Below are 113,731 nucleotides of genomic sequence, written 5' to 3'. Positions count from 1 at the left end.
CCGTGTAATGAGGTGGGCCTCCGCCTTCTCCAGCAGCGGGTGGCTGATTTCGATGGCGAACAGTTCGCCGGCGGCGATTTCCGTCGTCACCGCAAACTCGGGAAGACAGGTAATCCCGAGCCCGGATTTGACGAACTGCTTCAGGATCGCGATGGAGTTCGTCGTCACGACGGGTTCCAGTCTCACCTTCTCCGCGAACTCGACTGCCTCCAGCATCTGCCGCGTGCCGTAGCTTGAATGCGTGGCGGCCAACGGATATGACGCCAGTTCCTTCACGCTCATCGACTTCTTCTTGCCGAGGCCGGCGAAGGCGGGCCCGACGATCGCCATCATCGGCTGACGCTTGAACGCGCGCGAAACGATTTTGGGTTCGGTCGGCGGGTTGTAGACCAGCCCGATTTCACCTTCGTCTTCGGAGATTTTGCGGACTACCTCATTGGTGCCGGCGAGATCCAGAGTGACGGCAATGCCAGGAAACTGCTTGCAGAACTGCTGCATGGGGCCGCCAAGCACGTCGGAGACAAACCCCTCGCCCAGCACGACGCTGATGTGCCCGGTCCGCAAACCCCGGAGCTCCTGAAGGCGCGATAGCAGATCGTCCTTGTGAGCCATCTGTTCGCGGAAGTATTCGATCACGTGAGTACCGGCCTCCGTGGGCTTGACGCCACGCGCGTGCCGCTCGATCAGCACCGCGTCGAGCTCGGTCTCGAGCAGGCCGATTTGCCGGCTGACAGCCGACGGTGCCACATTCAGCGCGTCTGCGGCGGCACGGATCGTTCCGCAGCGCACCGCCTCGTAAAAATAGACGATCCGGCTCTCGGTAAGGGTCTCGGCCATGCGTTCTCCGTTCGAATTATTAGAACATTCCCAATATTGGCGTTGATTGATTATAGGGTCTCGGAAGTCCAACATCAGGGCTCGAACACGTTGAACGGCGGGTGGTCGTCGCTACCCGGTCCGCGGCGAATCTTGCGAAAGGAGTGGTGTATGAAGACGGTTGGTGTCATCGGACTCGGGAACATGGGGCGCGGCATGGCTCTGTCGCTCAAGCGCGGGGGCTACAGGGTGCTCGGTTTCGACGCCGCCCCCGGTGTCGCCGCAAAGCTTCAGGAAGAGGGCGTCGAGGCGCGCGCCTCGATCGCCGGGATGGCGCGTGATGCCGACATTCTCATCCTGAGCCTGCCGACCTCCGATGTCGTCGAGCAGGTCGTGCTGGGCCAGGGCGGCGTGGCGGACAACGCCAAAGCAGGCCTCATCGTCGTGGACACGACGACCGCGGACCCGAACAGCACGCGCAAGGTGGCGGCGGCGCTGCGCGAAGTGCAGGTCGGCTTCGTCGACGGGCCGGTGAGCGGTGGCCCGAAGGGCGCGGCGAACGCCACGATGACCATGGTGCTCGGCGGCGCGCCGGAAGATGTCGCCGCAGTTGAACCTGTGCTCGCGGTCATCAGCGCGAAGCGCGTTCACGTCGGCCCGGTCGGTGCGGGGCACGTCACCAAGATCATCAACAACCTGCTCACTGGCATCCATCTTCTGGCGACCAGCGAGGCCGTGCGCGCGGCGCAAGCGGTCGGCGTCGACCCGCAAAAACTGGTCGAGGCGCTGAACGGCGGGTCGGGCCGCAACAGCGCGACCTTAACGAACTACCCGACGTGGATTTTCAACGACGCCTTCGACTCCGGCTTCACGATGAAGCTTATGCGCAAGGACGTGCGCCTCGCCATGGACCTGTTGCGCAGCGTGCATGCCAACGCGCCGATGAGCACCGAAGCGGGCCGCCTGTGGGCCGAGAGCGCCGCCACCATTGGCGATGCGGAGGACTTTAACCGTATCGTCCAGTTTGTCCCGGAACAGTAATCGACAGTGACAGGAGCACTCAACGTGGAATTCAACGAAGCAGCCCACCTGCTGGCAGCGTTCACGCATTTCTTCCCTGGCGCGAAGACGATCGGGTCTTATGTCGGCGGCGAACTGGTGGCAGGGACGGGCGACGACATCCAGCTCTATAACCCGGCAACCGGCAAGGCGAGCCTCGCCTACCAGGATGGAGGAGCGGCCATCGTGGCTCAGGCGGCCGAAGCCGCGGAGCGCGCCCAGAAAGCATGGTGGGCCCTCACTCATGCGGCGCGCGGGCGCGTGATGTTTGCCATCGCCCGCGAACTGCGCGCCGATGTCGAGAGCATCGCGCGACTGGAATCGATTGGCTCCGGCAAGCCGATTCGCGACTGTCGCGGAGAAGTCGCGAAGGTCGCCGAGATGTTCGAATACTACGGCGGCTGGACCGACAAGTTCTACGGCGAGGTGATCCCGGTGCCGAGCTCGCACCTGAACTACACGCGCCGCGAACCTGCCGGCACGGTGTTGCAGATTACGCCGTGGAATGCGCCCATCTTCACCTGCGGCTGGCAGGTGGCGCCCGCCATCGCGATGGGCAATGCGGTGCTCCTGAAGCCCTCCGAGCTGACGCCGTTCACGTCGCTGGTGCTCGGCATGCTGGCTGAGAAAGCAGGCGCACCGAAGGGGCTGATCAACGTACTGTCCGGTTATGGTCACACGATCGGCCAGGCGGCCATTGCCAGCAAGACCGTCAAGAAAGCTGTTTTCGTGGGGTCGCCGGCAACCGGTATCCGGATTGCGGAAGCTGCGGCCAAGCGCGTGCTCCCCTGTGTGCTCGAACTGGGCGGCAAGTCGGCGAATATCATTTTCGACGACGCGGACCTCAAGCGCGCAGCACTGACTGCACAGGCGGCCATTTTCGCCGGCGCGGGGCAAAGTTGCGTAGCGGGGTCGCGTCTGCTGGTCCAGCGTTCGATCTATGACCAGTTCGTCGAAATGGTTGCAACCGGTGCCAGAAAGATCAAAGTCGGCGCGCCGCTGGACGATGCGACCGAAGTAGGGCCGATCAACAATCGCCGGCAATATGAGCACGTGATGAAGATGATTTCCAGCGGGGTGAGCGCAGGCGCCACGCTGGCGGCCGGGTCCACCGATATGTCGGCAGGCGGGTACTTCGTCTCGCCGACGGTGCTTGCGAACGTGACCAACGATATGGATGTCGCGCGCACCGAAATCTTCGGGCCGGTCGTCGCGGCTATTCCCTTCGACTCGGAAGAGGAAGCAATCGCCATCGCGAACGATACCGAATTCGGCCTCGCCGGCGCGGCGTGGACCAGCGATGTCGGCCGGGCACATCGCGTGGCCGCGCAGGTCAATGCCGGGACCTTCTGGATCAACGGTTATAAAACCATCAATGTGGCCTCGCCGTTCGGTGGCTACGGTCTGAGCGGTTATGGCCGTTCAAGCGGCGTCGAGGCGCTGTATGAATACACGCAGACCAAGAGCGTCTGGGTGGAAACGGCGCGGGAGCCGGCCACCACATTCGGCTATCTGTAGCACGTCGAAGCCCTCGCCACGATGTGAGCGAGGGCGTGAGGAAACCAGAAGAGGGAGCAGTGATGGATCACACGCTAACGTCGCCGCACACTGAAAGCAATGGAATGAGAGGCGCGAAACTGTTCCTCTACGCGGCGATCATTCTTCTCATTGCTGAATTCATCGGCTCATTCACGTTTCAGGTCGGCCCGGGCAAGGTGGTTCTGTTGCCGATGATATGGGCGCTTCTGCTCGGCGCCGCGCTCGGTCTTGCAAGCGAGCGCTCGCGAAGCGCGGCGCGGCTCGATGTGAAGACGCAGTTCCTGGCCGCTGCGATTCTTCAGCCTGCGCTGCTGCTGTTTATTTCCAAGCTGGGTCTGCTCGTAGGGAGCGCATTGCCGAAGCTCGCGGCTGCCGGCTGGGCGCTGGCGTTTCAGGAGTTAGGCCATTTTGTCGGCACGATTCTGCTTGGCTTGCCGCTCGCGCTTTTGCTTGGCATTAAACGGGAGGCGATTGGCGCGACGTTTTCCGTGGGGCGCGAGCCGAGCCTCGCCATTATCGGCGAGAAGTACGGCATGGATTCCGCGGAAGGCCGCGGCGTGCTGGCGGAGTATCTGACAGGCACCGTGTTCGGCGCTGTGTTCATTGCCATTTTCGCGGGCTTCGTTGCCAGCCTGAACATCTTCCATCCGTTGGCCCTCGCCATGGGTTCGGGTGTCGGATCCGGAAGCATGATGGCGGCAGCCTCGGGGGCGATCGCGGCACAGCAGACCCCGGAGATGGCGAAATCGGTGCTCACGTTTGCTGCCGCCAGCAATCTCATCACGACGACTATCGGAACGTACTTCACGCTGTTTATTTCGCTGCCGATGGCTGTCTGGGGCTACCGCATTCTCGAACCGCTGATCGGCCGGACGACGAAAGCGTCCGGCGCGTCGGATGCGGTTGCCGATGCGCGTCCGAAGCTCGGCGACGTTCAAACGGAAGCCCCTGAACTGGGCTACCGCGCGAAGATGCTGGCGTGGGGCGTGACGGCGGTCATGGCATTGGCCTGCGACTGGATCACCCACGGCACGACGCCGCTCGAAGGACTTCCGGGCATGCTCGTCATGGTGCTTGCCGTCATTGTCGGCGATGCCGTGTGCAAGGTGACTGGCCGCAAGATTCCCGCAGTGTGCTGGGTGTCGCTGGTCGCCATGTTCCTGACTTCGCCGTTATGCCCCTGGGGCGCACAGATTGCCGCGTTCAGCGCGAAGAACGATTTCCTTGGCGTCACCGCCCCGATGCTGACGTTTGCCGGACTCTCCATCGCCAAGGACGTCCCGGCGTTCCGGCGCCTCGGTTGGCGGATCGTGCTGGTGTCGTTTGTTGCGAACGCGGGCACGTTCCTTGGCGCGACGCTCGTCGCGCAGATCTTTCACGTCTGATCTGTTCAATGCGTGTGGCCGGCGCTCTGCCGGTCATGCGCTGCCGCACTCAAGGTGGTTGGCGCTTATCGCTGTTGTATGAGCGGGCACGTTCACGTTCGTTGCTCGCGCAGAAATGCGTCGATGGTATTGAAAGCAGATCAGGAAAATCCATAAACAAAGGTTCTAACCCGGTCAGGAGACAATCATGAGCCTTACGAAGAAAGCAGTCGTTGCGGCCCTTGCAGGCGGTGCAGTCAGCATGCTGGTGTGCGGCGCTGCGCACGCCCAGGATGACGTCGTAAAACTCGGTTTCGCCGGGCCGCTGACCGGTCAGAACGCCAATCTGGGCAAAGACGTTGAACGGGGCGCACGAATGGCGGTTGACGATCTGAATGCCAATCCGCCGACGATCGGCGGACAGAAGGTGACGATTTCCCTGCAGGTCGAAGACGATGGCGGCGACCCGCGCCAGGCGACACAGGTCGCGCAGCGGCTCGTGGATGCCGGCGTGAGGGGCGTGGTGGGCCACTTCAATTCGGGTGCCACGATTCCCGCATCAAAGATTTACTACGACGCGCATATTCCGCAAATCTCACAGTCGTCGACCAATCCGAAGTACACGATGCAGGGATTCGACACGGCGTTCCGGCTCGTCGCCAACGACGCGCAACTCGGCTCGGTACTCGGAAAATACGCGGTTCAGAAGCTGAATGTGAAGTCGTTCGCGGTCATCGACGATCGCACTGCCTACGGTGAAGGTATTGCCGACGAATTTCTGAAGTCGGCGACGGCGGCCGGCGCGAGGCTTTCCTCACGCCAGTACACGACCGACAAGGCGACCGATTTCCGCGGCGTGCTGACCTCGGTCAAGAGCGCATCGCCGGATGTCGTGTTCTACGGCGGCATGGACGCGCAGGGCGGCCCGATGCTCAAGCAGATGGCCCAGCTCGATATGGCGGCCAAATTCATGGGCGGCGATGGCATCTGCACCGGCGAATTGCCTTCGCTCGCAGGCTCCGCATTGCAGAACAGAAATGTCGTGTGCGCGGAGGCGGGCGGTATCACCAGCGAATACCAGGCCGGCATGCAAGCCTTCAGAGACCGTTTCAGGAAGAAATATGGCGAAGATGTCGTGATCTATGCGCCATATGCTTACGACGCGGTCATGATCCTGGTCGATGCCATGAAGCGGGCCAACTCGTCGGACCCGGCCAGGTATCTGCCGTATCTGAAGAAGACGGACTACAAGGGTGTCATCGGCGAAACGCAGTTCGACAACAAAGGCGATCTGCGGGACGCAACGCTGACGCTTTATACGTTCAGGGATGGCAAACGCGAAAGCCTGGGGGTGCAGCATTGACGTTTAGCGGCTCTCGCTGGCGGCAACGGTCGCACGATGCCGCCAGCTCCTCCGGTGCGAACAGCGGGTTTTGTCTGCGAGGTGAACGTTGTCAGATTCTGCGAAGGTCGCGGTGCCGGCCGAAGTTGATTCGATCGAGTGGGTTCAGCGACTCATGTCGATAGATACGACGAGGCAGGAATGGAATCTTGGGCTGATGGAAATCATCAGGGACCATTTCACCCGGCGTGGTCTGCCGGTTCGCCTGACGCGCTGCCGTAGCGGCCGAAAGGGTTTTCTGGTTGCCACTATCCCGGCACATGACGGTCGCACGCAAGGCGGAATCGTGCTTGCCGGCCATACGGACGTTTTCCCGGTCGAAAGCCAGATATGGGACACGGATCCGTTCCGCCCAGAAGTGAAGGGCGGCCGCCTATACGGCCGCGGCGCGTGCGACATGAAGGGCTTTATCGGCGTGGCCCTGGGACTTGTTCCGGTCATGCAGTCGGCGCCTTTGACTTCTCCGTTTCATTTTGCATTTTCTTACGACAAGCGTTTTCCGTGCGCGGGTGCGCCGTCGCTGTTTGCCGAGTTTGTGAAACGTGACGTCCGGCTTATTTGTCGATGAATTACGGAGTTGGGCCCGAACGCTGTGAGTTGTTGCTGTGCGCCAGGGGACCCTGGCGCACATGACGAGCGTCGATTGCTCAAAGTTGCAGCGCGTAACCCAGCCTGATCCAACCGGTGCATTCGCGCCGACTTTTCCGAACGATGCAGTGGCGTGAAACGTCATCGCTCCTGGCCCAGGTGGATCAATTCCGCGTGCTGTGTTGCGCGCTTACAAATGTCGCAAGCGCCGCAGCTCCCTCGTTATGTCCGAAGGTGCGGCACTCTCCTGCCATGCCCGAGGGGCATGCCTCCCTGCCTGGAAGGTCTTTCTCGCAGCTTCCGCGGAAACCTATAGTCGTTGCACCACCATGATCAAAAGTGGCTCGACGAAGCTCTATGTCTGATTGCTGAAACCGTTGCAGGCGGTAACAGTCAATGAATCATTAACTGGATCGGTGACGCGATGAATCGCTCACGGAAACCTTAGGAAATCAAATGTCTAACTTAACGCAAAAAGTAGCACTCGTTACCGGTGGTTCACGCGGCATCGGTGCGGCAATCGCGAAACGTCTGGCCGCAGATGGAGCGAGCGTGGCCGTTACATACGCGAAGGATGCCAGCGCCGCCTCGGCCGTGGTCAAATCGATTGAACTCGATGGCGGAAAAGCTATTGCGATCCAGGCGGACGCTACCGACGTGAAAGCCGTCGAGGCTGCGGTCGAAAAAACCTTTGCGACCTTTGGTCGGCTGGATGTGCTGGTGAACAATGCCGGCACGGCCATCCCGAAACCGTTCGAAGACACGACGCTGGAGGAAATGGATAGAGTGATCGACATCAACATCCGCGGCGTATTCGCTACGACCAAGGCTGCGCTGAAGCACCTGAGTGATGGCGGCCGAATCATCATGATCGGTTCGGCGGTGGGCGAGCGTGCCATTGCGCCCGGACTGGTGCCCTACGCAGCCACGAAAGCAGCCGTCAGGATGTTCACCCAGGCGCTGTCCAGAGAGTTGGGAGGCCGGGGCATCACGGTCAACAACGTCCAGCCGGGTCCGATCGATACAGACCTGAATCCCGCCTCGGGTGATTGGGCCGTGCCACAGAAAGCCGCCACAGTACTCGGTCGCTATGGGCGCGTTGAGGAGATCGCCGCGATGGTCGCTTTCGTCGCCGGCCCGGAAGCGTCGTACATTACCGGGGCGAATCTCACCGTGGATGGCGGGATGAATGCCTGACCCTGAGCACATCATGTGCCGCCGGTCAGCGCCGAGCGGCCATCGATACGGCGAAGCTGTCTTCCAGCATCAGGAAGCTGGCGATCTCCGTGCCGGAGAAGGTCAGGACAATCGCAAACGCGCCATCGATCAGTCTTCCGGTGGCATTGATCCGTGTTTGCAGGTGGCCGAGGATAACGGCCCGATCGTTGCTCGCGAGAACATCCTGGATGTCGAAGCTAACCATCGCGCTCACGCAGCCTCTCCCACTTCGATGCCATCGACCCGGTCCGGGTAGAAGGCGAAATGACCAGCAATGGCTGCAACCGCGTCATACGGAGCGCCATAGCTCCAGACGGCGTTTCTGGATCGCTCTCCACCCACAGCGATGTCGTGATAGCCACAGTCGCCCTTGTACGGGCAATAGGTCGTATGTGACGAGGGCACGAGCTGCGACATGTCGATATCAGCCGCGGGCAGGTAGTACACCGGCGAATAGCTCGCCTCGCGCAAGACGAGTGCGCGCACCGAATTGGCAATCGTCACGCCGGCCACGCGCACTTTGACTCGTGCCGTTGCGGCCTCAATCGTGATCGGATGATCGGGGCCCGGGATCTTGACGAGTTTGTTGCTGCTCATAGCGATTAACTCCTGGTGATGGACGCTGAGGGATGGGATTTGCGCCAGAGGATCAGCAAGGCCAATCCACCCAATGCGGCGCAAGATCGACGAGATGGCTGTCCCGCTGAAGCCTGCACGTTGTGCCAGAAATGGTGGGATGTAGGTGTAGGTGACGAACTGTCGGTATATGGCTCAGAGCTTTGAGCCGCCATCCACGCGCAAGGTGTCGCCACTGATCCAGCGCGCTTGATCCGAGGCCAGGAAGGCGACGGCGCCGGCGATGTCCTCGGGCTGGGCCAGGCGTTGCAGCGCTTGCATGCCCAGCGCCATGGCCTGACCGGCGTCGGTCCTGGTGAAGTTGGACATGTCAGTCTCGACCACGCCAGGCGCTACCGCGTTGACACGGATGCCCTTGGCGCCCAGAGCCGAGGCCCAGTGCTTGACCAGGGTGTCGATGGCACCCTTCGTCGCCGCGTAGGCAGACAGCGCGCCCACCGAGGCGTGTGCTGCGAGCGATGACAGCAGAATCACGCTGCTGCCTTTGCACAGCGCGGGCAGAAGTTGCTGCACCAGGAAGAATGGCGCGCGCACATTGACGGCGAAGAGCGCGTCGAAGTCCTCGACCGTGGTGTCTTCGATCGACGCGGCCCTGGAGATGCCGGCATTGGCCACCAGCACGTCCAGGCGTCCGCCGATGATGGCGCGGACCTGTTGGGCCAGTTGGTGCGGGCCGTTCGGCTTGCTCAGGTCGGCGCCAATTTTTTCGGCCTTGCCGCTGGCGCGGCGGATCTCATCGACCACGTCTGTCGCCTCCTTCTCGCCGCTGCTGTAGTGGACCAGGACCTGGGCACCTGCCTCGGCCAAGGCCAAAGCGGTGGCGCGGCCGATGCCGCGGGAAGCGCCCGTAACGAGGGCGGTCTTGCCTGTGAGTGAGTTCGTCATGATTGATGGCTCGTGAACGGTGCTGTTGGCTGCCGCTCAGGCGCTTGCGCTGTCTTCGGCAGGAACTGGTTGACGTGGGCGACGAAGCGCTCAGGGTACTGGTACTGCGAGCCGTGATTGGCGTCCGGGTACAGGATCAGTTGGGCGTTCGGCAGGTGCCGCTGTGGTGATTCATGGAATGACTTCCTGTTTTTTGGCAAAGCAAGGCCCGGCCCCGTGGCTCGGGGCATTGCGGTCAGGGTGATGAGTTGGTGTCGGGTCTTGTCAGCCAGCGGTCTTGCCGCCGTCAACAGTGACGATCTGCCCGGTCACGAAAGCGGCGCCTTCGGAAGCAAGGAAGAGCACGGCGGCCGCGATGTCGGCCGGCTTGCCTACCCGACCCAGCGGTACACCGGCGGCCAGCGCGGCCTTGTTCTCCGGCGTCCCGGTGAAGCGGTCCAGCATGCCCGTGTCGGTCGGGCCTGGGGCGACCGCGTTAACACGCACGCCCGAAGCGGCCACCTCCAGCGCTGCCGACCTGGTGAAGCCTTCGACCGCATGCTTGCTGCCGGCGTACACCGACGCATAGGCCGCGCCCTCGTGGCCGTAAGTTGAGGAGATGTTGATGATGCTGCCACGCTTCTGAGCGGTCATCACGCGCAGTTCATGCTTCATGCTCAGCAAGGTGCCCAGCACATTAGTATCGAAGGTGGCGGCGTAGCTGTCGGCTGTCTGGTCGACGATCAGGCCTGGTTGGCCTTCCGTGCCGGCATTGTTGACGGCAACGTCAATGCGACCGAATCGGGCAACGGCTTGGTCCACCAACGCACGCACCTCTTCGTCGTGCCGCACATCGGCCTGGATGAAGAGGGCTTGCGCACCGAGTTGCTGCAATTCAGCCTCCAGGGCTTTGCCCTCGATGGCGCGGCGGCCGGAGATGACGAGGTGGGCTCCGCTGTTGGCAAACAGCAAGGCAGTCGCGCGGCCGATGCCGGTCAGGGCGCCGGTGATGAGGATGACGGGGTGGCTCATGATTTTTTCCTTCAGATATGACTTGTGGCGTATGGGGCGAGGGGCTGCTTCCTTGTGTCAGAGCGGCATTCCCCGTCGCCATGGAGGAGAATTTAGGGGTTCATGACCTGAAAGAAAAAGACTTTGTAAGCTGGTTGGCATGCTCGCGAAGCATGGGAACTGATGGAGATTCGAGTGGAACTGAGACACTTGCGCTACTTCATTGCCGTGGCCGAGACCGGCAGCCTGACCGTGGCGGCCGAGCAAAGGCTGCACACGTCACAGCCGTCGCTGAGCCGGCAGATCCGCGACCTGGAGGATCAGGTGGGCGCGGAGCTGCTGACCCGTAGCGCCCGCGGTGTCGAACTGACGGAGGCCGGCAAGGCCTTCATCGACCATGCGCGTCTGGCGCTGAGCCAGGTGGATGCGGCCGTGGAAGCGGCGCGCCGGGCGGCGCAGCCCAGCAAGCAGCGTTTTGCGCTGGGCTTCCTGACTGGGCAGGAGATGAGCTGGCTGCCCAAGGCAATGCATTTGCTGCGGGATCAGTTGCCCAACATCGACGTCACCGTCTCCAGTGACTACTCACCGGACCTTGCCGATGCCTTGGCGCGCGGCCGGCTGGATCTGGCATTCCTGCGTGCGGAGCCTGGCTTCGATCTGGACTACACCACGGTGGCGCAGGAGCCTTTCGTGGTGCTGATGCCGAGCGACCACGCGCTGGCATCGCATGAATCCATCCGTCCGCAAGAACTGGTAGGGCAATCCTTCGTGGCCATGGCCAACAAGGCCCACGTGCTGAGAGCGGTGGTCGATGCCTATCTGGAGCGCGAGGGCGTTGTGCTGACGCCGACGCAGGGCGTGGACAACCCGGCGATGGTGATGTCACTGGTGGCTTCAACACGTGGCCTGGCCTTGATGCCGGCCTACTTGGAGAACCTGCTGCCCTGGTCGGTGGTCAGCCGGCCGCTCGCAGGAGAAGTGCCGACCGTTGATCTGGTGCTGGGCTATAGCCGCGCCAACACATCGCCCATCCTTAAGCTCTTTTTGTCGCGGCTCGGCGAGTTGGTCGAAGACCGCTAAAGAGCGTCGAATTTCAAAGTACGTCGGATCTCACCATGACCGTCTTTATTCCAGCCGCGAAGCCACAGGGTTGGCGTTCGTCCCTATCCTCAGTCAAAAAGCGCGAGCGCCACCCAGGGTAATTACTTGCAAAACTGTGCGCCACCCTTCGATTTAACAAAGTTAGAATGTTTCATCTAATGCTGCATTGCAGAAGGATCTGCACATGTTAGCGGGGCCAGACATGTCATCAATTTGTCAGGTTCCGCTGTTTTCATGTCCCATCCTGATGATGCTGACACGTTGAACGAAAGGAGTGAGCAGTGTATTTCTCGACGCCTGAGCAATTTTTGTCGGTGCAAAGTGACAACATTTCCACCGCGTTTGCGTTGGCGCAGCAGACGTTCCAGTGTTTTGAAGGGCTGGTCAGGTTGAACCTGCAAACGGTCAAGGCCACGCTTGCGGAGAGCGAGCAGGCCTGGCAGGCGGCGGTTTCCGGCAAGACGCCAGTCGAACTATTTGTTCATCAAGCCAACGCCGCGCAACCCGTCGCGGAGAACGCGCTGTCGTATCACCGTCACGTCCTTGAAATCGCCAATAGCGCACAAGCCGGGATTCTGAAGGTGATCGAGGCGCGCTACACCCAGTCCAATGCCAGGTTGCAGACGGCTGTCGACAACTTTGCGAGGCATGCGCCGGCCGGTTCCGAAGCCGCGGTCACTGTGCTGAAGTCGGCTGTTGCCAGTGCCGGCGCCGCCTATGACGCGATGCGTAAGGCTACCGCCCAAGCCACAGCCATGGCGCAGGCATGCCAGTCCACGGACACCGCGCCGGCGTCAGGCCCGGCAAAGTCGAGCGGCAATGCCCGCGTGAGCTAGCGGAACGCTTCGGGGCAGTTTGATCGGTTGCCGGCCACGCTGAACTGCGTCGCTTTATTCCTGGATGAGTGCCCCCTTGGCGAAACATGGATTGGATTGTCGATCGACGATGCCGCACGGGTGATCGCCATGCGACTGCTGCGCCATCCGTCGGGATTCTCATCTCGGACATTGCCTGTGAATCGCGATTCTGGCGCGCGGCGGTATCGTGCGCGAACTCAAATGGCCTGAACGAAAGGCGTTAAAAAAAGTTAGCCGGGAATGCCATGAAGAATGACGCTTCTTATAAGAATGATCTTTCGCACCTCGAAACAATAGTAACAACGCTTGAAAGAATAATATCAAGCGGTGCATCAATCGCTTCTACATCTCTGATCAACAATCCAGACTATTGGCGTCAGCGCGTTGAGACGATACTGCGCCAGGACGAGATATCAAGGGTTGATCGGGAACATGCCGATGCCTTGCTGAAAAGGCTGTGTGGAATTGTGAAGATACCTGAGTAAAGCAGGCGGATTGAGTCAGCATCTGGACACCGCGTAGAGAGACGCGCAATAGCAAACTAAAAAGGGAATAGGCATGACCAGTGGAAACAGCGGAACGGAGTTGCAATTGCCGGCAATGGATAGTGCGGGCCGTCATCGGATTGTGGTGCGTGCGGGGGTGGACAGTATGCGCATTGCGGCAATCTGGCAGGTATTGTTGCCGTTTTCGAGCAACGTCGAGAAAGTGGATGTCGCGACGTTCCCAGGCAACGGCTTTGAAGAAATCACAATCGCGCTCGCCCAGGCGCCGTGCGAGTGGGTGGATTCGATCGTCGAGCGCATAAAAAACATGCCGTGGGTGACGAGCGTTTCGGCATAAATGGAAACCCGCGGTCCGGTTTCGTCGACAACGGTGTGCAGACCCTGAATGCTAGAATAAACGTCGCTCCGCCAATGGAGCAATCCGGCAATCCAGTTATGCCCCCGCAAAAATCGGCTCTGCCCGATTCCGACCCGCCGTGACCTGCTGAACCTGCTGAACCTGCTGAGAATGCGATGAGCGACACGATGCGTGACACGATGCAAGCGCCGTTTTCCGTGCTCTTCGTCGACGACGATGAGATGTCGCGCAACCATTTCGCGCGCGCGATCCGCGAAGACTACCGTGTGCACGTGGCTGCTGGCGCAGACGAGGCGATGGCGGTTCTCAGCAAGTACGGGTCGGAGATAGCCGTCCTGGTGACTGATTTCCGCATGCCGGGGCGCGATGGCGATGATCTGCTGCGCCAGGTCGCGCAGGAGTATCCGCAAATCGTGCGCATCCTGGTGACGGCCTATGCGGATAAGGACATGTTGCTGCAGACGGTCAATAGCGGTGACATCTTCCGCATCCTTGAAAAGCCGCTTCGAGCGGAATTGGTGCGCGAGGTACTGAAACTGGCGATCGCGCGTTACGCCGAGCGGGAAACGCGTCAACAACGTCTATTGGCGATGAACGAGACCCTCGCGTTCCTCGCCCACGAATTGAATACGCCGCTGGCCACGATCTCGCTCTTTGCGCGCTCCGTGGAGAGCGACGTGGCCGAGCAATACGATCCGGAGCGCCAACGGGAAATTGGCCGCGCGGCAACGTCAATGCTCAGTAACGCGCAGTATTGCCTGATGCTGATCTCGTCGTTCTGGGCAACCGTGCACAAAAGCGGCGGCCAGCAGTCGGCCGCGGGCAGCGGACTCCGCGAGGTCACGGCAACGCGACTGATCGCCACCTTGCTCGATACCTATCCGTTTACCGGCGCGCAGCGCGACTGGATCAAGGTTGACGTGCAGGGGGATTTCGTTGTGCCCGCCATGCCCAATTGCGTGGCGCTCGTACTCTCTTCGCTACTGTCCAATGCTTTGCGTGCGCTCGAGGGCTCAAACGCGCCCGCGTTGCGGCTGGAGGTGCAGGGCGCCCCCGAACCGGAAATCCGTATGCGCGACAATGGGCCGGGGATCGCACCGGAAATAAAAGCGCGTCTGCTGCTCGATCCTGTTACGACTCACGCCGGGTCCGGCGGGCACGGTATGGGCATGATCTTTTGCAACCGCATCATGCAATCGTTTGGTGGGAGCCTGCGGATCGAATCCGCGTTGGGTGAGGGCACCACGGTCACCATGGCTTTTCCCAGCTTCAAGAGTGAAGTGGATACCCCTGACGACGCGGTGCCGTCGGAAACGCCGGTGGCGTGGAAGTGAGATCGACAACTTCTCGTCGACAACGACGCCGCACAGCGCTCGCGGGCTATCTCGCGGGCTATCGATCGTTCAGTAAATCCCGATGATCCTGACGCACTTTTGCCGTAGCGAAATAGGCCTGCAGCGCATCGGCTGAACGGTTGCCCAAGGTGCGGATCCGCGCAAGCCAGTCAGCCTCCGAAGGCCATTGGCCTGCAGCCACGCGCGGATAAATCTGCCTCGCGAATTGATGCAGCGCTTTCGCGCCGAGATTGCCGCTGACGCCAAGCAGAAGGTGCAAGGCGCCGTGCGTGGATTCAAGGTCACGGGCCGCCACACTGGTGGCGAGTCGCGCCACGAGGAGGCGAATCTGCTCCACGCCGTTGAGGAACGACGGGTCCAGCAGATCGAGCGCCACCAGTTCTTCGAGATGCTTCTCGTCAAGCAGATGGTCTTCTTCGATCGGTGCTGGCTTGCCGGTCGGCGTGGCCGGCGTTTCTGACCGATCTGTATCTGCCTTCGCTGAAGCAGCCAATCCGCGCCGCTGGGCAAACTGTCGTGCGAGGCAGGCATAAAGAGAGCCGACCTGCACCGGCTTGACCATGACCTCGTCCATACCCGCAGCGAGGCATGCCTGCACCGCCTCGATATCGGATTGACTGCTCAACGCAATGATCGGCACTCTGGCGTATGAGTCGGAGCGGGCGCGAATCAACGCGGTGGTCTCCACGCCGCCCATTCCCGGCATGTTCAAATCCATCACAATGGCATCAATGCTGCTGTCCTCCTGCAACCGGGCCAGCACGGCCTGTCCGTGTTCGGCCTCGACGACGCTCGCGCCGAATCGCTCCAGATAGGCTTTGGCGACCAGCCTGCTGTACGTGTCGTCGTCCGCGATCAGAATCGATTTGCCGGAGAAGCCGTCGAATCGCTGGCCCAGATGATGCCGATTGCCGTTCTCGAACAGCGTCTGGAGTGCGGTGATCAACTCCACCACGCTGCACGATTTGCTGACCATGTCGTCCATGCCGGCGCGGCGCGCAAGAACGCGTGCCACATTGCCCGGCTCCGCGGTATAGGCGGCGATCAGGACGTTCCAGTTCGGATGTTCACGACCGGCGCGGATTTTCTCGGTAGTCGTGTAGCCGTCCAGAACCGGCATGTTCACGTCCATCAATACGAGGTCGCAGGGAGACTGCCGGAGCAGGTCCAATGCAATCTGGCCGTTTTCCGCTTCGCTCACCTGCGCGCCCACCTTCAACAATGCACGGCGGGTTCTCAGCCGCTGGCCGGTGTCGTCGTCTACGAGGAGGATGTGCTTGCCGGCGAAAACCGGTGTGGCACGTTCAAAAATCTTGCGCTCGTGCTCCGCGACTTCGCTTTCGGAGACGACTGGAAATTGCAGCGTGAACTGTGTGAACCGTCCGACCTCCGACCGGCAGCCGATCGTTCCGCCGAATGCGCGCATCGCGCGTTGGCAGTAAGCCAGCCCGAGCCCGGTGCCATCCGCATTGCCCGCGCTACGGAAGGGCTCGAACAGATGCGGCAGGATGTCGGGCGAAATGCCGGCGCCCGTATCGTGAACGATCACGGCTTGGCGGTCCACCGTGAGTGTGAGCGTTGCCTGAGGATGCGTGGCAATGTGATGGAGCGCGTTCTTGATCAGATTGAACAGGGTGAACAGATAGACGGTCTCATCCACCTTGAAGGTGAAATCTTCGAGCACCACGAGTCTGACCTTGCCGCGCTCCTTTTTATCGGCGAAGCCATATTCGTCCAGCGCTTTACGAGTGGTGGCCGCCGCACTCAGATAGGTGAGGTAGTCCGAGCGAATGGGTTTTGCGCTGACTTCGTCCAGCGTCATCGCGATGATGCGCAGGCCTCGCTCAATCGACAATTGGCCGTGGGCGACATGACGATAAAGCAGCGCCGCGCCCTCATGGGAGAAAGCCTGCGCGCGGTCGGGTTCGGTCGTCGCGGGTAGCGCCTCTTCCACGCGATCCAGAACATGCTTCAGCTGGCTGAGAGGATTACGCATTTCGTGGGCGATCGAGCCCGCGAGCGCCTGCAAGGCCCGATTCTTTTCAACGAAGATGCGCCCTTTGCTGATTGCATGGCTGAAGGCCATGCTGCACAAGACAACAACCGGCAACAAGGCGAGATCCGACTGGTTGGCCGTACTCAGAACGATGGGTACCGGCGAGCTCAGCACCGCCGCCAGCGCGCCGGAAAATACGCCGATGCCGATGCAGCCCATGAGCAAAAACGGGTTGTCGATACACAAAGCCATAATGAAGATCATCATGACCTCGGTCATCATCCACATAGTGGAGAATGAATTTCTGATCGCAAGGAACGTGCAAACAAATGGCAGTACGTAGATCAGGCAGCAATGCCAGTAGATCAGCAGGAAGCGGTTGAGCCGCTTTGGCCAGCGCGCCTGAAAGATCAATGGAATACAGATCAGCGCCGCACTCAGGCGAAGAAAGAGATTGTCGTACGGCTGTGGCAGGACATAGGTCCAGACAACGTAGTAGATGGGGTGGCACAGGAGGCCCAGTGCGCCGCCCCATCGAATTGCAAACCGGCTTCGTTCCAGCACATCCCGCATGCTCTCGCGCGGTATCACCATCAGGCCTCCAATGACGTTTACGACCCTATCAGTTCAGCTTTGTCGCGATGTTGCATATGCTGGGTGATCGGCGAACCGTCTTTCCCATGAAACGGCCCGACCGAAAACCCGTACTTCTTCAGAAGACCGTGAGTATAGGAAACGGACCACACGGGCGGGCTGCCGATAATGAAATCGGAAGCGATGCCTTCCTGCCAGGCTGCGTAGCCTTCGGCGAAACAGGTATAGCAATCGCGGGTGGTCGGCAGTCTGAACGGGAATCTGGTGTCGAGTCCGGCTGGACCGCGCGCGAAGCACTCAATATATAGCGTATGGCCTCGTGACGCGAGTTCGGCCTCGACGCTCGCTGCCCGCGGGTGGGAGTCGTCGATCCAGAACTGCGCCCGTTTGAGGTCGGCGGCGGTGAGGTAGGGGACACTGGTACTGCTGGCGAGGATCGCACCGTCGAACGCCGGCAGTTGGGTGTCGGGGCTAAAGGTGTGCACCGAGACCCGGGTGCGTCCCAGCAGATCCGTTGCCATCAACTCCCTGGCTTGTTCGGTGAGCAGGTTCACCTTATCCGGCAAATCGATAAGAACAAGCTCCTTCGGGGCATCTTTGTAGAGCAGGTATTTGGCCACCGTCGTGCCGAGCCGTCCGGCCGCGCCAAACAGCGCGAGCTTTGTCTTGCCGAACTCCAGATCGAGATCGTTGCAGCAATGGATGGCCCAGTCCTTCAGCATCGCCGCGGTGGCGGCGTGACCGGTGGTGATATGAGGGGGTTTGGTGTGCCGCGGAAGCGCGCCATAGTTACAGGCATAAGGCGTGGAAGCGCCCATTGCCACCATGGTCAATCCCGCCTGTCTTGCCAGCTCCAGGGCCGGGAAAAATTGCGTCTCCCGAAACCGTTTGATGCCGCGCGGGCTCCCGAGCCACAACTCGAGCGGGACCGGGCACGCAATATTGGCCCCGATGACCTGGGAGCCCGAATAGATCGGTGAGGCAATAAAAGGCCTGGTTCCCCAAAGCTCTTCTTCGAACGAGGCGTTTCTGTGTTTTACATTGTGAAATGAAAATGAAAGCGTATCCCAGTCCGTAGCGTGAAACAGAAAGCCGATGCCGCCTTGACCGGCGGGCAAATTGTCCCGTATCTCTTCTGGGTGAATCATGCGCTTGAGCGCCAGCGGCGCGCTGTTGGTGTGCAGGGCAGGCGCGCCGTGCCCGTTGCATTCGGTCGATATTTCCTTGTGAAGAGATGTTCTCATTTGGTTTTCCCGTAGATTGAACTCACGCTGAAAGCCAGCGCAACGTCGCCAGTCAATGACTGGCGATCCTTCAACTCTAGAGAAATCCGGCGCGGTGTGTCTGTCTGTTCGTTCGCACCGCGAGGTTGCGGGTAACCTCGACCCGTCCCGCCAACTCGACGCATCACGCGGACGATGGTTTCCCAGCGTCCGCATGACATTGCGCTAGCGTCGCATTAAAGCCGCATAACGCCGTATTAACGCCGCATTAACGCAGCGGTCTGAATGCCGCCCTCAGGTCTTGCGTGAGGGCTTCGGGTTGCTCCCATGCGGCAAAGTGGCCGCCCTTCGGCTGCCGGTTGTAGAACAGGAGGTTCGGGAAAGCCAGGACCACCCAACTCCTCGGCGCCTGATAGAGCTCGTCGGGAAACGCGCTGACCGCAACCGGAATTTTGATTCCCTTTGGCGCGAAGAAGGCGAGCTTGTTTTCCCAGTACAGACGCGCCGACGAGACGCTGGTGTTGGTCAACCAGTAGAGGGTGACGTTATCCAGCACATCGTCTCGTGTCAGGCCTTCGTGCTGGCCGTCGAAGACCCGGGCGATCAGCGCATAACTGCGCGCGTCATGGTCAAGCATCCAGGCGGCGAGGCCGACGGGGGAGTCATCGGTGGCGTATAGCGTCTGTGGCCGGTTCGTCATTTCCTGGGCATAGGCAAGACCATGTTTATAGAAGAAGTCGAGCTGGCCATACGCATATTGCTCGTCCGGCGAAAGTCCGGCCGGCGGCGGACCGCCGGAATGCAGCGCCGTTTCGATCGCGGGTGGGACCGCACCCGGCATGTTGGTGTGAATAGCGATGAGTTCGGGCGGCGCTTGCACGGCCATCTGCTCGGTCACCGCGTCACCCCAATCGCCGCCTTGCGCGACAAACCGTTTGTACCCGAGCCGCTTCATCAGCACGGTCCAGGCGCGTGCGATATGTTGCGGATCCCAGCCGGTCACCGTGGGCTTTCCAGAGAACCCGTATCCCGGCAGTGACGGGATAACCACGTCGAAGGAGTCCGATGCTTTTCCGCCGTGCGCCGTCGGATTAGTGAGCGGATCGATGATCTTCAGTTGTTCGATGATGGAGCCGGGCCATCCGTGTGTCACGATGATCGGCAGCGCGTTCTTATTTTTCGAACGAACGTGGATGAAATGAATGTCCACGCCATCAATGTTGGTCACAAACTGCGGCAGCGCATTCAACCTCGCCTCGACTTTCCGCCAGTCGTAGTCGGTGGTCCAGTATTGCGCGAGCTTCTGCATGGTCGCGAGCTGCACGCCCTGTGTCGCATCGTTCACCAGTTCGCGGCTTGGCCACTTGGTCGCGACAACGCGTCGGCGGAGGTCGGCGAGCGCTTCATCTGATGCGTGGAACTGGAACGGACGTATCGAAGTATCGCCGGCCTGCTGGTCTTGCGTGGTGCTCGCTGTTGCTGCCGCAGGTTGTGCAGTTTGGGCTTGAGAGGAGAGGGGCAGGAAAATCGCCAGTGTCCCGACCCATACTGAAGCAGTAAATAAGCGCCTGGAAACGGATGCTTGTACATAGGCCATTGTCATCCTCCTGTCTGGAAAGAAAAACTTAATCCAACGCGGGCCCGCTTACTAGCCGTGCGAATGGATGTCAGAGTCAGATAGTCAGATGGTGCTGCTCATCACTTCGTATAGGGTTAGCGCCCAGGGGTTGGCGCCCAGCCAGTTCGAAAACCTCTGCTATCCCCGTCATTCCTGCCTATCCCGCAGGATCACCGAATCGAATGGCGCCGCCACCGGTCGGTGATCGACGGGGAGGCGCGTTAGCTCCCGTCAGGGAACCATCTGCATGTCGCCTGACGCCTGCGGCGGCAGTTTGATGGAAAGGACCTTGAATTCGCCGTTCGTCGCCTGCGCACCCGCATGGACGGTGCCCTTCGGGATAATGATCAGCTCGCCGGGGTGAATCTGGCGCTGTTCGTTACCAAGCCAGAACGTGCCGCTTCCGGAAATCACATACTGGACTTCGTCGGAACCTTGATGCGTATGTTTGGGGACGTTGCCGCTCTGCACTGCGACGGTCCCGCTTGGCGTGACGACCAGCCCCTTCGAACGCAAGGTACCCATGTTCGGAATCTGTGCGCCGAGGTCGGCATCGGTTAAGGCAGCGAGATCAATGATCTGCGCCGTCAGCGGTGCGTTTGACGACTGGGCGTGCGCCAGCGTGCCCAGATGGGACGCAAACATGCCGGCAACAAAGGCGGCAGGCAAGGCCGCGAGATAGATGTATCGACGCATGTTCTTGTCCTCTTTGGTTGAGTGGACGAGCGGCGTACGATGTTCTGAGGGGCTTGTCCTCGTTCGATTGTCGCACCATTGAGAAAGCAGCTCAAAACCAGGGCAACACCTGAGCCGACGGAACGGAACAGAACAGGCGAGGGCGCGGCGGCCGCGATGATCGCCGCGAATACCTGATCCGACCGATCCTGATGAAAATCCTGGCAGCGCTCCCATCCGCCAGCCTGCATACTCGAGATGGAGCCTGGATGGCGGGCGCTGTGATCGAACCCTGAAGGAGACAACACTTGACCACGTTCCTGTTACGTAACGGTGCGCTTCTCGATCCTACCCGTCCTGATCTGCTGGAAGGCTTCGAAGTCCTGATCGAAGACGGCTTCGTGCGCGAAGTGTCCGACAAGCCGATAAAAAGCAGCAACGCGCATGTGATCGACGTCAAAGGCAAAACCATCATGCCGGGTCTGATCGATCTGCATGTGCATGTCGTCGCGATCGAGTTCAACCTGCCGCGCGTCGCGACGCTGCCTAACGTGCTGGTTACGCTGCGCGCGGTGCCGATCATGCGCGCGATGCTGCGGCGCGGCTTCACCACCGTGCGCGACGCCGGCGGAGCCGGGTATCCATTCAAGCAGGCGGTCGAGTCAGGGCTCATCGAAGGTCCACGTCTGTTCGTATCCGGCCGCGCATTGAGTCAGACGGGTGGGCATGCCGATCCGCGCGCCCGCTCCGATTACATGCCGCCCGATGCGCCCTGCGGATGCTGCGTGCGCGTCGGCGCGCTTGGCCGCGTGGCGGACGGCGTCGATGAAGTGCGCCGGGCCGTGCGCGAGGAACTGCAGATGGGCGCGGACCAGATCAAGATCATGGCGTCGGGCGGGGTTGCGTCGCCGACCGATCCGGTCGGCGCATTCGGTTACTCCGAAGACGAGATCCGCGCCATCGTGGCCGAAGCCGAGGGGCGTGGCACCTATGTGCTGGCGCATGCGTATACGCCCGCGGCGATCGCGCGTGCGGTGCGCTGTGGCGTGCGCACGATCGAGCACGGCAATCTGATCGACGATGAGACCGCCCGTCTCGTCGCCGAGCACGGCGCATACGTGGTGCCAACCCTTGTCACATACGACGCCCTCGCAAGTGAAGGCGAGAAATATGGCTTGCCGCCGGCCAGCATTGCCAAGGTCGCGGACGTGCATGGCGCCGGCCTGCACTCGATCGACATCATGAAGCGCGCCGGGGTCAAGATGGGCTTCGGCACTGATCTGCTCGGCGAGGCGCAGCGTCTGCAAAGCGATGAATTCCGCATCCTGGCCGAAGTGATGTCACCCGCCGAAGTGATCGCGAGCGCGACGCTCGTGGGAGCGGAAGTGCTCGGCATGCAGGACAAGCTCGGCCGAATCATGCCGGGTGCCCATGCCGATGTGCTGGTGGTCGATGGCAATCCCCTGAAGTCCGTCGATTGCCTCTTGGGTCAGGGCGAGCATATTCCGCTCGTGATGAAGGACGGGCGGATCTTCGTCAACGAGCTCGAAAGTCATTGAGCGTACGACCCTGCGTCCGCGGCGCCCCACAGTCTTTACCGGAGTCTGTTCATGACGATGATTTCCGCCCGCATCGAACGCTTGCCGTTTTCAGGTTTTCACCGCCGTCTGCTGCTGATGGGCGGTCTTGGCTATACCTTCGATGCGATGGACGCTGCCGTGCTCGCGTTCCTGCTGCCGGTGCTGCGCACGCAATGGGGGCTGACGAGTGTGCAGACCGGCGTGCTGGGAAGCGGCACGTTCATCGGCTATTTCGCGGGTGCGATGCTCGCGGGCATGCTCGGCGACATCATCGGCCGCCGCAAGGTCATGATGTACGCGCTGGTGATTTACTGTGTAGCGTCGCTTGCCAGCGCGCTAGCGAATGATTGGGGATTTTTTCTTGGGACGCGCATTGTCGCCGGATTGGGGACGGGCGCGGAAAGCGCCATCGTCGCGCCGTTTCTCTCGGAGTTCGTGGCGCGGCGATATCGCGGCAGTTTTACCGGCAGCCTCGCGGGATTTTTCTCCTTCGGCTTCGTGGCGGCTGCATTGCTTGGCTATCTGGTGATCCCGCTCGCACCGAACGCATGGCGCGCAGTCATGGTCATCACGGCGCTGCCCATTCTGATGCTGCTCTGGTGGCGCCGCGCGTTGCCCGAGTCGCCGCGCTGGCTCGAAGCGCGCGACCGGCATGCGGAGGCCGATGCGATCGTGTCGCGGATGGAGGCGGAGTTGACCCAGGCGGGTGTCCAGTTGGAACCCGTGTCTTCCGTGCGCGACGGCGGCGTTCCGCTCGCAGCCGGAAAGGCCTCAATCGTCGCGAACGTCAAGGCGTTGTGGTCCGCGAAACTCGCGCGCATTACGGCAATGACGTGGCTGATGTGGCTATCCATCACGTTCAGCTATTACGCCTTTTTCACGTGGATTCCTGGCCTGCTGGTTCAGAACGGGATGACGATCACGCGAAGCTTTTCATACTCGCTCGTGATTTACATTGCACAGATCCCGGGATACTTTTCAGGCGCGTGGCTCAACGAGAAGATCGGCCGGCAGGCCACCATCGCGTCATACATGATCCTGGGCGGGGTATCGGCACTCGGCCTTGCGTTGACGGGGACGGACACCGGCATCATGGTGTCGGGCATCCTGCTTTCGTTCTTCATGAACGGCACCTATGCGGGCGTTTACGCTTATACCCCGGAGGTTTTTCCTACCGACGTGCGCGCAACCGGCACGGGGCTCGCTTCGTCAATTGGCCGGCTGGGGGCGATTGCGGCGCCTATCCTCGTCGGGTACGTCTATCCGCTGCTAGGCTTTGCGGGGGTGTTCGGTGCGACGACGCTTGTGCTGCTGATCGGTGCGTTGGCAGTCGTACTCATGGGGGTGCCGACACGCGGCAGGTCGCTCGAGGACATTGCGGCAGGGCAAGTCGAATCTTAGGAAACGCAGCCCGGCGTTACCCGCTCAGTTCGGCGACAAGGCGGGACAGGCGGGCAATGCGGTAGCGGTACAGCGGTGCTTGCGGACAATTTTTCAGATGTTCGAGGCGATCGCGCCAGTAGACAGGCGAAAAAGGTTTCTGTGCCGCGTACGCGATAACGCGTTCCAGATGGACGAGTTCGCTTTCGAAAATGTGGTGGTGCATTGTTCGAATTCCCCGTGGATGACCCATGTGAGCCGTTCGCGACGCCGCTTACCTGGTTATCCAGAACAATCTGCCGGGGTGGCGGGACGAGCGAGTTCCGCAGCCGGATTATTTGAATGCGCTACGGAGGATCAGTGGATTGGCCGCGCCTGGCGCAGGCTCATTAAAAGGGCTGACCGCCGCTGCTTGTCCTGGAAGGGAGGCAACGGCGGCTGAGCCCCGCAGCGGTACACCTGGTGCAAAGCCAGACGGATTCCGCCATATCGCAGTCACGTATCGCACCGATCTTCTCTAGGGAAGCATTCAGTCGCCATGTGTCGACACACGATAGTCACAACTACAACAACAGCACAGCCCCTCTCAATCTGCTACTAGCGACTTGATATCGCTGGAAAATCGATCGGCGCTTTGAATATTGGCGCAGCGCTCGATCTTCTTTGGTCTCTCAGGTTCCCCGGCTTGTCGGACAGACTCAACGCGCGTTCCGGACAATCCCCGGTGGAACGCGGTCATGGTTGACTTTCACCGCTACCGCCTGTCCAGGGTGGTTTCCCTGGCGATGGCGGATATCGACTTACTTTATGCAATGACCGTGCCAGTCGGCGGAAACCGCATACAGGCGGGAATCCTGGCAATTTTCAGTCGCACCATTGGACAATATCGTCCAGGCATTCGTCCGGGAGTGGACGAGTTCGTCCAATTGACGGCTTTTGGCAGGTTGAAGGGGCCGTTTCGTCCGCATGGGGACGGCGTAACTCACATTCCATTTACGATTCCCTTACTGTCGGGATTGAAGGAAACGTCGTGCTGGAGTTCGGCGAGCAGGCTCACGGCGTGGGTGACGCGAGTGGTCGGGTCCACCGTCAGCGAGCGCACGCCACGTTCGAGGATGTCGATGGCTTCGGTGGTGCGGCCGGTGGAGCGCAGCAGGCCCGCGAGGTAGCGCGCGGCGTCCACGCGCGCAGGCACCGAACCGAACGCGAGCGCCGTTGACAGCGCGGTACGCAGACCCAGTTCCGCCGCGTTCACGTCGCCCTGCGCCCACTGCGCGCGTGCCCGGGTGACCAGCAGTTCGCCCAGGTAGACCCGTTCCTGGCGGGCGAGGGTCTCGTCGATCGCGGCGGCGACAATCGCCTCGCAGGTCTTCGCGCGGCCGGCGCGCAGCAGCACCTCGCCGTGCTGCCACGCCTTGAAGGAATAGAACAGCGCACCGCCATTGCACATGACGTGGTTGTCGTAGCCGTCGAGCATGACAGTCTCCGCTTCGTCGGCGTGGCCGAGCGAGCCGAGGTGGCACGCGCGGAGTATCTGGCCGATACCCCGATAAAACGCAAAGCCATTCGCGATCGACACCGATTCCAGTTCGCTCGCGAGCTGTCCCAGCCGGTCTGCGTCGTCGAACAGGCAGGCGAGCCAGGCGGCGCCCTGCAGGTTGACGGCATGAGCGAACGCATGCGCGCCGGGCTCCGACGCACGCAGGATCAGCATCTCCATGGCGCGCCGCGCCTGCCCGAAGGCGCCGATCTGGTACGCGGCGAGTCCTTCGAAAGTCAGCGCGAGACTGGCCAGATCGATCCCTTGCGAGCCGGTCCGGGTGTCGTTGCGCGCCACGCCGAGCAGGTTGCCGCGCGCGAGACAGGCGAGCGCTTCCTCGCTGTCGCCGAGCCAGAAAAGGGTATTGGTCATCGCGACGTGGGCTTCGTCGAGTGAAACCCGGTCCCCGCTGTTCTGCGCCCGCTCCAGCATGTTCTGCGCGGTCGCGCGCGCCTGCTTGAGCTGCAGCGTCGTCAGTTGCGTGGTCCAGATGCCGAACTGGATCGCGGCGATTTCGGCGGGCGCGCAGACACCTTCGCCGACGGCCAGCGCGGCGGCGTAACAGGCGGTGGCCTCTGCATACAGCCAGCCGTGCACGCTGCGCAAGCTCATGCCGAGCAACCGGTAGGCGTCGAACTGAAGCCGGCGCACGGCATCCTGCGCGTGCGGCGTCTGTAGCACATCGAGACAGCGGCGCAACGGCGCAATGGCCTCGGCGAACTTCGACTCCTCGATTAGCGCGCTCGCCAGATCGAGACACTTGCGCGCTTCCCGGTGATGTTCCTCGCGCGACTTCAGACGCCGCTCGATTGTCTTGCGGCCCACCCCGAGCAAGGCGGCCGCCGCACTCTTGTTGCGGCCTGTGCGTTCGAGCGCGCGATCGATCAGGAGATCTTCGGCGGCGGCGAGCTTGTCGCGTCCTTCGAGTTGCAGCAGCATGTCGGCCAGACTGGCGCGCGACCCCGGTCCGCTGGCTTCGTTGGCGAGAAACGGCTCGAGCGAGTCGACATCGATATGCGTGTTTTCGGCGAGCACGCTCAACTGGCTGATCAGGTTGCGCAATTGCCGGATGTGGCCCGGCCACGTGTGCTGCGAGAGCCGCCGGATGGCGGCCGGTGAAAACTCAAGACGACGCGCATGCTGCGACGCGAAGTGGGTGACTAGCGCGGGGATGTCTTCGACGCGCTGCTCGAGCCCGGGGACTGCCAGCACGAAGACCGCGAGCCGGTAGAACAGGTCCTCGCGAAATAGCCCTTCACGCGCGAGTTCGCGGAGGTCGCGGTGGGTCGCGGCAACCACGCGCCCTGCGAAGTGCAGGCTGGTTGACGAACCGATCGGACGGAAGGTCCGCGTTTCGAGTACCCGCAGCAGTTTCGGTTGCAGCGCGAGCGGCAGTTCGCCGATTTCATCGAGCAGCAGCGTGCCCTTGCCGACCTGCTGGAAGAGTCCCTGGCGGTTTTCGCCCGCGCCGGTAAACGCGCCTTTGACGTGCCCGAACAATTCGGCTTCGACGAGGTTCTCTGGTATCGCGCCGCAATTGACGTCGACGAACGGTTGGTCCTGGCGCAGGCTGTGCGCGTGCACCCGGCGGGCGACCAGTTCCTTGCCCGAACCGGTCGGCCCGAAAATGAGCAGGGGATGATCTGTAGGCGCGACCCGATCGATCATGCGGACCAGTTGGCGAAACGTTGGCGCGCCGCCCACGAAGGCGCCGGAATCGGCCGTGTCCTGGGCGAACGGAACGATAGCGGGGGGATTCATTACAAAATGCTCTCCACATGAACCACGCGTAACGCTACGCGGAAATTGCCGTCGACAAGACGGGGCGGACGGTCATGCATTGATCGGAGATCTGGCGAAGTCTCCCGATTGCATTGCGGGAACCGCCTGCCGCAAGAAGAGACAGAGTATGACGGCTTGTTGCCGATCTTGCCGGGATAACCCTTCGGGTCAGCGCAGCGGCGGATTTCATTGCGGCTTCCGCCGAGCAATGCATCGATTTCTGGCTGGCGACTGATCGCAGGGCGTGGCCGTGACGCCGGTCGGGCGACGGTCGTGCCTGAGCGTGTGGAAGAGAGCAGGGCACACATGCGTAGGGGCCGCGGCGGCGCAAGCACGCCGGGCCGGTTGACGATGCGTAACCCCTCTGATTACGGCATCTCAGCGATGGTTCTTTAATGGCGCCGCCGTCACGGCTGGCCAGTTTCCGCCTTGCGGGAAGGCATTTTTGCTCCGCTCAGAACGCGTGACGCATGCCGATCGTGACCGCCACCTGGGTATTCGTCGCCGACGGAGAAAGCGTGTTGATCATGGCATGCGACAGCACGGAGTCCGCTGGCGCGCCATGCACGTTCTGATAGACGCCTTCAAGGTAGAAGTCGGTGCGCTTGCTCAATGCGTAATCGGCCTGGAGCATCCCCGTATTCCATCCCGGCGACGAGCCGTTATAGGCGCCGTGCGTGTAGGTGTATGCGCCGGATACGCTCAACGCCGACGTGATCGCGTACTTTGCGTTCACTTCATAGTTGTCGAGTCGAAGCGAGCCGGTCAGGGTTCCGGCGGAGTCATCGTTTGCGCCGAGATAGGTGCCGGTGCCGAACGAGAAAACGCCTGACGTGTTGTCCATCTGCGTGTGGCTCCAGACCAGCCCGACGGTGGCGGGTCCGAAGGTATAGTTGCCGCCGAGCGACCAGATACGTTGGCGCTGTGCGAGGAAGTCCGCGCTGGTATCGGCCGTGGTCACGGCGCCGCTGCCACTGCCAGCATTGTTGAATTGCAGATATCCGGCGGCAAGATTGATTGGACCCTCCGAATAGGACACGCCGAAGCCGTACGAGCGGTTATTCGCAAAGTTGCCTGCCTGATTACTGAAGCCATACATCGTCTCGAACGTCACGCCGTGGTAAGTCGGACTGGTGTACTTGACCGTGTTATTGACGACAACCGAGTTCGCCGCGAGGTTGTCGTTATCGAATGGGTGCGCGGCCATATTGCCGCCCCACGTATTGAACCCTGCCGCGATCGGCCCGACGAGGTCGTTCATCACGTCAAACTGGCGACCGAACGTAAGGGTCCCGTATGGATCGCTTTGCAGCCCGACCCATACCTGCGAGCCGAACCCATCGCCGGAGAAAGCCTGAGCGCCGTTATTCAGAAGGAAGCCCTGTTCCAGCTTGAAGATCGCATGCAGGCCGCCGCCGAGATCCTCCGAGCCCTTGAGGCCAAAGACCGTGTTCTGCGTGGAACTGCTCACCTCCTGCCAGTTGCTATGTCCGCCCTGATTGTTCGTGTAGATCAGACCTGCGTCGAGAAGACCGTAGAGGGTCACGCTGCTCTGCGCATGCGCCGAAACTGTCCATGCGCCGACGAGCGCAACCGCGAGTAAAGACTTTTTCATCCTGAAGGCTCCGTGATGAGGCGGTGACGAAATCAATATGTGGCCGGCGGCTCCCCCGCCGGGAGCACGTAATTACTGCGCCTTGGTCAAGGCCGGATCAATGTATGCACTGACATTCTGCGACTGTTTGTACACGGCATTGCGCACATTGAACTTATCCGCATTCACGCTCGAACCATAGACCGAGTCAAGTCCATCGCCCTTGACGAACGCCTGCTTCGCCGCGGCGGCGTCGAGCAGATGTGTGCCCTTGAGCAGCGGCAGATACTGTGCCGGCGTCAGCCCGACGCGCGCGGACATGATTTTCACGGCATCGGGTTGGGTCTTCGGATCGTTGATATAAGCCACGCAGCGATACCACACCTTGATGACCTTGGCCCAATCGGCCTTACGCGACTGCAGGCTGACCGGATTGACGGTGATCGCGTCGTAGATCAGGCCCGGCGCATCGGCGGAGGTGAAGATCGGCCGCGAGCCCGGCACGCGCTTGAGCGCTTCGCCCGCGTTCGGTTGCCATGCGCCGACCGCGGCAACGTCGCCGGACGAGGACAGCACTTGCGGCAACTCGTTCGTCTTCGCGTTGACGAGCGTGATGTCCGATTCCTTCAGTGCGTGTTTCTCGAGCGCCGTATCGAGCAGCAGATGATCGACCAGACCCATTTCGACGCCGACCTTTTTGCCCTTCAACCCATCCACGGTCCGGATCGGCGGTTTGGCCACGATCATGTCGTTGCCGCTCGAATAATCGGTCAACAGGATCATTACGTTTTTCGCGCCGCTGGCGCCGGTCACGAGCGCATCGCCGTTGGTCGCGCCGACCGCGTCGAGCTTGCCGGCGGAGAACGCATCGAGCGAGGCCGAGTAATCGAACCACTGAAAGTTGACGTCCACGCCGGCTTCCTTGAACCAGCCTTTCTCGATACCGACCTGGAAGGCGACGAAGCCGGGCCAGTCGCTATAGCCGATGGCGAGCGGCGCCGCGGCGCGCGCCGGCGCTGTGGCGAAGCCGACAGCAAGCGCGGCGGCCGCTGCGGCGAGCACGCCCCGCAGACGGCGTGACGACGGCACGCGGCCAACGGCAGCAGGGGACTTAAAGGACGAGTTAGCGGATGCGAAGCGTTTCATCGTTTTCTCCAGGAGACCGGTCAATTGCGATAGTTGAGTTGGATCGCGCGGCGACTGCGCGATAAGACAACATGACCGGATCCTGTCAGATCAGACGTGCGCTGAACTTTGCGGAATCTGCGGGTGACAAACGCCGGCCACGGAGAGGCGCGATAGACATTGCTATCGCCAATCTCCCGGGCTTTTGTCCCGCCGTGTAGTGCACCTGCCCATTCGCGTGAAAGCAGAATGAACCGGTGCACCGGGCTGCTCTCGGACCAGACATTCTTTCGAACCGGAACCCTAGCATCCCTAAGATGCGACGCCGCCGCACCTCTCGGCGAAGAAACTAGCGAGAAATATGCCAGACGGGCGGCACATCAATCCAATGCGGCAAAACGCTGATGCACGTAGGCGAGAAATTGCTCCAGCCGTTCCTCGATGGAGACCGCGAGACTCACCTGCTTGATGCGGCGATCCTGGTCCGAAGCGGTCTCCAGCAGCCAGCCGCTGTCGATCAGGTGCTGCACATAGCGCACCGCCGTCCGGCGGCTCACGCCGGGCATGAATTCATAGAGCGCGGTCTTGGCGAAATGGCTTTCATCGTCCATCCACATGCGGCAAAACAGGTCGCTGTAGTTCAGATCGTTGAGCCCGAGATCGGCGAAGTGAGCCGACCACTGCCAGTCCATATCGAGGATGGCGCGTGCCACCGCTTGCCCCTTGTTACGTGCGAGTTTTTTCTTCATCGATTCACCACGAGGAGGAGGGGTGCACAGTTTAAGTGCTCATTAAGCCGAAAATCGGGCGCCTCGAAAAGATGCACAGTGCCGCGCAGAATATCTTATTGACGCGTTTATTTCGCATGTACTATTGCATGCAATTTTACATGCAATAGGAGGCGTGATGAAATTCGAGCTGTTCAAGACGTTCTGGGGATTCGACGGCGGTCCTGACGATGCCGCGCCGCTAGTGCGTGCCGCGGGCTTCGACGGGATCGAAGCGCCGGTGCCGCCCGGGGAAGCCGCGCGCGAAGCCTTCGCGCGCGCCATTGCCGGGCAGCGGCTCGAATTTATCGCGGAGATCACGACGGCGGGCAGCTACGTCCCTGAACGATCGGCTACGCCCGAAGACCATCTGCGCGACTTCGAAGCGAAGATTTTATGGGGCAAGCCGCTCGCACCGCGCTTCTTCAATGTGATGGCGGGCTGCGATGCGTGGCCGGCCGCCACGCAAATCGACTTCTTCTCGCGCGCCGTGGAGATTGCCGCCCGGCACGAGGTGATCTGCAGCTTCGAGACGCATCGTGGCCGCTCGTTCTATAACCCGTGGATCACCCGCGATGTGGCGCGCGCGGTGCCGGCACTGAAGCTGACGTGCGATTTCAGTCATTGGGTCTCCGTGTGCGAGCGGCTGCTGGACGGAGAAGGGGGTGAATGGGACACGATTCTCGAGCTTGCGCCGCATGCGCATCATCTGCACGGCCGGGTCGGCTATCCGCAAGGTCCGCAGGTCCCGCATCCGGCCGCGCCCGAGTACGCGGACTGCCTTGCTTCGCATCAGCGCATGTGGGAGGCGCTGTGGAGCGCACAGATCGCGAACGGCTATACGGTGACGACCATGACACCGGAATTCGGCCCTGATGGCTATCTGCATACCTTGCCCTTCACCAACGCGGCGGTTGCCGACCTGTGGGAAATCAATACGTGGATGGGACGCGAAGAGCGCCGCCATCTTGCGGCGTTTCTCGCCGCGCGCGCGGCGCAGGCCGGTCATGAAGCCGAGCCGCACCTCGAATCACACCACGCATAGGCACTTCTCATGAGCCAAACCACCCATACGAGCTTTGAGCGGCTGCCCATCGTCGATATAAGCGGTCTGTATAGCGACGATCCGGACCAGCGGCTCGCCACCGCGCGCGCACTCGATCGCGCCGCACGCGATGCCGGTTTCTTCTATGTGACCGGCCATCAGGTGTCGCGCGAGCAGCAGACTGCGCTCGTCGAACAGGCGAAACAATTTTTCGCCGCGCCCGAGGACTGGAAGATGCGCTACTACATCGGCCAGTCGAGCGCGCATCGCGGCTATGTGCCGGAGGGCGAGGAAGTGTTCGCCGGCGGCAAGCGCGACCGCAAGGAAGCATTCGACACCGGCCGCGAACTACCCGCCGACGACCCCGACGTACAGGCCGGCACACCGATGCTCGGTGCGAACCAGTGGCCCGAACAGGCGGGCTTCCGGGAGGCGATCGGTGCGTACTATCAGGCGACGTTCGACCTCGGCCGCACGCTGTTTCGCGGCTTCTCGCTCGCCCTCGGTTTGCCGGAAGCGCATTTCGACACGTATCTGCACAAGCCGCCGAGCCAGTTGCGGCTGATCCACTACCCGCTCGATCCGTCGGCGGAAGACCGGCCCGGCATCGGCGCGCATACCGACTACGAGTGCTTCACAATTTTGCTGCCAACCGCGCCGGGTCTCGAAGTGATGAACGGCGAGGGCGACTGGATCGATGCGCCGCCGATCGACAATGCGTTCGTGGTGAACATCGGCGACATGCTGGAAGTGTGGACCGGCGGCACTTACGTCGCGACGTCGCATCGAGTTCGCAAGGTCCGGCAGGAACGCTATTCGTTTCCGCTGTTCTTCGCCTGCGATTACCACACCGAGGTTGCGCCACTGCCGCAGTTCGCAACGCCCGAAGCGGTAGCGAAATATCCGCCTGTGTCGGCGGGCGACCATCTGTTCGCGCAGACGGCGCAGAGCTTTTCGTATCTGAAGGCGCGTCTTGAACGCGGTGAACTGGTGTTGCCGGATGGATCGAAAGCGCTGGCGAGCTTTGGACAACAGGCTCGATATGCCGGCGCGCAGCGTGATGTCGCCTAAGTAGAAATCATCGATACAACGCTTGCGATTCGCCGCGCCGCTCTGTGATTACGGGCGGCGCTTCTGCTTTTGCAGTTCGATGAAACGCGCCGACATCAGTGCATAGAGCGTGCGGCGAAGCGTGGCGAGCGTTAGCATGGTTCGTGACTTTGAATGGATGGGCGTAGCGCTGTCACTTGCAACCACCGTGCCATCGCGTCCATCCCTTACGCAGCGTGAACGGGAAGGACCGGCAGGCCCCATGCTGGTGCCGCAAGCATTCAAATGGTGCTCGCGCGGCCTCGTGCATGGTGCGTTCGCGATTGCCTCGCGCACGCCGCTGTGTGTGCTCAAGCGCGCCGATTCGCGCTGAATGTCTTGCCACGACGGGTTTGCGGCATCGGCGGCAGACAGCTGGCACGCAACTCGCTTAGCTACGCAGCGAGAGGTGCGAAGTAATTTGCATCATCTTCAGGATCGCTAGGGTTCCGGTCGGCGCACTTTAAAGGCTTAACCAGCCTGATGGCGTGCACGATGCCTGGTCCGAGAGCAATCCGGTCTTGCCGCTCACCTTCGTTCAAGGCGCCGGCGAGGCTCCACGGAGGGACAAAAGCCCGGGAGGTCGCGATGTCGGTCAATCGCCCTCTCATGCTTTTTCCCAACCGATACCTGGAGCCTCCATGTCGACGCAACTCCCAGTCGATCTCGCCCCGATCCCGCACGTGTTGTGGGAAACGCTGATTCCTGCCGGCACGCATTGGTCCGGCGTGCTGCGCCGTGGCATCGCGCTACGCATCGTCGATCCCGAGGGCGGCGCCAACCTGGCCGCCGTGTTCTACCGGCACGACGAAGCCCTCGAGCGCTACAACATGGCCGATACGCTGAAGGCCCAGCACACCGCGCATCTGACGCGCGGACACGTGCTGTATTCGGACATGGGCCGCGTGATGGCGTCGATCACCGCCGACACGCTCGGCTGGCACGACCCGCTCGGCGGTATCGGCGATGCGGCGCTATTCGCCAGCAAGTACGGCGAAGCCCGCTATCAGCAGCATCGCAACGCGATGATTCGCAACGGCCGCGATAGCCTGCTGCTGGAGCTGGCGAAGCACGGCCTCGGCGCACGCGATCTCGTTGCCAACATCAACTTCTTCAGCAAGCTCGCGATCGGCGAGGACGGCTCGCTCAAATTCGTGCCGCGGCATTCGCGAGCCGGCGCCGCGTTCGATCTGCGCTTCGAAATGGACACGCTCGCCGCATTCTCGAGCGCACCGCATCCGCTCGACCCTTCTTCCGAATACCAGCCACGGCCCGTGAAACTGGTGGCGTACCGCGCGTATGCGCCGGATGCCTCAGTCCCGGCTGACGACCCTTGCCGCGCCGCGTGTCCCGAGAATCAGCGCGGCTTCGTCAACACCGATCGTCTGTTCGTTTAAGGAGACCCGCGATGCCCATTATCGAAAGCAAGCTCGACCTGCATCACGCGGTGTACGACCTGACGCTGCCGTCCGGCGAGCCCTGGCTGCATGAAGTGAAACGCGGACAACTGTTCCGCATCCTCGACCTCGAAGGCAATCAGGCTGTCGACACGCTGTTCTACAGCAGCGCGGATCCGCTTGAACGGTATAGCGCGCAGGACACCATTCGCGCACAGCGCAACCTCTATCTGTCTGCCGGCAGCGTACTGATGTCGAACCTCGGCAAGCCGATGCTGACCATCGTCGCCGACACCTGCGGGCGTCACGACACGCTTGGCGGTGCCTGCGCGGCGGAAAGCAATACGGTCCGCTACGCGCTCGACAAGCGCCATATGCATAGCTGCCGCGACAGCTTTCTGCATGCAATCACGCACTGCACCTGCGGGGTGGGCACGCAACTGGGCAAGCGCGACATCGTCAGCAATATCAACTTCTTCATGAACGTGCCGGTGACGCCGCTCGGCAAACTGACCTTCGAAGACGGCATCTCGGCGCCGGGCAAGTACGTCGAGATGCGTGCCGAGATGGACGTGACCGTGCTGATCTCGAACTGCCCGCAGTTGAACAATCCGTGCAACGGCTACAACCCGACGCCCGTACGACTGACCATCTGGGATGCCCAATGAGATTCGACAAAGTCCTGATTGCCAATCGCGGCGAAATTGCCTGCCGCGTGATTCGCACGCTCAAGCGTCTGGGGATCGCCTCGGTAGCGGTCTATTCAGAAGCCGATCGCCATGCGATGCACGTGATGCTCGCGGACGAAGCGGTCTGCATCGGTCCGGCCGTCGCGGCGAGCAGCTATCTGAATCGCGCGGCGATCCTCGAGGCGGCGCGCGCGACCGGCGCGAATGCCGTGCATCCGGGTTACGGTTTTCTGTCCGAGAACGCCGCCTTCGCGCAAGCTTGCGAAGACGCGGGTATTCGTTTTATCGGGCCACGCCCCGCGCAGATGCTCGAATTCGGGCTGAAGCACACCGCCCGGGAGTTGGCTCGAGCCAACCACGTGGCGTTGCTGCCGGGCACCGGCTTGCTGCCGGACGTAACGGCGGCGTTGCGCGAGGCCGAATCGATCGGCTATCCGGTGATGCTGAAAAGCACGGCGGGCGGCGGCGGCATCGGCATGTCGCTGTGTCGCGACGCAGCGCAACTGGAGAGCGTGTACGCGTCGGTTGCACGCCTCGGCGAAGCGAACTTTGCCAACGCGGGCGTGTACATCGAGAAGTTCGTCGAAAACGCCCGCCATATCGAAGTGCAGATTTTCGGCGATGGCCGCGGCGGCGTGATTGCGCTCGGCGAGCGCGATTGCTCGGTGCAGCGGCGCAACCAGAAGGTGATCGAAGAAACGCCGGCCCCCGGCCTGACCGATGCGGAGCGCGCGGAACTGCATGCGAGCGCCGTGCGGCTCGCACAAGCGGTGCAATACGAATCCGCCGGTACGGTCGAGTTTGTGTTCGATGCCGACACCCGTCGCTTCTATTTTCTCGAAGTGAATACGCGGCTGCAGGTCGAGCATTGCGTCACTGAGGAAGTGACGGGCGTCGATCTGGTCGAGTGGATGATTCGCCAGGCCGAGGACGAACTCGCGCCGCTCGATACGTTGCTGCCGACACCCAAGGGCGCGAGCATTCAGGTACGGTTGTACGCGGAAGATCCGCATAAACAGTTTCAGCCGAGTGCGGGCGTGCTGACGCACGTTGCTTTCGCCGATGCCGCGCGGGTCGACACCTGGGTGGATGCCGGCACCGAGGTCAGCGCGTTTTACGACCCCCTGCTTGCGAAAATCATCGTCAAGGGCGAGAGCCGCGAAGCCGCGCTCGCTGCCTTGCGTGCCGCGCTGGACGACACGCAGCTCTATGGCATCGAGACGAACCTGGACTATTTGCGCGCGATTGCCGGTTCGGCGACCTTTGCGCGCGGCGAGCAAACCACGGCCTTCCTGTCGCGCTTCATGTTCGCGCCGCACACCATCGACGTGCTGGACGGCGGCGTGCAGACCACGGTCCAGCAGACGCCGGGGCGCATCGGCTACTGGGACATCGGCGTGCCGCCGTCGGGCCCGATGGACGATCTGTCGTTCCGGCTCGCCAACGAACTACTCGGCAATCCAACCGACGCGGCCGGCCTCGAATGCGCGATGGTCGGCGCCACGCTGCGCTTCAATACGGCGACACTGTTCGTGCTCGGCGGCGCACCGCTCGCGGCGAAGCTCGACGGTCAGCCGGTTACGTTGTGGCAGGTCACGCGGGCGGCGGCCGGCGCGGTGCTCAAACTCGGCGGCGTGACCGGCGCCGGCATGCGTGCCTGCCTCGCGCTCAAGGGCGGTCTGCAGGTGCCGGACTACCTCGGCAGCAAGGCGACGTTTACGCTCGGCCAGTTCGGCGGCCACGCCGGCCGCGCGTTGCGCAAGGGCGACGTGCTGCATCTTGGCGCCGACGCGGGCCGTGGCGAACCCGGCGCGCAGCTCGATGCGTCGCGCGTGCCGGTTCTGACGCACGACTGGACGCTCGGCGTGCTCGACGGCCCGCACGGCGCGCCGGATTTCTTCACGCCCGACGACATCGCGATGCTCTACGACACGCGCTGGACGGTGCACTACAACTCCAGCCGCACGGGCGTACGCCTGATCGGGCCGAAGCCGCAGTGGGCGCGCACCGACGGCGGCGAGGCGGGGCTGCATCCGTCGAACATTCACGACAATGCGTATGCGGTCGGCGCGGTCGATTTCACCGGCGACATGCCGGTGATTCTCGGGCCGGACGGTCCCAGCCTCGGCGGGTTCGTCTGCCCGGTAACCGTGGTGGGTGACGAGTTGTGGAAGCTCGGGCAATTGCGGCCAGGCGATACGGTGCGCTTCGCGCCTGTACGCGTGGCATCGGAGGCGATTGACACGGCCGGCGCGCACGATTGCGTCCTCTATCGCGATCCCGACGCAGGCGAGGGCACTGGCGTGGTCTATCGCCGCTCCGGCGACCAGAACGTGCTGGTCGAATACGGCCCGCTCGTCCTCGATCTGAACCTGCGATTCCGCGTCCACGCGTTGATGAACTGGCTGGATGCACATCGCTTGCCGGGCATCATCGATCTCACGCCGGGTATCCGCTCGCTGCAGGTGCATTTCGATCACCGCGTCCTGTCGCACGACACGCTGCTCGCGCATCTTCAACGGGCCGAGCGGGAATTGCCCGCGGTGGCCGATATGCGCGTGCCGAACCGCATCGTGCATCTGCCGCTTTCATGGGATGACCCGTCCACCCGTATCGCGATCGAACGCTACATGCAATCGGTGCGGCCCGACGCGCCGTGGTGCCCGAGCAATATCGAGTTCATTCGTCGCATCAACGGCCTCGATAGCATCGACGACGTGAAGCGCATCGTGTTCGACGCGCGCTATCTGGTGATGGGTCTCGGCGACGTCTACCTCGGCGCGCCCGTGGCCACACCGCTCGATCCACGTCACCGGCTGGTGACGACCAAGTACAACCCGGCGCGCACGTGGACGCCGGAAAATGCCGTCGGGATCGGCGGCGCGTATCTGTGCGTGTACGGAATGGAAGGGCCGGGCGGCTACCAGTTTGTCGGCCGCACCGTGCAGATGTGGAACCGCTATCGCACGACGCGCGAGTTCGAGGCAGGCAAGCCGTGGCTGCTGCGTTTCTTCGACGAGATCCGCTTCTATGAAGTCAGCGAGGCGGAGTTGGCCGAACTGCGCGCGGATTTTGTCGCGGGCCGCGCGAGCCTGAAGATCGAGGAGTCGGTGTTCGACCTCGGCGCGTACAACCGCTTCCTGCAGGACGAAGCCACATCGATCGCCGCGTTCAAGAACGCGCAGCAGGCGGCCTTCGACGACGAGCGCGAGCGCTGGGCCGCAGCCGGCCACGCGGAGTATGTGGGCGAGCCCGGCAGCGATACGGCATCGTCCGCCGCCGGGGCCGCGGACGATGCGCTGGCCGACGGTCAGCAGGGCATCGTCGCCGAGGTGTCGGGCAGTGTGTGGAAGCTGCTTGTGAGCGAGGGAGAACGGGTCAGCGAAGGGCAGGTGGTGGCGATCGTCGAGTCGATGAAGATGGAGGTATCCGTTGCCGTCACTGAAGACGGTGTGATCGAGGCGATCGATTGCGCGCCCGGCGTGGCAGTCGTCGCGGGTCAACGATTGATGGTGATGCGTGCCGGCGTGGCCGCGGGCGCCATCGAGGAGGCGACGTGCAAATGAAACAACCCGGCGATCGGTTCGACATCCTGTCGATCCGTCATCGAACACTGCCTCGGAGAATCGCATGACAGTCATTAACCGGAGCAACAGGACCACCACCAGGACCAGCAGGACCGAATGGTTCGCGGTGCGCCGCGAACTCTCGCTACGCGGCAAGTGGCTATTGGGTGCGGGCTCGTTCCTGCTGCCGCTGTTCGTATGGTGCATCGTCAGCTATGTGCCGTTCGTCTGGCATCCGCAGGTATTGATCGAAAGCCCGGGCAGCGTCGACTATTTTCAGCCGGGCATGCGCGTCGACAAGGACGTGTTCGCCGACGAACGCTCGCATGCAAGCGACGCGCATGCGGCTTTGCCGACGGGCGAGCCGGTCAACCCCGTCTATCTGCCCGCACCGCATGAAGTGCTGCGCGCGTTCTACACCGCGTTCACGACGCCGCCCGCATCGCGCGACGGCGTGTGGCTGCATCAAAGCCTGTGGCACAGCATTCAGGTGATCTTCTGGGGCTTCGTGCTGTCGTCGGTGATCGGTGTGCCGATCGGCATCGTGTGCGGCACGTACAGCGCGATTGCACGGTTGCAGGAGCCGTTTTTCGAGTTCTTCCGCTATTTGCCGGCGCCCGCATTCGGTGCGCTGATGGTGGCGATCCTCGGCATCTACGACGGTCCGAAGATCGCCATCATCGTGATCGGCACGCTGTTCCAGCAGGTGCTGATCGTGGCCAACACCACGCGCAAGCTTGAATACGGCTTGTTCGAAGCCGCGATGACGCTCGGCACGAAGAAGTTCAAGCTCCTCACGCACGTCGTGATTCCGGGCATTCTGCCGGACCTGTATCGCGACCAGCGCATTCTGCTCGGCTGGGCGTGGACGTATCTGATCGTAGCGGAGCTGGTCGGCACCAGTTCGGGCATTACCTGGTACATCACGCAACAGGCGCGCTACGAGCACTTCGAGAACGTGTACGCGGCGATCATGATGATCGGCATCATTGGGCTCGGCACCGATCTCGTGCTGGCCGCGCTCGGCCGCAAGCTGTTTCCGTGGGACCGCACGCTCAAGGCATAGCGCGAGCGCTCGTGTCATGGCGTATTGCACCGCTATTGCACCGCTAGCGCACGCCCGTTTTACGCCTATCGGACGTATTGCACGTATCGCACCGTATTCAAGGGATTCAATCATGTTAAATCCGCAGCCGGTTCCGTCCTACCTCATCCAGTCCGAAGCGGTCCGCGACCGTTTCGACCGTCTGAAAGCGCGCGAGGTGATCCTCGAAGTGCGCGATCTCGGCAAACGCTTCGTGACGCCGCAGGGCGAATGCACCGCGTTGAACGGCATCCACTTCAAGACGCACCGGCGCGAGTTCGTCTGCGTGATCGGGCCGTCGGGCTGCGGCAAGTCGACGTTGATCCGCATTCTCGCGGGGCTGGAGGCGCAGACGAGCGGCAGCGTGCTGCTCGACGGCAAACCGGTGCAAGGGCCGGGCGCCGATCGCGGCATGGTGTTTCAGGGCTACACGCTGTTTCCGTGGTTGACCGTGAAGAAGAACGTCATGTTCGGCTTGAAGATGAACGGTCATGGCAATCTGCATGCTGAGCGCGAGGCGTTGCAGTGGCTGGATCTGGTCGGCCTGAGCAAGTTCGCCAACGTGTATCCGCATCAGTTGTCCGGCGGGATGAAGCAACGTGTGGCGATTGCCCGGGCGCTGGCGAACCGGCCACGGATTCTGCTGATGGACGAGCCGTTTGGGGCGCTCGACGCGCAGACCCGCTCGAAGATGCAGGCGCACCTGCTGGACATCTGGCGCAATATCGATGTGACGGTATTGTTCATTACGCACGATCTGGATGAGGCGATTTTTCTGGCAGACCGGATTCTGGTGTTGAAGGCGAATCCTGGGGAGGTGCAGGAGTTGATCGAGGTACCGGTGCCGCGCCCGCGCGACTATTCGCAGGTGACGTCGGCGGAATTCATTGCGACGAAGACACGCCTTGAAGCATTGATCCATCCGCCGGCCACGACGAACGACGACGAAGAGGACGCCGTCAAGCCACATATGGTGCGGATGACCGATGTAGCGGATAACGTGGAATAGTGCGGCGCCCGGCTTCATGCACGGCGGTCCGGCGCCCGGCTATAATCGCGCTCGAACATGCCCAGGGAAGTTCTACTCGTGAAAAAGATCGCTGCCTTCGCGCTCGCTGCGCTTGCACTCACTGCTTGCTCGTCCCCCGAAAAGCAGGGGGAGCAGGCCCAGCAATTCCTCCACAACGAGACCAACGTTGCCGCCGCGCAGCGCAATGCGGTGGTCGATTGCGGACCGACGAACTGCGACGCCGCCTGGGCGCTGACGAAACGCTATATCCAGCAGCATTCGGACACGCCTGTGACGCGCGCGGACGCGGTCGCAATCGAAACCGACGTGCCCTATGATTCCGGCAAAGCCGCCTTTTCGGCGACCCGTGCCGCGAAGGGTGAGGGCGCCACGCTTACTCTCTTCGCGCAGTGCCGCGGCATGTACGGGCCGGACGAAGCGAAGGGTTCGGACTATGATGAATGCGCCGAGAAGATCCTCAAGACCCAGAATGGATATGTGGCGTTTCTCAGGGCACATGCGTCAGGTCAGTAGTTCAACGATTGAACCAACGGTATTGGAGTGCGACCGAGACGGTCTGGAAATTGCCACCCACACGCGTCACGAGACCACGTGACCACGCGAGTTTGGCGGACCATTTCGCGGCCAGCGGAACCGACAGCGTGAGACCGTATCGCGCACTGAGCTGAACGTCCTGATCCTCGACACCGTTGACGCTGGTACGTCCGCCCGTAAAGTACGTCACGTCCGCGGCGAGCCATAGTCCAGGGCGCCAGGTGTAGCCACCGTGCCACTGGAAGGTCGGCATCGGGTCCTGGCCACGCCGGTGGCCACCGAAGAAATCGTCGTTATCGGTGAAGAGCCACACGCCTGCCGCGGCGTCCATGAACCAGTTACCGAATGGCTGGGAGAGCCCGATCTCGGGTTTGAACGACCAGCGGTTTGCCCCGATGTTGATCAGACGGGCGGGCGTGTACTGTCCCGTCGGCGCTACCACGACAAGGCTGACGCCGAGGACCGTGCTGGGTACGCGTCGCACGAATTCTGCCGGGGAGAGGGCGGGGTCGCCGAGCAGGTTCGCCGCGATCCTGAAGTGCATATCCCCGAGACCTGAGCGGTACTGCTGCTGATAGATGCCCCTTACGTCGCCACTCACATTTGCGTTCGCATAGGGGGCCGACAGCGCGACGCTCACGGTTTTTCCCGCGACCGCAAAACTATGCGAATAGCCGAGCGTAAAGACGTTGATATGCGCCTGCACGTTGGTGATCGGCAACGACGGATCGAACGAGACGTCGCCGCTCGATCGCGCATAGTCGAACACCACGAAATTCGTGCCCACCGGCACAGCCGAATAGGCGCGCGGTTCCATCTCCTGCGCGTGAACCGAGGGTATCGACGCCGAAACCAGCAGCGCGGCGCCCAGCCACGCGCGTCGCAAGCGCTGTGACTGCGAAGCCGTGCGGTTCGAATCGATCGATACACTCACGCATATTCCAGAAACGCGAACTATCAGGTCATTCAACTTATCGGCAATGAAACAGGCGGACAAGTGGACTTTGGTCCTATTCGACAGGCGCCGCGCCGATAAACGCGAGGCTGAATGCCGGTCCCGGTCGGAACGGCGGCCGTCCAGTCGCGGTGTAGTATTCCACCATGTCCACGTGGTTGCCGGACCTCGACGGCGTGCGGATTCAACGCGTCCATGACGGGGACGGCAAGCTGATCGAAAGGTCTGGAAACCGCTCCAACATCCCTCTGTTGGCGTCGGCCCCAACAACGGCATCGATGGGAATACATCATGTCAATCGAGTGGAAGCGCCGCGTCAGACTGTTTATCCAGCGTTTCTGGCAGCCGACCAGCGCGTGCATGACCTGCATGCCGGGGAGCTGGGGCAATGTCATGAGCCTTGGCCACTGGACGATTGCATTCCATACGGGTCTGCTCACCGGACTCCTCGCGATACTTCTGACCTTCACGCCTGCGGAGAAACTCTACGCGCATCGATACGGCAATGCGCTGGTTGTCGGCGTGCTCACGGCGATAGGCGACGCCTACGCGCACGCGAGCCACTATCGCATTCCCTATGTCGAGCACATCGTGACAGGTGTCATTTCAGGTCTCCTGGCGCTGGCTGCCTCCTATCTTTTCGAAGACCGCGCGCGACGCCTGCGGACGGCATGGGCGAGGGTTTTCGGATAGCTGCGTGTTCACGGGTTCGATTTTTGCGTGGCCTCATCTACAGCCGTCGAATCGGACACAAACACTCGCATGCTCTCCGGAAAACGCCATGGCGAAAAAAACGGGAAACAACAGGAAGGTAACTGACTTCAAAAATCGCCAGACCGTGCTGACGGCGATGCGCAATACGAAGATGGCCCGTTCAGCGCACGCGTACGTTCGCGGCAATACGGCGCAGTTCTATGACTGGCTCGAGACCAGTGACAGGAAAGCCCTGCCGGAGGGACCGCCCATCTGGATCTGTGGCGACTGCCACACGGGTAACCTGGGCCCGGTTGCCGATGCGCAGGGTCGCGTGGAGATTCAGATCCGCGACCTGGATCAGACGGTGATAGGCAACCCGGCGCATGATCTGATCCGGCTCGGCCTGTCGCTCGCCACGGCTGCGCGAGGCTCGGACCTGCCGGGCCTCACAACGGTTCACATGATGGAAGCGCTCGCCGATGGATATGAACGGGCATTCCAGCGAGCGTTGAAGGGCAAGGGAGTCGATCTGGCGAAGAAGCCTGAAACCGTGCGCGTCGTCATGCAGGAAGCGGTACGCCGCTCGTGGAAGCAGCTGGCGGTCGAGCGCCTCGAAGACACCACGCCGACGATACCGCTCGGCAAGCGTTTCTGGCCGCTCACGAAGGACGAAGCGGCAGAAATATCGGCGTTGTTCGAAAAGGGCTCGATAAGCCAGCTCGCGACCAGTTTGCGGGGACGAAAAGATGACGGCCAGGTATCGGTGCTCGATGCCGCCTATTGGGTCAAAGGTTGCAGTTCGCTTGGCCGCCTGCGGTACGCGGTGCTTCTCGATGTCGACGGCGGCGTCATTGAAGGCGATGATCTCTGCCTGATCGACATCAAGGAGGGGTTGAAGGCGGCCGCACCGCGCTACGCGGGCGCTACGATGCCGAAAGACAATGCCGAACGTGTCGTGGAGGGAGCACGGCATTTATCGCCATTTCTCGGTGAGAGGATGCGCGCGGAGCGCCTGCAGGAGCGTTCGGTGGTGATCCGCGAATTACTCCCTCAAGATATCAAGCTCGAGGTCGATCAACTCAGTCAGGCAGAAGCGATGGACGTTGCGCGCTATCTGGCGCAGGTCGTCGGCAAAGCGCACGGGCGGCAGATGAATCACGGCGTTCGGGCCGCATGGCTGAAGGAGTTGCGCCGGGGGCGCTCGAAAACCATCGACGCGCCGTCCTGGCTTTGGAACAGCGTCGTCGAACTGGTGGGCAGCCACGAGACTGCCTATCTGGAACACTGCCGTCGCTACGCGTTGGAGCTGGGGTAGGTCCAACACGCGGGTTTCACCCGGACCCAAGTTGACAGATCCAATATCTCTGACTAAAGTCAGAGATATGAACATGTCCGATATTCTCCAGGTTCGGAGCTTTAACCGCATAGTCGCCGAAAGCATCGGCGCTATCGACGATCATTTCCTTGGCCGGGGTCGCCCCATGGGTGAATCACGGCTCCTTTGGGAGATCGGCGTGGATGGCGCGGATGTGCGTACTCTTCGCGACCGGCTAGATCTTGATTCAGGCTACCTCAGCCGTACGCTCGCCGCACTTGAACGACAGAAACTCATCACTGTCCTTCCGCATCCGGACGACCGCCGGGTACGCCGGGCCTGCCTGACTCAGGCTGGTATGAAGGAGAGGGCTGAACTCGAACGGCTTTCTGACGCGGTTGCTTCACGTGTACTCGAACCATTGGGCGATGAGCAGCGCCGCCGGCTGGTCGCCGCGATGTCCGAAGTCGAACGCCTGCTGCAGGCATCGCTCGTGCATTTCGCGCTTGAGAACCCGGATTGCGATGATGCGCGCTGGTGCTTTGAGCAGTATTTCGGCGAGCTGAATGAGCGCTTTGAAGCAGGTTTCGACCCGTCGGTTAGCCTGTCGGCGGATGCCCATGAATTGACGGCACCGGCGGGCGCGTTGATCGTCGCGAGACTGCATGGAAGCCCGATCGGCTGCGTCGCGCTGAAGTTTCATAAGAAGTCACCGGCCGAGCTCAAGCGGATGTGGGTAAGCCGTTCCGCTCGCGGCATGGGCCTGGGCCGCCGATTGATCGAGGAAGCGGAAAAGCATGCTCGCCAGACCGGGGTGCGCGTGATTCGCCTGGAGACAAATCGAACACTACGCGAGGCGATTTCTCTCTACCGGCAAGCCGGATACGTTGAAGTCGATGCGTTCAACGCAGAGCCGTATGCACATCACTGGTTTGAAAAGCGGCTGGGCTGAGCCGGCTGCCATGTAGCTCCGTTTGCCGCACGGTGAGGCGATTAGCGGCCAATCTACTTCTTGACCGCCGGCTGCACGGAAATGGCAAGCGCCTCGGTGTACACAGCCTGCACCTGATCGCCCTTTTTGATGTTTGCCAACTGCTCGGGATCATCCACCTTCAAATCCAGTGTGTTGCCCTTCGGACCTTTCAGCGTCACCATCCGGGTCTTGTGATTGACCGCGACAACGTTGGCCACGATTTTCACCGTGCGGCCCAACGTGCCGCCGGGCGCGCCGCCGGCGGGTGCGCGCTCCATCGACGGTTGCTCTTCGGCCGAAGCAATGCCGTCCCCGCCTTTTTTCAGGTTCAGGGTCAACGCTTCCCGATAAACAGCTGTGACGACGTCGCCAACATTGAGCTGGTCAAAGTTGCGTGCCTCGTCTCCGACAACGACCTCAATGAGTCTTCCGTTCGGGGTCTTCAGCAAAACGGTCCGCGTCGCGCGATCAATCTCCTGCACCGTGGCCGTCACTTTCCGCGTTCCTTTGACGGTTGCGGTGCCAGGCCCTTGCGACACCTGCACGTCGGCTTCCTGCTGCGCCCATACGGCCGGCGCCACGAACACCAGGGCGGCGATGACCAGAAATTTTGCGTTCGTCATGAAAGCTCCTCTGAAATGCCAAGGCTTTACGGGTAGAAGGGTGGGACGCGCGCAATGACGCAGAACCCCGCCGGATAGCGTATTCAAATCCACTATCGTCGCCGGCCGCGCACCTTGCAATAGGACTTTAGGCCCATGGTCTTCGTCGAGACCGGCCCGGGCGACGTCTATCCGTGCGACGGTCACATGGCCGCCGGGGTCAATGAAAGATCGGTAGCGCGAGATACCCCTTGATGACGATGGAATTGGCAATGTCGATAAAGAATGCCCCAACCATCGGCACGATCAGAAACGCCAGATGTGAGTGGCCGAAGCGGTTGGTGACTGCCTGCATGTTGGCAATCGCGGTGGGGGTGGCTCCGAGACCGAACCCGCAATGGCCTGCGGCCAGTACCACCGCGTCGTAGTTACGGCCCATCACGCGGAACGTCACGAAGATCGCGTACAGCGCCATCAACGCCGTCTGCGCGGCGAGAATTGAAATGACCGGCAACGCCAGTGCGGCCAGATCCCACAGTTTCAGGGTCATCAGTGCCATGGCGAGGAACAGCGCGAGACTGACATTGCCTAGCAGTGCGACCGCGTGTTCGGCCACGGGCCGGCCCGCTAATGCAAGCCCATTGCTTAGTACTACGCCAACAAACAGCACGCAGACAAAGCTTGGCAATTCGAAGGCCGTGCCGGCCAACAGGTTAGAGAGCGCCTCGCCCACGGCCAGGCTGATCGCGATCAGCGCCAGCGTGGCGATGAACGCGGCGGGCGTGGTGGGTTGTTCTGCTTTCGGCTCTTCAAAGGCGAGTGGGGCATCGACCGGCACGCCAGTCTGTTGTGAATCTGGCTGTTTGACGCGGCGCATCAACAGGCGGGCCACCGGACCGCCCAGGATGCCGCCCATCACGAGACCGAACGTTGCACACGCGATGGCGGCTTCGGCAGCCGATTGCAGGCCGTGGTGTTCGGCAAACACCTTGCTCCACGCGGCACCCGTCCCATGCCCGCCGGACAGCGTGATCGAACCGCCCAGCAAGCCAAGCAACGGGTCGACGCCGAGCGCATAGGCGAGGCCGATTCCGACCGCATTCTGCAACACCAGCAAGCCGATCACCACGACGAGAAAACGCAGCAGCGGCGGCCCGCCTTGCTTGAGGCTCGCGAGATTGGCATTCAGCCCGATGGTCGCGAAGAAGGCCAGCATCATCGGCACTTGCAACGCCGTGTCGAAGCGCACCTCGGTATGCGCCGCGACGCGCACCGCCAGCAGCACAAGCGCGACGACGAGCCCGCCGGCAACCGGCTCGGGAATCGTGTAGGTACGCAGCACCGCAATCCACGCGACGAGGCGATTGCCGAGCAGCAGAACCAGCGAAGCCGCGACGAGGGTTCCATATATGCCGATGTTCATGTTTTGTCCCCGTGAAGCTGAAAGCGGAGCATCCGCGCGCTCCCCACGCGTTCGCCCACGCACCGCCTGACGCATGGCGCGAACGGCCGAAAGACCGAATGGCCGTCGTCCGGTTCGACCGCCAACACCTGATAGCGGTAGCGGTCGTCCACCTATGCCGTGCGGAGGAAGAGAGCGTGGATCTTGGTCCAGAAATTTCCGCCGAGCACGAAGAAGCTGCCGATCAGTACCAGATCACCGAGCAGCTGCAACTGCCAGATATTGGGTCTGAGACCCGGCCAGAACTTGTCGACGTACGACTCGAGTAACGCCCATACGAGTGGGACAAAGAACATCACAAGGCCGATGGCGTGACGAACTGGCCCGACCGTTTTGCTGGGCGCGAGCCGCTTCGCATGACCAAAGATGATCTGCTTGAGATTCTGAAAACCGGCCTTCCCCATGACCGCAATGCAGGTCACCAGCAAGACCTTGTTAGCTATAAAAACGGTGCCCGTGAGTGCCGCGATGCGCCCAGCCGACGCGCCCATGGAGCCCGCCAGCGGGAGGATAAGCCACAGCGCGAACGCGAAGATGAAAATAGCGATTCCAAGCTTGAAACGCCATCCGCCGGTGGCGGGGACCTCGGCTTCGATGTCTGGCGTAGTCATGACGCTCTCTCCTGTTGGGCGACTAAATGGCCCTGGACTGCCGCGGCACGCGGCGTGGTTGATCGAGAAGTTGCAGCACCAGGCAGGCATATAGGGAGACAGCGATAAAGAGCCCCATACGCACCGCGAAAGCCGTGTAGACATCTTTGCCTGCGACACTGTCCTGCACCGACTGGCCTAGCAGAATGATCAGCGTGACGAGCGTGTTGAGCCAGAAGCTGGGCGGGTAGCGCGTCGGGTTGAGCGCATACAGCTTGCGTGCGAGCATCAGCCCGAAGAGCAGCATCCACAGGAAGAACATCCAGAGATGCACGAACAGGCTGAGCGCGAACCAGAACAGGATGGCGAGTACGCCGCCGAGCAGCGTCGAGCCGAGCAGTTCACGAGCGGCGCCGCGGGCCGTCGTCGTGCAACTCTGGCGGCCGAGGCTCACCGCCTTCATCATGATCGGTATGTAGCTTGCCGGATCGGTGAGTGTCAGCAGAAACGCCGGTAATACGACGACGGTAGCGCGCAACGCCATCCAGCTGGCTTCGTCCAACGGCAGCACCGGTGCGGCGGGTGGCGCTGGCGCTCCAGGTGGCTCGGGGAATATCCAGTGACTGATGGTGTGCATCAGCACCGCGAGGAGCAGTCCTTTCACCAGCGCGCCGATCACCAGCACGCCCAGCGCAAAGCTGGCCGTGCCGGCCGCCGAAATCATCGTCAACCCCATCGCGAGAAAGAGGACGACCAGATTGTTGCCGCCGCGCAGGCCAAGGCGGAACGTCAGGAACAGACCCAGGCCAACCAGCAGCACACCGCTGCACGGGTAATAGCGCAGCAACGGGGTGAGCATCAAGCCACTGCCGGTCGTCAACATCGCCACCACCGCCAGGCCCACTGCCGCCTTGAGCGATAGAGGCTTGTTGAGCATGGTGAGGAGAAATGCGCAGAGCACCGGGGCAATCATCGGGACCGGCACATCCAGACCGAAGCTGGTCGCGAGGCACAGCGCGGTGCCGCTCGCAAGACGCAGCGAACGTTGACTGCGCAGGGCGAGCTGACGGGACATGGCGCTGTCAGTAGACATATGAAAGCCAGCTCATCAGATGCAGAAAGAGACGCCCGAGCGGATTGAGCGGATTGCCCTGAATCGGGAACGCCATGACTTCGGCCTGTCCGCCAACACGGACGCCGCGCAAGCCGGACAACTCACCCTGAGTGAACTCGACGATCACCGGGAACCGTTGGGCAGGACGCAACCAGTCACGGCTGTTCTGCACGGTGGGCAGGCCGCCGGGCGGGGCGCTTGGGCCCACGCTGACGCCATAACCGACGCTGCGCACGCGGCCTTCGAATACCTGGCCCGGCAGTGCGTCGAGCGCGATGGCAACCGGTGTGCCGGGCTCGACGTGGCCCAGATTGTTCTCCGTCATTTCCGCGCTGATCCACATATCGTGGATGGTGATCAGTGTCATGACGGGGTTGCCGGCAGCGGCGAACTGGCCTGTCTCGGTGCGCAGGTCGGTGATGAGACCGGCCGAGCGGGCTCGCACGCGCGTATTGGACACATCGAGTTCGGCCTTTTCGAGCGCCGTGGCGGCGCTTTGCAGCTTGGCGTTGTCCTGGTCGCTGCCTCCCTCCTGCTCGCGCGCGCGTTGCACCTCTGCCTGAGCCGCGGCCACCTGACTGATGGCCTGTTCGAGGCTCGCCCGTGCCAGCTCGATGCGGCGCAGCGAGATGGTGCCCGAGTCTTCCTGGTAGAGGCGCCCGAGTCGATCGCTATCCTGGCGCGCCTTGACTTCGTTGGCCTGGGCGGCACGCAGCGAGGCCCGCGCCGAGTCGATCCCGGCTGTACTGGCGCCGATCTGCCTGCGCGTCGATTCCAGGTCGGCACGGGCGCGATCAGCGGCGATTCTGTAGTGCTCCGGATCGACCTCGAAAAGGAGCGCTCCGGCTTTGACATCCTGATTGTTTCGCACGAACACCTGCGTCACGCGTCCGGACACTTCCGACGCCACCGGCACGACAAAGGCCTGGACCCGTGCCTGCTGCGTGTAGGGCGTCCAGCGGTCCGCCAGCAGGTACCAGAGGAGGCTGAGAACGATCAGTACAACTACTATCATGAGCCCCTTCTTCGACGGATCCCTGGCGGGCGCCGGTGCGCTCGGCGGAGGAGGGGCGGCGGGTTGCGGGGCATCGCTCATGGAGTCTTACCTCTGCACGGGGACGCTGTCGGCGGACGGACGGCTCGGCTGATCCAGCAGGTCACCCCAGTCGGTGCGCTTTTGCATCTGTTGGCGGTTAGCCGGGTCAACCAGTGGCTGTTCGCTGTACCAGCCGCCGCCAAGGGCCTTATAAAGCGCAATCAGATCGCTCACGGCGTTGCTGCGGTTGACCAGATAGGTGTCCTGCTGGGTGGATAGCGCGCGCTGGGCATCCAGTACCCGCTGAAAATCGGAGTAGCCTTCGCGGTAGAGTGCGTTGGCGAGCGTGAGCGACCGCCTGGCGGAAAGTGCCGCGTCGCGAAGGATGGCGTCGCGTTCCAGTGCCTTGGTCAGGCTGCTGGCGGCATCGTCGGCCTCGCGTGCCGCCTGGCGCACGTCGTCCTGATAGGCGACGATCAGTTGTTGCAGACGGGCATCCTGTACGCGTACGTTGTTCTTTATCGCGCCGTGGTCGAACACGTTCCAGCGCAGGCTTGGGCCACCTATCAAAGTCAGGCCGTTAGGAATCCCCTCCAGTGAGCCGGCGGACCAGACGATGGAGCCGAGCAGGGTCAGCGACGGATAGAGGTCTGCTTTGGCAACGCCGATAAGCGCCGATTGAGCCGCAATCTGCTGTTCGGCGGCACGTACGTCCGGACGACGCAGCAGCAGGTTAGCGGGCACGTCCTGCAGCACCGCGTGATCGACCAGCGGGACGACCCCTTCGTTCTGAGCCAGCTCTGGCAGCGGACTGGGCGGGCGTCCGATCAGGACCGCGAGAGCATTGCGGGCACGCATTATCTGGCTTTCCAGGTCGGGGATGCTGCTCAGCGTGCTCAGATACTGGGTTTTGGCCTGCTGAAAATCGAGTTCGTCTGTCTCGCCGCTCTTGAACAGCCGCTCCGTGATCTCATAGCTGCGCTTCTGCAGTCGGGCGTTGTCGCGGGCGATGCGCAGACGCGCCTCAGCAGTACGTAGGGCGAAGTAACTCTCCGCTATCTGGGCATGCAGCAGCACCAGCACATCTTCATAGTTGGCCTTGGAGGCAAACCATGCGGCATCGGCCGACTCGATGGCGCGACTGAAGCGCCCCCAGAAGTCCAGTTCCCAGCCTACGTCGAAGCCCGCGCTGTATTGCCAGAAGCTCTTGCTCTGCGGGTTCTGTCCGCCCGATTCCCTGCGGTCCCGGTATAGCACCTCGCCGCTGGCCACTTGCGTTTGCGGGTAGCGCCCGCTCTGGGCGATGCCCAGTTGAGCGCGGGCCTCCATCACTCGCAGGCCGGCAATCTGCACGCCTGCGTTGTGTGCATCGGCTTCGGTCATCAGATGTTCGAGCGTTGGATCCGCGAACACCCGCCACCATTGCTGGACGTCCGGTTGTGAGCGCGTCTCGCTGGCTTGTTCGATCGCCGTGCTGCTCCAGCTTTCGACCCAGGCTTCGTGCTGCGGCTGAAAGTCTGGCCCCACGCGCATGCAGCCGCCGAGGCAGAATGAGCAGATCAGCAACAAGCGCTTCGGACGAATCAAAGGCGACATGGGGCATCCTGCAGGATCGAACATCCTTACAGCAAGGCCGGCTGACACCGTTGTCATTGGCCACGATCGAACAATCGGAACCCCCGAAGCGAAAGTTTCATGTTCTTACCCGCTCAAGTCGCTTTCCTGCATTCGCCTGCTGGCGGGCGGCCGCACAATGACCTTGACTGAATGCATCCAGAAACAGTCGTCCGTAAGCAACGCTTCTGCACCAAGATCAAACGCCCCGGCTACTCACCGATACTAGGGGCCGATTGCCCGAAAATCAATGTTAGTAGTCGCCAGAATAAAATCCACGAATGCCCGAAGCGGTCCCGGCATATGCGTTCGGCTCGGATAGTAGAGAAACGGCCCGCTGAACGATTGCCACCAATCTTCGAGCACGGGTACGAGTGCGCCACTCGCGATTGCCGGCCGCAGAAACTCGTCGAAGGAGTAGACGATTCCCAGTCCTTCAATGGCCGCGCCTCTTTCCAGTTCGATCACCGAAGCGATCAGCGGCCCATTCGGGTCGATCCGAACGACATCGTCACCCTGTCTGAATTCCCATGTCGCCAGTACGCCGCTGTCGAAGCGATGTCCGATACATGCGTGGTTCACCAGTTCACGCGGATGTTGCGGGATGCCGCGAGCCGCGAGGTATGACGGCGCCGCGGCCGCGACGAAGTGTTGTACGCGCGGGCCGATGGGCACGGCGATCATGTCGCGCTCGAGGCGTTCGTCATAGCGGATGCCCGCATCAAAGCCGGCCGCGAGGATATCGATAAACGTGTCGTTGGTGCCGACATCCACGGTGATGCCCGGATGAGCGGCAAGGAAGCGCGAGAGCAAGGGCGGAAGGATTTCTCGTGCGGCGATCGAAGGAACGTTCAGTCGCAGCGTGCCGGTCGGACTCTCGCGAAACAGATTCACCGCATCCAGCGCCGTCGCAATTTCGACGAATGCAGGCGAGAGCCTTTCGTAAAGCCGCTGTCCCGCTTCGGTTGGCGTGACGCTGCGCGTGGTACGGTTAAGCAGCCTGACGCCCAGTTGCTGCTCCAGCCGGCGAATGGCTTCGCTAAGCGATGAGGCCGACACGCCTCGCGTTGTCGCAGCATGCCGGAAGCCTCTGGCCTGCGTGACCGCGACAAAGGCTTTCAGGTCGGAAAGGTCAGGTTCCTGCATTGTTCGATTTTCCGCACAGGGTATTCGAATTGAGGGGGATTATCGCACGCACCAACTCCGCCGATACTTCTGATCAAGCGCCCATCCTGCGGCGCAACTGTGGAGAAACACGATGAAGCAGCTTCAACTGGGTAAGACGGGACCGCAAAGCTCGGCCATCGGTCTTGGCTGCATGGGCATGTCGGGTATGTACGGCCCATCCGACCGCGCTGAAAGCATTGCAACGATTCATGCCGCGCTCGAAGCCGGCGTCACCCTGCTCGATACCGGCGATTTCTACGGCTCGGGTCACAACGAGATGCTGATCGGCGAAGCGCTGAAAAGCGCGCCCGCCTCACGGCGCGACGCCGCGATTGTCAGCGTGAAATTCGGGGCGATGCGCGATCCCGCTGGCGGCTGGTCGCTCTACGACGCGCGTCCCGCGGCCGTCAAAAACTTTCTCGCCTATTCGTTGCAGCGTCTGGGCGTCGATCACATCGACATCTACCGGCCGGCACGACTGGACCCCAACGTGCCGATCGAAGACACGGTGGGCGCAATCGCCGACCTGATCAAGGCCGGCTATGTGCGCCACGTGGGCTTGTCCGAAGTCGGCGCCGCAACGCTCCGCCGGGCGGCGGCGGTCCATCCGGTCAGCGAGCTGCAGATCGAGTACTCGCTGATTTCGCGTGGCATCGAAGAAGAGATCCTGCCCGCATGCCGCGAACTCGGGATTGGCGTGACGGCGTACGGTGTGCTGTCACGCGGCCTGATCAGCGGACACTGGAGCAAGGATGCCGCGGGCCAAGGCGATTTCCGCGCCATCAGTCCGCGCTTTCAGGGCGACAACGTCGATCAGAACCTCGCATTAGTCGAAGCCCTTCGCAAGGTGGCTGACGGCAAAGGCGTGAGCGTCGCGCAGATTGCCATTGCATGGGTCGCCGCGCAAGGTAGCGACATCGTGCCGCTGGTTGGCGCGCGTCGCCGGGACCGGCTGGCGGAGGCGCTCGGCGCCGTGGATGTGAAGCTCAGCAAGGACGATCTCGCTGCGATTGGCGAGGCGGTACCGAAAGGGGCCGCGGCGGGGGAGCGTTACGCAGCCGCGCAGATGGCGCATCTGCCTGTGAGGTAATACTAGTACGGGTTTGTGGCCAGTAGGGGTGTCAAAACCACCAATGGGCCCACCATTTCGAACCCTGCTAGCCCCTGGCATAAAAAACCCCGCGAGTCGGCGGGGCGTGGTGGGCAATTCCCGTGTGGAATACCCAGGCAGCGAGGCGTATAGACGTTCCAAGCACAAAATCAGCCAGAAGGTCCACGTATTGCGCAGGTTTGCCACCGGAGAGTCCGCGCAGACGTTCGTACTCGTGTTCGTTGGCAATAACGCCAGTGAGCACGGCGAGGTACAGGTCATGTGGCACATCTCCAATCTTTCCGCCGTACGCTTTGCTTTCGACATGCAGAGCGGCGAGGGGATGGTACAAATCTGGATTACTGATTAATATCGGGCATCTAACGTTCTTCGCAGGATCACGAGGAGACGGCCATGGCAAGAATCGAAGCAAAGCTGGCGGAAATGGGATTGGCGTTACCGCAGACGCTACAGATGCCTGCAAACGTAAACATGTCATTGCCATTTGCATGGGTGCGCGTGATCGGCACGCGAGCTTTTGTTTCAGGACACGTGCCGCTTAATCTCGACGGGACGATTGCGCAACCGGTCGGTAGAGTCGGCGCGGAGGTCACGCCAGACGAAGGCTACGCGGCAGCACGCCTTGTGGCGCTTGCACAGTTGGCGAGTCTCCAGAAGGCACTCGGTGACCTGGATCGCATCACTGCCTGGGTCCGCGTCTTTGCCATGGTCAACGTAGCACCCGGTTTCGACCAGATGCCACGGATCGCAAATGGCTTCTCGGATCTGATCCTTGAACTGTTCGGGCCGGACATAGGAATACATGCCCGGTCAGCAGTTGGCGTGTCGCTTCCTCTAAACGTACCCATCGAATGCGAAGCCGAGGTTGAGATTGACGTACGGTCCCACTGATTTTCGCTATCCAGCAATTTTCGGAAGAACAGAAACTTAAAAGCCTGGTCTGGAGTAACCAGCACCAGACGTGATTTCACTTTACGGGCCCATGGCCTTATTCATAGTCACGGATCCGGGACGGCATAAGATACTCCGATCGCTCGCCATTCAGCACCGAAGCCAGAACACGCATATCAATACCGCCGCCCGTTAGTACAGCGACAATGCGCTTGCCAGCAAAGTAAGGATGACGGGCTGCGGCAAGTGCGACCGCACCCGCGCCCTCGACGACGAGATGATTGTTTTTCGCCAGGCACCGGATGGCTTCAGCCGTATCCTCAAGCGTTGATACGACAACACCGTCCACCAACGCGTTGAGGTATGGCCAATTTGCATCGAGCACAGTCGATACACCGATGCCCGAGACCATGGGTGTTGAGTCGACTGGAACTTCGACGATAGCGCCAGCCGCAAGAGAAGAATAGAAAGGAGCCGCTGCCTCGGTCTCGCAAGCATACATTTGCGCGCGGGAGCCCCAATGCACGCATGCCAATGCAATACCTGTTATCAGTCCTCCGCCTCCGAAAGGCACGAGTATCACGTCGACGTCTGGCAGGTCTTCCAATATCTCCTGTCCGATAGTCGCGTCTCCAACGACGACATCGCGACACGCGCATGGATGCAGAAACATACCTGTTTCACCAGCAGGTGTTTCACCGCACAGTATTGCCCACCATCTTTCGTAGTCGACTTTAATCACCCGGGCGCCCAGCGTGCGAAGTGCCTCGATCTTGCTCTTCCCTGCTGTATCGGTGACGTACACCCTGACGTCCGCGCCCCGAACCCTCGCTGCTTCTGTCACCCCGAGGGCGAAGTTCCCGGTGCTCGCCGTATAAACACCGTTCGACAGTTGATCTTGAGTGAGTCTGGATACGGCATTCAACGCGCAGCGTATCTTGAACGATCCTCGCGGCTGAAGATTCTCAGGTTTGAGAAACACGCTCCGATCTGTGGCTGCTGCGTACGCTAACAGTGGGGTGCGGACGACGGTTCCCCGGATCGACTCGGATGCGCGCTCAATGTCGGCCCGGGAGAACTCTCCCAGATAGCTTGAGCCGACACCGCCTTCGAGCGGCTTGCGCGTATGGTGCAGGATGCCCGCAATGCTCATGATGTCCTCGCGTTTGCGTACGTTGAAGAGGTTGGCACGCGCAGAAAGGGGTCAGGTGAATCGGAATTCATGCGTTCATGCTGCGCCTCGCTCTCGGAGGAGGTCGCTCAACAAACCATACTAGACGTTTGTCGAAGGGAGCCAAGCACTCTTTCAAGTGTGGTGCCGCCTTTTCACTTGTCTGACGGGTTTTCGTGTAGCTCTGGTGGAGCATCATGTGGACACGGAGGCATTCAGGCAGCTATGTACTCATTTCATTCAAGCCAGCGCCACGCCGACAATGCGGCGTCTCGGTCTCGACTGCTTGATCGAGGATACAGCTATGATTCGTCGACAATCACAAGTCCATCGATTCAATTCCAGCAAAATCGGGAGTCTCCATGCATTCCACTAGACCAGAAGAACCACCGGCCCGCGCACGCAACAGTAGCGATCTTGAGGTCGTGCGACGACTTCTCGACGAGCGATATAGTTGCCGCGCATTTCGGTCGGAGTCGGTTCCCCGGGACGTCATCGAGAAAATTCTCACTTCAGCTCAACGGACGGCCTCCTGGTGCAACAGTCAGTCATGGCGAGTCACAATCACGGAAGGTGAGGGTACTGAGCGACTTAGACGCATACTGTACGAACACGCGTCGAACGAAGAGCCGCAGGAACCCGACTTCGTATTTCCGCGCGAATACCGCGGTGTCTATCTGGACCGACGACGCGAGAGCGGATTTCAACTTTACAGTGCGTTAGGAATTGAGCGAGGCGATAAGCCCGCCTACATTCGACAGATGCTGCAGAACTTTCGATTGTTCGGCGCTCCGCATGTGGCAATTATCACCACGGACGAGGCTTTAGGGGTCTACGGGACAATCGACTGTGGATGTTACGTCAGCAATTTTCTGCTTGCCGCGCATGCCAGTGGCGTAGCAACAATTCCCCAAGCCGCATTGTCGTCGTATGCGAAGGTCATCCGACGAGAATTGAGCTTGGGCGAGGACCGAAAGATGGTGTGTGCAATATCCTTCGGTTATGCCGATGAAGGGCATCCTGCCAATTCATATCGAACGAATCGAGCGCCGCTCGCAGACTCCGTCAGATGGGTCACGGTGTAGACAACGGCCCCCTGAAGCAACTCGACGATAAAACGAGCCTTGCCGCATCTGCTTGATTTGCATGCTTGCCGAACGACGAGGACCGTGGGTCGGCCTGATTGTCGAGAGAAAAACGCCTATTTCCGGCCGAACATTGATTCACTCTGCTATTAGCGATACTCTTAAATCGTTCATGGTCGTGAAATGCTGGTCAACCCGGAGGCAACCATTTCGTGAAGCGAGCGTGGGCTTTCTCCTGCATCCTCGGCTTGAGCGCGATCCTCGGCGGGTGCGGCAAGAACGGATCGCAAAATGCTGCTCCGGCATCGGAGGCATCCGCGAGTCAGGCGCCGGGCCAGCCTGGGCAGGCCGCGAGCGCCACACCTGCCGCGTCGGGCGCACTGGCCACCGTCACCAAGGCGCAGTTGCCGGGGGAAGCAGCCGAAACCCTGCGTCTGATCAAAGCGGGCGGCCCGTATCCTTTTGGCGAGGACGGTGTCCTGTTCCGCAACAGCGCGGTATTGCTGCCGCAGCATCCGCGTGGCTACTACCACACCTACACAGTTCGCACGCCTGGCTCGGCGGATCGCGGGCAGCGCCGCGTCGTATGTGGTGGACCGCGCAAGCAGACCGGCGACTGCTACTACACCGACGATTACTACGTCAGTTTCAAACGCATTGCAGACTAAGCAAATCTTGCGGTAACCCTCTCGTCGAGCTGATTCACTGCGGCCAAGGTTGTGATGAGTTCGGCGGACCGGCTCCCTCGCAAGCCCGCCAAGGTTGGATGGCCGTCACGAACGAACGTATAGAACCCAGTCACGAGATAGACGCCGATCGCGTCGACATGGCGCGCCTGTTCGCCCACCACTTCTTTGAACATTGGCGATGAGAACAGCGACTTTGCCGCCAGGGGGCTGGCGAATGCGATTTCCGCAATCGCCAGATTCAGTCTGTCTGCCGCGACACAGTGTTCGACATTGGGCGACGGAGGGGCGGGCTTATCATTGTCGTACGGTTCAGGGAGATGCAGCTTCCACTTGACCACAGCGTCATGTTTTGCGAGCGCGGTATTCGTTTCCGTCAGCCATGTCGCCGTGTCCCGGCCTGGCTTGCGGCTCATGTACACATGGATACGATGAAATGGATCGGCACCGTTGCGGGTGCCATTTTCATCGTTGTCGACAAGCGTGAGCGAGCCGTTCGGCAGGTTGTAGGCAACGGCTTCACCAATGAAGTTGGATTCATCGTCGTAAAGAATCGTGCCTGCCTCGGCGAATACGGCCTGCTCCTCAAGATTCGCAAAGCCCAACTCCGCTGACCCATCGAGCTTCGCTTCAATCCGGCGAACGCCCTCTGCGACAGGCCAGAAGTTCGCGTAATAGTCCCGGTCGAAGTGCTGTTGAACGTGGAAGTTGAGTCCCGGCAAGCGCGAACAAAGAGTCGAGTGCACGTCGCGCCAGTAATTTGCAAACAATTCGTGTGGGAGGCCGTCCCGGCGTCTCACGGAAGCGTAGACGTTGTGCTTGACGACTTTGTCACGGGCAGAGAAGTCTTGCTGATTCATCAAAGCTCCTTAACGATTGCGGCGCTTGCCAGGCGTTACGGCCTTGACAGACGATTGACTATACGCTTGTGATGGCGGCGTCGTCTGTTACGTCAAGCTCGATGACAGGGATCCCCCTGGCTTGCAGGGCTTCGGCATGGGGCCGGTTACGGTCGGCGACGTCGCGCATGGACGCGAATACCTGGTGCCCGGCGTTTGCGAGCGTCTCTGCGGTGTCGCGGCCGAAGCCACTGCTAGCGCCGGTAATCAGGATGTTTTTGAGCATGATGAGTTTCCTTTCACTGGCTGCGGAGGAGGGGAGTCGAAAGCGAATCTGCGTGTACGACGCGGGTAAGTTGAAACGCGCGACGCAATTCGAAGCCAAGACGCTCATACAACCCAATCGCAGACATGTTGTCGCTGAACACGTGGAGAAACGGCGTTTGCCCCCGTTGCTCAATTTCTCTGCGCAAGACTTTTATCAGCCGGCCAGCAAGGCCATGTCCGCGATAGTCTTCATCGACGCAAACGGCGCTGATCTCAACGTATCCCTCGACGCACATCCGTTCGCCGCCCATGGCAATAAGACGCCCCCGCTCGCGAATCCCAATGTAGTTGCCCATCTCCCACGTTCGCGTGCCGAAAGGGCCGGGCCTGGTCTTCTGGACCAGGTCCAGCATCTCTTTCACATCCGCGTCACCTAGCCGGCTTACCTCGTGATCGTCCGCGCTCGCTGCTTCGCGGTGCCGGGCGATCATTTGATGGATCACTCCCACGTGCGTCGTTTGAAGGCCGTCGATTGCAGCGACCGGTTCATCGGATAGCAGGGCGGCCTGCTCGTGAGGCAACAGAAGCTGAAGGAGCGCCTGGTATGCCGCGGGCGTTTCGCATGCCAGCGCAGCAAAGGGCGCCACATCGGGGTGGTATCGACGGGCAAGCGCATCTCCATATCCAAGGTGCGCCTGCTTCGTTGTGAGGGCCGCCCAGATTGGACGGTCGAGGTCAGCTTCTATCGAACCACTCATGCTGTCTCCTTTTGCAAGCACAACCGTGTGCAACTGTGTGCCAGCGGATTGATTGAATCTTCGGCCAGCGCATTACCCTGGCCGCATTGCTACGCAGTCTAGACGTCCAATCGGAGCGAGGCTATAGTCGCAAATGACATTAATAGGTGTATTTGCGACATGAGACTGGTCATCCTCGCGCTTGACGGCCTGTTCGACACGGGGCTCACGGTACTACTGGATATTTTTTCGACGGCCAACGAACTGGCCGCTGCCCAGGGGTTCGCCGCACCGCCTTTCGATGTAAGGGTCGTTGGCGTACGCAGACGCATCCGTACCGCGCACGGCTTGTCGACGCCAGTCGAACCGGCAAGCAGCGTTCCGCGCCCGGATTGGGTGGTGGTGCCTGCGCCGAATGTCCGACAACCTGAGCGCCTGATCGAGGCGCTGGAGCGCCCAGACGTGCGTGACGCAATGGCATACCTTCGTGCCCGGCACGCTGACGGCGTCGGTGTCGCGGCCGCCTGTATCGGTACGTTCCTGCTGGCCGAAGCCGGGCTTCTGGATAGTCGCGAGGCGACGACCACGTGGTCACTCGCACCTTTCTTCCGCCAACGCTATCCGGCCGTCAATCTGGATGATTCACGCATGGTGGTCGCCTCGCATCGCGTGGTGACGGCAGGTTCCGCACTGGGACATCTCGACCTTGCGCTCTGGTTGCTGCGTCAGGCAAGTCCCGAACTTGCGGCGCTCGTTGCGCGCTTCATGCTCATTGACAAGCGTTCATCCCAGGCCGAATACATCATTCCCGATCACCTCGCCCACGCCGACCCGTTGGTCGCCCGATTCGAGCGATGGGCTCGCGACAATCTCTCGTTGGGGTTTTCGCTTCAGGCGGCAGCGGCTGCGTTGTCCGTCGGACCGCGCACTTTGCAGCGCCGTACCGAGGCAGTGCTTGGCAAGTCGCCACTGGCGTTCTTCCAGGACCTGCGAATCGAACGGGCGCAGAACCTTGTCGCGATTGGCTACGACATCGAGACAATTGCGAGCGAGGTTGGCTACGCCGACTCGGCGACATTGCGGACGTTGCTGCGTCGGAGGCTCGGCCGCGGGGTGCGGGAGCTTCGCGCCGAAATGCGGTAGTGACGCGACGGCAGAGATCAGCACGCGAAGGTATCATCCATCATAAGCAGATTGACCGTGCAATTTCGTCGAACAACCCGATGCATGTGTTTAGGCATCCTTGTCGGTAGGCTTATGTAACCAGGGTGCTCGTTGGCCGCAGTTGCCTGGGAATTCGCTAGCTCGACGATTCCATCAGACAAAAAAGCCTGGCAAATCGTCAGTTCAACAGTTCCGTAAAAATGAGTCGACGCATTGGGGATTAACCTTGATCGGGGTAGTTAAGGAGGAGAAATGGCTGATCGTAAAGTCGTTCTCAGGAGGGCATTCGACGCCGCTCAGCAACTCCTCGATCCCAATCCACCCTGGGGTGAAGTTTTAAATACTGCGCGATATCTGGTCGGCGCAGATAGCGCGACGCTCATCGTCTTTGACAATCAGTGTCGGCTGGTTAACCTCACAGCGGTCGGTTTCACTGAGAGCTGTTCTCGCGATTACAACTCCTATTTCTATAGCCACGACGTTCTCGAGCGGGACTCCCGTTCGGCGCCGGCTGGAACCTGGCTGGATACCGGCCAGATGTATAGCAATCGCCAATTGCAGCGGACTGAGTTTCATGCCGACTTCATGAAGAAGCACAGCATGGCGCAGATTTCGGTCCTGGTGATTGAGGCCAGCCCGTCTTTACGAGCGGCTATTGGATTCCAGCGATCCTCTGTCGATCCTGATGCGGTCGCTCGCCTGACACATGGCGATACCGCCCGATACTTTCGAAAGCTTCGCGAGCTGCTTGCGCTTCGTCAGCGGCAATTGCTTGACGGACTCCTCGCTGTCGAGAGCGCTTTCTCCGCTCTGGATGAAGCCATCTGCCTCGTATTGGTCGACGGAACTGTCGTTAGAGCATCGGCGGATGTGCAACAGTTCTTTAGCCATGAGGTCGGCTTTCTTCTTCGCAGAGGCGTTCTCTCGCATCAGGATCCGAAAATCCAGATGCGGTTTGCAAGTGCCCTGCACGATTGTTCGGAAGACGGATGTCCGCGACGGATTGTGATCCCGGCTGGCTGGGGGAAGACGATAGTCGCAGACATTGGCGTTGCTACGAAATTTTTTGGTGTCGTGCCGAAGGCGGTTTTTTTTGTACGGCTGGTTCGAAAGAGCGCGTTTGCGAGTCCCAACGTAGATGAGTTGCAGTCTGTATTCGCGATCACGCCGGCAGAGGCCAAGGTGCTGGCGGAACTCGCCGCTGGTCATAGCGTGGCGGAAATCGCGGCGCTGAGGCATTCTTCCGAGCAAACTGTCCGCAAGCAGGTTTCATCGTTGATGAGAAAAATGGAGTGCAATCGCCAATCCGAGTTGGTGAAGCTTGCGCTGATGGTCTGAAGCGGGCAGGTCCCTAACCAGCTTATCAGTGTCGTAAAAGGCGTGCATACACAATATGCGGTATGCGGCTTGCCGCGGACTCACTTACGCTTGCCTTAACGAAACAAGGCGTGACGTGCAGATGAGTTCGATCTTCGGGTCATTGATTCCGATCGTGCCGCCGCAATCGACCATCGCGGCCATGTTACCGCACGCTCGCGAATGTTTATCGCCTCCGACGTCAACTGTCCTGTCAATCGCAAAGCTTGACTAGGGAGACCGCGAACAGCGCGCTTCCATCGAACCGTACCGGTAATGAGGCGTCGCGCTGTTTCCGCCGACAGGCCGGGAAACAAAAGCAAGGAGACGCAAGATGAACACCCATTCCCATCTGAACAAGGCCAGACTCCCTCGTTGCCCCAGGATTGTTCGAGCGTTGTTGCTCGTTACTTTGTACGCTGCGTCGGCCGACGGCTTCGCGCAAGCGACTTTCACGTTGAACTTCGACGCATTGTCTGACGGAGCGAACGTTACCAGTCAGTACCCGGGCGTAACCGTTTCGGGAGCGACTGCTCTTAGAGCCTCCAATGCCGGAATACCAGCCCATTCCGGGGCGAACGTTGCGTATTCGGGAACAGGATTGATGAGCTTCGCGCTCGGCGGTTCGCTTGGACAGGTCAAAAAAGCGAGCGCCTATGTGACCGGTCCGACGAACGTAGGACTATTTGCCTATGACAGTGCAAATAACCTGCTGGGCTCGTCGGTCATGTCATCGAATGGCACTAACGTGCTGCTCTCTTTCACTTCCAGCGACATTCCTATTGCAAGACTTACCATCCATGATGGTGGTGCAACTTTCTTCGTTGACGACGTCACGTTCACAGGTTCCTCGCAATACTCGCTCAAAAATCTAGGCCTCGGCCTCTCCGCTGGCGCAGTACAACCAGAGGGGATCAACGGCCAGGGTCAAGTGGCTGGCGTTTCCGCTAACCTGAACGGTGACCCGCGCGCCTTCTTCTATAACGGCACGTCGATTCAGGATATTGGCACGTTGGGAGGCAAGTACGCCGCAGCGACCGCAATGAATTCCGCTGGACTGGTCGTCGGCAACTCCGGGATTGCCAACGGGACCATGCACGCCTTCTCCTGGACAAGCGGCGCAGGGATGGTCGATCTCGGTTCGCTTGGCGCAGGGATTGCGTCTGCGAACGCCGTGAACGCCTCGGGAACTGTTGTCGGTGTCGCCAACCTCACCTTGCTCAAATACCACGGCTTCGCGTGGAGCCAAAGCGCCGGCATGACCGACCTCGGTACCTTCGGCGGACCCCTCTCATACGCTTCAGACATCAACAGCGCTGGCCAGATCGTCGGTTATGCCACGGTCCCGGCGGGTTGGCCACACGCATTCGTGCGTAGCGGATCCGTGATGACCGATCTGGGTCTTCTACCGGGTGCCCAGTTTTCTTATGCGACGCGTATTAACGATTCGGGGCAGGTGATCGGCGGTGCCGCGTTCACGAATGGCCGCGTCGCTGCGTTTTCGTGGACGCAGGCTAACGGTATGGTGAACATCGGCGCGCCAGGCAGCAAACTCACCATCGCGAACGACATTAACCAGGCCGGTCAGGTGGTGGGATCGTCCAGTGATTCAAAGGGGAATGCACGGGCGTTCCTCTGGGCGGGCGGCACGGTGACCGACCTCGGCACGTTGGGCGGGAAAACATCGTCTGCGAGCGCAATTAGTGGCTCCGGGCAGGTCGTTGGTACAGCCGACACAGCGAACGGAGAACGGCATGCGTTCGTATGGAACCAGGGCGAGGGCATGATCGACCTGAACAGCCGCATGCAATCGGCGCCTGCCGGACTGATACTGACAGGCGGACTTGCGATCTCCGGGCACGGAGAAATTGTCGCGACGTCTAATGCTGGCCTGATCCTGATCGGTGGCAACTCGACGGCGCCAGTAGTTGGACCGGTCGTTCCGGGTGTCCGCGCAACGGTGGGCGCAGCGGTTGACTTCAAAGCCACATTCACCGATATCGACAGCAGCGACTCACACTCGGCAACGTGGTCGTGGGGTGATGGTGGTCTGCCGCAGGCAGCGACCATCACGGAAAGCGCAGGTACGGGTACGGCGACCGGCGCACACGCATTCAGCAAGCCGGGGATCTACCCGGTTAGCGTGAAGGTTACCGACACGTCCGGCCAGGTAGCGCAAGTCAGTACCGACGTCGTCGTGACAAAGAAATAGTGACTTGATCGATCCGCAAGGCGCACGTGTTTCCCGGCGGACGGCAGGCGATGAGGTAACTCAACAAGATGCCACTAGCTTCAGACTTTGCTGAACTCCGGGGCCAATGCCTTGTGCGCATCGTAAGCGCCCACGTTTGCGCCGCGTAGTGTCAATAGCCCGGCAAATGCGAGTGCACTGGCCAGCGCGAAATTGGCCGGGATTCCCAGATGGTCCACGACCGCGCCGCCCACTGACGATCCGATCGCAATCGCGACCTGTACGATGCAGACAAGCAAGGCCGAGCCGGCTTCCGGATCGTCGGGTGTCGCGCGCTGCATCCAGACACTGCAGCAAAGTGGAATGCCGCCGAACGCAGCACCCCAAACCATCAGCAATGTCGCGACGCCGATGTGCGAATGAGACAGCAACGGTAACCCCAGCAGCGCGCACAACAGTAGCGTGACGACGAGCATCATCGTTCGCTTGAGGTTATGCGTGATGCTCGCGGAGAGCACGATGTTCGAAACAAATCCAATGATGCCGAATCCCAACAGCAGCCATATGACGCTCGACATCGCGAAGTGTGCGTGACCTAGCAGGAACGGCGTAATGTACGTGTAGGAAAAAAAATGCGCGCCAAACACGAGTGGAATCAACAGCAGGGCTTTGGAGACATGCGGTTGGCGCGCCACCCTGGTCAGGTCCCGCACCTTTAGCGCGACGTGCGAAGGAAGCGACGGAACGAGCATCAGCTGGCCGAGTAGCGCGACCGCCGCGAGCGCCGCAGTCGATGCAAAGGCGGCGCGCCACGAGGCAATGCTCGCGATATAAGTGCCAATGGGGACCCCGATCACTGTTGCGCATGTGACGCCAGCAAGGATGATGGCCATTGCGCGCGCCGTATCCTTTGGATTGACAAGGCGCGTCGACGCTGCCGTGGCGAGCGTCCAGAACCCGCCCAGCGATGCGCCGAGCAGCGCGCGGCCAACCAGCAGGACGGACAGACCATGCGCAACCGCGCAGATCACATTGGAGGCAAGCAGACAGGACGTCAGTAGCAGAAACACATATCGGCGATCCATGCGTCCCGCCAGCAGCACCATGCCTGGCGCCGACAGTGCCGCAATGATGCCGGGTGCCGTGACCATCAGACCCGCTGCGCCGGGCCTGATGCCGAAATCGGCTGCGATCTGCGGCAGGAGGCCCACGGGCAGAAACTCCGTGGTGACGAAAGCAAAAGCGCTCAAGGCGACCGCGATCACGGACGCCCATTCGCGCAACGACGTAGCATCGCGAGTCGGCGTGGGCCGCGATCCGGACGGAGCAGCGGGGTTTCCTGTCATAACGTTGTACGGTCGTAAGCCATTCATGGGACGCGCGCAACACGCGAGGTGCCGCAGTTCAGGAATTGAACTGTACGGTCCGAGAATTAGCGGCGAATGAGCAGCGAATGAGCAGCGAATGAGCGACCGCGTTGGAATGCAGAGAAACAGACTGGCGCGCTATTGAGTCAGGTGCCAGAGCGCGTCAGATCCTCGCACAACGTTTCCACGATTGAGAGCAGTCGTCTTCGATTCGACGGCACAGCGTTACTTTGTACTCGCAACAAATAGACAGCAAGAACCGGAGTGCGGGGCCGAAGGGTCGTCGGCGAGCGTCTCGTCCTGCCGCGACAGCGGGCCTCAACTGCGTGCACGTGTCCGAACGGACGCGCGGCCAGGCTGTCGCGGAAACGCATTTTGCATGCCTGATCCTGACGATCGCATTGGCTACTTAAGCATTGGCTTGCTAATAGCGCGCAAGCGGAGTCAACATGCGGACTCATCAAGCGCCCGTCACTCGCCGCCCACGTGCAGAATCCCGGATCCGCCATCGGACCGTCGTTGCTTTCCGGTCCTCCGTTTCCTACTCTGATCGGAGAGGCTCGGGTCGATGAGAGTCGGCGAGCCGTCATGCACTCTATTGGAGGTCGGAAGTGTCCTTTGATCGAACTGAGACAGCCGTGGTTTTCATCGACCCGCAAGTCGATGTCTTGAGCAGGAACGGCAAGAACTGGGGCGCGGTGGGAGCAAGCGTGACAGAGAATAAGACAGTAGAAAACATGCTGCGAATCTTCAAGGCGGCGAAGTCCGCAAAGTTTGCGGTCTTTATCTCGCCACATTACTTTTTCCCGACCGATCGCGTATGGCAATTCAATGGACCGCTGGAGGCGGATGAATTCGCTACCGGCACGTTTGCGCGTAGTGGTCAGTTGAGTCTGGAAGGTTTTGAAGGCTCCGGCGCAGACTGGCTCGACGAATTCAAGCCTTACATCAACGACGGCGAGACTGTTGTTGTGAGTCCGCACAAGGTCTTCGGACCGCAAACCAACGATCTCGTCCTTCAACTGCGCAAGCGCGGGGTCAGGAAGGTGGTACTGGGAGGCATGCTTGCCAACATGTGCGTGGAGTCACATCTGCGCGATCTGCTCGAACAGGGATTCGAGGTGTATGTCGTTAGCGATGCCACTGCCGGACCGCGTCATCCAGTTTGGGGCGACGGCTACAAGGCGGCGATGATCAACTACGCGTTTCTTGCGCACGGCGTGGTGACTACCGACGAGGTTGTGGCCTCAATGGAATGACGCACAAGTAAGATCGGCTGGCAGGCGAACAGACTGTCGGCCGAAAAAGCGCGTTTGCCCAGTTGCGAGGCCCCAGCATGTTTTCCGGACGGATTGCCGGCCGCCTGCTTATCCCGCTGCAATGTCTCATGGCGCACGAGTTCACGCCGGTGGTTTGTTTTTGATTGAAAGGTCGCCTTAGCAAGGAGAATGACAATGAACACGGTCACGACCAAAGACGGCATTCAGATTTTCTACAAGGACTGGGGAGCAGGGCAGCCCATCGTTTTCTCACATGGATGGCCACTGAGCGCCGACGATTGGGATGCCCAGATGATGTTCTTCCTGAACCTCGGCTTCCGTGTCATCGCGCATGACCGTCGCGGTCACGGGCGGTCAACGCAGACGGCCGACGGTCATGATATGGATCACTACGCCGATGATCTCGCGGCCGTTGCCGAACATCTTGACCTTAAAAATGCAGTCCACGTTGGCCACTCGACCGGGGGCGGTGAGGTCGTTCGCTATCTCGCGCGTCACGGCGAGAGTCGCGTAACCAAGGCGGTGCTGATCAGCGCTGTGCCACCGCTGATGGTGAAGACCGCTAGCAACCCGGAAGGTCTTCCCAAGGATGTTTTTGATGGATTTCAGGCGCAGGTTGCCAACAACCGCTCACAGTTTTACCGTGATGTTGCTGCGGGGCCGTTCTACGGTTATAACCGGCCAGGGGCCAAGCCGTCCGAAGGCGTGATCCTGAACTGGTGGCGTCAGGGAATGGAGGGCGGAGCCAAAGCGCACTACGACGGGATCGTGGCCTTTTCCCAGACGGATTTCACCGAAGACCTGAAGAAGATCACAGTCCCGACGTTAGTGATGCACGGCGACGATGATCAAATCGTACCTTATGCCGACTCCGGGCCGTTGAGCGCGAAATTGCTGCAGAACGGCACCTTGAAAACCTATAAGGGCTTCCCGCACGGTATGCCCACCACGCAAGCCGATACGATCAATGCGGATCTCCTGGCGTTCGTCAATTCCTGAATCGGTCACAGTTACCCCGCGAGACTGCCGACAAATTGCCTGATGTTGTCCAGGACGGGTTGCTGATCGCCCGCGAACGCCCAGTGATCGGCGCCGTCGAGCTCGACGAATCGCGCTTGCGCGATGTGGCTGGCGAGATGCCGGCCGGCGCCGATGCGAACGGCGCGGTCGTCGTGACGATGCATCACCAGGGTCGGCATGGAAACTCGGCCTAGGAGATGCCGCACATCCATGTCGCGCAACGCCTCGAGCACACCCTTGATGGTTCCCGGGCTCGACGCGGCCCGGAGCAAGCCTGCCCACCAGGCTCTCACCTGAGGATCGCCCGACAGGCTCGGCGCGAATGTCTCGATGCCTGCAGGCCCACCCCAGCCTGCGACGAGCTGCTGCAGCCACGCGTCATACTGACTAGCCTGAAGTGCGTGGGGATAGTCGTGCGTGGCGGTTCCCTTCGCCAACGAGGCGAACAGAATGAGGCCAGCGACGCGCCTGGGGTGATCAACGGCAAACTTGATGCATGCTGGGCCGCCCTCCGACGCGCCGAACAGCACGACCCTACGGGTGCCCGTGGCGTCTAGCACGGTGCCGATATCCTGCGCGGTTGCGTCGACGCTGGGATTGAACCCGACCCGGTCGGAAAGCCCGACGCCGCGACGATCGAGCAGGATGAGACGGCCCATCTCGGCAAGGGAGGACAGGAACGCCCGGCACCGGGGCTCTTCCCACACCCGTTCGACGTGAGACACGAAACCGGGCAGCATCAGGACATCGATGCGGCCGGCGCCGTAGGTCTGGAATGCGAGATGGACGCCGCCACCACTGACGTAGCGCGTCGACGGCGGGTCCTCGATGGGCAACGTCGCGCCGGCATTTAGCAGCGCGCGGGTCTCGGACTCGGGGGCCACATTGAGCTCGTCGCGAAGGCGCTGCGTCAGGGCCTCCAGGTGCCGCTGGGCCGTGGCGCGGTCTCCAGAGAGCAGAAGGTTGCGGATGAGGTGCCGGCCGTACACTTCGCTGAGCGGATCGAGCTCAACGAGACGGCCGGCATGCGCGGCCGCGGCCGCGTAGTCGCCGGCCGCATTCCTGTCATGCACCACCCGCTCGAGCGCGTGGATCGCCCGGCCCCGCAAGGCCTCACGGCGAAAGAAAGCCCACTCGTCAAACTGCGGGCAGTCGCCGGGCGAAAAACCCTCGAGAAAGTCACCGGGATAATGGCGGCACGCCTGCTCGAACTCGCCGCGGTCGCAGGCTTGCTCGAACAGCTGGGAATCCACCTGCAGATCGATCGCTGCCGACCATCGAACGGTTGCCCGGTCGGTGGTGAGAACGTCGTCGCCAAGCATGAGCTGGAGGCGATGCAACAGACGCCGCAGCCGCGCCCGTACAACCTCTTCGCAGTCTTCCGGCCACAACATCGTGGCGAAGACGTCGCGCCCGACTGAGCCCTTCGCTTCGGCCAGGTAGACCAGCAGGGCCAGGCCCTTGCGCAGGGGCAGCTGGCACAGCCGGTCATCCCGACTGATCTCCGGAAATCCAAGCGTCCGCACGCTGAACAGAGCCATGGCGAGGCGACCCTCAATGACGGCGTCCGGGGGACGCTCAGGGGACGAGGCAATCCTACCATTCCCTGCAAACGATGGTCGCTGGACCATTGCGACGGATTGAACTGGAGGATTGCCATGAAGAACCTGGGCGAGCATGCGATCGTGATCGGCGCCAGCATGAGTGGGCTCCTGGCCGCCCGCGTGCTGTCGGATTTCTATACCATCGTCACCGTGCTCGAGCGCGATGCGTTTCCGGCAGCAGACACGCCGCGCAAGGGCGTGCCACAAGGTCGTCATACCCATGGGCTCCTTGCGCGCGGCAGCGCGATACTCGAGGAATTCTTCCCGGGATACAACACCGAGGTTGTCGCGCAAAGCGGCGGCTTGATCGGTGATGTAGCCAACGATGTGATCTGGATAGGTCGCAACGTCAGGCTTGCTAACGGCACGAGCGAGCTGATCGGTCTGCTTGCGAGCCGTCCCGTGCTCGAAGGCCATCTACGCCGACGGCTGCTGGGATTGCCGAACGTGCGCGCCATAGAAAGTTGCGCTGTGCAGGGTCTTGCCACCGACCCCGTTCGCAGGAGCGTGACCGGTGTGCGCACATGTGTCGAGGGCAAGCCGGAAGAGACCATCAACGCGGACCTTGTCGTTGATGCGACTGGCCGTGGCTCATACAGTGCGGCGTGGCTCGACGAGCTCGGCTACCAGGCTCCCGCCAATGAGAAGGTCGAGATCGGCATCTGCTACATGACCCGTACCTATCGACGTCGGCCGACTGATCTTGACGGCAAGCAGGGTATCGTTGTCGCTGGTAGTGCGCCGAACTGGCGCAGCGGTGTCATGCTCGCGCAGGAAAGCGATAGCTGGATCGTCAGTGCCGGCGGTTTTCTTGGCGACGACGCACCCGATAACGACCAGGGCTTTCTCGCGTATCTGGCGACGCTGCCGAGCATGGAAATTCACGACGTTGTCGCAAGAGCGGAGCCGCTAACCGATTACAGGCGCTACCGCTACGTCTCCAACCTGCGCCGGCGGTACGAAAAGCTCGCACGTTTCCCCGAAAATTACCTGGTTTTCGGTGACGCCATCTGCAGCTTCAACCCGGTCTACGGGCAGGGCATGACGGTCGCGGCAGAGGAAGCGTTGATGCTGCAGCGGTGCCTGCGCGCGGGTTCGAACGATCTTGCGCGTCGATTCTTCAGGGCGGCCGCGAAGATCGTCGATATTCCGTGGGATATCGCGGTTGGCAACGACCTCCGTCATCCACAAGTCAAGGGCGCGCGCCCGCCGATGCTGCGTTTCATCAACTGGTACATTGGCAAGCTTCACCTTGCCGCGACGCGCGACAGCACGCTGGCGACAGCGTTTCTGAAGGTCGTCAACCTGATGATGCCGCCGTCGTCGCTGCTCAGCCCTGCGATCGCCTGGCGGGTCTGGCAGGGCAACCGGAGGTCCGTGCGATCGGCTCCCACGCCTGCAATTGAAGCAGCGAGGCGCAATAGCGCATCGTCATGAAACCTGGCGAACAGGACTTGGCCGATCATCCCGGAGGCGGCAAACATTTCCTTCATCGCAGACGCTGTGCGACTTCACCACGCGCAGCTAGCGATGACGGTTCGATGATCTTGCAGGCGTCAGAAACCGATTGTTGCTGTTGCCATCACGGTCGACGTGCTTGAGAGCCGGTTCTTGCTGGCCACAGTGGGAACCCAGCGCAAGGTCAGGCTAAGCGGGTTCTTGCCGCCGATCTTGGTGTCGTAGGTCACGATCGGACCGATGGACCAGTCGTAGCCCCGGAAGCCATTCAGTTTGTCCGCAGTTGGGCCGCTATCGTTACCGATCTGCTGGACTGTGCCGACGATCACACCCGCGCCCACGCCGTTCGCGAAGCGCTTCAGGGCCAGCATGTCGAGCGTGAACAGTGGTGCGTTCTGATAGTCGGTCGCGGAATTGCGCGTGTAGAACTGCACACCGGCGCTCACGTCGAACTCCATGCCGATCGAGGGCACCAGCTTCGTATAGGAAACAGTGGGAATGAACGTCCAGTTGTTCAGGCTGACGTTGGCGATGTTGCCTGGATCGTACTTGCCGGTAGGCGCCCAGATGTTGACGCTAAAAGAAATATGATCGGTCTTCGAGAAATGATAACCGGCGATCAGCGGTGTAAAGGTCAGGTCGAACAGGCCGGACGCATCCTGCTTGACGCTTCCCGTCCGGTTACCGATTCCGAGCGCCGCAGTGGCGCTCGTCCAGGCGTAGGGGAGCGTAACGCTCGACGCGAAGTTCCATGGGCCGGCGCCGGTGTCCCACACCTTCAGCAAGGTTGCCAGCGTGAACGAGACCTGGGCGTCGAGCCCGAACGTTGTTTTACCGCCGATGGGCACGGAGCGTCCCGCGCTGATCGAGCCGTCGAAATAAATCTCAGCCAGATTCGCGAACCATCCGGGCTCCGGTGGCACGATACCCGCGTCGGGTGTGACACCCGTACCGGAGATGGGGCGGCCTAATGCACCTTCAGTACCGTGCGCTGCGAACGGCAATCCCAACGTCAGCATGAGAACGGAAGCTGCAATGATTCGCTTGAGCATGGCGGGTACCGTGAACAGGTTGTTCCTACTCTTCCGGGAGACTACGCACACTGACGCTGCGGCCCTTCGCTGCGACCCTTAAACCCCGGTAATGATCGTACGCGTTAGCAAAGATGATTTCCAGCTTCTCGTTTTCTTCGACATGCAGCGTCCGCATGAACTGATTTCTTTAATGAATTTGTAAGGCCGGCGAATTTACGGTCGAATGGCGGGCGCTGCGCGCCGGCTGCAGCTCAGCCAACGCGTCCCGGCGCGCCGCCGTGCATATTGGCGGTTGGTGGTTCTTTACCACGCCGCGCATTGGTCCATAAGAGTGATAAAAGGAAAAACATGAAATCCATGCTTGCAAGCCTGACGATTGCGCTGCTTGCCGTAACGTCCGGCAGCGCAATCGCGAAGGACTGGTCGACCCTGCGCTTCGGTGTCGACGCGAGCTATCCGCCGTTCGAATCGAAATCCGCCGACGGCAAACTGGTCGGCTTCGATATCGATCTGGGCAACGAGATCTGCCGCCGCCTGAACGCAAAATGCGTGTGGGTCGAAAACGCCTTCGACGGCATGATCCCCGCGCTGCAAGGGCGCAAGTTCGACGGTGTGCTGTCGACCATGTCGATGACGCCGGCGCGTCAGGCGCAGATTGCGTTCTCGTCGAAGGTATTCCGGATCCCGACACGCCTCGTCGCGAAGCAGGGCTCGACGATCGCGCCGACGCCGGAAGCGGTGAAGGGCAAGCGAATCGGCGTCGAGCAGGGCACGATCCAGGAAACGTATGCGAAGACGTACTGGGAGCCGGTCGGCGCAGTGATCGTGGCCTATCAGGACCAGGATCTCGTTTACACGGATCTGATCGCCGGCCGCATCGACGCGTCGCTGCAGAACGCTGTGCAGGCTGACGTCGGCTTCCTGCGCACGGCGCGAGGCAAGGACTTCGCGTTTACCGGCAGTGCGCTTTACGATGCGAAGACGCTGGGGAGTGGGACGGCGATCGGTTTGCGCAAAGAGGATACCGACCTGAAGTCGAAGATCGACAAGGCGATCGCCGACATGCGCGCGGACGGTACGTACGACCGGATCGCGAAGAAGTACTTCGACTTCGACGTGTACGGCCAGTAACAACGGGCCGGCCGGCGCGCCGGCTACAGCTGGGAGCGTCGGCGCTGCGCCCGCCGTCCGCTCTCTGAGCATGCCATTGCCCATGCGTGCGTCGCGAACCAGGACGGTAGCCGGAACCGCTAACTATCGGCCCAGACGATAAATTCGATACGAAATAGCGATTTTTCTTTTGCGTCCATCGCTCTTACGATGGCTGAAGCGATTGCCTGAGTTCAACACGGCCATCGCGGAGCGCCTAACGGAGGCAAGCATGGAACACCACGCGCGCACGCAGAACGAGAAGCTCGAGGTCAAAACGACGACGTGTTACATGTGCGCGTGCCGATGCGGCATTCGCGTCCATTTACGCGAAGGCGAAGTGCGCTATATCGACGGCAACCCCGACCATCCGCTGAATCAGGGGGTGATCTGCGCGAAGGGTTCGTCGGGGATCATGAAGCAGTACTCGCCGGCGCGGCTGACCCAACCGCTGATGCGCAAAGCCGGTGCTGAACGCGGCAGCGCCCAGTTCGAGCCCGTGTCATGGGATGTTGCGTTCGCCACGCTTGAAAAGCGCCTTGCCCATCTGCGTGCCACCGATCCGAAGAAGTTCGCGCTCTTCACCGGGCGCGACCAGATGCAGGCGTTGACGGGGCTATTCGCGAGGCAGTTCGGCACCCCGAACTATGCGGCGCACGGCGGCTTCTGTTCGGCCAATATGGCCGCAGGCATGATCTACACAATGGGCGGGTCGTTCTGGGAGTTCGGTGGCCCGGACCTCGACAGCGCAAAGCTGTTTTTCATGATCGGCACCGCGGAGGATCATCATTCGAATCCGCTGAAAATCGCGCTGTCGAAGTTCAAGCGCGCTGGCGGCCGGTTCATCGCAATCAATCCTATTCGCACCGGTTACGCCGCGATTGCCGACGAGTGGGTGCCGATCCGCCCCGGCACCGACGGTGCGCTGTTCATGGCGTTGATCCACGAGCTGATCGAGAGCGACGCCTACGACCACGAGTTCGTCGCGCGCTACACGAATGCCTGCGAACTACTCGACATGAATGCGGATGCCGACACGTTTGGCCTGTTCGTGCGCGATCCCGATGCGCCCGGAGCCAATCCGCTGTTTCCGCAAAACCACTTGTGGTGGGACCTGAACACCCAACGCCCGGTGCTGCATCACACGCCAGGCGCGGTGCCGGCGACGTCGGGCAAATACACGCTCGACGACGGCACGCCGGTGACGCCGTCGTTTGCGTTGCTGCGTGAGCGCGTTGCCGACTGCACGCCGCAGTGGGCCGCTGACATCACCGGCATTCCGGCCGAGACCATCCGCCGCCTCGCGCGCGAGATGGCGCAGACCGCGCGCGATCACAAGATTACGTTGCCGATTCCATGGACCGACGCGTGGGGCGAAACACACGCCACCGTCAGCGGCAATCCGATCGCCTTTCACGCCATGCGTGGACTGGCGGCGCATTCAAATGGCTTTCAGTCGATCCGCGCGCTGGCCGTGTTGATGTCGCTGATGGGCACGATCGACACGCCGGGCGGCTTCCGGCACAAGTCGCCGTATCCGCGGGCGGTGCCGCCCTCGGCCAAACCGCCGAACAGTCCGGACGCCGTGCAGCCAAATACGCCGCTGGCGAGCGGGCCGCTCGGCTGGCCAGCCGCGCCCGAAGATCTTTTCATCGACGCCGCCGGCGAACCGGTACGTATCGACAAGGCCTTTTCGTGGGAATACCCGCTCGCCGTGCATGGCCTGATGCACAGCGTGATTACCAACGCATGGCGCGGCGACCCATACCCGATCGACACGCTGCTGATCTTCATGGCCAACATGGCGTGGAATTCGTCGATGAATACCGTGGAAGTCCGCAAGATGCTGGTGGACAAGCAGGACAACGGCGAATACAAGATCCCGTTCCTGGTGGTGTGCGACGCGTTCCAGTCGGAGATGACGGCGTTCGCCGATCTGATCCTGCCGGACACCACCTACCTCGAACGGCATGACGCGATGTCGATGCTCGACCGGCCCATCTCGGAGTTCGACGGTCCGGTGGATTCGGTGCGTGTGCCGGTCCTGCCGCCGACCGGGGAATGCAAGCCGTTCCAGGAAGTGCTGATCGAACTGGCGAGCCGTCTGAAGCTGCCCGCATTCACGACGGGCGAGGGCACGCGCAAGTATCGCGACTACCCGGACTTCATCGTCAATTTCCAGACCGCGCCGGACTCGGGCGTGGGCTTCCTGATCGGCTGGCGCGGCAAGAACGGCGACAAGGCGCTGGTGGGCGAGCCGAATCCGGATCAGTGGCAACAGTACGCGAACAACAACTGCGTGTTCCACTACACGCTGCCCGAGCCGCTGCAGTACATGCGCGGCGTCAACGGCCCGTATCTGAAGTGGGCGGTGGAACACGGCTTCCGTAAGTTCGACACACCGATCGTGATCCAGCTCTACTCGGATGTGATGCAGAAATTCCGCCTCGCGGCCCAAGGCAAAACCGCGGGCAGGCAACCGCCCGATCATCTGCGCGCGCGCGTGGAGCACTATTTCGATCCGTTGCCGTTCTGGTATGAACCGCTCGAACTCGCCTCCACCGATCTCGCGCGCTATCCGCTCGCCGCCGTCACGCAGCGGCCAATGGCGATGTATCACTCGTGGGACTCACAGAATGCATGGCTGCGGCAGATTCATGGCGAGAATTACCTGTTCATGAATCCGTTGATGGCGCGCTCAAACGGTATCGAAGACGGCGGCTGGATCTACGTCGAATCGCAATGGGGCAAGGTGCGCTGCATGGCGCGCTATAGCGAGGCGGTGGAGCCGGGCACCGTGTGGACATGGAACGCGATCGGCAAGGCCGCCGGCGCCTGGAACCTCGGCCCCGACGCTAACGAATCGCAACGTGGCTTCCTGCTCAATCACCTGATCACCGACGAACTGCCGGGCACGGCGCAGCACGCGGGACGTACCTCGAATTCCGATCCGATCACCGGTCAGGCGGCATGGTACGACGTGCGCGTGCGGATCTATCCGGCCGAGGCCGACGCGGATCATACGTTGCCCCAGTTCGCGCCGATGCAGCCACTGCCCGGGTCAACCGGCGTGCTGCAGCGGATCGTACAGACCTACTTTGCCGGAAGCGGCGAGTTCGCCGCGCGTCTGCGCGGCACCACCAGGCGTAACGGATGAGGAGCATCTCATGACACAGATGGCGCTCGTAATCGATCTCAACGTCTGCGTGGGATGCCATGCGTGCGTGACGAGTTGCAAGGAATGGAATACGTCCGGCGAGGCGGGCAGTCTCGCCGATGTGCGTCCTTACGACGCCGACCCGTCCGGCACCTTCTTTAACCGCGTGCAGACCTTCGAAGCCGGTGAGTTTCCGCTCACCGATACGATTCATTTTCCGAAGTCGTGCCTGCACTGCGAGGATCCGCCATGCGTGCCGGTGTGCCCCACCGGCGCGAGCTACAAGCGCAAGGAAGACGGCCTGGTGCTGGTCGATTTCGACAAATGCATCGGCTGCAAGTATTGCTCGTGGGCGTGTCCCTACGGCGCTCGCGAGCTCGACGAAGAGCGCAAGGAGATGACCAAGTGCACGCTGTGCGCCGACCGCATCCATAACGAAGCGCTGCCCGAACGTGATCGCAAGCCCGCCTGCGTGCTGGCATGCCCGACTTCCGCGCGGCTCTTCGGCGATATCCATGATCCGGATTCAGTGGTGTCGCAGGCGATTCGCGAGCGCGGCGGGTATCAGCTGATGCCGGAATGGGACACGAAGCCAGCCAATCACTATCTGCCGCGTCAGAAGACAGGGGCATGCGGCGGCGAGTCGTGTTCGTGCAAATCGGGCAGTGACGAGGTGGGGTTCGCCGACGCGCCGAGTGCCGCCGCTCCGCTGGATACAGGGCGAGAGCAAGCGCAATTACACGCTGAGGAACGGCGCGCGGCGCCTGGGGTCATGGGGCGCGTGTTCAGTATTCTTGGTCTTGGGAGGCACGCATGAAGCCGGCATTTTCGGTAGTGTTTCTGACCACGCTCTGCGGTGCAGGGCAGGGCCTGCTGATCGCGCTGTTCGGTGTCGAGCTTGCCGTGCATCTTGGCCTGATCGCAGCAAGCTCAGCGCCGCCGCGGATGTTCTTTGTGCTGGGCGCGGCGCTGGTTGTCGTGCTTGGCGGGCTGGGTCTGCTGGCCTCGTTCTTCCATCTCGGACATCCGGAACGCGCCTGGCGTGCAATCGCGATGTGGCGCACGTCCTGGCTGTCGCGCGAATGTCTGGCGCTCCCGGTGTTTCTCGCCTGCGCGTTCGCGTACGGCGTGGCGCACTGGTTTGACTCCACGTGGTCGCTGGCGATCGGTGCGCTGGGTGCGCTGGCAAGCGTCGCGCTGTTCGTCTGCACCGCGATGATTTACGCGTGCCTGCGCTTCCTGCAGGAATGGGCCACGCCGCTCACGATGGTGAACTTCGTGCTGCTCGGTTGCGCATCGGGATTCACGCTCGTCACGACTTGCGCGGCGTGGCTCGCGCCGTCACTGGTTGCCGCACTCGCGGCTTGTGCCTGCGCGCTGACGCTGGGCGGATGTGCGACCCGTGTTGCGTCGCTCGTGCGTAATGCGCGGTTGCGGCCGAAATCGACGGTGCAGAGCGCAACCGGCATCCGGTCGCCGAAGGTCGTGCAGAAATCGCGGGGATTCACGGCGGGCGCATTCAATCTGCGCGAGTTTTTTCACGGGCAGACACCGCAAAGACTGCGCCACATCAAGTGGTCCTTCCTGGTCGCTGCGTTCGCCGTGCCGTTCGTGCTGATTGCGCTGGGCGGCGGTTCATCTTCGGTCGCCGCGTCGGTCTGGTTGCTGACTGCCGCGTGCGCGGTTCAGTATGCGGGGCTTCTCGCGGAGCGCTGGTTCTTTTTTGCGGAAGCACGGCATCCGCAGAATCTGTACTACCGGCAAGTGTCCTGAGATCAACTGAAAAAGGGGGGCCGGCTGCAATGTTTGCAGCCGGGTCCACGCTCAACGCGTCGCCCCCGGGGTGGCTGTTTCGCTTCGCTCCGCTGGGCTCATCTCCGTGACGGAAGTCATGACATCGACTGGAAGGTTCGCCGCGCGTCTCACCGCCTGCCCCTGACGCCGCTCAACCCGGCGCTTCAGATAGAGCAGCGCCGCGCTCACCACGCCGTACATCATCGTGACGATGAATGCCGCCTGCAGCAACGACTGCGGTGCGTAGCTCGACACGTCTTGCGAGCGATGCAGCAGTTCGTCGTACGGAATCACATAGCCGAGCGACGTGTCCTGAACGATCGCCAGCACCGAACTGATCAGCGCCGGCAACATGCTGCGCAGCGCCTGCGGCAGCACCACATACAGCATCGCCTGATGCGGCCGCATGCCAAGCGCCAGTGCGGCTTCACGCTGGCCTCGCGGCAGGGAGAGGATGCCCGTGCGAATCACTTCGGCAGTCAGCGCCGAATGGTGCAATGCCATCGCGAAGACGAGAAAGCCGAGCGCGGGCCAGTCGAAGCCGAGCGCCGGCAGCTCGATCACCATGAAGAGGATCAGCAGCAACAACGGGATTGCGCGGAAGAACTCGATATACGCGCCCGCTGCCTTGCGAACCCACGGCCGGATGGAAAGCCTGCCAAGGGCAAGTGGAAACGCCATTGCAAATGCGACGAGCGCCGAACAGGCGGCGGCTTCGATCGTCGAAACGAGTCCGTCGAACAGGAATTTCGCCGTGCCCCAGTGGAAGAAGATCGCCCACTTGTCGGCATCGAACTGGCCGCTCGCGGCGAGACGGATCGCGATCGCTGCCAGCAATGCGCAGACAGCCAGCGCGCTCACCACTGAAAAAATGCGTTGTCGCGCGCGGCCGACCGGACCGGGTGCTTCGTAGAGGGTGCCAGGACGGTTCATCGCGTCACCGCCATTTTCAGTTCGAGCCGCCGCATCGCGAGACCCAGCGGAATTGTCAGCACCATATAGGCGAACATGGCGCTGGCGAACGTCGGCATGGCCTGCGCGGTTTCGAAGTTGATGCGTTGCGCCGTATACGTGATGTCGAACACGCCAATCGCCGCCGCGATCGACGACGCCTTCAACTGGTTCACGAACAGATTGCCGAGCGGTGGAATCACGCTGCGCATCGCCTGCGGAATCACGACGTTCGACAGCACCTGGATAAACGTCATGCCCATGCTGCGCGCCGCCTCAACCTGTCCCGCCGGCACGGCGTTGACGCCCGCCCGCAGCACTTCGGCAATCCACGCGGCGGTGTAAAAGCCGAGCACCAGCACCGACGACGTGACGAGCGAATACATGAACCCGAGCTTCGGCAGGCCGAACACGAACAGCAGCAGCAACGCGAGCAGCGGCGTCATGCGCATGATTTCGACGTAGATCGCGGCAAACCAGCGCAACGGTGCGAGTGGGCCGACGGCCATGACGGCCAACGCAATACCGAGCACGAACGCCATCGCGAACGACAGCGCCGTGAGCTCGATCGTCACGCCCATCCCTTCGATGAAGCGCCACGCAAACGGAAGCAGGGAGTTCATGAGTTCGTCAGGATCAGCGTTCGATCGTCGGCACTTGCGGCTTGCCGAGTGTGCCTTCCAGGTCCTTCGCGTACAGTTTGTTCCAGGTGCCGTCCTTGATCGACTGTTCGAGCTGCGCATTGATCCAGTCGCGGAATGCGGCGTCGTCTTTCGCTACACCGATACCGTACGGCTCCTGGGTGAACGGCTTGCCGACGATGCGGAATTTGTTCGGCTGACGCAGCGATTCGCCGGCGAGTGTCGCGCCGTCATCCACATACGCATCGAAGCGGCCGTCGGCCACGCCTTCGACGCACGCCGCCGTGTCGTTGAACGTGACGAATCTGGCCTGCGGCGCGAATTTCTTCACGTTGTCTTCGACGGTCGTGCCGTTCAGCACGCAGGCCGTCTTGCCGGCGAGATCCGTCACGCTTTTGATCGACGTATCGGCGCGGCGCGTCAGGATGTCCTGGCCGGCGACATAGTACGGGCCGGCAAATCCGATCACTTTGCGGCGCGCGTCATTGATCGTCAGCGTGGCGATCACCACGTCGACGCGGCCATTCTGCACGAACGGCAGACGGTTCTCCGTGGTCGTCTTCACCCATTCCACGTTATCCGCCGAACCGGTCAGTTTCTTCGCGAGCAGACGCGCGAGATCGCCTTCGAACCCTTCGGTCTGGCCCGTCATCGGATTGCGCACGGAGAACATCAGTGTGTTGAGCGATGTGCCCACCACCAGCTTGCCCTTCTTCTGGATCTTCGCCATCGTCGAATCGGCGGGGAAGCTTTCCGCGGCATAGGCCGGCGCCATCGCGGCGAAGAGGGTGCCGGCAACGCACGTGGCCATTACCGCAATCGATCTGAAACTCATGTTGCATCTCCTCTGTTATGGGACAGGTTGGTCCTGTCGAATGAATTCAAAACCAGCGCGAAACTAACGCAAACCCAGCGCGAAACCCAGCGCGAACCCGCGCGAAATCAGTGCTCCAGAATTCTGGAGAGGAAATCGCGCGCGCGCTCCGAGCGCGGCGCGTTGAAAAACGACTGCGGGTCGGCAATTTCGACGATGCGTCCGCCATCCATGAAGACGATGCGGTCTGCCGCCTGGTGCGCAAAGCCCATCTCATGTGTCACGACGACCATCGTCATGCCGCTGTGCGCGAGTTCGAGCATCACGGCGAGCACTTCGCTCACCATCTCGGGATCGAGCGCCGAGGTGGGTTCGTCGAACAGCATGACTTTGGGGTTCATGGCGAGCGCGCGGGCCAGCGCAACGCGTTGCTGCTGGCCACCCGACAGTTCCGCCGGCACGGCGTCGGCCTTGTGCGCAAGACCGACGCGTGCAAGCAGGCGGCGCGCGACAGCCTCGGCGTCCGCGTGCGACTGACGCAATACCTTGCGTGGCCCCATCGCCACGTTCTGCAGCACGGTGCGGTGCGAAAACAGGTTGAAGGACTGGAACACCATGCCGATCTGCGCGCGCATCGACGCCAGCGCGCGGCCTTCTTCCGGCAGACGCTGACCGGCGAGCAGAATCTCACCGGAGTCGATCGTTTCGAGCCGGTTGATGCAGCGGCACAGCGTGGATTTGCCGGAACCCGACGGGCCGATCACGACCACGACTTCGCCGGGCGCGACGTCGAGATCGATGTCGAACAGCACCTGCTGCGCACCGAAAGACTTGTTCACACCGCGCAGCGAGACCAGCGGCGCTGCGGCGCTACCGATGTGAGCGCTGTCGTTCATACCCATGTCAATTGCACGGTGGATTTGAGTTGGCCGACGGCGGCGCCGCGCACGTTGCGCAGCACCGGGTCGCTCCATTTCGCAAGCGGCGTGTCGTCGGTTTCGAGCGGCAGGCCCAACTGCTTCAGCACGGCGATGGTCGTCGCGTAGACGGCAGCGAAGTCGCCGTCGGCGATCTTGATCGCGACCCCTACGCCCGTGCTGCGAATGCCGATGGTGTGCACGCCGTCAGCGCCGACCTTCGCGACCCAGTCGCCGCCCGATGCGTTGGCCAGCGCGAGATCGCATCGGCCAGTGCCGGACACCATCGCCGGATGCGCGGCCATCGCCGAGAAAATGCGCGTCAGCGCCGCGTCCGTCGCCGCGCCGGAACCCGACGTGCCGGTGGCGAGGCGCGCCCACATCAGCGCGAGGCGCGACAACGGCATGCCGATGTTCGGCGCGCTGCAGCCGTCCACGCCGTACCAGAGATCGGACGCGGCGAGGTTCGAGAGAGTGGCGACATCGCGGCCAATCTCCTGTTGAAGTTCGTGGTCCCGATCCAGGTAGGCGGCACGCGCGTAGCCGTGCATGCAGCAATAACCGAGGAAGCCCGTGTGCTTGCCCGAACAGTTGTGGTGACGCTGGTCGAACACGCTGCCGCGCGGCGGCAGATTGCTCTCGCTGTAATGATCCGGCATGTGTATGCCGCAGCGCAGGTCGGATTCCGCCATGCCGATCTTCGTGAGCATGTTCGTCACGGCATCGACATGCATGTCCTCGCCGCCGTGGCTCGCGCAGGTGAGCGCCAGTTCGGCATCGGTAAAGCCGAAATGGTCCGGGCCGCCGTCGCGCACGAACGGCAAGGCCTGAAACGGCTTTAACGTGGAGCGGGAGAACACCCATGCGTGCGGGTCGCCTGCATGGGCCAGCAACGCGCCGTCGGCGTCGACAACCGCCACGGATCCCCAGTGGATGCGCTCCGTGTGCGCGTTACGGGTAGCGACGACAAGCGGGACATGCGAAGGAAGGGTCATTGCGTGTTTTCAGGTTTGAGCGGACAACGGCAAGTTTAATTATTGCAAAAAAGTGCATTTACACGTAATTTCGAAAACGGTTTTGCACTGGACGCAACACGGAAATGACCCTTAAAAAAGCAAAGGAAGCCGGTCTCGACCACCTGAGCGCGATGCGCGCGCTCGTCCGGATCGTCGAGCTCGGCAGTTTTTCGGCGGCGGCACGCGAGCTGAAGGTCGCAACGTCGACGATCGCGCGCAAGATTACCGCGCTGGAGGAGATGCTCGGCGCGCCGCTGCTGCATCGCTCGACGCATCATGTGGCGCTGACGGAGGCGGGCGATCTGTACCACGCCAGGGCGGTCTCGATGATCGCCGATCTGGACGACACGTTGCGGGTCGTGGCCGAACTGGATTCGGCGCCAAGCGGCCCGTTAAAGCTCACGGCGCCGGTGGCGTTCGGCCGCCGCTATCTGGCGCCGCTCGTCGCGCCGTTTCTCGAGCGCTATCCGGGTATCCAGCTCGATCTTCGCCTCACCGACAATCACAACGACATGGTGATGGGCGGTTTCGATCTCGACATTCACGAAGGCGAGAACTATCTCGACAACCTGATCGTGCAGCCGATTTCGCGCAACGACAGCATCCTGTGCGCGGCGCCGGGCTATTTCGAGCGGCGCGGCCGCCCGCAAACACCCGCCGATCTGGCGCAGCACAACTGCCTGCGTTATCTGCATCCGGAGGGCGATCCACGCTGGCACCTGGCGAACGGCAAGACGGTGCAGTCGGTGCTGCCCTCGGGCAATCTGCAATCGGATCATTCGGAGCTGCTACTGGAGGCGACCTGCGCAGGACTCGGCATTGCCGAGTTCGAAATCTGGCTGATCAGGGATCTTCTGGTGAGCGGAGCACTGGAGGTCGCGCTGCCAAAATACCGGCTCGAAAACGCGCTGACCGGCCGGCAGATCTACATGGCGTATCTGCCGAACCGGCGCTTTTCCACCAAGGTTCGCGTGCTGCGCGAGTTTATGGCGGAGCGCCTGAAGGGGATCGGCGAGTGGCCGGAGCCCTCGCAGGGATGAGGCAGATCCCTGTCTGCCTCGCTTGATCGATAATTAATATCTTTTGCGACCTAATTGCGCCGGAAAAATATATTGGACGTCTTACCGGCGCTCTCGCATTATTCACACCTTCCCAGCGCATACCCTGCACGCAATCGCGAGCCACCGCCTGCGGGGCATCGGTGTGTGCCGGCGCCGTCCGCAACGCCGCATTGACGGGGCCGGGCGTAGTTCTAAATTTAACGACCACAATACTTGAGGAAACAGATGCCTGACTACCGATCACGAACGTCCACTCATGGCCGCAACATGGCCGGCGCCCGCGCCTTGTGGCGCGCCACCGGCATGAAGGACGGTGATTTCGGCAAGCCCATTATTGCGGTGGTGAACTCGTTCACCCAGTTCGTGCCGGGCCACGTGCATCTGCGCGACCTGGGCGCGCTGGTCGCGAAAGAGATCGAGGCGGCCGGCGGCGTCGCCAAGGAATTCAACACCATCGCCGTGGACGATGGCATCGCCATGGGTCACGGCGGCATGCTGTATTCGCTGCCCTCGCGCGAGCTGATTGCCGACTCGGTGGAATACATGGTCAACGCGCATTGCGCTGACGCCATGGTCTGCATCTCCAATTGCGACAAGATCACCCCGGGCATGCTGATGGCCGCCATGCGCCTGAACATCCCGGTGGTCTTCGTTTCCGGTGGTCCGATGGAAGCAGGCAAGGTCAAATCGCCGACCGACGGCCAGGTGATCGCCAAGATCGACCTGATCGACGCGATGATCAAGGCCGCCGACCCCAAGGTCAGCGACGCCGAAGTAGCGGAAATCGAACGCAGCGCCTGCCCGACATGCGGGTCGTGCTCGGGCATGTTCACCGCGAACTCGATGAATTGCCTGACCGAAGCGATCGGTCTGGCGTTGCCCGGCAATGGCACGATCGTCGCCACGCATGCATGGCGCAAGGGTCTGTTCGAACAGGCCGGGCGCCTCGTGGTGGACCTGTGCCGCCGCTACTATCAGGAAGAAGACGCGTCGGTCCTGCCGCGCAGCATTGGCACCAAGCAGGCCTTCGAGAACGCCATGACGCTCGACGTGGCGATGGGCGGTTCGACCAATACCGTGCTGCACCTGCTGGCAGCGGCGCAGGAAGCCGGCGTCGATTTCACGATGTCCGATATCGACCGCATCTCGCGCAAGGTGCCGTGCCTGTGCAAAGCTGCGCCCGCCACCGACAAATACCATATCGAAGACGTGCACCGTGCCGGTGGCATCCTCGGCATTCTCGGCGAGCTGGCTCGCGCGGATCTGCTGGACCTCTCGTGCGGCAACGTGCATAGCGGCACGCTGGGCAACGCCATCGCGAAGTGGGACATCGCCGGCGGCGCGGGCGAAGAAGCGCAGAAATTCTTCCGCGCGGCCCCGGGCGGCATTCCCACCACTGTTGCGTTCAGCCAGGAAGCCACGTTCGCGTCGCTGGATACCGATCGTAAGACCGGCTGTATCCGTAGCAAGCAGGACGCGTATTCGAAAGACGGCGGGCTCGCCGTGCTCTACGGCAACCTCGCGGAGAAGGGTTGTATCGTCAAGACCGCGGGTGTCGACGAATCGCAATGGATTTTCTCCGGGCGCGCACGCGTCTTCGAAAGTCAGGACGACGCCGTCGACGCCATTCTCGGCGACAAGGTCGTGGCGGGCGACGTGGTCGTGATCCGTTACGAAGGCCCCAAGGGCGGTCCCGGGATGCAGGAAATGCTTTATCCCACGTCGTATCTGAAATCCAAGGGCCTGGGCAAGTCCTGCGCGCTGTTCACCGATGGCCGTTTCTCGGGCGGTTCGTCAGGCCTCGTGATCGGCCATGCTTCGCCGGAAGCAGCCGAAGGCGGCACGATCGGTCTGGTGGAAGAGGGCGATGTGATTGAGATCGACATTCCGAACCGCAAGATGCATCTGGTGGTGTCGGACGAGGCACTGGCACGCCGCCGCGAAGCCATGGAGGCTCGCGGCGACAAGGCGTGGCAGCCGGGGGATCGTCAACGTGTGGTGTCCCAGGCGTTGCAGGCCTATGCGGCGCTGGCTACCTCGGCTGACCGCGGCGCGGTGCGGGATCTCTCGCAATTGAAGCGCAAGTAAGACGCAGGTAAGACCGAACGGCTCTGTCGCGATCAGGCGATCAGAGCCGTTCACTGACGTGGCACGACCTTTATTTTGCTGCGTCGACGCGAGGCGTGTCCTGCCTGGCGTACGTCGACTCCCACCCGCCGCCGAGCACCTTGCATAGCGTGATGAGGTTGGCGTCGGCGTCGGCCTTGCTTTGCTCGAGCTGGCTTTGCGCGTCGAGCAACTGTTTCTGTACGTTAAGCACGTCGAGAAAATCGACCGCGCCTGCCTTGTACCGTTGCTGCGCAATCGACAGTGCGCGCTGGTTCAGGCTAACCACCTTTACCAGGCGTTCGTGGCGCCGCTGTTCGGCGTCATAGACAACGAGCGCATCATCCACTTCTCGCCAGGCTTGCAGCACGGTTTGTTGATACGTGATCGCGGCTTCCTGCTGTTGCGCCTCGCGCAGATGGAGTGTTCCCTTGAGGCGCCCGCCTTCGAAGATCGGCAGCGTGATCGACGGCCCGACGACAAACTGGCCGGACGCCCAGTTGGCGAGATTGTTAAGCTGAAGGCTCTGGAACCCTGCGCTGCCGTTCAGCGAGATGCGGGGATAGAAGTCGGCCTTCGCCATGCCGATCCCCGCCGTGGCCGCGTGCAATTGAGCCTCTGCTTTCCTGATGTCGGGTCTGCGCTGCACCAGCTCCGACGGAAAGCCGATCGGCACCTGCGCAGGCAGTGCCGGAACATCATGCGGCTCGGCGAGCATTTGACGCAGCGCACCGGGCTCCTTGGCCAGCAACACGCCGATCGCATTGATCGTGGTCTCGGCACGCGATTCGAGCGTCGGGATCAAGGCTTCGATCGTCTCCGCCTGGGCCATCGCGTTGGCCACATCGAGATCCGTCGTGACGCCTTCGCGCACCCGGTTTTGCGTAAGCTTCGTCGCGTCGCGGGCGATTGCAAGGTTCTGCTTCGCTATCTGCAGCAGAGCCTGCGTGTCACGCAACTGGATGTAGTCTCGCGCAAGTTCAGCGCGGGCCGACAAAAGAACGGCATTGCGGTCCTCGAATGAGGCGTCGCTCAGCGCGGTCGCGGCCTCGACACCGCGGCGAACCCGGCCCCAGATGTCGACTTCCCACGATGCATCCACGCCGAATTGATAGAGGTTGTAAGCCGGCGAACCCGAGGAGCCCGGCAACGGCGCCACGCCAAGCGGCGAGCTGCCCGAGGCCGACTGCGGCTGACTTGCCAGAGGGGGGACGCCCAGCAACGACAGGATGCCGTTCGGACTGCCGCGCTCGCGGTTATAAGATGCGGCGCCGTCCAGTGTCGGATATTCCGCGGCGCCGGCAATGCGTTGCCCGGCCCGGCTTTGCCGCAGACGTGCCGACGCCGCCGCGACGTCGAGGTTCGCATCGGCCAGTTGTTTTTCCAACGAGTCCAGCATGGGATCGTTGAACAGCGTCCACCATTCCTGACTGAATTCGGATTCGATTGCTTTGCTGGGTGCTTGCGCAGACTGGGTGCGATCGAACACGTCGGGCGTGCTTGACTGCGGACGTTCGAAGTTCGGGCCGACGAGACAGCCCGTGAGCATCGAGCACAGCAACACCGCCAGCGCAGGCGTGCGGATGGAGAATTCGCTCGCACTCATTTCTTGTCTGCTCCTTCGCTGCCCGTGTCGGCACGTTTGCCAACGGCGACCTCCGCTTCGACAGAAAGGCCGACGCTCAATTCAGAAGCGGCCTCCTGGCCGCGGTCGATGGTGATCTTGACAGGCACGCGCTGGACAATCTTGGTGAAGTTTCCGGTTGCGTTGTCGGGCGCGATAGGCGCGAAGCTCACGCCCGTGGCGGGCGCAAGACTATCGACATGCCCTTTGATCACCACGCCTGGAAGGCTGTCGACCTTGATTCTCACGGTGTTGCCGGGGCGCATCTTCGTGAGCTGGTTTTCCTGAAAGTTGGCGACGATATAAGCGTCCGACAGCGGGACGATCGCGAGCAGGGGCGCGCCGGCTGTCACGAATGCGCCAACCCGCGCCGAACGCCGGCCCACCTTGCCGTCGATCGGCGCGCGGATCTCCGTATAGGACAGGTTAAGTTTCGCCTGCTCGAGAACGGCCTCGGCGTGGGCCAACGTGCCCACCGCCCTGTCGCGCTGGGTGCGCAGAACGTCGAGGTTCTGCTCAGTCGCGACGAACACGGCCCGGTTGCGCGCCTGCTGGGCGATCTGCTCGGCCAACGTGCTCGAAGCATGCTGTTGCTCCTGCGTGGTTCCCGCGCCGGTTTCCGAAAGGTTCTGGTAACGCGCGGCGTTCGCTCGCGCAAATGCGAGCGACGCTTCATCTGAGCGAAGCGTGGCGCGCGCCTGGTCGACAAGCGCGGGCTGCCGCGCGATCTCGGCTTCATAGTTCGCAACCGAGGCTTTGGCTGCCACCACGTCGGCCTGCGCACTCATCAAGGCGGCGCGGAAGTCGCGGTCATCGATACGAACCAGTAATTGTCCGGTTTTCACCTGCTGGTTGTCTTCGACGAGCACCTCTGAAAGCTGGCCGGCGACACGTGGCGCTACCAGCGTGAAGTCGGCAGTCACATAGGCATCATTTGTGGTCTCGCTATTCGAGTCGGCAATTAGCCTGGTACAAGCCCATATAACGAGGCCGAGTATGACTACACAGGCGGCAATCCGAATGGTTTTGGGCGGAAATCGGGTGACAGATGACATAGATATCGTCGCTTAGCGGGAAGAGGGCGGCGTCGTGCTCCATGGCGGATACACACGCACGGGCAACACCGGGATAACGAAAAGAAACGCGATGGCGATGCCGGCCATCACGCGATAGAGATCCGCCGATGTAAGCACGACGGCCTGCTCGTGGATCCGGTGCGCGAGTTCACCGAGACCATGTGCTGCATCGATGCTTTGGCTTGTCACCAGCGCGTTGTTGCCCAGATGGTCCACGAGCATGCTCGAATGAAAATGTTCGCGCGCGGTGCCCACGCCCTCGATGAGGGCGGTTGCCGCAGCGGCGGAAAAGGTTTTGATCGTGTTGAACATGGCCGAGGCAAACGGACCTTCGGTTGGCGGCAAACCTGTCGTGACGCCCATCAGGATCGCCAGGATCAGCATCGGCTGGCCGACGATCTCCAGCGACTGAAGCACGTAGAAGTTGTCGCGAATCCATTCGGAGTCCATGAAACTGCCCAGGAAGCACGTAGTGGCTATCAGGCTAAGTCCAAGAGCCATGACCCAACGGTGATCGACCTGTCGCAGATTCAGCAGCGTGGCGGTCAGAGGCAGGGAAATCAGGAGCGGAATCGCCACCAGCAGAAACAGCGGCGTGGTTTGCAACGGCCTGTAGCCGTGAATCTGCGCGAGAAACTGGCTGGGAATCGCGGCGACGCCCACGATCAGCGTAACCGCGCCCACCAGCGTGAGAAGCCCGTGCGCGAAGTTTCTGCGGGCGAGTAACTGAAGCTTGAAAAACGGCAGTGGATGAAACCACTCGTTGATCAGGAACACCACCAGCAACAGCGTGCCGCCACCAAACATCGTGGAGATGAATGTTGAATTCAGCCAGTCGAGACGGTCGCCCTGCAGAAAGCCAATGACAAGCATGGCGACACCGGGGTACCCCAGCAGGAAGCCGGTCCAGTTGAACGAGCGGAACCGTTCGAGTTTGAGGGGATCCGACGGCAGTCCCTTGTAGATTGCCACGCAGGCGATGAGGCCAAGCGGCACGATTTGCCAGAAGGCCATTCGCCAGCTGACATATTCCGTCCATAACGCAGCGAGCGGCGTGCTGACCGCTGGCCCGAAGGTCGCAGTGGCCGCGTACCCCGCGAGCCCATACAACTTGACCTTCGGGGGGAGATAACGAAGCGCCACGATAATCAACATCGGCGGCAGGCATCCGCCGGCTATCCCTTGCAGCGCACGCAACACGTACAGGCTGGTCAGGTTCGGCGCGAGGGGGCAAAGGAATCCCAGCAACATGACGGCCAGCACGGAGCCGATCGTAAATCGCTTCAGCGTGAACGTCATTCCGAACCACGGAGCGAATACCATCGTGGCCACGTTGGTAGCCTCGAAGATGGTGGTCACCCACGTCCCATCGTCACGTCCGATCGAGAACGCGCCCTTGATATCGGCCAGCGCCACCGCGGTAACCTGTTCGTTCAATATGGCCAGTAGCGACGCCAGCAGCATGCCGAGCAGGCCAATCGCGAGGCGAAGCGGCAGCTCGGGTTCTTTGGTCGCCTGCTGTGCAGGAATGTCTGCCTCCCGTTTGGAAGCGGGCTCCGGCGATTGTGCGAGCGTCGATTGTGCCGTTCCAGTTGTCCATGGGTTGGCGATGTTCATAAGAGTCCGCTAGGCTACTAGTATTGAATGGGGTATTGCGTCGGGAAGCCTCCCTCTCAAGCACGTGCTCGCGAAGATCCCGGATGCGCCGCGAAAGAGCTTGATCCAATGACCCCATGGTATTTCCCGCGGTCATTCCAACCGGTTCACTCACGTATCGCCGCCGCGCAATGGATTGATCCATTCTAGGAGACCGGCCTGCATTCTTAAAGCCTGGTCAGGTCGCCTATCAGGCCATTTCATTCACAAATCTGGCCAATGTCAGCGCCACTACGACACCAGCGCACCCAGCTGGAAATGATCCTTTTCCGTTCGGTCAACAGAGCAATGTCATCGCGGTGGAGCGGCGCGAGCATCGATGTTTTTACGGCAGGGTTCAGAGATGCTCGGGCAACGGGCGATCGCGTATGGTCAGGTGATTTACGCTAGCGGATCAGGCCGGTACGGCCGTTTGAAGCAGTGAGCGATTAAAAGCGTTCGGCGGTGGCCATTTGTAATCTTCCTTGAGCCAATTGCCGAAAGACAGCATCACCATGCAGGGCATGGCGCCTAGAATCAGGACAGCTTTGTAATGCCCGATGACGCGGCGACCTATCGCTTCCCAGGCCACCGCACATTGATGGGCCGCAGTACACAGTGCAAGCAGTGTCTTGCTGCAAGCACATTCAAGTTGGGATCCAGGATGGACAGATTACGCGAGATGGAGGTTTTCGTCTCCATCGTTGACCGAGGCAGTTTCACCGGCGCGGCAGAGAAACTTGGAATGTCGGCACCCGCGGTCTCGCGGGCGCTCAACTCGCTCGAAGCCCGTTTGGGCGCGCAGCTGCTTGCGCGGACAACTCGTTCAGTCCGGCCGACGGAGGCGGGTATGTCATACCTCGATGCATGCCGCGGGGTGCTGGATGCCATCACGGACGCAGAGGCGACTGTCGCGGCTCGCCAGGACAACCCTGTGGGCACCCTGACCATCTCGGCGCCGGTATTGTTGGGTCAGCGATTCATCGCGCCGCTGGTTGATGCTTACACCCGGCGCTATCCGGACGTCAGCGTGAACGCCGTGTATGCCGATCGCACCACGCGACTTCTCGAGGAGGGCGTGGATATCGCCATTCGTATAGGCCATCTCGGGGACTCCTCGATATACGCAGTGCCGCTGGGTTTTGTACGGCGTCGAACCTATGCGGCTCCTGCTTATCTTGCCGCGCACGGCGAACCTGTTCATCCGAGGGACCTGTCCAATCACCACTGTGTGTCATTCACGGGCGTGACCAGTCCACTCGAGTGGTTGTTCTATGAGAACGGTTTGAGGCTGCCCGTCCGGATCCAGCCGCGAATGATTGTCAACCTGGCTCCCGCAGCCGTGATGGCGGCGGTTGACCGCGTGGGGATCGTGCAATTGTTCTCCTACCAGGCGGCTCCCGAAGTGCTCAATGGCACGCTATTGCCGATCCTCACCGCGTTCGAACCCGAGTCGAGTCCGGTGAATTTGCTGCATGTGGAGCGGCGCGGCGAAAGCGGCAAGATTCGGGCCTTTGTGGAGTTCGTAACCGAGACCTTGCGCAGAAACGTGCACCTTCAATACGTGGAAAGCGCGATGACGATTAATGGGCCCTCCGGCATTCTGGCTCCGGTCAAATAGGGCATGCCGGTGGGCAAGTTGGATCGCGCCGGCTCGGCTACCCAGCGGGTTCTCTAAACCGAAGCAGCCGTTGCGACTGCAAGACGAAGTTCCCGGTAGGCGATCACCAGCGCGTCGAGGCTGAATGACCGGTTCAGGCCGCTGGGATTGGGCAATACCCATACGCGGGCGCCGCCGAATGTGCGTGGTTGCGCGCCCCACTGGATGTCGCGTCTGCCCGACATGGCGGCGAGCGCCATCTTGCCGAGGAAGGCAACGCATTGCGGTGCATGTCGTTCAATCTTCTGCTCGAATTCACTCGCAGCCGCTTTGAACTCCCACTGTGATAGCTCGTCCGCGCGTGCGGTTGGACGCGAGACTACCGCTGTGAGGCCGCAACCATATTGCAGGAGAGTGCGGTCGTCTTCAGGGGCGATCTGTTCGGGCGTAAAGCCCGCCAGATGAACAGTTCGCCAGAACCGATTGCCTCTGCCGGCAAAATGCTGGCCAGTCGATGCCGCAGTGACGCCCGGATTTATTCCGCAAAATACGACTGATAAACCCGGTTCAAGAATATCCGGAAGAGAGGGAAGTGAATCGGTGCAAGTCACGGATGGTGTATGCCTTTTCATTAAGTCGAGCCGCCGCATGCTAAGAGAGCGCAATAAGAGGACGCAAAGCTATCCCATACTTTCCATCCCGGCCGATTCGACTTGCCCGTTCACACCGCTATAAGCCCGCTTTGGCTTGCTTGCCGTGCCGCGGAATCGTTGGCGATACTGTTTGGGCGTGACGCTGAGCCGCCGGAAGAAAGTCGTTCGCATATGCGTGGCGCTATGAAAACCACAATTGAACGCGACCGTCTTGAGCGGAGCATCGGTCTCCTCGAGCAGCTTGCGCGCGGTGTCGACGCGAACCTGCTCGACAAACGCGGACGGCGTCACCTTGGCATACTTCGCGAATAGCCTCGAGAAGGTACGCCGGCTGACTGAGACTGCGCTCGCGAGCTGTTCGATCGAGAGCGCGTCGGTTATGTGCTCGGTCACGTAGCGGAGCACCTTGCCGACGATCGGATCCTGGTCCTTCCGTACGCCGACATAAGGACTGTACTGGGATTGCCCGCCTTCTCGCTGGATATAGACTACCAGACGTTTCGCCACCCGCACCGCGAGTTCGTGCCCCCAGTCTTCCGCGACGAGCGACAGGCACAGGTCGATGCCTGCTGTCACGCCGGCAGAGGTAAAGAGGCGACCGTCACGAATGAAAATCCGGTCAGGCTGCACACATGCCTCGGGAAACTCATCAGCGAGGCGGCCCGCATCTGCCCAGTGGGTCGTCACTTCCTTACCGTCAAGCAGCCCGGCATGCGCAAGCAGGAACGCTCCGGTGCAAACGGAGCCAAACCGTGTTGCGCCGCGCGCCTGATCTTGCAACCATTTCAGAAACTCGCTTCGTGGCACGGAATCGGGCAACTGCGGTCCTCCTGCTATCAACAGCAGGTCAAATGGCGTGTTGAAGTCGGCATAGCCATAAGGAACCAGAATCTGCATCCCGTTCGAGCAGGACACGGCGCCGGCCCGCTCGCCAACGAGCAGGACCTCATATCTCTGATGCTCAGGTAGAAATGTGTTTGCTTCTGCGAATACGTCCAGGGGGCCTGCTACATCCAGCGCCTGCACACCATCGAATAAGACAATGGCGACTTTCATGCCGTGACCTTCATTGATTGTAAGCACACTGCCGTTGATAGCGTCAGTTGGCGCTTCACCATAACAAAACAGGCAAGCGCGATGAACCGCAACAACAGGCAGCTGCCCAGCTTACCTTGCTGGCCGAGTTTCGAGTGTGTCGCGTCATGAAAGTGTTTTCCCGATTGTTGCCAGAATATGAAGTTTTAACGGCGCCGCTTATACGATAGTCTCGATCCGACGTGACGCACCGCAGCATGGCCGATATATGGGGGCATCGCATGGCTCAGATCCGGTCCACCTTGGCCCATATGCAGCCTTCTTGCGTGTGCGCACAGCGTCAATCGTTGTCAGAATAGGTGAAAACCATTCCTCACGATTCTTCCAGAAGCACATCAAAAAAGTGCTAGATGGGCTACGCCTGATACGGAGAACCCGTCAAGGCAATGGCCCATGAGCTGGTACGGAACATACGCTGTTCTCGAGTTGGAAGGAAATCGCCCTTTGATTTTGGCCGCTGACCGTGTCAGCGCCCGTTTCCATGCGAGCCAGCCATGACCCAAAACCCCAATGCTGATTTAAAAGCCCTCCTGAAACCGCCGGTTGCCGGCGAAGCGATGTCGGGCGCCGACATCATCCTGCGCGTACTCAGCGAACAGGGCGTCGACACCGTATTCGGTTATAGCGGCGGTGCGATTTTGCCGACCTACGACGCTGTCTTTCGGTTCAACGAAATGCACGCGGCCAATCCCGAGCGGCAGATCAAGCTCGTGGTGCCCGCCAATGAGCAGGCCGCCGGCTTCATGGCCGCGGGTTATGCGCGCGCGAGCGGAAAAGTCGGCGTATTCATGGTGACGTCGGGTCCTGGCGCGACCAACGCGGTGACGCCAATCGCCGACTGTAACGGTGATTCGGTCCCCGTTGTCCTTATCTCCGGACAGGTACCGCGTGCCGCGATCGGCAGTGATGCTTTCCAGGAAGCGCCAGTCTTTAACATCATGTCGGCGTGCGCAAAGCAGGTGTTTCTGGTTACCGACCCGGAAAAGCTGGAGCAGACACTGCGGACAGCATTCGAAGTCGCGCGCACCGGCCGTCCCGGCCCGGTTGTCGTGGATGTGCCGAAGGACATCCAGAACTGGACCGGCATCTACCATGGGCAAGGTACCCTGGAATTTCGAGGCTACTCCGACCGTCTTCGGAAGGTAGCCAAAGGTGCTCGTCTCGAAGAGGATAAGCGCAGCGAATTTTTCGACCTGCTCGCGCAAAGCAGGCGACCGCTGCTGTATGTCGGCGGCGGCATCATTACGGCCGGCGCGACGGCGGAGTTGCGTCAGTTTGCGGAGCGCTATCGGATCCCGGTGGTGAACACGTTGATGGGTCTCGGCACAATCTCCGTGAAACACGAACTCGGGCTTGGCATGCTGGGCATGCACGGCGCAGCGTGTGCGAATTACGCGGTGGAAGATTGTGACTTCCTGATCGCGGTGGGCGCCCGCTTCGACGACCGGGTCGCTGGCGGCCGCCCCCACGCATTCGCGCCGGGAGCGCAGTATGTCGCGCACATCGATATCGACGAGGCGGAGATCAACAAGGTTAAGCGGGCGCACTGGACGCATGTGGGCGACGCGAAGGATACCTTGCTGTCGCTGATGAAGCACGATACAGCCGTGCAGGCGCCTTTGGACTGGCTCGAGCATATCAGGGAACTGAAGCGGGTCTACGCTATGAACTACGACCGGAACAGTCCGTTGATTCAGCCGCAGCGCGTGATCGAAAAGCTCAGTGACATTACCGGCGGGCGAGCCATTGTCACCACCGGCGTGGGTCAGCACCAGATGTGGGCTGCGCAGTTTTTCGACTTCGTCGCGCCGCGGAGCTTTCTGACGTCAGGCAGTATGGGGACGATGGGCTTCGGACTGCCCGCAGCGATCGGCGCCCAGATGGCGCGACCGGATGCCCTTGTGATCGACATCGATGGTGACGGCAGCATCCGCATGAACATCGGCGACCTGGAGACGGCAACGACGTATGGCGCGCCTGTGAAGGTGCTGCTGCTCAACAATGTCGGTGACGGGATGATCCGGCAGTGGCAGCGTCTATTTTACGACGGGCGGTTGATGGTGAGCGACAAGTCACTTCATCGTAAAGACTTTGTCATGGCGGCACAGGCCGACGGATTCGAGTTTGCCCAGCGCGTTGAAACGCTGAGCGAGCTCGAGGACAAACTCAGGGCCTTCGTGGAATTTGACGGTCCGGCTTTCCTCGAAGTCATGATCGACTACAACGCTGATGTGTTTCCGATGGTAGGGCCTGGGCAAAGCTACTCGGGCATGATCACCGGGCCGTTTATTCCGTCCCGGTCCGAGCGTGACGCCGAAGGGAAGGGCGCAGTGCGTCAGGCGGCCGCGGATATGTTCTAATCCTGCCTGGTCTGCGAACCGCTCGCAGACGCGTCCACGCGCGCTTTCCCTGGGGTCTTTGAGTAAGCCAATCATGAAGAGTAGTTCAAAAGGCGGCCTTGTCTATTCCACGGACGGCGGGCGGATGTGTCCCGAATGCAGGCAGGTACGCGCGCAATGTGTCTGCAAGGCGGTTGCCAGGACACTACCGGCCGGTGATGGCGTAGTGCGAGTGACTCGCGAGACCAAGGGCCGGGGCGGCAAGAGCGTGACGATCGTTAGAGGGTTGGCGCTCGATCCGCTTGCTCTCGCCTCGCTAGGCAAGCAGTTGCGCACGGCCTGCGGTTCGGGTGGGACGGTCAAGGATGGCGTGATTGAAGTGCAGGGCGACCATTGCGACCGGGTCGTCGAAGCACTCAAAAAGTTCGGCCACAGCGCGAAGCGGGCCGGGGGTTAAGCGCGTCGATGGGCGGCGGCGCGCCCCGGAGCGACGTCCATCTGGACGCCGGCGCAGACGCTGCGCAGTTTTGCTCGATCGGATCGTTCGATATCGCGCGCAACCAGCTCTTGCGCCACTGTGTCGCCGTAGTCGTGAGCCAGAATATGGAATTCGTCTACGCCAGGCAATGTGATGAACTCGTCGTAGACACCGGCCTGGTCCATGATCGAGTAGGTGTAATCACACGGCTTGTCCGAGTAGCCGAAACCGATCATGTCGAGCGTGAGCAACCTGTAGCGCCTGAGCAGATCCGGCCAAACGTCTTGCCAGTCCCACGAGGCCGTGGGAAAGCCGTGGATCAGGAGCAGAGCCGGCGCATCCTTCTTCCCCTCCTCGCGCCAGAAGATACGATGGCCACGGTGAGTGAAATACTTCCCGCTGGCTTTCCATGCGCCTGTGCTTTGTGTCATCTGTCGTTCTTCCGCCGCTATGCTACGAACGGTAACTGTCGTCGATACGGTCGAGTTTGCGGATCAGCGCCGGCCATACAAAGGACCCGCCAAGTCCGTCTGTCTGAGCGTCCTTGGCCGATGCCGCACCGGCCAGAATATCCTCTTCCACAAGCGTCAATTCCCCTCCCGCCTGCGCCGACAACTGAATCTGACAGGCCGTTTCGAAGAGGTACATATTGAGGAATGCGTCCGCAACGGTCTTTCCAACCGTCAGCAAACCGTGGTTCTTGAGCATCAGATAGTTGGCGCTGCCAAGGTCATCCTGCAAGCGCGGCTTTTCATCATCGCGAAGTGCTACGCCTTCGTAGTCGTGGTAACCGAGGGAATCAAGCACGAAAGTCGACTGCTGGGAAATCGGCAACACGCCATTCTTCTGCGCACTGACAGCTACGCCTGCACGGGTATGGGTGTGCAATACGCACTGCGCATCCTCGCGCGCGGAGTGAATCGCACTGTGGATCACAAAGCCGGCGCGGTTCACCACGAACTCCGAGTTCGACAACCGGTTGCCTTCGGTATCGACCATGATAAGAGACGAGGCGGTTATTTCTTCAAACAGGAGCCCGTACGGATTGATCAGGAATCGATGGTCGGCGCCAGGCATGCGCGCGCTGATATGGGTGAAGATGAGATCAGTCCAGCCGTGCAGCGCCACGAGCCGATAACATGCAGCGAGGTCGCAACGAAGTTGCCACTCATCTGCGCTAACCGTGTTTTTCAGCGATGGGATTCGCATGATGTCTCCTTGGAAAATATGGGGTTAATTTAGTGAAGAATCGGGTAAGCACAACGCGCGTGCACTAACCGTCAACTTGAAACAGAGTACAAAAGCGCATATCTTGAGACTGCAAGATATCTTCCGATTTGTGTTTTTTCTCGCGCGCCATGCTCTGTTGAAGTTCCAGGAGCACGACTGACGAAGGCGTTCGGCTGCTATTTACTGGATCCGGCTTTCATACGAAGCATGACAACGCTTGCGACTATCAGGATGCCTGAGCAGAAGTAGAGTCCAGCATCGAGGCTCCCCGTGGCTGTCTTTATCAGGCCGATTGCGTACGGACAGATGATTCCTGAAACAGCGCCAAGACTTGTAATGATTGCGATACCGACGGCCGCAGACTCTTTGCGAAGCACTGAAGTTGCGACCGCCCAGAAAACTGGAAACGAAGAGATCACCGCAGCCAGGGCGATGGACATGAGTGCGACAGACGTCCACAGCAATCCTCCCGTCCTGTTGCAGAGGGAAAGCGCTACTGCGCACAACAGCACGGCGAACGCGAAGTGCCACCGACGTTCCCGCGTCCTGTCAGAGTGGCGGCTGTACAGGATCATCGCCACAATGCCGCACCCATAGGGAATCAGTGAGATCATCCCGATTCGTTGCAGGCCGAAGGCTCCGGCCCGTTCGATCATCGACGGCATCCAGAAGCTCAGCGCATAAGCGGCGCAGCTCATGGCGAAATACAGCGCAGAGAGCTTGTAGACAGCCATATCGCGAAACGCTTCACGGTGCGAAGTGACTTCCGTAGAGACGCCACGCGATTGTGCCGCGAGATCTCGCGCAATCGCATCTTTCTCCGCTCCGGAGAGCCAACTGGCATTCGATGGCTGATCGTCCAACCACAGATATGAGGCGACGCCCAGAAAAATGGTTGGCAGGCCTTCCAGCAGAAACATCCATTGCCACCCGCGCAAGCCGTGAACGCCGTTCATGTTTTGCAGGATGTAACCTGAAACTGGACCAGAGATCAAGCCCGCCGCGACAGTGGCCGCCATGAACAAAGCAACAATGCGAGCGCGACGGTCATGCGGAAACCATAGAGTCAGGTAAAACAGGATACCGGGAAAGAAGCCCGCTTCGAAAACACCAAGGAAGAACCTCGCCACATAGAATTCAAGCGGACTCGTAACGAACATGGTGCACATCGAGACGGCGCCCCAGCACAACATGATGCGAAGCATTGTTTTACGTGCTCCGATCCTCTTCAGGAACAGGTTGCTGGGCACCTCAAAGAGCACATATCCAACGAAAAACATGCTCGCGCCCAAGCCATATATGGCATCCGAAAAATGGAGATCGGATCTCATCTGCAACTGGGCAAAGCCGATGTTGATGCGATCGAGGTAGGCGAGCAGATAACAAAAAAAGAGCAAGGGAACGACTCTGCGCGTGACCTTCTGGTACATCCTTTCCGTATCTGTCGCGGAGCGTGTGCTCGGTAGTGCGGCAATATCTGACATGGTGGTATCCGTCGCTAAATGTGGAGACGTGCACAGCGGGCACGCAGTACTGCGGTCAGGCAGAGCCACCGCTACGTCGGACAAGGAAGGGCTTGTCCTGTTTCCGTAAGGCCAGAGTAAAGGCCGCGTCGCGTCGCAACTGCAAGAAAAGTTGCAATCGCGGGTTTGTCCGGTGACGCTGCCAGGGAGTCGGAAAGCGGTCACGCGCCGCACTGCGCCATTCGACTTGTCGGATTTCCGACAGATTTTGCGCGCGACTCGCGACATCATCCATGCACGCCTCCGGCCACGCGACGTTTCATCGCACTGGCCAGAGAACCACCTCCCACGTGTGCAGGCTGACGATGAATCAATTCGGTGACTACCAGAACGAAATCTACTTCGACGGTTTGCGGGGCATCAAGCCAAGCCTGCCGGTCGATTTCAAACGGCTTGAAGAACGCGCGAGCGCGGCTTTGCCGCAGTCAGTCCTGAGCTATGTGCAACGCGGCTGTGGCGACGAGTTCACCCAGCGCCGCAATGTCGAAGCGTTCTCGGATTGGGGACTCGTGCCGAGAATGCTCGTCGATACACGTGTGCGGGACCTTTCCGTCGATGTTTTCGGAAAGCGCTACGCGTCCCCTCTGATGTTGTGTCCGATCGGCGTGATCGGGGTGTGCGCGCAGGACGGCCGCGGCGATATCGCCACCGCGAGGGCGGCGGCAGCGGCGCGTGTGCCGATGATCGCGTCCACGCTGATGAATGACTCGCTCGAAACCGTGGCCGAAGCGTTGGGTGAGGGCGATGCCTTCTTTCAGCTCTACACGCCGAAGGACCGCGATCTTGCTCAGAGCTTCGTGCGCCGTGCCGAGGCGGCCGGTTACAAGGGCATCGTCGTGACGTTGGACACGTGGCTTACCGGCTGGCGTCCACGGGACCTCAACGACAGCAACTTTCCGCAGTTGCGCGGCGTCGCGCTCGCCAACTATTTTTCTGATCCGCTTTTCCGCGCGAAGCTTGCTGTTCCGCCGGAAGAAGATATTGCCGCGGCCGTGCGGTACTGGGCGTCCATCTTCGGAATGACGGTGACATGGGATGACCTGGCGTGGCTGCGCTCCATCACCACGCTGCCGTTGATCGTGAAGGGCATCCAGCATCCCGACGATGCGAAGCGCGCGATCGACCTCGGCGTCGATGCCATTTACTGCTCCAATCATGGCGGCCGGCAGGCCAATGGCGGTCTCGCCTCGATCGATCTCCTGCCCGCGCTCGTCGCCGCGTGTGGAGATGTTCCCGTCTGGTTCGATTCGGGCATCCGCTCCGGAACCGACGTGGTCAAAGCGCTGGCCATGGGTGCCAGCATGGTCGGGGTCGGCAGGCCGTATGCGTATGGTCTGGCGCTTGGCGGCACGGCTGGTGTCGTCCACGTGATCCGGTCTATCCTCGCGGAGGCCGATCTGCTGATGGCCGTCGACGGGTTCCCTGATCTCGCGGCACTGCGAGCCGCCGGCCTGCGACGGACGCGTGCCTAGCGAGGCGAGTGCATTGAGCAAACCGAAATCGTGGATCGTGCCGTTGTAGCGGGTTGTCGTGACTTCGTCGCCCGCTGCGTCGAGCTTGCGTCCGTATGCTTTGCCTTCGTCACGCAGCACGTCGAATTGCGCAACCTGGATCAGCGCGGGCGGCAGGCCCTTCAGTTCTTATTCCGAAGCGCGCTCGTTCATTCATCGCTATGACGCGCCGTTATCGGCATCGACGCGTGTGCTGATTCAAATGATGCGTGACCATCTCGCGCGGACTCAAAGACGCTATGCGCACCTCGATTCAGACACGCATCCGGCCGAAAGACCCCGTGACAATACACGCGGGATCCCCTGATGTTGGCGCGGGATGGGCCCGCTTTCATTTGTCTCGCGGGGGTCCACACAATTCCTGGCCGTTTTGGTTGGATCGGTCTATGCTCATTTCAGAGCAAGGTATTTGTAAAAATCAGACGATAACCCAGACTGTTGGCGCCTTTGCTTTCTTCGTTTAACTTTTCATTGACTGCCGGATGCCATGCCAGCCTCGATGCCGTCTCTCAAGCAGGAGATACGCCTTTGCACCGGCAGTGACGGGGTACGTATTGCGTACGCGACATGCGGAAGCGGCCCGCCGATCGTCAAGGCCGCGAATTGGCTCAGTCACCTCGAATTCGATTTGAAGAGTCCCGTATGGAGTCATCTGATCGCAGAATTGTGCCAGCGGAACAGATTGATCCGTTATGACCAGCGCGGCTGCGGACTGTCCGACCGCGATCCCGGCGAGATTTCGTTCGAGGCCTGGCGGCGCGATCTCGAGACCGTCATCGACGCAAGTGGCGTACAGCGCTTTCCATTGCTCGGTATCTCGCAGGGGGCTTCAATTGCGATAGCGTACGCGGTGGCGCAGCCCGAGCGAGTCAGTCACCTGATTCTCTATGGCGGATATGCGCGCGGCAGGCTTAAGCGGCGGCCGGATGCGCGGTTACACGAAGAAGCCGAAACGCTCGTCAAGCTGGCAGAACTTGGCTGGGGTCAGGAGAACCCCGCGTTTCGCCAGTTCTTTACGACGCAGTTCATTCCGGGCGGTAGCCCGGAACAGCATCACTGGTTCAACGAACTGGAGCGCCTGACGACGACACCGCGCAACGCGGCACGCATCATGCGCGTGTTCAACGAAATCGACGTGGTCGATCTGCTTCCGCTGGTTCAATGTCCGACGCTCGTGCTTCATGCAAGTGGCGATGCCCGCGTGCCGTTCGAGGAAGGCCGCCTGCTCGCCGGTCTCATTCCAGGCGCGCGTTTCGTTCCGCTCGATAGCGAAAACCACCTGCTGCTCGAATCGGAACCGGCATGGTTGCGCTGGCGCGACGAGTTGCGCACGTTCCTGCCGATGACGCAGTCCGTTGATCCGGCGTTCGCGATATTGACACCGCGCGAGCGCGACATCGTCGGCCTGATCGCGGGCGGTCGCGATAACGCGCAAATTGCAGCGTGTCTCGGCTTGAGCGAGAAGACCGTGCGCAATCACATCACAAGCATCTTCTCGAAACTCGAAGTCGAGAATCGCGCGCAGGCGATCGTGCTGGCCCGCAAGGCCGGATTCGACGCGCCAACCGTCTGACGGCTGCCTGGCGCTGCCTGACGAGTGCAAGCAGGACACCTGTCCCAACTGAACACACCTATCTGCTCATGTCCCGATGATGATTTGGGACTGCCGCCTCATGCCCGCGAGCCGACCGATCCGGAGAATGCTTTCTCGAACGGCGACGCAGCGAATCCTCTCGTGCCGCTCGATACAGTTGCCGCCTCGCGCACTTCAACGCAAATGCCTCCGCTATCGGGAGGCCTCTGGAGACTTAGCATGAGTGATGTCCACAACGAAATCCCGTCCGCACGTTACGCCAAATGCATCGAAGTGTCTCGTCGTATCCGCTGGGATATTGACCGCGATGTGATTCGCGATCGCCAGTTCGATCCCACGCACAAGTTTCTGCCGGACGGGCTTGCGCAAGTCGACCGCCTGTCGTTCCTGACCCCTGCGCAACGCCTGCTGATGTCTCAGGTACAGGGGCGCACATACGCCAACATGTTCCGGCTCGTCGAGCGCTTTGTCGGCGCGAAGATGCTCGAAGTCGGTCGCGATCATGCACTGGGCGATCAGACGGCGCTGGAAGCGGTCGTGCGTTTCACGGACGAAGAGTTGAAGCATCAAGAACTGTTCCGCCGCATCGAACTGCTGGCTGCGAACAGCATGCCTGCCGGTTATCGCTTCATGCCAGAGGCCGATGAAGTCGCGTCGTTCGTGCTTGGTCAATCCACCTGGTCTGTGCTGGCACTGACTTGCTGCATCGAGATTGTCACGCAGGTGCATTACAGGGAGAGCATGGAACAGGACTCAAACCTCTCGCCGCTCTTCAAGGACGTGTTCCTCTTCCACTGGAAAGAGGAGTCGCAGCACGCGATCATCGACGAACTCGAATGGGAGCGCGAGGACGCGCACCTGAACGACGCTGAACGCGACGCAGCAATTGACGATCTGATCGAACTGGTGAGCGCCGTGGACGGACTGCTGCAAATGCAGGCCGCGGCAGACGCCGAATACTTTCTTGTGCACGCTGGCGCCACGATGACTGCTGGCGAACGGCATGCGGTCAGTGCGGCATTACTCGACGCATATCGCTGGCAATACATTGTGTCAGGCGTCACGCAGCCACGGTTTTCGAAGCTGCTGGCGGGAATGATTACGCCCGCACAAGCGGAGCATATCGGCAACGCGCTGGCGCCGATCATGCAGCGGCAGTCCGATAACGACGTGTATGTGGCGGCCTGATCAGACACGGGTAGCCGACACATCGCGCCTCAGTGCGCTTAAACCATCTTCAGGAACTTCATCATGATTATATTAATTTTCTACCTCCTCAATGCATGGCTCGACGCGATCGAATACGCGCGGCGGGAGGCCTGGCTCGCAGACGCCAAGGATCTCTGCGAGGTCGAACGCCGCATGCGGACGCTCGAAAACGGAGATTCATATCGATAATTTCTAAGCACGGGGTCAAGAGAACGAGGCACGCTGAGCGTTGAAAAAATAACGGTAGCGTGTCCTGGGTTCGGCGTTCGATGGAGGGTCCACAACACCGGCTCGCGAATTGGGCCGGTGGTCGTCGGACCCGCCTGGATCAGGAATATTGAGCAAGCGCGGCCTCGAAAAGCGGCTTCCACGAAAGGATGTGCCGGCTGATCAGATCGCTCGCCTCTTTATCTTTCCCCTGGTCAGCCAGATCCACCATTTGATAATGCTCTTTTACCGACTGCTTCTGGCGTAGACGACCCTCGGGAGAATCGATCCCATAGAGCCGCATATCGTCGCGCAATTGCATCACCGTTCTTGTCAGGAAGGGATTGCCAACCTGTCCGACGAGCGCTTCGTGAAAAGCCCGATCGGTCGTGACGTATTTTGGCAGGTTCTCCGCTGCAACTGCGTCTGACACCTTATCAGCAAGCGCAATCAGCGAGTCGCGGTCTTTGACGCCCTGACGCGCGAGCGTCTCGAGCGCGAAGCGTTCGAGCAACTCCCGCATGGTGAAGAGGCTATCCAGTGCTGACAGAGTCAGCAGTTCAACGCGGAAGCCGCGATTGCGCATTGCGACCAGCAGGCCGCTGCGGGTGAGTTCCAGCAACGCTTCGCGAACCGGGGTGGTCGAGACACCAAGCTCGGTGGCAAGTCCCGGTACTGAATAAACGGCGCCCGGTGGCGTGCGTCCAGATACGATATCCGCGCGCACATGGGCGACGACCTGCTCACGCAAGTTGCCTGCGCCGACATCTTGCAGGTGTTCCATTTCGCTCCTCGCTTTGATCAATGCCATTGAGGCGTATAGGCCGACAGAGTAGTGGGTACCGACGCCGCTGCCATGGGCATGGCCGCCACGCGCTGACCTTTGCGCGCTCTCGCGATAGCTTCGTCAGGTAACGCGCTACTCAAACTACGAATAATTCTAAACTGTTTTGGGGCCGCCGACACGGTTTGCACCAGTATCGGTCGGCTTAAATGTGGAAGCGCTTCCTTAATTGATGTTCCACTGGATTGCTCCGGGGAGTGCTCAGCCGAAGACGTCTTATCGACCACTGGTCTAAGCGCTGAAACGCCCTACAGTATGGGTATTCAACGTTTTACAAGCTCCTCGAACAGGCCGCCAATGGGCGGCAGACAACCGTTCGCCGATTTCAAGGGTTTACCCTTATTGTCACCGAGAAATTCGAGATTAGAATTCACTCACTTCGAAGTAACGCGCTACTTGTTCTACGAAGTTTTTGACGGCAGATTTTCATCGTTCTACAACGAGAGACCCAAAACAAAAAGCGCATCACTCACGACAAATCGGTAAGGTACTCGTAATAATTCCAGCCGTCTGATGGCTCTTCCAATACGTTGTTCATAAGAGAACGGGGAGCTCACTACACCAATAGCGTTCCGTCGATAGTCACAGGACGCTTGCGGCATTTCATGAGGGAATGATGCGAGTACTACTGGTTGAAGATGATGTACATTTCGGTCAAAGCCTGTTTTGCGCATTGAAGGGCGCGGATTACACCGTCGACTGGGTACGTGATGGCAAGGCCGGCAAAGACGCGATCGGCAATGCTTATTACGCAGTTGCGTTACTCAATCTGGGCCTGCCGGGTATTTGCGGCATAGATTTGCTGAAAGCATCGCGGGCTGCCGGAAACAGCGTCCCTGTATTGCTTCTCTCTGCCCATGACGATCCCGAAACGCGCGCGCGTGGTCTCGACACGGGTGCCGACGATTTCGTACTCAAGCCATTCGATGTCCGCGAACTGCTGGCCCGCATTCGCGCTGTGCTCCGGCGGACGGCGGGCTATCCCACTTCGCGAATCGGCGACGATTTGATCAGCCTCGACCTCGATAAACGCACGTTCTTTTATAACGGCGTGGAGTCGCCGCTCTCGGCGCGGGAATTCGCGCTGATGCATGCATTTCTGGAACGGCGTGGCACTGTCCTGTCCCGAAGCCAACTCGAAGAGCGCCTGTATGGTTGGGGCAAAGAAGTGGAAAGCAATGCAATCGATGTGGTGATCCATGCGATGCGAAAGAAGTATGGACAATCGTTGATCCGCAATGTCCGCGGTGTAGGCTGGACGGTGATGCCAAGGGAAGCTTCACACGGCGCGCCGGGCCTCACGTTGGCAAGCCGCAAGGGCCTGGCAACGCATTGATCTGCAACGAAGCGCCCGCGATCCGGCGGCAACCCTCTCGTAGGACATACGCAAAGTGGGTCGCCAGCCTGGTCGGCCAATGGGATTTCCGATCTGGTTGCGTTCGGCGACCGTGGTCGGAACGCCGCCACGGTCACCGTGCTGCGAAGGGATTTTATTGTTGCACTGAGCCACGCACGAAACTCCTGTACGGTGTTTCGCCTGCCGGCCTGTGAAAGAAAACCCGAGTAAGCAAAGACATATTGGTGTGGAAAGCGGTTGGGCACTCCTGTTTCAATTTTTGAACCACCTCATCGATACTGTCGACGCCGCCATCGGCGGCGGTGATCAAATCGGCTTGCTGCAATGCGTTGAGTTTCATATGAGCTCCTGAAGTTTGCGAGTTGTTTCAGATTGTCATAGAGCGCATCGTTTCCGACATGCTCGTGCCACATGGCGTGCGCGGCACGAGCCGTGTCGAGACAGATAGCGATGGCGCACATATGGCACAGAGCAATTGTGAATCGTGAAAATTAGCGGGAAGTGAGCAGGGGGCGACCCGGCGTTGCGCCGGGCGTCAGTCTCTGCGTTGCGCTCGGCGCAATCAGAGCGGTGAAGGCATCACGCTCGGCCAGTCAGGCAAGGTATCAAGATCCGGCCGCATCGTGACGCTTTCCTGTTCGTTGGGATCGCTTCGGGCGATTACCGCGACGCAAGGCTCATCCGCGCTCGCGTTGTACGGAATATGCGGCATCCCAGCGGGAATGTAGAAGAAATCACCGGCCCGGACCACCGCATGGTGCTCCAATCGTTCGCCATACCAGCACCCCGAGATGCCGCTCAGCTGATAGATGGCGGTTTCATGCTGCGCATGGAGATGCGCTTTGGCACGGGCACCCGGCGCAATTGTGGCAAGCTGAAGATGCATATGCCTCGATCCCACGCTCTCAGCCGAGATACCGACAGCATAGGTCAGCCCTTGCTTCCCCTCGAACTGTGAGCCAGCCTGCACCAGTTGACAGGTGAGGGAGCCCGGCTTGTGTGCGCTAGTGTTCATCGCTTCTCCAGACAATGAGCGCCGACGTCGGCGAAATGGCGAGTATATGACCGCAGAATACACCCGCTCACGGTTCGAAAACGGTCATACGTTGGGGGCCATTTACCGTGTGCCGCGCTGATCGCATATGTTGCTGGTACCGATCGCTGGCGGTTCGTTGTCTGGGGAAAAAAGGCCGATCTTGTTACTGCAGTCCGCGGGCGGCGCGGCCCTTACCGGCAAGCGGAATCTAATCTCTCCACAACACGCTCCGAAATTGCCCGCATGATGGCGGGGTCGATCAATTCTTCCGCGTACACGGTGTTGGCTACCAGCGCTCCGTCGAAAATCGCTACCGAAACGTTGGGGAAATTCTTTAACCCACACGCGTAATCAAAGCCGGTCACTTTCAGCTGTTGTGTCGGCCAACGAAAATTGATTGCCTGCATGTCGGAGACATTGAGTGCAACAGGCGGTTGTTGTGTACCGCCAAACAGTTTCGGGTAGTTCAGGTAAGTATGAAACACGGAACCGTTGGCCACACCTTCGTGGATATCGTCGAAAATGAGTTTCGCGATGTCAAAGAGCGGTCGGTCCAGATCGGGGATCCGCGTGACGTGTCCTGTGATGGCTGTGAAGACAAGTTCCGCTGAAATGTGCGGTTCGAGCCGGCGGCGCATATCCATGCTCGATCGCATGAGAATCTGCCGTGGATGCTCCGTCGCCACGTCGCCAATCGCGAGGGCAAACGCGGCGAGGAGAAGCGCGTGCACGGAGGAACCGTGGGCATGGGCCGCGGCGTGGACTCGATGCATGTCGTCCGCCTTGATCACTGTCCGCTCAAGGCGTCTTCTCTGGGGGCCATCATCGCACCGCGCCCGCAGCGGGATCTTCGCAAATGCTCCGGAATACGAAGTGGGGTCGCCGATGCGGTCTTCTGGAAGCGAAGCGAGGCTTTGAGTCACCGCCGCATCGAGTGGGGTAGGGAAGGGCTGCGTCTCCAACGCCGGGACCTGGCCGCGCACGATGCAATCGCATAGGTAAGCAAGACTTGCATGCAGTTCGACCAGCGATGTCGCGTCTGTCACTGCATGGGTGCTTAGCATGAAGACGTCGAGCGCATCTTCACCGGCAATGACGTGGATACTGTAGATCATCCGCCGCGTATCCAACCCGGCATTCAGCAACTTCGCATATAAGGCATCGGCGGACCAGGTATCGGCAAACAACCAGGATTCAACCGCCGGCGAGTCATCTGTCCGCTCGACGAATTGCCCATCCTCAACGACCGAACGAAGAATGCCGTAGCGAGCCTCCAGACACGCGACGGCCGCGTCAAATTGCTCTCTGTTGACTGCTCCGGAGATACTGCTCCGGCTCACCACATTCGTTTGCGTCTGGATGTAAATCATCTCTGTCGGCGAGGCGCGGCGATATATTCGTCTCGCGGCGCGCATCCGGCTTTGAGAAGCAAGTTCGCAATCAAGGCTCTGCATGGTCGGATCCTGACAACGGATGAAATGACGGTATCGTAGAGAGTCAGAATTAGCCGAACGTTAACTGAGCATTAGCCGGCAAGGGCCGCACGACCTGCGACGCGACATTGGGGAACACACATTAAAGCGAGCAGGGCGCTCGCATAGCTCACCGTCTCTCGCGTCAGTTTCACTACCACCGTGTTCCCGCTGGTACTCCTCTAATTCTCTCCTCATTCTTCGTTCCTATGATGCGGTTCGTCGACACCGTGCCTGCCTCACGCGGAAGGGCTGTTTTGCCTTTCATAACGGCGACATCAGTCTTAACATTTTAATAAACGATTCCTGACGATGATCCCATACACGCATTCCAGTTCTACTTCCCACGCGAGTTCCTTTCGCCGGCGCGCACGTCACGCATCCGCATTGCTGATCGCTGGTTTTACGGCTGTCGCGCTGACGGCCTGCGGCGGCGGTGGCAGCGGCAGTAGCAGCCCGAATCCGCCACCCCCACCGCCGCCAACTTCGAGCATCAGCATTTTTGCCGGCAACCCGGCCGTGACAGGCGCGCTGGACGGCCCCGCCGCTTCGGCGCAATTCAACGTGCCGACCGGGGTCGCTGCCGATGCGGCCGGCAATCTCTACGTTGCCGACTTCGAGAACTACACCATCCGCAAGATAAGTGCGGGCACGGTATCGACCTTTGCCGGCTCTGCGAACACGTCCGGTTCGGCTGATGGTACCGGCTCGGCTGCATCGTTCTCCGGCCCGTCCAATATCGCCATCTCGCAGGTGGGCAACCTGTATGTCACCGACCAGGGCAGCGAGGCTGTCACAGTGCGAAAGATCACGCCAGCCGGACAGGTGACGACGCTCGTCAATCCGCTCACGGGTGAGGCGCTCCAAACGGATGGCAGTACGGTCGTCGCCACTGACGCAGCCTCGAACCTCTATCTCTTCACGACGCAAGCGAGTACCGGTGCCAGCCTGCTGACGGAGGTCACCCCCGCGGGCGCCGTTATTCCGATTACGCTCACTACACTCACCGGTGCTCCGGTCGGCCTGATCAATCCATCCGGACTGGCGGTGGACAGCGCAAACAACGTGTATATCGCCGACGACAATAACCAGAGCGGTGCGGGCGTGCTGTACAAGGTCGCCGTCAACGGCTCGACCGGGCAGGTCAGCACGCTGGCTGGCTCGATCACCATTGCTGGTTTCTCCGACGGCCCGGGCAACGCCGCGACTTTCGATGGCCTGTCGGCGCTCGTGGTGGATCCAGCGGGCAACATCTATGGCAACGACTTCAATAACGGCACCATCCGCGAAATCTCGCCGGCCGGTGTGGTGAGCACGTTTGCGGGTACGCCCGAACAATACGGTCTGACGCTCGGTCCGCTGCCCGGGACACTTCCCTCCATTGATCAGCTTGCGTGGTTCGGCCAATCGCTGTACACCGCGGACACGGACGACAGTGTCATTCTGAAACTGAGCCCCGCGCCCTGACGTCCGCCGGCGGCGTCATCTCAATCGCCGCCAGCAAATCCGGCGTTCTGATGCATCTTCGCAGAACGCGCATGGGCTGCGTCCGGCGCCTGATCCTGCCGCCAGTTCGCAGCGAATTTGACCGGCTCATTGTGCGTAGTTAATCTTTGGTTGCGATGAATTGCAGGCGTACCGTTGAATCCGCAAGGAAATCTCATGAGCACAATCGGAAAGAGTACTGGCGCGACTCCAGACCTCGGCGCGCCACTGCATGTGAGTGACATCGGCAGCTTTCACGTCGGCGGCCATATGGTGTCGCTAACCGGGATGGCCCCACGGCTGCGTGTCAGCACAGCCCAGGGCGCAGTTCATCCCATCGATCCCAACGGAGAGATGATCGTTGGCCAGATGTACGTGCAGTATGTGAAACTCGCGGCGCCGCGCAGCCGGCATCCTCTCCTGCTCTGGCACGGCGGAGGAATGAGTGGCGTCAATTGGGAAACGACACCAGATGGGCGCCCGGGATGGCAGATGTTTTTCCTTCGCGCGGGCTTCGACGTATTCGTGTCCGACGCGGTCGAACGAGGCCGGGCGTCGTGGGCGCCTTATCCCGACGTCTACCCGGAGGCGCCGTATTTCCGCACGGCGCGCGAAGCCTGGGAAGAAACCTTCCGCTTCGGTCCGGCCGAGTCCTGGCATGCCGATCCTGCACAACGTCATTCTCACGACAGGATCCGCTTTCCCGTGGCGCGAATGGAAGCGTTCATGAACCAGTTTGTGCCACGCTGGGGCGGCAACGATACGCTCACCCAGCATGCCTACGACGCACTCATCGCTGGCCTCGACAGCAGCATCGTGCTGACCCACAGTCAAGGAGGGAATTTCGGGCTCAACGCCGCATTGCATGCGCCCGATCGTATCAAGGCTGTGATCTCGCTCGAGCCGTCTGGCGCACCCGACCCGGAACAGTGTGACCCCATAGTCTTGCGCGGCACGCCGCATCTGTTCCTTTGGGGGGACTTTCTGGAGCAACACCCTTTCTGGGTCAAGTCCGTGCCCAATGTGCGGCGATGGTATGAGGCGCTGGCCGCGGCCGGTGTGGACGTGCAATGGATCGATCTGCCTGCACGCGGGATCGCTGGAAACAGCCACGCATTGATGGCCGACAACAACAGCGACCTGATCGCCGGCATAGTGCTCGACTGGATGCGAGAAAAGAAACTCGTCGGCTGAAGCCGCCACGACATCATTCTGTGCTAATTCGGCACCCTTACGATACACACAAGTGATGGCTGCCGAGCGGCGTTCGATTGCATGCCATTACGTCACCAAATACCGATCGCGAGCACGGCTTGATGCCCGCGGTGCTCTCATTTGAGGAGTAGCGTCATGCAGCCGAATTTCGACCACTCAGGCACAGTGGACAGTACGATTGCCATACCCGCCATCGGCGTCAACATTCAGGTGCGCATTGCCCCGACGGCGACCGGGAATAAGGCAACGCTCATCGAAACCACGGACGAGCCCGGATACGGGCCGCCACAGCACCGGCACGAACGGGAAACCGAAATCTTCCATGTACTGTCCGGTCGATACCTGTTCGAAGTGGACGGCAAGCGCATCGTCGTGGGTGCGGGAGAAACCCTGACTGCTCATGCGGGTACCACCCACCGTTTCACCAGCATCGACGACCAGGCGTCACGCATGCTGGTATTGATCACGCCCGGATTCGACGCGACGGCTTTTTTTACCGAGCTGCGTAGTGTGATGGCGAATGGTGCACCCGAACCCGATGCATTGCGGGACTTCGGTACGAAATGGGATATCGAGTTTCTCGGTCCCCCGTTGACGGCGTAACATGTCGGTTGCGCAGAAACCTCTGCGCCGACCGCTTTGCTTCCGGAGGCGCTCGTCGAGACTGAAGTGATTCAAATGACGGCATCGGGTCGACGAGAGTACGCATTCGCTGGCGTGGCGTCGGCAACGCTCCACAACTGACCTTCCAGCAAATGCGCATCTTCGGAATCAGCCTTTACGTCATCATCGCCCTGTTCTTTGCAGTGCATGCCATGCGCAACCAGCAGAACATGTACTGGCTGCTGATCCTGTTTCTTTTCCCGGGCCTTGGAAGCGCGGTCTACTTCTTTGTCATTTACTTGCCCTCCCTGCGCCAGTCGCGTGGGGCAAGGACGGCAACGAGGGCTATCTCGCAGTTTGTCGACCCCAACCGGGCGGTGCGCGAGGCACGCACGGATTTCGATCGCGCGCCGACCGTCGCGCATCGCATGCGGTTGGCGGCAGCGCTGCTCGAGGCAGGCAATGCCGCCGAAGCCCTGGAGCATTACCAGGCGGCGGCCAGCGGGCCGTTCTCATCCGATCCGGCTTTACTCCAGGGACTGGCGCGTGCGCAATTTGCCAACGGCAATGCTTCTGCCACGCAGGACGCGCTGGAGAAACTGTTTGCCGCCCATCCTCTCACCCGCCGCCAGCCGGAGCCTGCCTTGCTGTATGCACGGGCCCTGGAGGCGATTGGCGCGCCAGGCACACGCGCCGCGTTCGAGATTGCGCTCGCGAGCGCAAGCGACGCTGCACCGCGCTGCCTGTACGCCGATTGGCTAGCGGTGCAGCCCGACGAGCCAGACCGCCAGCGTGCGCGCGAACTGTACGCTGAGATTGTGGAGGATGGCAGGCATTGGCCACGCCACGCCCGCGAACATAACAGCGAGTGGCTGCAACGGGCCCAGGCCGCCCTCAGCCGATAGTCCACGGGCGCCCGCTGCAGAGCGGCCGACCTTTGGCTGCGCGGTCAGTCTGAGCTGAAACCCGCCGAACGCCCCATTGATCCTGACGGATTCGAAACGACCAGTTCATTCGGTCTGCGCGTAAGCCGCTGTTCGTGAGCGATTGCGCAAACGTTTTGCGCAAACGTTTCGCTGGACGAGCCGCCATGCCGCGTTTTTCCGCACTAAAGTTTTCCGACAATGTTCCGTTATCTAAATGTCGGTTCGCCGCAAAAGAATGGCGACCTGTGCTCACTCTGAAGACCAGGAAAACGAAAACCTCTCATGAAACTGCTCTCGAAGCTCATGCTGCTGACCCTGCCCGTACTCGCCGCCTGTGGCGGCGGTGGCGATGGCAAGACCTGCACGACCGACCTCGGCACGCTGACCAAGTCGTGCGTCGCCAACCCCTCACACGCATTGCCCGAAGGACTCTGGTACGGCTCGGTGAATTCGGGGCAGTCGTTCGCAGCGCAAACCATCGTCCTCGAAACAGGACAGTATTTCAGCATCTACACAAAGGACGGCTCGTTCGTCTGGTTGATCGAGGGCATCATGACGGCGACCGACGGCGTGTTCAGCGATCCGGCGACGGTCGGCTTCCATTCCTTGGGCGCGATTCGCGCCGGAACGCTGAACGGCAACTTCACAAACAAGACTGCGCTCGCCGCGACGACGAGCCTCTTCGTCAGTCCCGATACGACAGCCACGAGCTTTAACGGCAACTACAACGCCACGTACGACACGCCGCTTGCTCTCAGCAGCGTCGCGCGCACGTGGAGCAGCAGCCCGGGCGTCACGCCGGTCTCCACGATCACGTTCGCTGCGGACGGCACGGCAACGGGCACGCAGAACGCCTGCGCGTTTACCGGCAGCTTCAAGCCGCGTTCGACCGGCAAGCACCTGCTCGACGGCACGCTGAACTTCGTGGGCCCTTTGTGTGCTCTCAACACCGTGTCGATGTCCGTCGAAGCAACCGTCGTGAACGGCCTGCTCACGGTCGTCGGCGTGACGCCGCAACGGGACCAGGCGTTCTATTTGTCGGCTCAATAAACGCTGGTTTTATGGAGCGATGATTGGCGCAATGTCTGCGTTTCGCCATTTCGTGTGCGGTACAGCCCGTCGTCCTGCTTGTGAAGGAACTCTCGACGGGCTGAAGTTTCTCACTGCCGCGGTATTGCAGCACAACACATCGCGCTCCATTCAACTGCCGACACGCACCCAATTCTCTCAATCGTTTACTTGACAGAGCACTTGCACATTCTGCAATGTAGATATTGCGTTTTCGCCAGATAGCACGCGCCTTTTATGGAGTTCGTGGGCCGGGAGAGTGAGCGTTGCGTGCTGGGCAAAACGTGGCGTGACGCGCCTGGCGGGCAGCCGCAAGAATGGTTATGCCTGTCGCGGAGCTGCGCCGCGGGAAGACCCGCATCGTGCAAGCGTTCTACCGTTGGCTGAACCAGTTCGAGGATCCCGGCAACGACTGGCCCGACACGCGTCCTGGCGACCATGACAGCCCGCGTGTCAATCCGATCCTGGAAGGGTGTCTCCAACCATGTTCAATATCCTGCTCGTTCCGCTGGATGGCTCATCCCAGAGTGTTCACGTCGTCGACCTGGCCAGCCGCGTGGCAGCGCCGGGTACGGCAA

102 protein-coding genes, 2 pseudogenes and 2 riboswitches (2 of these 106 running past the window's edge) are annotated in these 113,731 nt (G+C 61.0%); of the genes and pseudogenes, 55 read left to right on the top strand and 49 right to left on the bottom strand.

Translation table 11 applies throughout. The features are described 5' to 3' along the window. Window positions 1-837, bottom strand: the 5' portion of a protein-coding gene (locus tag PQR27_RS11485; RefSeq protein ID WP_408523770.1) for a LysR family transcriptional regulator. It extends 75 nt beyond the left edge of the window; the window shows 837 of its 912 coding nt (coding positions 1-837); its start codon is at window positions 835-837; the stop codon falls past the left edge of the window. Window positions 838-927: 90 nt separating this feature from the next. Here PQR27_RS11485 and PQR27_RS11480 point away from each other — a divergent pair, with 90 nt between their 5' ends. From PQR27_RS11480 to PQR27_RS11465, 4 genes are all read left to right on the top strand, one after another. Continuing rightward, window positions 928-1,857, top strand: a complete 930-nt coding sequence (locus tag PQR27_RS11480) for an NAD(P)-dependent oxidoreductase (RefSeq protein ID WP_408525467.1) — start codon at window positions 928-930, stop codon at window positions 1,855-1,857. Window positions 1,858-1,881: 24 nt separating this feature from the next. After that, a complete protein-coding gene (locus PQR27_RS11475; RefSeq protein ID WP_408523769.1) occupies window positions 1,882-3,393 on the top strand; it encodes an aldehyde dehydrogenase family protein in 1,512 nt (503 codons plus the stop codon). Between the two features lie 62 nt (window positions 3,394-3,455). Continuing rightward, window positions 3,456-4,799: a DUF3100 domain-containing protein gene (locus PQR27_RS11470; protein WP_408523768.1), complete on the top strand. Its 1,344-nt coding sequence runs from the start codon at window positions 3,456-3,458 to the stop codon at window positions 4,797-4,799. Between the two features lie 187 nt (window positions 4,800-4,986). Next, window positions 4,987-6,141, top strand: a complete 1,155-nt coding sequence (locus tag PQR27_RS11465; RefSeq protein ID WP_408523767.1) for a branched-chain amino acid ABC transporter substrate-binding protein — start codon at window positions 4,987-4,989, stop codon at window positions 6,139-6,141. 91 nt (window positions 6,142-6,232) lie between these two features. On the opposite strand, the gene PQR27_RS11460 is transcribed toward PQR27_RS11465, so the two are convergent. Further along, on the bottom strand, window positions 6,233-6,481 hold the full coding sequence (locus PQR27_RS11460) for a hypothetical protein (RefSeq protein ID WP_408523766.1): 249 nt from the start codon (window positions 6,479-6,481) through the stop codon (window positions 6,233-6,235). Here PQR27_RS11460 and PQR27_RS11455 point away from each other — a divergent pair. After that, entirely contained in the window at window positions 6,467-6,748 is a 282-nt protein-coding gene (locus tag PQR27_RS11455; protein ID WP_408523765.1) for a M20/M25/M40 family metallo-hydrolase, read from the top strand. The two genes, PQR27_RS11460 and PQR27_RS11455, sit on opposite strands and share 15 nt — an antisense overlap. 476 nt (window positions 6,749-7,224) lie before the next feature. Next, the gene (locus PQR27_RS11450) at window positions 7,225-7,965 is read left to right on the top strand and encodes an SDR family NAD(P)-dependent oxidoreductase (protein ID WP_408523764.1); all 741 of its coding nucleotides are present in this window, start codon (window positions 7,225-7,227) and stop codon (window positions 7,963-7,965) included. A 25-nt stretch (window positions 7,966-7,990) separates the two neighbouring features. Here PQR27_RS11450 and PQR27_RS11445 read toward each other — a convergent pair whose 3' ends face one another. The 5 genes and pseudogenes from PQR27_RS11445 to PQR27_RS11425 form a co-directional block, all read right to left on the bottom strand. After that, the gene (locus tag PQR27_RS11445) at window positions 7,991-8,200 is read right to left on the bottom strand and encodes a nuclear transport factor 2-like protein (RefSeq protein WP_408523763.1); all 210 of its coding nucleotides are present in this window, start codon (window positions 8,198-8,200) and stop codon (window positions 7,991-7,993) included. Then, window positions 8,197-8,583 carry a DUF427 domain-containing protein gene (locus PQR27_RS11440; RefSeq protein WP_408523762.1) on the bottom strand — a complete coding sequence of 129 codons (387 nt, stop codon included), beginning with the start codon at window positions 8,581-8,583 and terminating at the stop codon, window positions 8,197-8,199. Before PQR27_RS11440 ends, PQR27_RS11445 begins: the two co-directional genes overlap by 4 nt. A gap of 174 nt (window positions 8,584-8,757) precedes the next feature. Beyond that, on the bottom strand, window positions 8,758-9,507 hold the full coding sequence (locus PQR27_RS11435; protein ID WP_408523761.1) for an SDR family NAD(P)-dependent oxidoreductase: 750 nt from the start codon (window positions 9,505-9,507) through the stop codon (window positions 8,758-8,760). Further along, window positions 9,504-9,671 (bottom strand): annotated as a pseudogene (locus PQR27_RS11430) (alpha/beta fold hydrolase); the annotation flags it as partial. The gene PQR27_RS11435 and the pseudogene PQR27_RS11430, both read right to left, overlap by 4 nt. A 100-nt stretch (window positions 9,672-9,771) precedes the next feature. Next, a complete protein-coding gene (locus PQR27_RS11425; RefSeq protein ID WP_408523760.1) occupies window positions 9,772-10,518 on the bottom strand; it encodes an SDR family NAD(P)-dependent oxidoreductase in 747 nt (248 codons plus the stop codon). Between the two features lie 174 nt (window positions 10,519-10,692). On the opposite strand from PQR27_RS11425, the gene PQR27_RS11420 reads away from it, so the two are divergent. The 5 genes from PQR27_RS11420 to PQR27_RS11400 all read left to right on the top strand — a co-directional run bounded on the left by PQR27_RS11420 (window position 10,693) and on the right by PQR27_RS11400 (window position 14,653). Further along, on the top strand, window positions 10,693-11,577 hold the full coding sequence (locus PQR27_RS11420; protein ID WP_408523759.1) for a LysR family transcriptional regulator: 885 nt from the start codon (window positions 10,693-10,695) through the stop codon (window positions 11,575-11,577). Window positions 11,578-11,879: 302 nt separating this feature from the next. Further along, a complete protein-coding gene (locus PQR27_RS11415) occupies window positions 11,880-12,434 on the top strand; it encodes a phasin family protein (protein ID WP_408523758.1) in 555 nt (184 codons plus the stop codon). Window positions 12,435-12,700: 266 nt separating this feature from the next. After that, entirely contained in the window at window positions 12,701-12,940 is a 240-nt protein-coding gene (locus tag PQR27_RS11410) for a hypothetical protein (protein ID WP_408523757.1), read from the top strand. A gap of 73 nt (window positions 12,941-13,013) precedes the next feature. Beyond that, window positions 13,014-13,298, top strand: a complete 285-nt coding sequence (locus PQR27_RS11405; protein ID WP_408523756.1) for a hypothetical protein — start codon at window positions 13,014-13,016, stop codon at window positions 13,296-13,298. A gap of 188 nt (window positions 13,299-13,486) precedes the next feature. After that, the gene (locus tag PQR27_RS11400) at window positions 13,487-14,653 is read left to right on the top strand and encodes a hybrid sensor histidine kinase/response regulator (protein WP_408525466.1); all 1,167 of its coding nucleotides are present in this window, start codon (window positions 13,487-13,489) and stop codon (window positions 14,651-14,653) included. 58 nt (window positions 14,654-14,711) lie between these two features. Here PQR27_RS11400 and PQR27_RS11395 read toward each other — a convergent pair whose 3' ends face one another. The 4 genes from PQR27_RS11395 to PQR27_RS11380 all read right to left on the bottom strand — a co-directional run bounded on the left by PQR27_RS11395 (window position 14,712) and on the right by PQR27_RS11380 (window position 20,801). After that, window positions 14,712-17,264, bottom strand: a complete 2,553-nt coding sequence (locus PQR27_RS11395) for an ATP-binding response regulator (RefSeq protein WP_408523755.1) — start codon at window positions 17,262-17,264, stop codon at window positions 14,712-14,714. A 17-nt stretch (window positions 17,265-17,281) separates the two neighbouring features. Then, on the bottom strand, window positions 17,282-18,508 hold the full coding sequence (locus tag PQR27_RS11390; RefSeq protein ID WP_408523754.1) for a hypothetical protein: 1,227 nt from the start codon (window positions 18,506-18,508) through the stop codon (window positions 17,282-17,284). A 247-nt stretch (window positions 18,509-18,755) separates the two neighbouring features. After that, window positions 18,756-20,084 (bottom strand): epoxide hydrolase family protein, encoded by a 1,329-nt coding sequence (locus tag PQR27_RS11385; RefSeq protein ID WP_408523753.1) that lies wholly within the window; start codon window positions 20,082-20,084, stop codon window positions 18,756-18,758. Between the two features lie 252 nt (window positions 20,085-20,336). Next, window positions 20,337-20,801: a cupin domain-containing protein gene (locus PQR27_RS11380; RefSeq protein ID WP_408525465.1), complete on the bottom strand. Its 465-nt coding sequence runs from the start codon at window positions 20,799-20,801 to the stop codon at window positions 20,337-20,339. Between the two features lie 287 nt (window positions 20,802-21,088). On the opposite strand from PQR27_RS11380, the gene PQR27_RS11375 reads away from it, so the two are divergent. Together PQR27_RS11375 and PQR27_RS11370 are read left to right on the top strand one after the other, a co-directional pair. Continuing rightward, on the top strand, window positions 21,089-22,339 hold the full coding sequence (locus PQR27_RS11375) for a metal-dependent hydrolase family protein (RefSeq protein WP_408523752.1): 1,251 nt from the start codon (window positions 21,089-21,091) through the stop codon (window positions 22,337-22,339). A gap of 51 nt (window positions 22,340-22,390) precedes the next feature. Next, a complete protein-coding gene (locus PQR27_RS11370) occupies window positions 22,391-23,761 on the top strand; it encodes an MFS transporter (protein WP_408523751.1) in 1,371 nt (456 codons plus the stop codon). A gap of 16 nt (window positions 23,762-23,777) precedes the next feature. Here the strand turns inward: PQR27_RS11370 and PQR27_RS11365 are convergent, their stop codons facing one another. The 5 genes from PQR27_RS11365 to PQR27_RS11345 form a co-directional block, all read right to left on the bottom strand. Next, window positions 23,778-23,966 (bottom strand): hypothetical protein, encoded by a 189-nt coding sequence (locus PQR27_RS11365; RefSeq protein WP_408523750.1) that lies wholly within the window; start codon window positions 23,964-23,966, stop codon window positions 23,778-23,780. Between the two features lie 756 nt (window positions 23,967-24,722). After that, the gene (locus PQR27_RS11360) at window positions 24,723-27,041 is read right to left on the bottom strand and encodes a sigma-54 interaction domain-containing protein (RefSeq protein ID WP_408523749.1); all 2,319 of its coding nucleotides are present in this window, start codon (window positions 27,039-27,041) and stop codon (window positions 24,723-24,725) included. Window positions 27,042-27,516: 475 nt separating this feature from the next. Then, entirely contained in the window at window positions 27,517-28,677 is a 1,161-nt protein-coding gene (locus PQR27_RS11355; protein WP_408523748.1) for a porin, read from the bottom strand. A gap of 72 nt (window positions 28,678-28,749) precedes the next feature. Then, a complete protein-coding gene (locus tag PQR27_RS11350) occupies window positions 28,750-29,802 on the bottom strand; it encodes an ABC transporter substrate-binding protein (protein ID WP_408523747.1) in 1,053 nt (350 codons plus the stop codon). 171 nt (window positions 29,803-29,973) lie between these two features. Continuing rightward, window positions 29,974-30,099, bottom strand: a riboswitch (guanidine-I (ykkC/yxkD leader). Between the two features lie 62 nt (window positions 30,100-30,161). Continuing rightward, window positions 30,162-30,530, bottom strand: a complete 369-nt coding sequence (locus tag PQR27_RS11345; RefSeq protein ID WP_408523746.1) for a MarR family transcriptional regulator — start codon at window positions 30,528-30,530, stop codon at window positions 30,162-30,164. A 157-nt stretch (window positions 30,531-30,687) separates the two neighbouring features. Between PQR27_RS11345 and PQR27_RS11340 the strand changes: the two genes are divergently transcribed. The 9 genes from PQR27_RS11340 to PQR27_RS11300 all read left to right on the top strand — a co-directional run bounded on the left by PQR27_RS11340 (window position 30,688) and on the right by PQR27_RS11300 (window position 40,961). Beyond that, window positions 30,688-31,593, top strand: coding sequence for a sugar phosphate isomerase/epimerase family protein (locus PQR27_RS11340; RefSeq protein WP_408523745.1), 906 nt, complete (start codon window positions 30,688-30,690; stop codon window positions 31,591-31,593). A gap of 9 nt (window positions 31,594-31,602) precedes the next feature. Further along, on the top strand, window positions 31,603-32,664 hold the full coding sequence (locus PQR27_RS11335; protein ID WP_408523744.1) for an isopenicillin N synthase family dioxygenase: 1,062 nt from the start codon (window positions 31,603-31,605) through the stop codon (window positions 32,662-32,664). A gap of 136 nt (window positions 32,665-32,800) precedes the next feature. After that, window positions 32,801-33,016 carry a hypothetical protein gene (locus PQR27_RS11330; RefSeq protein ID WP_408523743.1) on the top strand — a complete coding sequence of 72 codons (216 nt, stop codon included), beginning with the start codon at window positions 32,801-32,803 and terminating at the stop codon, window positions 33,014-33,016. Between the two features lie 96 nt (window positions 33,017-33,112). After that, window positions 33,113-33,266: riboswitch (guanidine-I (ykkC/yxkD leader) on the top strand. Between the two features lie 57 nt (window positions 33,267-33,323). Beyond that, the gene (locus PQR27_RS11325) at window positions 33,324-34,079 is read left to right on the top strand and encodes an urea amidolyase associated protein UAAP1 (RefSeq protein ID WP_408523742.1); all 756 of its coding nucleotides are present in this window, start codon (window positions 33,324-33,326) and stop codon (window positions 34,077-34,079) included. Between the two features lie 11 nt (window positions 34,080-34,090). Next, window positions 34,091-34,747 (top strand): urea amidolyase associated protein UAAP2, encoded by a 657-nt coding sequence (locus PQR27_RS11320; RefSeq protein WP_408523741.1) that lies wholly within the window; start codon window positions 34,091-34,093, stop codon window positions 34,745-34,747. Then, on the top strand, window positions 34,744-38,334 hold the full coding sequence (locus tag PQR27_RS11315) for a 5-oxoprolinase/urea amidolyase family protein (protein WP_408523740.1): 3,591 nt from the start codon (window positions 34,744-34,746) through the stop codon (window positions 38,332-38,334). Before PQR27_RS11320 ends, PQR27_RS11315 begins: the two co-directional genes overlap by 4 nt. Before the next feature lie 64 nt (window positions 38,335-38,398). Further along, window positions 38,399-39,400, top strand: a complete 1,002-nt coding sequence (locus PQR27_RS11310; RefSeq protein WP_408523739.1) for an ABC transporter permease — start codon at window positions 38,399-38,401, stop codon at window positions 39,398-39,400. Window positions 39,401-39,512: 112 nt separating this feature from the next. Continuing rightward, window positions 39,513-40,427: an ABC transporter ATP-binding protein gene (locus tag PQR27_RS11305; RefSeq protein WP_408523738.1), complete on the top strand. Its 915-nt coding sequence runs from the start codon at window positions 39,513-39,515 to the stop codon at window positions 40,425-40,427. A gap of 78 nt (window positions 40,428-40,505) precedes the next feature. Next, window positions 40,506-40,961: a hypothetical protein gene (locus tag PQR27_RS11300; protein ID WP_408523737.1), complete on the top strand. Its 456-nt coding sequence runs from the start codon at window positions 40,506-40,508 to the stop codon at window positions 40,959-40,961. Between the two features lies 1 nt (window position 40,962). On the opposite strand, the gene PQR27_RS11295 is transcribed toward PQR27_RS11300, so the two are convergent. After that, window positions 40,963-41,916 carry a transporter gene (locus PQR27_RS11295; protein ID WP_408523736.1) on the bottom strand — a complete coding sequence of 318 codons (954 nt, stop codon included), beginning with the start codon at window positions 41,914-41,916 and terminating at the stop codon, window positions 40,963-40,965. 312 nt (window positions 41,917-42,228) lie between these two features. Between PQR27_RS11295 and PQR27_RS11290 the strand changes: the two genes are divergently transcribed. The 3 genes from PQR27_RS11290 (at window position 42,229) to PQR27_RS11280 (ending at window position 44,900) form a co-directional block, all read left to right on the top strand. Then, the gene (locus tag PQR27_RS11290; RefSeq protein WP_408523735.1) at window positions 42,229-42,630 is read left to right on the top strand and encodes a hypothetical protein; all 402 of its coding nucleotides are present in this window, start codon (window positions 42,229-42,231) and stop codon (window positions 42,628-42,630) included. 88 nt (window positions 42,631-42,718) lie between these two features. Beyond that, a complete protein-coding gene (locus PQR27_RS11285) occupies window positions 42,719-43,948 on the top strand; it encodes a DUF2252 domain-containing protein (RefSeq protein WP_408523734.1) in 1,230 nt (409 codons plus the stop codon). A 73-nt stretch (window positions 43,949-44,021) separates the two neighbouring features. After that, the gene (locus PQR27_RS11280; protein ID WP_408523733.1) at window positions 44,022-44,900 is read left to right on the top strand and encodes a bifunctional helix-turn-helix transcriptional regulator/GNAT family N-acetyltransferase; all 879 of its coding nucleotides are present in this window, start codon (window positions 44,022-44,024) and stop codon (window positions 44,898-44,900) included. Between the two features lie 53 nt (window positions 44,901-44,953). On the opposite strand, the gene PQR27_RS11275 is transcribed toward PQR27_RS11280, so the two are convergent. From PQR27_RS11275 to PQR27_RS11245, 7 genes are all read right to left on the bottom strand, one after another. Further along, window positions 44,954-45,544 carry a hypothetical protein gene (locus PQR27_RS11275; RefSeq protein ID WP_408523732.1) on the bottom strand — a complete coding sequence of 197 codons (591 nt, stop codon included), beginning with the start codon at window positions 45,542-45,544 and terminating at the stop codon, window positions 44,954-44,956. 199 nt (window positions 45,545-45,743) lie between these two features. Continuing rightward, window positions 45,744-46,946, bottom strand: a complete 1,203-nt coding sequence (gene gltS / locus PQR27_RS11270; protein WP_408523731.1) for a sodium/glutamate symporter — start codon at window positions 46,944-46,946, stop codon at window positions 45,744-45,746. A gap of 152 nt (window positions 46,947-47,098) precedes the next feature. After that, window positions 47,099-47,596 (bottom strand): transporter suffix domain-containing protein, encoded by a 498-nt coding sequence (locus tag PQR27_RS11265; RefSeq protein WP_408523730.1) that lies wholly within the window; start codon window positions 47,594-47,596, stop codon window positions 47,099-47,101. A gap of 22 nt (window positions 47,597-47,618) precedes the next feature. Further along, complete coding sequence (locus PQR27_RS11260; protein WP_408523729.1) at window positions 47,619-48,668, bottom strand: DUF2955 domain-containing protein; 1,050 nt, start codon at window positions 48,666-48,668, stop codon at window positions 47,619-47,621. Continuing rightward, on the bottom strand, window positions 48,658-49,785 hold the full coding sequence (locus tag PQR27_RS11255; RefSeq protein WP_408523728.1) for an HlyD family secretion protein: 1,128 nt from the start codon (window positions 49,783-49,785) through the stop codon (window positions 48,658-48,660). The genes PQR27_RS11260 and PQR27_RS11255 overlap by 11 nt, the downstream gene beginning before the upstream one ends. Before the next feature lie 6 nt (window positions 49,786-49,791). Beyond that, a complete protein-coding gene (locus PQR27_RS11250; RefSeq protein ID WP_408523727.1) occupies window positions 49,792-51,321 on the bottom strand; it encodes an efflux transporter outer membrane subunit in 1,530 nt (509 codons plus the stop codon). Between the two features lie 243 nt (window positions 51,322-51,564). Further along, the gene (locus PQR27_RS11245) at window positions 51,565-52,485 is read right to left on the bottom strand and encodes a LysR family transcriptional regulator (RefSeq protein WP_408523726.1); all 921 of its coding nucleotides are present in this window, start codon (window positions 52,483-52,485) and stop codon (window positions 51,565-51,567) included. 112 nt (window positions 52,486-52,597) lie between these two features. Here PQR27_RS11245 and PQR27_RS11240 point away from each other — a divergent pair, with 112 nt between their 5' ends. Both PQR27_RS11240 and PQR27_RS11235 read left to right on the top strand, forming a co-directional pair. Continuing rightward, window positions 52,598-53,596, top strand: coding sequence for an aldo/keto reductase (locus PQR27_RS11240; protein WP_408523725.1), 999 nt, complete (start codon window positions 52,598-52,600; stop codon window positions 53,594-53,596). Window positions 53,597-54,010: 414 nt separating this feature from the next. Continuing rightward, window positions 54,011-54,508 (top strand): RidA family protein, encoded by a 498-nt coding sequence (locus PQR27_RS11235; protein ID WP_408523724.1) that lies wholly within the window; start codon window positions 54,011-54,013, stop codon window positions 54,506-54,508. Between the two features lie 97 nt (window positions 54,509-54,605). On the opposite strand, the gene PQR27_RS11230 is transcribed toward PQR27_RS11235, so the two are convergent. After that, window positions 54,606-55,661, bottom strand: coding sequence for a threonine ammonia-lyase (locus tag PQR27_RS11230; protein WP_408523723.1), 1,056 nt, complete (start codon window positions 55,659-55,661; stop codon window positions 54,606-54,608). A 380-nt stretch (window positions 55,662-56,041) separates the two neighbouring features. Here PQR27_RS11230 and PQR27_RS11225 point away from each other — a divergent pair, with 380 nt between their 5' ends. Together PQR27_RS11225 and PQR27_RS11220 are read left to right on the top strand one after the other, a co-directional pair. Next, the gene (locus PQR27_RS11225) at window positions 56,042-56,764 is read left to right on the top strand and encodes a nitroreductase (RefSeq protein WP_408523722.1); all 723 of its coding nucleotides are present in this window, start codon (window positions 56,042-56,044) and stop codon (window positions 56,762-56,764) included. A gap of 212 nt (window positions 56,765-56,976) precedes the next feature. Next, entirely contained in the window at window positions 56,977-57,432 is a 456-nt protein-coding gene (locus PQR27_RS11220; protein WP_408523721.1) for a ribonuclease, read from the top strand. Here PQR27_RS11220 and PQR27_RS11215 read toward each other — a convergent pair. The 3 genes from PQR27_RS11215 to PQR27_RS11205 are packed head-to-tail and all read right to left on the bottom strand — an operon-like array spanning window position 57,429 to window position 59,314. Continuing rightward, the gene (locus PQR27_RS11215; protein ID WP_408523720.1) at window positions 57,429-58,310 is read right to left on the bottom strand and encodes an EthD domain-containing protein; all 882 of its coding nucleotides are present in this window, start codon (window positions 58,308-58,310) and stop codon (window positions 57,429-57,431) included. The genes PQR27_RS11220 and PQR27_RS11215 overlap by 4 nt on opposite strands. 58 nt (window positions 58,311-58,368) lie before the next feature. Further along, window positions 58,369-58,575 carry an SDR family NAD(P)-dependent oxidoreductase gene (locus tag PQR27_RS11210; RefSeq protein WP_408523719.1) on the bottom strand — a complete coding sequence of 69 codons (207 nt, stop codon included), beginning with the start codon at window positions 58,573-58,575 and terminating at the stop codon, window positions 58,369-58,371. Between the two features lie 13 nt (window positions 58,576-58,588). Next, window positions 58,589-59,314, bottom strand: coding sequence for a GNAT family N-acetyltransferase (locus PQR27_RS11205; RefSeq protein ID WP_408525464.1), 726 nt, complete (start codon window positions 59,312-59,314; stop codon window positions 58,589-58,591). A 159-nt stretch (window positions 59,315-59,473) separates the two neighbouring features. Here PQR27_RS11205 and PQR27_RS11200 point away from each other — a divergent pair, with 159 nt between their 5' ends. The 3 genes from PQR27_RS11200 (at window position 59,474) to PQR27_RS11190 (ending at window position 64,025) form a co-directional block, all read left to right on the top strand. Then, window positions 59,474-60,436: a GlxA family transcriptional regulator gene (locus tag PQR27_RS11200; RefSeq protein ID WP_408523718.1), complete on the top strand. Its 963-nt coding sequence runs from the start codon at window positions 59,474-59,476 to the stop codon at window positions 60,434-60,436. Between the two features lie 273 nt (window positions 60,437-60,709). Continuing rightward, window positions 60,710-61,795, top strand: coding sequence for a helix-turn-helix transcriptional regulator (locus PQR27_RS11195; protein ID WP_408523717.1), 1,086 nt, complete (start codon window positions 60,710-60,712; stop codon window positions 61,793-61,795). A gap of 622 nt (window positions 61,796-62,417) precedes the next feature. Continuing rightward, window positions 62,418-64,025, top strand: coding sequence for a PKD domain-containing protein (locus tag PQR27_RS11190; protein WP_408523716.1), 1,608 nt, complete (start codon window positions 62,418-62,420; stop codon window positions 64,023-64,025). Between the two features lie 80 nt (window positions 64,026-64,105). On the opposite strand, the gene PQR27_RS11185 is transcribed toward PQR27_RS11190, so the two are convergent. Further along, on the bottom strand, window positions 64,106-65,350 hold the full coding sequence (locus PQR27_RS11185; protein ID WP_408523715.1) for an MFS transporter: 1,245 nt from the start codon (window positions 65,348-65,350) through the stop codon (window positions 64,106-64,108). 632 nt (window positions 65,351-65,982) lie between these two features. On the opposite strand from PQR27_RS11185, the gene PQR27_RS11180 reads away from it, so the two are divergent. Both PQR27_RS11180 and PQR27_RS11175 read left to right on the top strand, forming a co-directional pair. Further along, window positions 65,983-66,630 (top strand): cysteine hydrolase family protein, encoded by a 648-nt coding sequence (locus PQR27_RS11180; RefSeq protein WP_408523714.1) that lies wholly within the window; start codon window positions 65,983-65,985, stop codon window positions 66,628-66,630. A gap of 195 nt (window positions 66,631-66,825) precedes the next feature. After that, on the top strand, window positions 66,826-67,650 hold the full coding sequence (locus PQR27_RS11175; RefSeq protein ID WP_408523713.1) for an alpha/beta fold hydrolase: 825 nt from the start codon (window positions 66,826-66,828) through the stop codon (window positions 67,648-67,650). 11 nt (window positions 67,651-67,661) lie between these two features. On the opposite strand, the gene PQR27_RS11170 is transcribed toward PQR27_RS11175, so the two are convergent. Further along, window positions 67,662-69,212: a bifunctional AfsR/SARP family transcriptional regulator/alpha/beta hydrolase gene (locus PQR27_RS11170; protein WP_408523712.1), complete on the bottom strand. Its 1,551-nt coding sequence runs from the start codon at window positions 69,210-69,212 to the stop codon at window positions 67,662-67,664. 117 nt (window positions 69,213-69,329) lie between these two features. On the opposite strand from PQR27_RS11170, the gene PQR27_RS11165 reads away from it, so the two are divergent. Then, entirely contained in the window at window positions 69,330-70,712 is a 1,383-nt protein-coding gene (locus PQR27_RS11165) for an NAD(P)/FAD-dependent oxidoreductase (RefSeq protein WP_408523711.1), read from the top strand. Between the two features lie 119 nt (window positions 70,713-70,831). Here the strand turns inward: PQR27_RS11165 and PQR27_RS11160 are convergent, their stop codons facing one another. Next, entirely contained in the window at window positions 70,832-71,785 is a 954-nt protein-coding gene (locus PQR27_RS11160) for a SphA family protein (RefSeq protein ID WP_408523710.1), read from the bottom strand. 330 nt (window positions 71,786-72,115) lie between these two features. Here PQR27_RS11160 and PQR27_RS11155 point away from each other — a divergent pair, with 330 nt between their 5' ends. The 4 genes from PQR27_RS11155 (at window position 72,116) to PQR27_RS11140 (ending at window position 77,846) form a co-directional block, all read left to right on the top strand. Continuing rightward, on the top strand, window positions 72,116-72,898 hold the full coding sequence (locus tag PQR27_RS11155; RefSeq protein ID WP_408523709.1) for an ABC transporter substrate-binding protein: 783 nt from the start codon (window positions 72,116-72,118) through the stop codon (window positions 72,896-72,898). Window positions 72,899-73,148: 250 nt separating this feature from the next. Then, window positions 73,149-76,073 (top strand): molybdopterin oxidoreductase family protein, encoded by a 2,925-nt coding sequence (locus PQR27_RS11150; protein WP_408523708.1) that lies wholly within the window; start codon window positions 73,149-73,151, stop codon window positions 76,071-76,073. A gap of 10 nt (window positions 76,074-76,083) precedes the next feature. Beyond that, a complete protein-coding gene (locus tag PQR27_RS11145; RefSeq protein ID WP_408523707.1) occupies window positions 76,084-76,890 on the top strand; it encodes a 4Fe-4S dicluster domain-containing protein in 807 nt (268 codons plus the stop codon). Further along, window positions 76,887-77,846, top strand: coding sequence for a dimethyl sulfoxide reductase anchor subunit family protein (locus tag PQR27_RS11140; RefSeq protein ID WP_408523706.1), 960 nt, complete (start codon window positions 76,887-76,889; stop codon window positions 77,844-77,846). Before PQR27_RS11145 ends, PQR27_RS11140 begins: the two co-directional genes overlap by 4 nt. 51 nt (window positions 77,847-77,897) lie before the next feature. Here PQR27_RS11140 and PQR27_RS11135 read toward each other — a convergent pair whose 3' ends face one another. From PQR27_RS11135 to PQR27_RS11115, 5 genes are all read right to left on the bottom strand, one after another. Beyond that, on the bottom strand, window positions 77,898-78,800 hold the full coding sequence (locus PQR27_RS11135; RefSeq protein WP_408523705.1) for an amino acid ABC transporter permease: 903 nt from the start codon (window positions 78,798-78,800) through the stop codon (window positions 77,898-77,900). Further along, window positions 78,797-79,441 (bottom strand): amino acid ABC transporter permease, encoded by a 645-nt coding sequence (locus PQR27_RS11130; protein WP_408523704.1) that lies wholly within the window; start codon window positions 79,439-79,441, stop codon window positions 78,797-78,799. The genes PQR27_RS11135 and PQR27_RS11130 overlap by 4 nt, the downstream gene beginning before the upstream one ends. A gap of 13 nt (window positions 79,442-79,454) precedes the next feature. Continuing rightward, window positions 79,455-80,294 carry a glutamate ABC transporter substrate-binding protein gene (locus tag PQR27_RS11125; RefSeq protein ID WP_408523703.1) on the bottom strand — a complete coding sequence of 280 codons (840 nt, stop codon included), beginning with the start codon at window positions 80,292-80,294 and terminating at the stop codon, window positions 79,455-79,457. Window positions 80,295-80,401: 107 nt separating this feature from the next. Then, window positions 80,402-81,169, bottom strand: a complete 768-nt coding sequence (locus PQR27_RS11120; RefSeq protein WP_408523702.1) for an amino acid ABC transporter ATP-binding protein — start codon at window positions 81,167-81,169, stop codon at window positions 80,402-80,404. Beyond that, complete coding sequence (locus PQR27_RS11115; protein ID WP_408523701.1) at window positions 81,166-82,185, bottom strand: asparaginase; 1,020 nt, start codon at window positions 82,183-82,185, stop codon at window positions 81,166-81,168. Before PQR27_RS11115 ends, PQR27_RS11120 begins: the two co-directional genes overlap by 4 nt. Before the next feature lie 104 nt (window positions 82,186-82,289). On the opposite strand from PQR27_RS11115, the gene PQR27_RS11110 reads away from it, so the two are divergent. Both PQR27_RS11110 and ilvD read left to right on the top strand, forming a co-directional pair. Further along, a complete protein-coding gene (locus PQR27_RS11110) occupies window positions 82,290-83,246 on the top strand; it encodes a LysR family transcriptional regulator (protein ID WP_408523700.1) in 957 nt (318 codons plus the stop codon). Between the two features lie 246 nt (window positions 83,247-83,492). Next, window positions 83,493-85,355 (top strand): dihydroxy-acid dehydratase, encoded by a 1,863-nt coding sequence (gene ilvD / locus PQR27_RS11105; RefSeq protein ID WP_408523699.1) that lies wholly within the window; start codon window positions 83,493-83,495, stop codon window positions 85,353-85,355. A gap of 70 nt (window positions 85,356-85,425) precedes the next feature. On the opposite strand, the gene PQR27_RS11100 is transcribed toward ilvD, so the two are convergent. The 3 genes from PQR27_RS11100 to PQR27_RS11090 are packed head-to-tail and all read right to left on the bottom strand — an operon-like array spanning window position 85,426 to window position 89,690. Beyond that, window positions 85,426-86,979, bottom strand: coding sequence for an efflux transporter outer membrane subunit (locus tag PQR27_RS11100; protein WP_408523698.1), 1,554 nt, complete (start codon window positions 86,977-86,979; stop codon window positions 85,426-85,428). Then, complete coding sequence (locus PQR27_RS11095; RefSeq protein ID WP_408523697.1) at window positions 86,976-88,052, bottom strand: HlyD family secretion protein; 1,077 nt, start codon at window positions 88,050-88,052, stop codon at window positions 86,976-86,978. Before PQR27_RS11095 ends, PQR27_RS11100 begins: the two co-directional genes overlap by 4 nt. Before the next feature lie 12 nt (window positions 88,053-88,064). Then, on the bottom strand, window positions 88,065-89,690 hold the full coding sequence (locus tag PQR27_RS11090) for an MFS transporter (protein WP_408523696.1): 1,626 nt from the start codon (window positions 89,688-89,690) through the stop codon (window positions 88,065-88,067). 682 nt (window positions 89,691-90,372) lie between these two features. Here PQR27_RS11090 and PQR27_RS11085 point away from each other — a divergent pair. Then, on the top strand, window positions 90,373-91,329 hold the full coding sequence (locus PQR27_RS11085; RefSeq protein ID WP_408525463.1) for a LysR family transcriptional regulator: 957 nt from the start codon (window positions 90,373-90,375) through the stop codon (window positions 91,327-91,329). 53 nt (window positions 91,330-91,382) lie between these two features. Here PQR27_RS11085 and mug read toward each other — a convergent pair whose 3' ends face one another. Together mug and PQR27_RS11075 are read right to left on the bottom strand one after the other, a co-directional pair. After that, the gene (gene mug / locus PQR27_RS11080) at window positions 91,383-91,958 is read right to left on the bottom strand and encodes a G/U mismatch-specific DNA glycosylase (RefSeq protein WP_408523695.1); all 576 of its coding nucleotides are present in this window, start codon (window positions 91,956-91,958) and stop codon (window positions 91,383-91,385) included. Window positions 91,959-91,988: 30 nt separating this feature from the next. Further along, complete coding sequence (locus PQR27_RS11075; protein WP_408523694.1) at window positions 91,989-93,017, bottom strand: GlxA family transcriptional regulator; 1,029 nt, start codon at window positions 93,015-93,017, stop codon at window positions 91,989-91,991. A 533-nt stretch (window positions 93,018-93,550) separates the two neighbouring features. Between PQR27_RS11075 and ilvB the strand changes: the two genes are divergently transcribed. Continuing rightward, window positions 93,551-95,416, top strand: coding sequence for a biosynthetic-type acetolactate synthase large subunit (gene ilvB, locus PQR27_RS11070; RefSeq protein ID WP_408523693.1), 1,866 nt, complete (start codon window positions 93,551-93,553; stop codon window positions 95,414-95,416). Between the two features lie 73 nt (window positions 95,417-95,489). Continuing rightward, entirely contained in the window at window positions 95,490-95,852 is a 363-nt protein-coding gene (locus tag PQR27_RS11065) for a translation initiation factor Sui1 (RefSeq protein WP_408523692.1), read from the top strand. Here the strand turns inward: PQR27_RS11065 and PQR27_RS11060 are convergent. The 3 genes from PQR27_RS11060 to PQR27_RS11050 all read right to left on the bottom strand — a co-directional run bounded on the left by PQR27_RS11060 (window position 95,849) and on the right by PQR27_RS11050 (window position 98,587). Further along, window positions 95,849-96,304 (bottom strand): alpha/beta fold hydrolase, encoded by a 456-nt coding sequence (locus tag PQR27_RS11060; protein WP_408523691.1) that lies wholly within the window; start codon window positions 96,302-96,304, stop codon window positions 95,849-95,851. The two genes, PQR27_RS11065 and PQR27_RS11060, sit on opposite strands and share 4 nt — an antisense overlap. A gap of 22 nt (window positions 96,305-96,326) precedes the next feature. Further along, on the bottom strand, window positions 96,327-97,082 hold the full coding sequence (locus tag PQR27_RS11055) for a class II aldolase/adducin family protein (protein WP_408523690.1): 756 nt from the start codon (window positions 97,080-97,082) through the stop codon (window positions 96,327-96,329). A 197-nt stretch (window positions 97,083-97,279) separates the two neighbouring features. Beyond that, complete coding sequence (locus PQR27_RS11050; protein WP_408523689.1) at window positions 97,280-98,587, bottom strand: MFS transporter; 1,308 nt, start codon at window positions 98,585-98,587, stop codon at window positions 97,280-97,282. 344 nt (window positions 98,588-98,931) lie between these two features. On the opposite strand from PQR27_RS11050, the gene PQR27_RS11045 reads away from it, so the two are divergent. Beyond that, window positions 98,932-100,098: an alpha-hydroxy-acid oxidizing protein gene (locus PQR27_RS11045; protein WP_408523688.1), complete on the top strand. Its 1,167-nt coding sequence runs from the start codon at window positions 98,932-98,934 to the stop codon at window positions 100,096-100,098. Here PQR27_RS11045 and PQR27_RS11040 read toward each other — a convergent pair. Then, window positions 100,075-100,266 (bottom strand): annotated as a pseudogene (locus PQR27_RS11040) (alpha/beta hydrolase); the annotation flags it as partial. The gene PQR27_RS11045 and the pseudogene PQR27_RS11040 sit on opposite strands and share 24 nt — an antisense overlap. Before the next feature lie 370 nt (window positions 100,267-100,636). Between PQR27_RS11040 and PQR27_RS11035 the strand changes: the two are divergent. The 3 genes from PQR27_RS11035 to PQR27_RS11025 all read left to right on the top strand — a co-directional run bounded on the left by PQR27_RS11035 (window position 100,637) and on the right by PQR27_RS11025 (window position 103,129). After that, window positions 100,637-101,710, top strand: a complete 1,074-nt coding sequence (locus PQR27_RS11035; protein ID WP_408525462.1) for an alpha/beta fold hydrolase — start codon at window positions 100,637-100,639, stop codon at window positions 101,708-101,710. Window positions 101,711-101,950: 240 nt separating this feature from the next. Continuing rightward, on the top strand, window positions 101,951-102,919 hold the full coding sequence (locus tag PQR27_RS11030) for a hypothetical protein (RefSeq protein ID WP_408523687.1): 969 nt from the start codon (window positions 101,951-101,953) through the stop codon (window positions 102,917-102,919). A 63-nt stretch (window positions 102,920-102,982) separates the two neighbouring features. Continuing rightward, a complete protein-coding gene (locus PQR27_RS11025; protein ID WP_408523686.1) occupies window positions 102,983-103,129 on the top strand; it encodes a DUF3563 family protein in 147 nt (48 codons plus the stop codon). A gap of 139 nt (window positions 103,130-103,268) precedes the next feature. On the opposite strand, the gene PQR27_RS11020 is transcribed toward PQR27_RS11025, so the two are convergent. Continuing rightward, window positions 103,269-103,931: a GntR family transcriptional regulator gene (locus PQR27_RS11020; protein WP_408523685.1), complete on the bottom strand. Its 663-nt coding sequence runs from the start codon at window positions 103,929-103,931 to the stop codon at window positions 103,269-103,271. A 676-nt stretch (window positions 103,932-104,607) separates the two neighbouring features. On the opposite strand from PQR27_RS11020, the gene PQR27_RS11015 reads away from it, so the two are divergent. Next, entirely contained in the window at window positions 104,608-105,327 is a 720-nt protein-coding gene (locus tag PQR27_RS11015) for a response regulator transcription factor (protein WP_408525461.1), read from the top strand. Between the two features lie 154 nt (window positions 105,328-105,481). Here PQR27_RS11015 and PQR27_RS11010 read toward each other — a convergent pair whose 3' ends face one another. The 3 genes from PQR27_RS11010 to PQR27_RS11000 form a co-directional block, all read right to left on the bottom strand. Further along, the gene (locus tag PQR27_RS11010; protein ID WP_408523684.1) at window positions 105,482-105,688 is read right to left on the bottom strand and encodes a hypothetical protein; all 207 of its coding nucleotides are present in this window, start codon (window positions 105,686-105,688) and stop codon (window positions 105,482-105,484) included. Window positions 105,689-105,910: 222 nt separating this feature from the next. Next, complete coding sequence (locus PQR27_RS11005; RefSeq protein ID WP_408523683.1) at window positions 105,911-106,363, bottom strand: cupin domain-containing protein; 453 nt, start codon at window positions 106,361-106,363, stop codon at window positions 105,911-105,913. 212 nt (window positions 106,364-106,575) lie between these two features. Beyond that, on the bottom strand, window positions 106,576-107,838 hold the full coding sequence (locus PQR27_RS11000; protein WP_408523682.1) for a phthiocerol/phthiodiolone dimycocerosyl transferase family protein: 1,263 nt from the start codon (window positions 107,836-107,838) through the stop codon (window positions 106,576-106,578). Window positions 107,839-108,168: 330 nt separating this feature from the next. Here PQR27_RS11000 and PQR27_RS10995 point away from each other — a divergent pair, with 330 nt between their 5' ends. The 6 genes from PQR27_RS10995 to PQR27_RS10970 all read left to right on the top strand — a co-directional run. Further along, window positions 108,169-109,323, top strand: a complete 1,155-nt coding sequence (locus tag PQR27_RS10995) for an NHL repeat-containing protein (protein WP_408523681.1) — start codon at window positions 108,169-108,171, stop codon at window positions 109,321-109,323. A gap of 252 nt (window positions 109,324-109,575) precedes the next feature. After that, on the top strand, window positions 109,576-110,535 hold the full coding sequence (locus tag PQR27_RS10990) for an alpha/beta hydrolase (RefSeq protein ID WP_408523680.1): 960 nt from the start codon (window positions 109,576-109,578) through the stop codon (window positions 110,533-110,535). A 156-nt stretch (window positions 110,536-110,691) separates the two neighbouring features. Further along, window positions 110,692-111,159, top strand: a complete 468-nt coding sequence (locus PQR27_RS10985) for a cupin domain-containing protein (RefSeq protein WP_408523679.1) — start codon at window positions 110,692-110,694, stop codon at window positions 111,157-111,159. 152 nt (window positions 111,160-111,311) lie between these two features. Next, window positions 111,312-112,064: a hypothetical protein gene (locus tag PQR27_RS10980; RefSeq protein WP_408523678.1), complete on the top strand. Its 753-nt coding sequence runs from the start codon at window positions 111,312-111,314 to the stop codon at window positions 112,062-112,064. Window positions 112,065-112,367: 303 nt separating this feature from the next. After that, window positions 112,368-113,135 carry a hypothetical protein gene (locus PQR27_RS10975; RefSeq protein ID WP_408523677.1) on the top strand — a complete coding sequence of 256 codons (768 nt, stop codon included), beginning with the start codon at window positions 112,368-112,370 and terminating at the stop codon, window positions 113,133-113,135. A gap of 502 nt (window positions 113,136-113,637) precedes the next feature. Continuing rightward, on the top strand, window positions 113,638-113,731 hold the beginning of the coding sequence (locus tag PQR27_RS10970; RefSeq protein ID WP_408523676.1) for a universal stress protein. The gene runs 362 nt beyond the window's last position; only the first 94 of its 456 coding nucleotides appear in the window; its start codon is at window positions 113,638-113,640; its stop codon lies off the right edge, out of view.

The organism is Paraburkholderia fungorum, assembly GCF_046027215.1.
In the GTDB taxonomy this organism is placed as follows: Bacteria; Pseudomonadota; Gammaproteobacteria; order Burkholderiales; family Burkholderiaceae; genus Paraburkholderia; species Paraburkholderia fungorum_D.
This window is presented reverse-complemented; position numbering and strand designations above follow the sequence as displayed.

Excerpts from the sequence above, each read along its gene's own strand:
- PQR27_RS11470 (WP_408523768.1), top strand. The coding sequence starts at position 3,456 with ATGGATCACACGCTAACGTCGCCGCACACTGAAAGCAATGGAATGAGA.
- PQR27_RS11465 (WP_408523767.1), top strand. The coding sequence starts at position 4,987 with ATGAGCCTTACGAAGAAAGCAGTCGTTGCGGCCCTTGCAGGCGGTGCA.
- PQR27_RS11460 (WP_408523766.1), bottom strand. The coding sequence starts at position 6,481 with ATGGCCGGCAAGCACGATTCCGCCTTGCGTGCGACCGTCATGTGCCGG.
- PQR27_RS11450 (WP_408523764.1), top strand. The coding sequence starts at position 7,225 with ATGTCTAACTTAACGCAAAAAGTAGCACTCGTTACCGGTGGTTCACGC.
- PQR27_RS11440 (WP_408523762.1), bottom strand. The coding sequence starts at position 8,583 with ATGAGCAGCAACAAACTCGTCAAGATCCCGGGCCCCGATCATCCGATC.
- PQR27_RS11435 (WP_408523761.1), bottom strand. The coding sequence starts at position 9,507 with ATGACGAACTCACTCACAGGCAAGACCGCCCTCGTTACGGGCGCTTCC.
- PQR27_RS11425 (WP_408523760.1), bottom strand. The coding sequence starts at position 10,518 with ATGAGCCACCCCGTCATCCTCATCACCGGCGCCCTGACCGGCATCGGC.
- PQR27_RS11410 (WP_408523757.1), top strand. The coding sequence starts at position 12,701 with ATGAAGAATGACGCTTCTTATAAGAATGATCTTTCGCACCTCGAAACA.
- PQR27_RS11405 (WP_408523756.1), top strand. The coding sequence starts at position 13,014 with ATGACCAGTGGAAACAGCGGAACGGAGTTGCAATTGCCGGCAATGGAT.
- PQR27_RS11400 (WP_408525466.1), top strand. The coding sequence starts at position 13,487 with ATGCGTGACACGATGCAAGCGCCGTTTTCCGTGCTCTTCGTCGACGAC.
- PQR27_RS11395 (WP_408523755.1), bottom strand. The coding sequence starts at position 17,264 with ATGGTGATACCGCGCGAGAGCATGCGGGATGTGCTGGAACGAAGCCGG.
- PQR27_RS11390 (WP_408523754.1), bottom strand. The coding sequence starts at position 18,508 with ATGAGAACATCTCTTCACAAGGAAATATCGACCGAATGCAACGGGCAC.
- PQR27_RS11385 (WP_408523753.1), bottom strand. The coding sequence starts at position 20,084 with ATGGCCTATGTACAAGCATCCGTTTCCAGGCGCTTATTTACTGCTTCA.
- PQR27_RS11380 (WP_408525465.1), bottom strand. The coding sequence starts at position 20,801 with ATGCGTCGATACATCTATCTCGCGGCCTTGCCTGCCGCCTTTGTTGCC.
- PQR27_RS11370 (WP_408523751.1), top strand. The coding sequence starts at position 22,391 with ATGACGATGATTTCCGCCCGCATCGAACGCTTGCCGTTTTCAGGTTTT.
- PQR27_RS11365 (WP_408523750.1), bottom strand. The coding sequence starts at position 23,966 with ATGCACCACCACATTTTCGAAAGCGAACTCGTCCATCTGGAACGCGTT.
- PQR27_RS11360 (WP_408523749.1), bottom strand. The coding sequence starts at position 27,041 with ATGAATCCCCCCGCTATCGTTCCGTTCGCCCAGGACACGGCCGATTCC.
- PQR27_RS11355 (WP_408523748.1), bottom strand. The coding sequence starts at position 28,677 with ATGAAAAAGTCTTTACTCGCGGTTGCGCTCGTCGGCGCATGGACAGTT.
- PQR27_RS11350 (WP_408523747.1), bottom strand. The coding sequence starts at position 29,802 with ATGAAACGCTTCGCATCCGCTAACTCGTCCTTTAAGTCCCCTGCTGCC.
- PQR27_RS11345 (WP_408523746.1), bottom strand. The coding sequence starts at position 30,530 with ATGAAGAAAAAACTCGCACGTAACAAGGGGCAAGCGGTGGCACGCGCC.
- PQR27_RS11340 (WP_408523745.1), top strand. The coding sequence starts at position 30,688 with ATGAAATTCGAGCTGTTCAAGACGTTCTGGGGATTCGACGGCGGTCCT.
- PQR27_RS11335 (WP_408523744.1), top strand. The coding sequence starts at position 31,603 with ATGAGCCAAACCACCCATACGAGCTTTGAGCGGCTGCCCATCGTCGAT.
- PQR27_RS11330 (WP_408523743.1), top strand. The coding sequence starts at position 32,801 with ATGGTTCGTGACTTTGAATGGATGGGCGTAGCGCTGTCACTTGCAACC.
- PQR27_RS11325 (WP_408523742.1), top strand. The coding sequence starts at position 33,324 with ATGTCGACGCAACTCCCAGTCGATCTCGCCCCGATCCCGCACGTGTTG.
- PQR27_RS11320 (WP_408523741.1), top strand. The coding sequence starts at position 34,091 with ATGCCCATTATCGAAAGCAAGCTCGACCTGCATCACGCGGTGTACGAC.
- PQR27_RS11315 (WP_408523740.1), top strand. The coding sequence starts at position 34,744 with ATGAGATTCGACAAAGTCCTGATTGCCAATCGCGGCGAAATTGCCTGC.
- PQR27_RS11310 (WP_408523739.1), top strand. The coding sequence starts at position 38,399 with ATGACAGTCATTAACCGGAGCAACAGGACCACCACCAGGACCAGCAGG.
- PQR27_RS11305 (WP_408523738.1), top strand. The coding sequence starts at position 39,513 with ATGTTAAATCCGCAGCCGGTTCCGTCCTACCTCATCCAGTCCGAAGCG.
- PQR27_RS11290 (WP_408523735.1), top strand. The coding sequence starts at position 42,229 with ATGTCAATCGAGTGGAAGCGCCGCGTCAGACTGTTTATCCAGCGTTTC.
- PQR27_RS11285 (WP_408523734.1), top strand. The coding sequence starts at position 42,719 with ATGGCGAAAAAAACGGGAAACAACAGGAAGGTAACTGACTTCAAAAAT.
- PQR27_RS11280 (WP_408523733.1), top strand. The coding sequence starts at position 44,022 with ATGTCCGATATTCTCCAGGTTCGGAGCTTTAACCGCATAGTCGCCGAA.
- PQR27_RS11275 (WP_408523732.1), bottom strand. The coding sequence starts at position 45,544 with ATGACGAACGCAAAATTTCTGGTCATCGCCGCCCTGGTGTTCGTGGCG.
- gltS (WP_408523731.1), bottom strand. The coding sequence starts at position 46,946 with ATGAACATCGGCATATATGGAACCCTCGTCGCGGCTTCGCTGGTTCTG.
- PQR27_RS11265 (WP_408523730.1), bottom strand. The coding sequence starts at position 47,596 with ATGACTACGCCAGACATCGAAGCCGAGGTCCCCGCCACCGGCGGATGG.
- PQR27_RS11260 (WP_408523729.1), bottom strand. The coding sequence starts at position 48,668 with ATGTCTACTGACAGCGCCATGTCCCGTCAGCTCGCCCTGCGCAGTCAA.
- PQR27_RS11255 (WP_408523728.1), bottom strand. The coding sequence starts at position 49,785 with ATGAGCGATGCCCCGCAACCCGCCGCCCCTCCTCCGCCGAGCGCACCG.
- PQR27_RS11250 (WP_408523727.1), bottom strand. The coding sequence starts at position 51,321 with ATGTCGCCTTTGATTCGTCCGAAGCGCTTGTTGCTGATCTGCTCATTC.
- PQR27_RS11245 (WP_408523726.1), bottom strand. The coding sequence starts at position 52,485 with ATGCAGGAACCTGACCTTTCCGACCTGAAAGCCTTTGTCGCGGTCACG.
- PQR27_RS11240 (WP_408523725.1), top strand. The coding sequence starts at position 52,598 with ATGAAGCAGCTTCAACTGGGTAAGACGGGACCGCAAAGCTCGGCCATC.
- PQR27_RS11235 (WP_408523724.1), top strand. The coding sequence starts at position 54,011 with ATGGCAAGAATCGAAGCAAAGCTGGCGGAAATGGGATTGGCGTTACCG.
- PQR27_RS11230 (WP_408523723.1), bottom strand. The coding sequence starts at position 55,661 with ATGAGCATTGCGGGCATCCTGCACCATACGCGCAAGCCGCTCGAAGGC.
- PQR27_RS11225 (WP_408523722.1), top strand. The coding sequence starts at position 56,042 with ATGCATTCCACTAGACCAGAAGAACCACCGGCCCGCGCACGCAACAGT.
- PQR27_RS11215 (WP_408523720.1), bottom strand. The coding sequence starts at position 58,310 with ATGAATCAGCAAGACTTCTCTGCCCGTGACAAAGTCGTCAAGCACAAC.
- PQR27_RS11210 (WP_408523719.1), bottom strand. The coding sequence starts at position 58,575 with ATGCTCAAAAACATCCTGATTACCGGCGCTAGCAGTGGCTTCGGCCGC.
- PQR27_RS11205 (WP_408525464.1), bottom strand. The coding sequence starts at position 59,314 with ATGAGTGGTTCGATAGAAGCTGACCTCGACCGTCCAATCTGGGCGGCC.
- PQR27_RS11200 (WP_408523718.1), top strand. The coding sequence starts at position 59,474 with ATGAGACTGGTCATCCTCGCGCTTGACGGCCTGTTCGACACGGGGCTC.
- PQR27_RS11195 (WP_408523717.1), top strand. The coding sequence starts at position 60,710 with ATGGCTGATCGTAAAGTCGTTCTCAGGAGGGCATTCGACGCCGCTCAG.
- PQR27_RS11190 (WP_408523716.1), top strand. The coding sequence starts at position 62,418 with ATGAGCTTCGCGCTCGGCGGTTCGCTTGGACAGGTCAAAAAAGCGAGC.
- PQR27_RS11185 (WP_408523715.1), bottom strand. The coding sequence starts at position 65,350 with ATGACAGGAAACCCCGCTGCTCCGTCCGGATCGCGGCCCACGCCGACT.
- PQR27_RS11175 (WP_408523713.1), top strand. The coding sequence starts at position 66,826 with ATGAACACGGTCACGACCAAAGACGGCATTCAGATTTTCTACAAGGAC.
- PQR27_RS11170 (WP_408523712.1), bottom strand. The coding sequence starts at position 69,212 with ATGGCTCTGTTCAGCGTGCGGACGCTTGGATTTCCGGAGATCAGTCGG.
- PQR27_RS11165 (WP_408523711.1), top strand. The coding sequence starts at position 69,330 with ATGAAGAACCTGGGCGAGCATGCGATCGTGATCGGCGCCAGCATGAGT.
- PQR27_RS11160 (WP_408523710.1), bottom strand. The coding sequence starts at position 71,785 with ATGCTCAAGCGAATCATTGCAGCTTCCGTTCTCATGCTGACGTTGGGA.
- PQR27_RS11155 (WP_408523709.1), top strand. The coding sequence starts at position 72,116 with ATGAAATCCATGCTTGCAAGCCTGACGATTGCGCTGCTTGCCGTAACG.
- PQR27_RS11150 (WP_408523708.1), top strand. The coding sequence starts at position 73,149 with ATGGAACACCACGCGCGCACGCAGAACGAGAAGCTCGAGGTCAAAACG.
- PQR27_RS11145 (WP_408523707.1), top strand. The coding sequence starts at position 76,084 with ATGACACAGATGGCGCTCGTAATCGATCTCAACGTCTGCGTGGGATGC.
- PQR27_RS11140 (WP_408523706.1), top strand. The coding sequence starts at position 76,887 with ATGAAGCCGGCATTTTCGGTAGTGTTTCTGACCACGCTCTGCGGTGCA.
- PQR27_RS11135 (WP_408523705.1), bottom strand. The coding sequence starts at position 78,800 with ATGAACCGTCCTGGCACCCTCTACGAAGCACCCGGTCCGGTCGGCCGC.
- PQR27_RS11130 (WP_408523704.1), bottom strand. The coding sequence starts at position 79,441 with ATGAACTCCCTGCTTCCGTTTGCGTGGCGCTTCATCGAAGGGATGGGC.
- PQR27_RS11125 (WP_408523703.1), bottom strand. The coding sequence starts at position 80,294 with ATGAGTTTCAGATCGATTGCGGTAATGGCCACGTGCGTTGCCGGCACC.
- PQR27_RS11120 (WP_408523702.1), bottom strand. The coding sequence starts at position 81,169 with ATGAACGACAGCGCTCACATCGGTAGCGCCGCAGCGCCGCTGGTCTCG.
- PQR27_RS11115 (WP_408523701.1), bottom strand. The coding sequence starts at position 82,185 with ATGACCCTTCCTTCGCATGTCCCGCTTGTCGTCGCTACCCGTAACGCG.
- PQR27_RS11110 (WP_408523700.1), top strand. The coding sequence starts at position 82,290 with ATGACCCTTAAAAAAGCAAAGGAAGCCGGTCTCGACCACCTGAGCGCG.
- ilvD (WP_408523699.1), top strand. The coding sequence starts at position 83,493 with ATGCCTGACTACCGATCACGAACGTCCACTCATGGCCGCAACATGGCC.
- PQR27_RS11100 (WP_408523698.1), bottom strand. The coding sequence starts at position 86,979 with ATGAGTGCGAGCGAATTCTCCATCCGCACGCCTGCGCTGGCGGTGTTG.
- PQR27_RS11095 (WP_408523697.1), bottom strand. The coding sequence starts at position 88,052 with ATGTCATCTGTCACCCGATTTCCGCCCAAAACCATTCGGATTGCCGCC.
- PQR27_RS11090 (WP_408523696.1), bottom strand. The coding sequence starts at position 89,690 with ATGAACATCGCCAACCCATGGACAACTGGAACGGCACAATCGACGCTC.
- PQR27_RS11085 (WP_408525463.1), top strand. The coding sequence starts at position 90,373 with ATGGACAGATTACGCGAGATGGAGGTTTTCGTCTCCATCGTTGACCGA.
- mug (WP_408523695.1), bottom strand. The coding sequence starts at position 91,958 with ATGCGGCGGCTCGACTTAATGAAAAGGCATACACCATCCGTGACTTGC.
- PQR27_RS11075 (WP_408523694.1), bottom strand. The coding sequence starts at position 93,017 with ATGAAAGTCGCCATTGTCTTATTCGATGGTGTGCAGGCGCTGGATGTA.
- ilvB (WP_408523693.1), top strand. The coding sequence starts at position 93,551 with ATGACCCAAAACCCCAATGCTGATTTAAAAGCCCTCCTGAAACCGCCG.
- PQR27_RS11065 (WP_408523692.1), top strand. The coding sequence starts at position 95,490 with ATGAAGAGTAGTTCAAAAGGCGGCCTTGTCTATTCCACGGACGGCGGG.
- PQR27_RS11060 (WP_408523691.1), bottom strand. The coding sequence starts at position 96,304 with ATGACACAAAGCACAGGCGCATGGAAAGCCAGCGGGAAGTATTTCACT.
- PQR27_RS11055 (WP_408523690.1), bottom strand. The coding sequence starts at position 97,082 with ATGCGAATCCCATCGCTGAAAAACACGGTTAGCGCAGATGAGTGGCAA.
- PQR27_RS11050 (WP_408523689.1), bottom strand. The coding sequence starts at position 98,587 with ATGTCAGATATTGCCGCACTACCGAGCACACGCTCCGCGACAGATACG.
- PQR27_RS11045 (WP_408523688.1), top strand. The coding sequence starts at position 98,932 with ATGAATCAATTCGGTGACTACCAGAACGAAATCTACTTCGACGGTTTG.
- PQR27_RS11035 (WP_408525462.1), top strand. The coding sequence starts at position 100,637 with ATGCCGTCTCTCAAGCAGGAGATACGCCTTTGCACCGGCAGTGACGGG.
- PQR27_RS11030 (WP_408523687.1), top strand. The coding sequence starts at position 101,951 with ATGAGTGATGTCCACAACGAAATCCCGTCCGCACGTTACGCCAAATGC.
- PQR27_RS11025 (WP_408523686.1), top strand. The coding sequence starts at position 102,983 with ATGATTATATTAATTTTCTACCTCCTCAATGCATGGCTCGACGCGATC.
- PQR27_RS11020 (WP_408523685.1), bottom strand. The coding sequence starts at position 103,931 with ATGGAACACCTGCAAGATGTCGGCGCAGGCAACTTGCGTGAGCAGGTC.
- PQR27_RS11015 (WP_408525461.1), top strand. The coding sequence starts at position 104,608 with ATGCGAGTACTACTGGTTGAAGATGATGTACATTTCGGTCAAAGCCTG.
- PQR27_RS11010 (WP_408523684.1), bottom strand. The coding sequence starts at position 105,688 with ATGAAACTCAACGCATTGCAGCAAGCCGATTTGATCACCGCCGCCGAT.
- PQR27_RS11005 (WP_408523683.1), bottom strand. The coding sequence starts at position 106,363 with ATGAACACTAGCGCACACAAGCCGGGCTCCCTCACCTGTCAACTGGTG.
- PQR27_RS11000 (WP_408523682.1), bottom strand. The coding sequence starts at position 107,838 with ATGCAGAGCCTTGATTGCGAACTTGCTTCTCAAAGCCGGATGCGCGCC.
- PQR27_RS10995 (WP_408523681.1), top strand. The coding sequence starts at position 108,169 with ATGATCCCATACACGCATTCCAGTTCTACTTCCCACGCGAGTTCCTTT.
- PQR27_RS10985 (WP_408523679.1), top strand. The coding sequence starts at position 110,692 with ATGCAGCCGAATTTCGACCACTCAGGCACAGTGGACAGTACGATTGCC.
- PQR27_RS10980 (WP_408523678.1), top strand. The coding sequence starts at position 111,312 with ATGCGCATCTTCGGAATCAGCCTTTACGTCATCATCGCCCTGTTCTTT.
- PQR27_RS10975 (WP_408523677.1), top strand. The coding sequence starts at position 112,368 with ATGAAACTGCTCTCGAAGCTCATGCTGCTGACCCTGCCCGTACTCGCC.